Source organism: Marinomonas sp. MED121, from assembly GCF_000153025.1.
GTDB lineage: Bacteria > Pseudomonadota > Gammaproteobacteria > Pseudomonadales > Marinomonadaceae > Marinomonas.
This window is the reverse complement of sequence record NZ_CH672430.1, coordinates 449,670-557,607: the sequence shown is the minus strand read 5'-3', so window position 1 is coordinate 557,607 and position 107,938 is coordinate 449,670. Positions and strand designations below refer to the sequence as shown.

The window sequence follows — 107,938 nt, the reverse complement described above, 5'->3', positions numbered from 1 at the left end:
GAGATCATACAGGAAGCCATGGCAAAAAAGTGGTGAAGGCCGCTGACCGCAAGCCGATGGCCAAACAGGCTGTGGTGACTTATCACCTCAGTATTGCATCTGCCTGTCGGACGTTTAAGATCAGCGAGACCTGCTACCGTTATCAGCCTAAACTTAATGATGAGAATCAGTTGATTGTTGAGCAATTAATCGGGCTGACTCAAAATCAGCGTAACTGGGGCTTTGGGCTATGTTTTCTCTACTTCAGAAATGTCTGTGGTTATCCATGGAACCATAAGCGTGTTTACCGTATTTATCGTGAGCTACAGCTCAACATGCGCATCAAACCTCATAAACGCTTAGTCCGTGAAAAGCCTGAACCCTTAGCGGTGCCAGAACAAATCAATGAATGTTGGTCAATGGATTTTATGCATGATCAACTCTCAGATGGTCGACGTTGCCGTTTGTTTAACGTGATTGATGACTTTAATCGAGAAGGGTTAACTATTGATGCGGACCTATCCTTACCAGCAGAACGTGTTATACGCGCACTCAATCAGATTATTGAGTGGCGAGGTAAACCTAAAGCGATACGGTGTGATAATGGCCCTGAGTATATCAGTGAGAAGCTGGCAAGTTGGGCACAAGAAAACAGCATTGAGCTCAGTTTTATCCAACCTGGCAAACCACAGCAAAACGCTTATATAGAGCGATTTAACCGTACAGTGAGATATGATTGGCTGAGTCATTACTTGTACGAAGATATTAAAGCGCTTCAAGATAAAGCAACGCACTGGTTATGGACTTACAATAACGAGCGACCTAACATGGGCATTGGTGGCATTACACCGATACAAAAAAGGCGTTTAACGCAAACTTTAAAGTCTACACCTGAACTCCATTAAAAATGGGGGGATTACCCTTACTCTTTTAATTATCTGAACAACCAATTGGTGCTTGAAGTAGTGCCGCTTTGCTCACACTGATAACCGTGTAGTTGGTTGATTTGAGCCTGATACTCAGGGTTTGAAAGCGTTGCGATAAAGGCTTGAATATCCTCATCTTGCTCTGCCTCTAATGGGTAAGCCCATAAGTAATACTCTTCAATGATAGGGGTAAAAGCCAATCCAAAGCGTTTAGCGGCCGCTTCTACACCAAAGCCCACATCAGCCATACCAGAGGCAATATAAGCGGCGACTGCACTATGAGTCAGCTCTTGGTTTTCGATACCAGGAATATCTTTTGGTGAAATATTCTCGTTATGTAGTAGTTGCTCAAAAAGCTCTCTTGTTCCTGAACCTTGTTGGCGATTTATAAAGCGATAACCCCCTTGTTTCAGATCTTGAATGCTTTTAAATGAAGGGCTGCTAACTTGGCTTTCATCTTTATTTCTATCTTCTTTGTTACCTTTTTCTTTATACATGAGCCCCTGCTGGCGACGAATAAAGCGAATAATGCCAAAGTGTTTAGGGTCGAGTAATTCTTGATAACGGCGCTTTTGTACATCGACTTCTAGACCAATAGGCTGGTGAAAGCCCGCTATTCTGCAACGCCCTTCATTGAGAGCAATCAAAGCATGATGCGGTGCGTGGTAATGAATTTCTACCTGATAATCTCTTACATATTGGGTCATCAGGGCAACCGCATAACCATGGCTAGCATAAATACGTACCACAGGGGCATGGTTAGAAAGCAGACTTTGTAGCTCGACGTTGAGTTCGGTCGCAAAACTTTCCATTTCTGGGTGGAGTCTGGCGTCAATGCGTTGATTACTCCATAAAAGCTTTTGCCCTAACTGAGTTAATTGTGCACCTCGGCCTTTTTCTTTCACCACCAATGCTTTTCCAAAAAAAGCTTCACTCTTCTCTAATATGTTCCAAGCATGGCGATAGGAGAGGTCACAATCCTTTGCTGCAGCGGTTAATTTTCCTTGTTTATTAATCTGATAGAGCAAGGGAAGTAGGCTTTCATGTAGGCGTTCGCCAGCATCATTTTCGAAATCCCAACGGGGTATAATATTAATATGCATAAAAAATCATATTTGGTTGTTCACTTATGGGTGTTAAAGTGAGTTTATGTGAATATTTAGCCTATATTTAATGCTATATATGCATAAAAGTACATATCTTCATTTTGATCGGGCAGAACAAAATGAGATAAAACATCATAAGAATAATGATAAAAATCACTTTATAGTCGTTTACTGATGCCAGTCGGACTATTAACTAAATTCAGGTTCGCTTTTGTGGGCCTGACTAGCTTGATAGAAGGTAAGTCAGTAACCGCTAGTTTAGTTAAGGCAGGCATATGACAGACGCTAACACGCAAGGCGCTGGGCAAGCAGCTCAGGCTTCAAATGGGCAAGGATTAGCGAACCAAGCAGAAATTGAATCTGTAGTAGGTCGCATACTCGTTGAACTCAAAGACATCCCCGGTCCTCTTTTACCTATATTGCACGAAGTGCAGCATCAATTAGGCTATGTGCCTGATAGTTCGTTGCCAATCATAGGTAAAGCATTAAATATCTCTCGTGCAGAAGTGCATGGTGTGGTGACCTTCTATCATCATTTTAGTAGCAAGCCTCGTGGTCGTCATATTATCGAAGTATGCCGCGCAGAATCTTGCCAATCTATGGGCGGACGTGACCTTGAAGCTCACGCTAAATCAGCCCTAGGTCTTGATTGGTATCAAACCACCATGGATAAAGAAATTACCCTAGAGCCTGTTTTTTGCCTAGGTAATTGTGCCTGTTCACCGGCGATTCGTGTGGGTGATGAAGTGTACGGTCGTATGGATGCAGAGCAATTTGATGAAATTGTTGATGAGCTTCGCACTGTACCATTGGCGTTTAGCGCGAACCCAGCGGAGGTAAAATAATATGACAACTATTGTGAAAGTTTTTATCCCCCGTGATTCTGCTGCCCTGTCTGTTGGTGCAGAACGTGTTAGTAAAAAATTAACCCAGCTAGCAGCCGAGCAAGATACGGTTGTTGATTTGGTACGTAATGGTTCCCGTGGCCTTTTTTGGTTAGAGCCAATGGTCGAAGTAGACACCCCAGAAGGGCGTGTTGCTTATGGCCCTGTTGCACCTAAAGATTTGCCTAGCCTGATCGAAGCGGGTCTTTTGAATAATGCCTCACCAAGCGATCGCCAAGCGCATCCTTTGTACTTGGGGTTAACAGAAGAAATTGAATATCTAAAAAAACAGCAACGCCTGACCTTTGCCCGTGCCGGCATTATCGACCCTGTAAGCCTGACTGACTATAAGAGTACTCATGGTTATGACGGTTTAGTGCGTGCGTTAGATATGAGCTCGCAAGCCCTAGTCGACGAAGTAAAAGACTCAGGCCTTCGTGGCCGTGGTGGAGCGGCTTTCCCAACAGGGATTAAATGGCAAACCGTATTAAATACACCAGCAGCACAGAAATACATTATTTGTAATGCAGACGAAGGTGACTCAGGTACCTTTGCTGACCGTTTGCAAATGGAAGCTGACCCTTTTGCCTTAATCGAAGGCATGACAATCGCAGGTCTTGCGGTTGAAGCGACTCAAGGTTACATCTACCTACGTGAAGAATACCCTCACGCAAAAGATATTTTGAACGAAGCCATTCAAGTGGCAGAGCAAAATGGCTACCTTGGCGAAAACATCCTCGACAGTGGTAAAACCTTCCACCTAGAAGTGCGCATTGGTGCCAAAGCTTATATCTGCGGTGAAGAAACTGCCTTGATGGAAAGCTTAGAAGGTAAGCGCGGCATGGTTCGACCTAAACCGCCACTGCCAGCAATTGAAGGTTTGTTTGGCCAGCCTACCGTTGTAAACAACGTTTTATCTTTATCGACCATTGCCATTATTTTGGCTAAAGGCGGTAAGTTCTACCAAGAGTTTGGAATGGGGCGCTCTCGTGGCACCATGCCTTTCCAGCTAGCGGGTAACCTGAAATACCCAGGGCTTGTTGAGACGGCTTTTGGTATCACAATGAAAGAACTTTTATTTGATTTTGGTGGGGGTACTCGTTCTGGCAGACCTATGCGCTCTGTTCAGTCTGGTGGTCCATTAGGAGCTTATCTGCCTGAATCTCAATGGCATCTAGAAATGGATTATGAAGCTTTATCTGCCGAAGGTGCTGTATTAGGTCACGGTGGTTTAGTGGCCTTTGATGACACAGTCGACATGCTAGAACAAGCTCGTTTCTCTCTGGAATTCTGTGTTGAAGAATCATGTGGTAAGTGTACGCCTTGTCGTATTGGTTCGACCCGTGGAGTCGAAGTAATCGACCGTATTCGTGCTGATGAAAACCGAGATGACAACTTAGAGCTGTTAGAAGACTTATGCGACACCATGGTGTCTGGCTCTTTATGTGCCATGGGCGGTATGACGCCTTTCCCTGTACAAAGTGCGCTTGAGCATTTTGGCGAAGACTTCCAAAAACCATCAAACAATCAAGAGGCAGGCCAATAATATGTTACATTTTTTTGATCCAAGAACTGACCTTGATAGCGAGATTGATTATGGTACGCCGCCGGCGACCTTCGATCCAACGCCAGACGCTGAACTTATCAGCTTGAGCATTGATGGTAATGAAGTGCGTGTACCTGAAGGTACCTCTGTTATGCATGCTGCCGCTATGGCAGGTATTAATATTCCTAAGCTTTGTGCGACCGATTCCTTAGAAGCCTTTGGTTCTTGTCGTATTTGTTTGGTACAAATTGAAGGTCGTCGTGGCTTTCCTGCTTCATGTACCACACCAGCAGAAGCTGGCATGGAAGTTAAAACACAAAACGATAAAATCGGTAAATTACGCCGCAATGTGATGGAGCTTTATATCTCTGATCACCCATTGGATTGTTTGACCTGTCCTGCTAATGGCGACTGTGAACTACAAGATATGGCAGGTGCAGTTGGCCTACGTAATGTTCGTTACACAGGACAAAGTGCGATTCCAAGCCATACTCACTTAGATGAGAAGAAAGATACGTCTAACCCTTATTTCACCTTCGATGCGAGCAAATGTATTGTTTGTAATCGCTGTGTGCGTGCCTGTGAAGAAACGCAAGGCACATTTGCCTTAACCATTTCTTCTCGTGGTTTTGAATCGAAAGTATCTCCAGGGCAAGACGATGCCTTTATGGATTCTGACTGTGTTTCTTGTGGTGCCTGTGTGCAAGCCTGCCCAACAGCAACCTTGATGGAAACCTCGATTATCGATAAAGGACAGCCTGAGCATTCTGTTATTACTACCTGTGCTTATTGTGGTGTAGGTTGTGCCTTTAAGGCTGACATGAAGGGTGATGAAGTCATTCGTATGACACCTTGGAAAGGCGGTAAAGCCAACCGTGGTCACTCTTGCGTGAAAGGTCGATTTGCCTTTGGTTATGCCACTCACCAAGACAGAATTACCTCACCTATGGTACGTGATTCGATTGATCAGCCATGGCGTAAAGTGTCTTTTGAAGAGGCGTTTGATTTTGCTGCGACTCGTATTAAAGGTATTCAAGAGAAGTACGGCCGCAACTCAGTAGGGGGTATTACCTCATCTCGTTGTACCAATGAAGAAACCTATCTGGTTCAAAAACTGGTTCGAGCTGCCTTTGGTAACAACAATGTGGATACCTGTGCCCGTGTTTGCCATTCACCAACCGGCTTTGGCTTGAAAACCACCCTTGGTGAATCGGCAGGTACACAAACATTTGATTCGGTTGAAAAAACTGATGTCATCATGGTTATTGGTGCTAACCCAACCGATGCTCACCCAGTTTTCGGTTCGCGTATGAAAAAACGTATCCGTGAAGGGGCGAAGCTGATTGTGGTTGATCCACGTAGCATTGACTTGGTAAATGGCCCTCATGTGAATGCGGATTACCATTTGCAGCTAATGCCGGGTACAAACGTGGCATTTGTGAATGCTATGGCTCACGTTATCGTTAACGAAGGGTTAGAAGCCGCTGACTTTATTGCAGAACGTTGTGAAACAGAAGCTTTCCATGAGTGGAAAAACTTCATCGCAGATGAGCGTCACTCACCTGAAAACACAGAACAATTTACCGGTATTCCAGCGGCCTATATTCGCGGAGCAGCACGTCTTTATGCTACCGGCGGCAATGGCTCTATCTACTACGGTCTAGGTGTGACCGAGCATAGCCAAGGCTCATCTACCGTAATGGGGATTGCTAACCTTGCCATGCTAACAGGTAACGTTGGCCGTGATGGTGTGGGTGTTAACCCGCTACGTGGTCAGAACAACGTACAGGGTTCGTGCGACATGGGATCCTTCCCGCATGAGCTACCTGGCTATCGTCATATTTCTGGACAAGCGGTACGTGATCTTTTCGAGGATGCTTGGAAAGTGAAACTGGATCCAGAGCCGGGTTACCGTATCACCAACATGTTAGATGCCGCAGTAGAAGGCAGCTATAAAGGTTTGTATGTTCAGGGTGAGGATATTGCGCAATCTGATCCAAACACAAAACACGTAGAAGCCGCTTTACGTAATATGGAATGTTTGATTGTTCAGGATATCTTCTTGAACGAGACCGCTAAGTTTGCTCATGTCTTCTTGCCGGGTACAAGTTTCCTTGAGAAGAATGGCACTTTCACCAATGCTGAGCGTCGTATTTCGCCAGTACGTAAAGTGATGCCACCTATGCCGGGTCTTGAAGATTGGCAAGTCACCTTGGGCCTTTCTAAAGCTTTAGGTTATGAAATGCATTATGAGCATCCTTCTGAAATTATGGCGGAAATTGCAGCACTGACACCGACTTTCTCTAACGTGACTTATGAGCGTTTGGACGAAGAAGGTTCGCTACAATGGCCATGTAATGATGAGACACCAGATGGTACGCCTATCATGCACGTGGATGGTTTTGTTCGCGGTAAAGGTTTCTTTGCATTGACTGAATATGTGCCAACAGAAGAGAAGGTGACACGTCGCTTCCCGCTCTTGTTGACCACAGGTCGTATCTTGTCTCAATACAATGTAGGGGCGCAGACTCGTCGTACCGAGAACTCATCTTGGCATGGTGAAGATACCTTAGAAATCCATCCTCAGGATGCAGAAGACAGAGGTATTAACACGGGCGATTTAGTCTCTCTTGCCAGTCGTGCCGGTGATACTCATCTAAGAGCACTTGTCTCTGATCGTATGCAGCCAGGTGTGGTATATACCACTTTCCACCACCCAGAAACGGGTGCGAACGTGATAACCACAGATAACTCGGATTGGGCGACTAACTGTCCTGAGTACAAGGTAACCGCAGTACAAGTGGATAAATTGATTAGTGAGACTGCTAGCTCAGAATGGCAAAACCAATTTGCTGAGTTTACTGAGCAGCAAATCGCCTTTATTGATAAATAAGTTTAGGTGACATGTGATGAAGGGCTTATGTCTTAAGAGTTATGTCTTAAGGGCTTACACCTTTGGGACTTACACCTTTAAGTGAAGTCCTTCATACTTCTCACTTATTCACTAGAAAAGAGGCGAACCCGTTTTGCAAGCAAATCAGTCCGGCAATTTATCAGAGCAGCTAGCTGTACAAGCGACTCATGAAGAAAGTGTGATAGTGCGTAACCCAGAGGGTGAACTCGCACAAAGTGATTGGATTGCCGAAGAAGTGGCGGTGGCATTGGTGTATAACGGCATTAGCCATGCGGTGATGATGCTAACACCTCAGGATCTAGCTGACTTTGCAATGGGTTTTAGCTTGACCGAAGGCATTCTGACGTCAACAAAACAGTTGCGTAGTCTAGAGCTGGTGGAATCTGAGTTAGGCATTGAAGTGCGTATGGAGATAGCGACCGAGGCTTTTGTAAATCTAAAACAAAGGCGCAGGCAGCTAAGTGGTCGTACCGGTTGCGGTATCTGTGGGTTAGAGTCATTAACCTCAGTGCAGCCTGATGTTGCCATACGAGATGCGCACCCTATGCTAAGTTATCAGCTAATTGAAAAAGCGGCGGCTAAGTTAAAAGGGTCGCAGCAGATTCAATCCCAATGTGGTGCTGTACATGCTGCAGCCTTATTTGATGACAATGCTGAGCTGGTTTCTATTCGAGAAGATGTGGGAAGGCACAATGCCCTTGATAAGTTGTTAGGTGCGATTGCTCGAAATAAGCAAGAGGATAAATTGGCTGGTTTTGTGTTGGTATCAAGTCGAGCCAGCTTTGAAATGGTTTCTAAGGCCGCTAAATGTGGTATTCACACCTTGGTGGCCGTCTCTGCGCCAACCAAGATGGCCATTACTTTAGCGAAACAAGCCAATATGAATTTGATTGGTTTTGTGAGACCCCAAAGACAAGTCGTATATGTGCAAGCGGTTGATGCCTAAGGCGTGACCATGAAACAGAGGATTTAACATGAGTGAAAATGAATTAAGCCATCTAATTAAAATGGCGAACCAAATTGCCTCAAACATAGGTATAGGTTCAACCGAAGAAGATTGTGTGAAAAAGGTAGTTACCCATATCACCGCATTTTGGGCTTTACCTATGCGCCAAAAAATCTGCGCTAATATGGAAGAGTTTGCAGAAGACTTAAACCCGATTGCCACGAAAGCCTTGCTTGAAATTCAGACTAATTTAAAAGCGGCTTGATTATTCATCAGACGTTTATGGTGACGCATTTATTGGTAGAAATATTCAAAAAGTAGATAAAGTTGAGTATAAAAAAAGCAGAGCTCTTAATGGCTCTGCTTTTTTATAGAAGGTTGCTCGCTTAGGTTAGTAATAATCAGCTTGATGCATGTGATTATCTGCAGAAAGGTTTGCTGATTTAAGTGCCTGTTCGACTGAAATTGTGCCATTTAGTGCGCCTGAAACCATTTGTCCTGTTATTGCGCCAATATCTTGGAATTCAGGAATGGCAGCAAATTGAACGCCAATATAGGGTGATGGTTTTAACGTGCTATCAGCAGGGTTTGCTGAATTAATCGCTTCGAGTTCGTCTTGGGCAAAAGAAGCCACTGCTAAAAAGTCAGGGTTATTGTAGGTGCTGAATCGAGTGCCTGTTGGCACTGCCGCCCAACCTTTTGTCTCACCTATTAGCTTTATATATTCTTTCGATGTGGCCCAACGTATAAAAGTTTGAGCGGCTTTTGCGTTTTGTGTTTCTGTCGGTATTGCAAGAGACCATGCCCAGAGCCAATTTGCTCCTTTTTCGGTTACTTGCATTGGAGACTGAGCAAAGCCTACTTTATCAAATACTTTGCTTTTTTTGGGATCTGTTACGAAAGAGGCTGCAATGGTTGCGTCTACTAATATGCCGCATTTACCTTGGCTGAAGAGGGATAAGTTTTCATTAAAGCTATTATTGCTTGCATTCGGTGGGCCATATTTTCTTAATAATTCCACATAAAAATTAACGGCATTATTCCACTCTGTTGTTTCAAGTTGTGGTTTCCAGTTTTCATCAAACCATCGTGCTCCAAAAGAGTTAGCCATGGTTGATACGAATGCCATGTTATCTCCCCAACCCGCTTTACCTCTTAAGCACATGCCATAAACACCTGCTTCTGGGTCATGAAGAGCTGCTGCAACATCACGTATATGTTCCCAAGTGTCTCGGTCATTAATTGTTACACCCGCTGCATCTATGAGGTCTTTACGGTAAATAACCATGGAGCTTTCACCGTAAAAAGGGGCTGCAAAGAGGGTATTATTATACGAAAGGCCTTCCCTAATAGAGGGGATAATATCTTCTAAATCATAATCTCCACTGGTATCAATTGGTTGTATCCACTTTTTCTCTCCCCAAATGGGAGCTTCGTACATGCCGATTGTGATGACGTCATAAAAGCCATGCTTATCCGTAACGTCTAAAGTAATGTGCTCACGTAATTTGCTTTCTTCAACGGTAATCCATTTTACTTTTATATCTGGGTGTGCTTTTTCGAATATGGGAGTGAGCTCTTGCATCGTCATCATATGGCTATTATTGACAGTCGCAATTGTTATTTTAGTCTGAGCGTAAGCGAGTGACGTTGATGTCATGACTATCAAAGCGATCATGTAAGAAAGATAGTTATTAATTAAATCTTTCATTATTCAACTCCCCAATTAAAGCCGTTGCTTTAATTGTATTATTCATTATTAATGGATACCGACTGATTAAAATTAACTATAGGAAAGGAAAGGAGAAACGGTGAGCTAAAGAAGAAGGTTTTACGTCTTATTTTGTAAGGCTGTTTTTTTGCTCGATAATGATTAACATGTCTGTAAATCATTAAATGGACTTTAATATGAGTGTGATATCTAAACGACAAAAAGCTAAACCCCTTAATCTCAAACATGCCTTGTCAAAAACCAAGCATCTTGATAATCGAACACCCACAAATTCTGATCATAATGATGAAAGTAGTGCCTATGGTTTCTTGTCTGATTTTGGTAATGGCGGCATGTATGTCGCTAATTATACTGGGTTCAGTGAGTGGGAGAGGCACTCTCATGGGGATGAAATGGTGCAAGTTATCGAAGGTGAAACGAGCTTGGTTCTGCTGATTGATAACGAAGAAGTCCCTAATAAAATAAAGGCCGGTGAGTTACTTATCGTGCCGCATGGTGTATGGCATAGGTTTGAGTCTCCAAAAGGAGTGAAAGTACTAACCATAACCCCTCAGCCAACGGATCATCAGATTGAAAGACCATCAGATTGAAAGACCAATAGATTAAGTTCGCTAGATTGAAAGACCAATAGATTAAGTTCGCTAGATTGAAAGACCAATAGATTAAGTTCGCTCTTATTAACTTTTAAGCAAGTTTGAATAAACGCTTTCTATGTTGGGCTAATTGATAGTTTTTTAGCAAATACTGATACGCATCTGTTAGCTTTGCCCGATTTGATTGACTCAGCAAGCCTTTGTTTTAATACTCTGTTTATCATGCTTAATATAAAGATAATAAGGGAGTGGGTTAAATGTATTTAGGTTTAGATCTTGGGACATCTGGGTTAAAGGGAGTGGTGATAAATCAAGCGGGCGAGCTTATTGCAATAAGTTCTAAAAGCCTTGAAGTTAGCTCTCCTAAACCGCTTTGGTCTGAGCAAGATCCGCTATCTTGGTGGCAGGCTGTAAAAGAGGTTGTCGCCAGTTTACACTTGATTCTAGATACTCAAGGCGAGGATTTTAGTCAGCTAAAAGGCATAGGCTTATCTGGGCAAATGCATGGTGCGACTTTTTTAGATAAAGAAGGCGAAGTACTAAGACCTTGTATTCTCTGGAATGACGGTCGTAGTCAGCAAGCGTGCCAAGACTTAATAAGCTTGTGCCCTAATCTATTAAACTTGAGTGGTAACTTGGCCATGTCAGGTTTTACATCTCCCAAAGCTTTATGGTTAAAGCGACATGAGCCAGCACTTTTCGCTAAGGTGCAATATGTCTTACTGCCTAAGGATTATTTGTCTTATCGTTTAACTGGCAAACTTGCCACTGATTGCTCGGATGCAGCAGGTACCCTTTGGCTAAACCCTGCCACTCGCCAATGGGATACCTCTCTTTTAGCCGCTACAGATTTTACCCTTGAGAATATGCCTAAGGTGCATGAAGCTTGTGATGTGATTGGGTGTTTGTCGGATGATGTGGCTGCCTTATTGTCCTTGCCACAAGTGCCTGTGGTGGCTGGTGCTGGCGATAACGCCGCGGGCGCTGTGGGAATGGGAATAGTAAATGCAGGCCAAGGTTTAATCTCTTTAGGGACTTCTGGGGTATATTTTTGTGTGAGTGATCAACACAGGGCTAACCCTGAAAAAACAGTACACGCTTTTTGTCATGCTCTGCCTAATCGTTGGCATCAAATGGGGGTGACATTAAGTGCGGCAAATTCCTTATCTTGGGTCGCTAAGCTAGCCAATAAACCTGTAGCAGACTTATTAGCTACACTAGAGCGTTTTATTGAACAGCGTGGTCATTTGCGGACTAAACTTGTTTTCCTACCTTATTTAAATGGAGAGCGTACACCCCATAATAACCCTTTAATGACGGGACAATTTATTGGATTGGTTAATGATACCTCTATTGAAGAAATGACTTTGGCCGTGTTAGAAGGGGTTGCCTTTTCCCTATTGGATTGCCAAGAAGCGTTAGCTTATGAGGAGGGATTAAAGCAGGAGTTATCTTTAATTGGTGGTGGTGCTCGCTCTCCTCTTTGGCGTCAAATTTTATCGAATGTATTAAATCAAAAACTGGTTTATCGAGATGGAGGGGAAGTGGCGCCTGGGTTAGGGGCGGCTCGACTGGCTATGATTGGTGTGAGGCATGAAGAAGCGCTTTATGATGTGTTAGATAATAAAGCACCGAATCAAGTCTTAGAGAGCTTGATAGCAGAGATTTGCGTCATGCCAGAGGTATTAGACGAACACCAACCTCAAGTTGAATTAGCGGGTTACTATCTGAAAAAGCATGAAGTTTATAGCCAGCTTGCTAAGGCGAGCTTGGTATTTAATCAAAGTTTATCTGAGTTTGATTGGGCTTAATTGGGCTTAATATAAGCCAAGAGATTCATTTAGTGGCACTTAGCGCTTTTAGTCTTAAGGGTTTTATCCTAGGGCTTCAAGTCTAGAGCGCCCCTAATAAGGCATTGCTTCATCATGATTATTGCTTTGGGTACGAAAGTCTCTTGGTGTCACGCCTTTTAGTTCATGAAATCGACGGTTAAAGTTAGCCACACTGTTAAAGCCGACTAAGAAGCAGATATTGGTAATTTGCTGGTCAGTATCGCTTAATAAGCTACAAGCTCGGCTAATACGCACCCGATTAACAAACTCGATAAAGCGGTTGCCTGTGGCCTTTTTAAAGAAGCGAGAAAAGTGGCTATCAGACATGCCAATGAGATTCGCTGCATCTGACAGGCAGATATCTTGATTATAATTTTGTGAGACATAATCAACCACAGTATTAATTTTACGTTGCAGTGTTTCGTTAGACTTGAGATCTATCTGAACTGTCGAAAGCAGGCGGTAATCATGAGTGTTTGCGAGTTTGCTTAACAAGGGCAGGGCATTAATGAGGCGCTGTAAGCCATGGCTATCACGTACCTTTTGAAAAGCTTCGGTAAGGTAATCAGGGTCTAAGTTTAAAAACTCAATGCCAGATTTTGCTCTGGCTAGCATAGGTAAAATTCCAGCCAGTTCAGGAATCACTTTTAAACCGTCTGAGAAAGATTCATGGTCAAATCGAATCACCATATCTCGAATCTCAACAGGCTCTTGGCCAATTTGGCAAACCCAGTTATGGGGGAGTCTTGGGCCAGTTAAGATAAGCTGACCCGGGGTGTATGCGCCTATGTAATCACCAATAAATACTTTGCCAGTGGTCGAGACGATAAAGTGCAGTTCGTAATCATCATGGGCGTGCCAACGAATCAAATCGCTAGGAAAACCATGTTCAAGGTAACGTATGGTTTCAACATGCTCTTCAATTAACTCTAACTCGGGTGTATTACGGTTTTTCATAGACATCATACTTTCCTATTAGGCCTGTATTCTAAATAGCAGTTCACGGCCTAACTTTTTGGTTGTCGCTATTTTATTGCCTATATTAACTCATCACATTGCCACCATCGACATTATAAGTCTGAGCGGTAATGTATTTGGCTCCATCAGAAGCCAAAAATAGGGCTAAAGAGGCAACTTCAGCAGGCTCACCCATATAGCCAAGTGGAACCGCTTTACCAACGGCAATTTTCTTCTCTCCTGGTAGGAGATTTTCATGCTTGGCAAATAGACTATCCACATGTTGCCACATGGGCGTATCTATCACACCGGGTGAGATGGCGTTAACATTTATTTTGTATTGGGCTAACCCAAGTGCGGCTGATTGGGTGTAGCTGATAACGGCGGCTTTCGTTGCACAATAATGGGAAACCAGGGCTTCACCACGACGACCTGCTTGGGATGCCATATTGATAATGCGTCCTTCTATACCCATATCAACCATCTTTTGAGCGACTTTTTGCATGGTAAAAAAGAAGGCTTTGACATTGATATTAAAAAGATGATCGAAGCTCGCTTCATCAGACTCAAGTACCGGGGCTAAATCAAATACGGCGGCATTATTGACCAGAATATCCAGTCGATCGAATTGCTCAACAGTGCTCTGAATTAAATTTTCTACCCCTTGGTTATCGCAAATATCACAACCAATATAAAGGGCGCTGTTTGGGTAATCTGCTAATAATCCTGTTAAGGCAACTGGTGTATCTTTTGCGTAGTCAGTGAGCACCACTTTGGCCCCATTAGCAAGATAAGATTGTGCAATGGCCAGCCCTATGCCGCCAGCAGAACCTGTAATCAAAGCCACTTTGTTGGATAAGTTTTGATTATCTAATGTCATGTTATTTCCTTGAATGTAGGACCCGTTTTAAGCTGAGAAGCGCAATTGGATATTTTCAATGCTGGTGGTCAAACGATGCACAAAATCCGGATATACTTGAGGTAGTTCTTGCCAGAGATAAGAGTCAGTGGCAAAAGCATGAATACCCGGTTTATCATTGGTAAAAGCCGTCAGCTTTGCCATATTCGGTTCGTGATAGTTAACTTGTAATTTGCCTTGATTCGCTTGATGGATAAAGACAAACCAGCTGGCAATGGCGTCGATTGTTTTATTGGGAATGCCACCTAGTTGATAGATACCTGCAAGAGTGGGATACACAAAAATCGGAAACTTAGCGTAACCATCGGTACAAATACGTTCTATCGTATCGCCGATATTTGCATTACTAAAGCGCATGGTAATGATGTTGGCATATGAAGAAAGGTCAACAACGGATTGTCCAATCGCTGGGATCGCATCCTGCTTGATAAAATCAGTAAAATAGCGCTGTAACTCGACATCTATCATGGCTTGATCAAAGTAATCTATGCCTTTAAGTGCTGCTTGGTAGGCAACACAGGTATGTCCTGCATTTAAAATGCGGATTTTCGCCTCTTCAAACGGTGTGACATCATCAACCATTTGGACATCAACTGTGTCTAAAGGCGGTCTTTCACCGGCAAAATCATCTTCAATTACCCATTGAATGAAGTCTTCCGCCATGACTGTCATATTATCTTTTATATCAAAACGAGACAGCACATCGTCTTGATGTTCCGCGCTAGGTTTTGGTGTAATTCTATCTACCATAGATGAAGGGAAAGAGCAGTTTTCAAGTACCCAAGCATGCAGTACGTCGTCTTGTTTTGCTTTTAAAAATTGCAACAGACCTGTTTTTAAAAGTTTACCGTTATGGCGTAAATTGTCACAGCAAAGTAGCGTGATTTTACTGTTTGATGTTTCGCTACGCTTCTTTAAACCTGCATATAAGAAGGCATAAAGGGTATTTCGTCCCGATGCTATATCTGCCTTAATCAGAGGGTGGTCCAACATAAGCGCATGGTTTTCATCCAGATAATACCCCCCTTCAGTGACCGTGGTAGTGATCAATTGAATTTGTTCATCTGCCATCAAGTGATCAACGGTACTTGGCTCTTTGGCGCCATCAACTAATTGGGTAATCGCACGAATATGCTCATAAATTGCCCGGCCTTTTGGGGTCATTGTTTTAAGAATATATTCCCCACTTTGATCGATTAGCTGAGTAAAAGCTTGGCTATCTTGTGGGCGAATGTTTACGCCGATTAAGCCCCAGTGTTTACCTGCTGGTTGAGCCAGTAATCGATCAAAGTAAACCGCTTGATGGGCACGATGAAAGGCACCAACTCCCAGGTGCATTACACCTGGAGAGATAGTTTCTTTCTCATAATCCTGCACCGCGAGCTCGGCTATCTCTCGCTTAGGAATGAGGAAATTAGTCATTGGTTGCATCCTCAGCTAGCTTGGAGATAACACGATCACTGTCATTAAATAGAATGACCTCATCAAGGTCTATTTTGATTTGTACCAATTGACCGTCTTGGATGTTACTGCGAGCAGGTGCTTTGACTATGATGGTTTGTTGGTTATCTAGCTGAATATGGGTATAAGCTTCAGAGCCTAGGTGTTCGACAAGCTCAATTTTGCCACTAAAATCACCGCCTTCTTCCACCAAATGCATATGTTCAGGACGAATACCTAGCTTGACAGAGCTGGGCACTGGACCATTGATACGGTTATTTGGGAAATTGATATGTCCCACACCAATATCTAGAGATAACTGAGAATCTTGGCGAGTAATATCAAATACCTCAAGCAGATTCATTTTTGGTGTGCCGATAAATTCAGCAACAAAACGGCTATTAGGCTGGCGATAAAGCTCGAGTGGTGTGCCTACTTGCTCAATTTGACCCGCATTTAGAATGACGACTCTGTCGGCTAAGGTCATGGCTTCAACCTGATCATGGGTTACATAAATCATGGTGGTGCCAAGTTTTTTATGAAGACGTGCTAGCTCTAAACGCATTTGTACCCTAAGGGCTGCATCTAGGTTTGAAAGAGGCTCATCAAACAAGAAAACCTTAGGTTGGCGCACAATAGCGCGGCCGATTGCGACCCTTTGACGTTGGCCACCAGAAAGCTCTTTAGGTTTGCGATCCAGTAATGGGTCAAGCTGCAAAGAGGCTGACACACTGCGTACTTTTTCGGCAATTTCACTGTCTGGTACTTTCGCAAGACGCAGAGCGAAAGAAAGGTTATCTGCCACTGTCATATGTGGGTAAAGCGCATAAGATTGAAACACCATTGCCAAGTCACGTTTTGACGAGGCAAGTTCAGTAATGTCTCTATTGTCTAGATTAATACTGCCTTCGGAACTGGATTCTAAGCCCGCTATGGTTCTTAGTAAGGTTGATTTACCACAGCCTGATGGGCCAACGAAAACAACAAACTCGCCTTCAGTAATCGAAAGGTTAATACCTCGTAATGCATGGTAGCTGTCGTAGTGTTTTTGCAATTCTGTAATGGTTAAGTAGCTCATGATATCTGTTCCTAAAAATTATTTTACAGCGCCGAATGTAAGGCCTTGTACAAGTTGTTTTTGGCAGAACCAACCGAATATAACGATCGGAGCGCAGGCTAAAGTAGAAGCGGCCGATAATTTGGCCCAGAACAAGCCTTCGGGGCTTGAATAAGAGGCAATCATGGCGGTAAGAGGGGCGGCTTCTGAGGCGGTTAAATTAAGAGACCAAAAGGCTTCGTTCCAACATAAGATGATGGATAAAAGGGCTGTTGATGAAATGCCGCCAATGGATAGTGGTAACACGACTTTGACTATTTCATCCCATGGATTGGCACCATCCATTCGAGCGGCTTCTAATATCTCTTTTGGAAGATCTTTAAAGTAAGAGAAAAGCATCCAAATGATGATAGGCAGGTTCATCAAGGTGAAGATAATGACCAAGCCTGTGCGTGAATCTAATAAACCATAATCACGGCTTAAGATATAAATTGGCACCAATACACCCACGGCTGGCAGCATCTTGGTGGAGAGCATCCATAGCAAGATATCTTTGGTCTTTTTAGTCGGGTTAAATGCCATCGCATAAGCGGCAGGCACACCAATAACTAAGGCAATGAAGGTTGAGCCAAAGGAGGTGATAATCGAGTTAAAGGCGTGCTTTAAATAATCACTGCGTTCTTGCACTATGCCAAAGTTTTCAAGGGTTGGCTCAAAAAATAAGGATGGAGGCACTGATATCGCCTGGAGTTCCGTTTTGAAGGAGGTGATAAACATCCAAAAAATCGGAAAAAATAGCAAAAGAGCAATGAACCAAGCAAATGCGCCTGTGATAAAGGTTTTGAATTTACGTTGTTGATTAAGAGTCATCATAATTACCTCACACCGTTAAGTTTTTGCCAACGGCACGAATTAAGAAAAAGGCAACAATATTGGCTAGAATCACCGCGAATAAACCACCTGCAGAAGCAACACCAACGTCATATTGAAGTAGGGCTTGGTTATAAATCAGGTAAGCAAGGTTAGTACTGTCATAACCTGGACCACCCCCTGTCGATACGAAAATCTCAGCAAAGACAGCAAGTAGGAAAATAGTTTCTATCATGACGACCACTGCAATAGGACGTGATAAGTGTGGGATTGTTAGGTAACGAAAAATGTGCCAGCCCGTGGCGCCATCCATTTGTGCCGCCTCTTTTTGCTCTGTATCTTGCGATTGGAGTGCGGTCACAAAGACTAAAATAGCAAAGGGAAGCCATTGCCAGCTCACCATGATAATGACTGACATTAACGGGAAGTCAGATAACCAATCTATGGGCTCTAAACCGAGGGATTGGGATATCCAGGCAAACACACCGTAAACCGGGTTCATCATCATGTTTTTCCAAATCAATGCGTTAACAGTTGGCATAATGAAAAAAGGTGAAATCAGCAAGACACGAACAATGCCTTGTCCAAAAAAAGGCTTATCGATTAATGCTGACAGGGCGACCCCAAGAACAACCGTTATGATAAGGACCGATATTAAGAGAATTAAGGTGTTGAGAACCGCTGGCATAAAGCCTGGGTCAGTGATGAAAAATTCAAAGTTCATCCAACCAACAAAATTATTTTGACCTGGATAGAGCAGGTTAAAACGAATTGTTGAAAAATAGATGGTCATTGATAAAGGCACTATCATCCAAATCAAGAGTAGGATGACTGAGGGGGCCATTAATAAGCGAGTAATTGTACGCTTCATGGAGTTGTGTCTCTTATTATAGGATTGAAAGTCTTACTGGAACGGAAAGGCTTAAAACACATTAGGTTAAAACTAAAAAGGCAGAGGCTTAATGGCCTCTGCCTTTATTTTGGCTAGTAGTAACCCGCTTGACGCATTTGACGATTAGCAGATGAGTTAGCTGATTTCAGTGCTTTGTCTACTGACATACTGCCAGCAAGTGCGCCTGATACCATTTGACCTGTGGTAGTACCAATTGCTTGGAACTCAGGAATGGCAGCAAATTGAACACCGACATAAGGTGAAGGTTTTAATGTGCTATCAGCTGGGTTTGCAGAATTAATCGCTTTTAATTCTGCTTCAGCAAATACCGCCGCTTTTAAGAATTTAGGGTTTTCATAGGTGCTGGTACGTGTGCCTGTTGGTACAGAAGCCCAGCCATTGGTTTGACCAACAAGTTGAATGTACTCTTTTGAAGTCGCCCAACGAATGAAGGTTTGTGCCGCATCAGCATTTTTTGTACCTGCTGGAATTGCAAGTGACCATGCCCATAACCAGTTAGCGCCTTTTTCAGTCGCCTTGATTGGAGATTGTGCAAAGCCAACCTGATCGGCAACCGTACTTTGTTTAGGATCAGTAACAAAAGAAGCTGCGATAGTTGCGTCTATCCACATGCCGCATTTGCCTTGGTTGAATAGGGCTAGGTTTTCATTGAAGCTATTACTGCTGGCACCTGGTGGGCCATATTTGGTCAGTAGGTCAACATAGAAGTTAACGGCACTTTTCCATTCCGCAGTTTCTAATTGAGGCTTCCAATCTTCATCAAACCAACGGGCACCAAAAGAGTTTGCCATGGTAGATAGGAAGGCCATGTTATCGCCCCAGCCAGCCTTACCACGTAAGCACATGCCATAAACCCCTTCGCTTGGATTATGAACCGCCGCTGCCACATCACGGATGTGCTCCCAGCTATCACGGTCATTAATTTCCATGCCAGCCGCTTTTACGAGGTCTTTACGGTACATGACCATAGAGCTTTCACCGTAGAAAGGCGCAGCATACAAGGTGTTGTTATAAGAAAGGCCGCCACGAATAGAAGGAATAATATCTTCAACGTCATAGTTACCACTAGTGTCGATAGGCTCTAACCAGTTTCTTTCGCCCCAGATAGGCGCTTCGTACATACCGATAGTCATAACATCATAAAGGCCGCTTTTGTTAGCGATATCTTGAGTCACGTTTTGACGCAATACACCTTCTTCCAGAGTAACCCATTTCACTTTGATATCAGGGTGAGCTTGTTCAAAAATTGGAGTGAGTTTTTGCATTTCAATCATATGGCCATTGTTAACGGTAGCCACTGTGATTTCTGTTTGAGCATATAGATTTGCTGTGCTCATTGCAGCAGCAAGAGTGATGGCGCAGGTGATCGAATTTTTAGCTAGGGTATTCATAGGTTGTTCCCCGGTTGGAGTATCTTGTTTTTATAGTCTTACCTAGTCTTGGTGCTTAATACCAAGTGCCGTTAACTATAGATGAGCGAAAATTGACTCTCTAATACATAAATACTCAATATAGATACTTTTTTGCTTTAGTTTTAGATTTTGAGCAATAAATTGATCATAATCGTATTACTTAATGGCCTCTTAACTATAGTATCCCGTTGTTTTGTATAAGTTTTATCAGTTACCTATCAAAATATTAGTACATTTATTGATCTATACTAATTTTACAAAAAACTGTTTTTATTGACGTATTTAAGGCAAATTTTGCAAGGTTGTTCAATTTTACAGGGGGAAAGCTGGTTTTTATAAAGGTTAAAGTTGGGTTTTATTAAGGCTGTATAAGGCGGTTTTTCCTTCCCAAGGTTGGGTGTTAGGGTTACCATTCTTGATAAATTTTGCTTATCAAATTTTCTTAAAATACTCACAATTCATATCAGATTAAGGCGGTCCTCATGGCTGGTGGTTTAATGGAGCAAGCGTTTGTTTTCTTAGGTGCAGCAGTGGTCACTGTGCCTATTGCAAAGCGCTTAGGTTTAGGCTCTGTGTTAGGTTATTTGATTGCTGGCGCTATTATTGGGCCTTATGTTTTAGGGATAGTGGCAGATGATGTGAATGATGTGATGCATTTTGCTGAGTTCGGTGTCGTCATGATGCTCTTTTTGGTCGGACTTGAGTTGCAGCCATCGGTTTTATGGAAATTGCGAGTGCCAATCGTAGGGTTAGGCGGTGCACAAGTCTTGTTGAGTACGGGTTTAATGGCGCTCGTGGCCATGGCATTTGGTTTGCCTTGGCAAACGGCGCTTGTTGTTGGCATGATACTGTCATTATCGTCCACTGCTATCGTATTACAGCTATTAAATGAAAATGGTTTAATGAAGTCTCAACTTGGCCAATCTTCGTTTGCAGTGCTTCTCTTTCAAGATATTGCCGTGATTCCTATGTTGGCCTTTATGCCATTGTTAGCGCTAACAAGCCCAAGTGTGGTTGATGAGGCGAATCAGTTAAGTGGTTGGCAGCATGCTGCTCAGCTATTTGCTGTGATTGGGGCCATTATTCTGGCAGGTAAATATCTATTAAGACCTTTGTTTCGCATTATTGCTGAAACCAAGATGCGTGAAATTTTCACCGCAACCGCTTTGTTCTTAGTAATAGGCATTGCTTTATTAATGAATGCTATCGGTGTATCAGCTGCTCTTGGTACCTTTATCGCTGGTGTGGTATTAGCGGATAGTGAATATCGTCATGAGCTTGAAGCTGAAATCGCGCCTTTTAAAGGCTTGCTATTAGGGCTTTTCTTTATCTCGGTTGGTGCTAGCATTAATTTCTCTATTTTGATGGCTGAGCCACTTCAAATAGGCGCGCTAGTCGTGCTACTTATGTTGTGTAAAATGCTGGTGCTCTTTTGTCTGTCTCGGGTATTTAACATTAAAGGTGGTAATGGATGGTACTTTACCTTTGCCTTATCTCAAGCGGGTGAATTTTGCTTTGTTCTTTTCTCTTTTGCAGATCAGCATCATATTTTAGGCAGTGACATCATAGATCCTTTAGTGGTTGTCGTCGCATTGTCTATGGCTGCCACGCCTATTTTAATGATATTGCACGATAAGGTGATCGAGCCTTTCTTTGTGAGAAAAGGCTGTAAACAACAAGAAGCCGATGACATTGATGATGGCGATACGCCAGTTATTCTAGCTGGTATGGGGCGTTTTGGTCAGATAGTTGCGCGTCTTTTAACAATGAAAGGTTATCAGGTGACGGTCTTAGAGCACGATGCTGGTCAAATTGAATTGCTAAGATCATTCGGCACTAAGGTTTTTTATGGGGATGCTTCTCGTGGTGACCTTCTTCACTCGGCAGGTGCTGAACAGGCGAAGTTACTTGTAGTGGCGGTAGATGAGCATGAGAAAGCCATGGAAATAGTGACTCACGCAAGAAAGCATTATCCGCATTTAAAAATTCTAGTTAGAGCAATCGGACGTTTGGAAGTGCATGATCTTAAAGTGGCTGGAGCTGATGCGATTGTTCGTGAAACCTTCCATTCAGCATTAAACTTAGGCGAGCAAGCATTGGAATCCTTAGGGCATTCGTCGCAAGAAGCGCAAAATGCCGCGATGCTATTTAAGCAGCATGATGAGCATAATGTGATGGCAATGGGCAGCTTCCATGAGGATGAAAAGAAATACCGTTCTCAAGCACAGGAAAACTACGATGCTTTGGCTGCTGTGTTACAGGCTGATGTGAATGATGAAGAGTCAGAGCAAACAAGTATAAATACTGTAAAATCTGTCACTGACTAATACCATCCCTGTTATAGGGCCTTAATCTGAATGTCAGCTTAAGGCCCTTGCTATAAAAGCGTTTATAAATGACTGTTTTCATAGCTTGTTTTCATAACTTGTTTTCATAGATAGTTTTAAAAGATAGAAAGACCCCTTATGTCCTTTTTACCCTTGGTTTATCACTCTCATTACTCAATTCCTTTTCCTGCTGGGCATAGATTCCCCATGCAAAAGTTTGCCCTGTTAGAAGAGGAGTTAAGACGGGCTGGGGTATTAACTGATAATAATTTGTTTAGTCCATCTCCCATGTCACTTACCACATTAATGCGGGCTCATGATCCTGAATATGTACAGAATTTTGTCCGAGGAAGAATGTCAGACAAAGCCATGAGAGAAATAGGCTTGCCTTGGTCTGATTGGCTAGTAGAGCGAACCTTAAGAGCTGTGTCTGGTACCTTACTTACTGCCGATCTCGCCCTAGAATATGGCATTGCAGTACATCTAGCAGGTGGTACCCATCATGCTCACAAGGACTATGGCACAGGTTTTTGTATTTTTAATGATCAAGCTGTTGCTGCCATTCACTTGATTGAGTCAGGTAAAGCTAAAAAAGTATTAGTGTTAGATTGTGATGTTCACCAAGGTGATGGCACGGCTGCCATGTGTGCCTCATATGATGTCATTGAAACTGTCTCTTGGCACTGTGAAGAAAACTACCCTGCTGTAAAACAAGCAGCAGGGATTAATATTCAAATACCTAAAGGTGCTGGTAATGCGGAGTATCTGGCTATTTTAAAAGCCGACATTCCTAGATTATTAGATAAAATCAACCCTGATTTTATTTTTTATGATGCGGGTGTTGATGTCCATAAAGATGATAGGTTAGGTTTTTTAAATTTAACAGATGAGGGGATTTGCCAAAGAGATCAATATGTTATTAATGAGTGTCGAAAAAGAAATCTGCCATTAGCCTGTGTGATTGGTGGTGGCTACGATAAGGATCAAGCTAAAGTGGCTTGGCGTCACAGCATTTTACATAAAGCGGCTTTTTCATATTTAACGCTTAAAAGTTAAATTAACGGCTATTTTATTATTTTTAAATGGGCTTAGGGGTTCTAGGTTAAAATCACTTCATTCGAGTCCTCGTTCTCATTAAGCATATCCTCTTTTGCTTGGTGTAAATAATCTTCTAGTTCATTCACGTCAAACCGCCTGCATTGTGCTAAACCAAATGAAAAATCTACGTCATATTTAAGTTCAAGAGAAGTGACTACTTTTTCAAGATTAGTTGATAGGTGGGCTATTAAGCCTTGGGCATTTTCTATGTCTGAGTTAAAGAGTAAGGCGACAAATTCATCATTTTCAATCCGCGCTAATAAATCAAAAGGCCTAAAACTAGCACGCATGACACTTGCAAATAGCTGTAGTGTATTTTCTCCTTCACTGCGGCCATGTTTGCTATTGATTTGCTTAAAGTGCTTTAAGTTAAAATAGACCAAGCTAGAGTGCTCTTGCTGCTTTAAATTGAAGTCGAGATAATGTTTTGCCATCAGTTTAAAGCCTTGATAATTGGAAAGGTTAGTCAATTCGTCCAGAGTGGAATATTCCAGCGCACATAGTTCTTGCTCAACCGTATTAGCTAGTTCAGCTAAGCAATTTAATTCTTCTTCATTGAGTTCTTTAGGCTCGGAATCAATGATACAAAGTGTACCTATCTTTTCTCCATTTGCTGCTTTTAGGGGGTGACCTGCATAAAATCTAATATTAGGGTCGCCTGTAACTAAAGGATTATAAAAAAAGCGCTGATCTTCTAAGGCATTTGGAATATAGAAAGTGTTATCACCAAGAATTGCATGACCACAAAATGAAATGTCTCGACCTGTTTCTGTCACGGGTAGACCATCGCAGGACTTAAACCATTGACGATCTTTATCAATCAGACTAACTAAGGCGATAGGGACATGGAATAGGTTTTTGGCCATACGGGTTACTCTATCAAAGCGCTCTTCTGGAAGGGTATCTAACACATTCATCTCTTCTAATGTTTTTAAACGGGCTTCTTCAGTTTCGGGTAGATCGGGCTTTTTCATAAATCATTCCCTTGAGACATTTAACATTATTCATTAGTTGGCTAATATTAAAGTGTAGTTGTTTATTTAGTGCTAGCTAATATTGGTTGGAAAAAAGCTATATTTATGTGGAACTTGCTAGGATATAGACTATGTGTTCAACTGGAAGTTGATTTGAGCTCAATTTAAGGAGGGCCTATGCAAATTGATAGAAATATAAGTGCGTATCAAACAAGTTTAGCAGGTATCCAAAAAGCTGAGCAGCAAATGTCTAATGCGGCGAGGGATGTAGCGGCTTCTAGCGCAACGAGTCCTGATACTGAACGACCCGTACAAGCTTCGCAAGACATGAACCAATCTTTGATCAAGCAACAAGAAGCCAAGCTACAATTTGAGGCTTCAGCTAAAGCACTTGAAGCCAGTGATGAAACCTTAGGTAGTTTGATCGATATCCGTGTCTAAACCTTGATTTAACTAAGTTCAAACACACATTTTCTTTTCCGCTTTCCCCCTTGTTCTTATCCTTACTTAATTAAATTCTTTATAGCAATCATGTTGGCATTAAGACCGGATGGCTAATAAGGTACCAAAGCAAATAAGCCCTGCACCGCACACTTGATTAAGTGGTTTTTTGATACGGGTTAATACTGCTTCTAATTGATTTGATGTAAAGAGCAGTGCCACCAAACTAAACCAAATAGCATGGAGCGCAATCATATAAAGACCATAAATAAGCGCTAAAGTTTGCTCCGTTTGGTTAGGTGAAATCACTTGGCTAAAAATGCTTAAAAAGAACAGCATGGTTTTTGGGTTTAGCAGATTACATAAAAAGCCCTGGGCAAAATAGCGACTGGCTTGGATCTTATCTTGATTGGCTTTAAGAGTGTTGGTTTGTGTATTGATACTTAATAATCCTTTGAAACCCAAATAAATTAAATAAGCTGATCCTGCATACTGTATCGCCTGGTGTAACCATTGATGCTGTGAAATTAAGTAACTTATTCCTAACAGGGAATAGGCAATGTGAATGCAAATTGCCATGCTAATACCAAGGGCGGTATAGATACCCGCTTTACGACCTTGATTCAGGCTATTTTTCAGTACTAAAACAAAGTCTGCCCCAGGACTAATAACAATTAAAATGCCTAGTAACGCTAAGCCAAAAACTTCCATAACCACCTACTCATTGTTGCAAAAAGAATTATTAAAGGGCTATTGTAGGCTTTAAACTGGCTATCTATAATCGATTTAAATTCCTCTTAATTGTGAGAAAAATTCACATATGCGTCATCTTAAATCTTTTTATGTATTTCATACTGCAGCCTCGAGTAAAAGTTATAGTGAAGCGGCTGAACGATTGAGTATTACCCATGGTGCTGTGAGTAAGCAGGTCAAACAGCTGGAAGGTTTTTTAGGACAATCTCTATTCTACAAAGAGGGTCGACATGTCTTTTTAACCCTAGAAGGTGAGCTGCTAAAGCAGTATACCCACAAGGCGTTTTCTGCGTTATCTGACGGTGTGCAGGCGTTATCTCAACTCGAAAAAACGCATTTAGATGTGAGCTGCGAACCGAGCTTAACCATGCGTTGGTTAATGCCAAGGTTAGCTGAGTTTAATGCGGAGAATGAGGCTGATATTCGCTTATCAACGGCTGGTGGGCCGGTGAACTTAGGGTTAAATGGCTTATCAATGGCTATTAGACGAGATGATTTTGAGATACCCCATCACTATCAAGTGACTCCTTTAGTCAAGGAATGGGTCGGTCCTGTATGTTCTAAAACCTATTGGGATTCAATTCACAATGACTTAAGTAAAGCCTGCTTATTACATTCAAATACTCGTACCCAGGCTTGGTCTGATTGGCTAGAGATGGGCATTAGTCAAGATTCAATCCCTGATGATAGCTTGGCTACTTTGCATCTTGCCTTAAAAAATAATAGCCATAATTACGCTCATTTTTATTTTGTGCTGCAAGCTGCTCAGGATGATTTAGGTTTTGCTATAGGTTCTTATCCTGTGGTGCAAGATGACCTTAAAAAAGGTCGATTAATTGCCCCTTTTGGATTTATTGAATCTGGCCATCAGTATGTGCTACTTAATCGATCTGATGAAAAGAAACCATTAGCTTATGTGTTTCAAACATGGCTTTTAGCTCAAATGAAAACAGCACGGCCTTATGATAGTTTGGCAATTTAAAGCTTACTAATTCGGGTTAGCCTTTTTGTGACTAAGTGTTGAAAAGGGGGGAGTCGATTTCCGATTTTTATTCCGAGCTTCCTGATCACTTTTGCCATGGGCGTTTTATTTGTATAAAGGGCAACAATTGCATTTGTTGCATCATATAGGGGTTTGCTTAATAGCTTATGCCTTGCTTCATATTCAAGTAACAGACGTTGTGACGCAATACTCTTGTTCGCTGAATCCGCTTTAATAATCAAGTTGGCCAAGGTGCTCACTGAACTTAGTCCTAAATTGAAACCATGGGCGGTAACTGGGTGCATACCAACGGCAGCATCACCAATAAGGGCAAAGCGTTCTGCTATAAAGCGGTTCGACATGACACCAATTAATGGGTAGGCGTTACGTTCACCCAGTAATGACATCTTACCTAAACGAGAATCCAGCATCGTTTCGACCTCTTCACTAAAGCTTTCATTTGTTAAATTTAATAAGCGATCTGCTTCGCTGGCATTAAGCGTTAGGACAATAGAAGAATAGCCTTCACCTAGGGGCAAGATTGCGCAAGTTCGCTCATATTGAAAGCATTCTTGGGCTGTGTTCATGTGACTTAATGTATGCTGCATATTGCAGACTATCATGAGTTTGCCAAAATCTTTCATCTTGGCGCTTAAGCCCATCATACGACGAGTGGCTGAAAAGCGACTATCGGATGCGACAATTAGCTTGGCTTCTAACGTTTGGCTCTTAGTTTCTATCAAACTTGAATACAGACTTGTTTTAATCGTTTGCACTTCTTGTTCGCATAAGAGCTGGATGTGGCTGTGTTGCTTTATTTGTTTGAATAAGGCTTTTCTTATTTGGTGATTGGCAACGAGAAAACCTAAAGGCGTATCAAGGTTATCAGCGCCTTCGAACTTAAGGCTGTCGCTGTGCTTTTGGTCTCTAGAGAAAAGCTGGCCATCTATCACCTGAGCTTTTTTTAAAGGATGAATTTGCTCAGCTGGGAGATGCTGCCAGACTCCCCATTCTTTAAGCTGCGATTTTGAAAAATGTGTCAGTGCGATATCGCGTCCATCAAAATTGGGATTTCTAATGTTTTCATAGGCTTGTTTTTCCAAAATAGCCACACTGAGACCCGAGTTAGCCAGACTCAGCGCAAAACTTAAACCGACTGGGCCTGCACCGACTATGGCAATATCTAGTTTTTTAATTTTCATTATTTAAACCTAATGACGCGAAAATAAAATACACCTAAAACTGAATAGGGCAGGCTATCATCTTGTTAAAATATACGGCTGATATAGGTCATAGCAGAGTTTAAATCAGGCTTAAGAGAGGAATGTTTTTCAAATTTCAACTTCCAGTAGCCTATGTTAGACTCACTGCGCAAAGTGGCTATCTAAGGGTGTTTATGGATTTAATGCTGTTAGTATTTTTTATAATGGCTTTTCTAGCCGCGACCTTATCTGCTATAGCAGGTTTTGGTTCAGCGTTAATTTTAATCAGCGCGTCTTCTTTAATATTTGATATTAAATGGAGTATCGCGATTACCACTTTCTTTTATTTTTATAATACCTCCCTCAAAACCTATTACTTTCGAACACACATTTGTTGGCCTTTGGTTTTTAAGCTTAGTTTACTCGCTATTCCTGGTGTTTTTATTGGCGCCTATACTTTGTTATCGATTAACTCTGCTTGGCTTAGTTATGGTTTAGCTTTTATGTCACTTCTCTATCTGTGCCTTGATGTTTTTAAGTTAATCCCCCGTTATAAGGTTCATGATGGGGTTCTTGTTCTAACCGGATTGGTATATGGGTTTATATCAGGTGTGTTTGGATCAGGTAGTATCATTAAGGCCTTGGTGTTTAAGCAGCTTAATCTGCCAAAAGAAGCCTTTGTTGCTTCTATGGCAGCCAGTGCTCTACCTCTTAACCTAATTAAACTTGCTGTCTTTATGAGTGCATCAATTTTAGCCCCTGATGATGCATTACACCTTATTACCTTATTGCTTGCAGGCTACCTTGGAACCCGACTTGGCCGAATTTTTTTGTTAAGATTAAATCAAGAAAGGTTTGATTTAATCGTTAGGTTAACTCTCTTTATCTTATCTGCTAGCCTTATTTTTAAAACTTTATCATGATGATTAAAAGGAATGATTATGACGCTCTCTCAATGGATTATTCGTTTAAATGCTGTGTTTTTTGTGCTCTACGGATTAGCTTTTATGTTTGTCCCTGAAGCTACTTTATATTGGGTTACAGGTTCTGTTATGAATACAGCCTCAGCCATTATTGATACTAGGGCCACCTATGGCGGGATGAGCCTTGCTATTGGTTTATTGCTCTTTTACTTCTCAATCAAGCCTGTTTACGAAAAACTGGGGTTAATTTTCGTGATGCTAATTATGGGGAACATGGCTTTAGGGCGAAGTCTAGGCATCTTATTGGAGGGTGAACCTAATCCGATTATGTGGCTGTTTTTAATTGGCGAGGTAATAACGCTGTTAATTAGTGCTTGGCTTTTAAGAAGGCCAGAACCAAAAACTCAATTAGGTTAATGAATCTAAGTAATTGAATTATAAAGAATGTCACCTTGGTGTCATGTTTGTGTCCTTCTTCATGATTAGGTCTCTTGTTACTATTTTTTCTTATTATTTTAAGGGATAGCTATGGGTGTTAAGCAGTTAAGGTTAGAAAAAGGGTGGTCACAAGAAGAGCTATCACACTTGTCTGGGTTAAGCGTACGAACGATTCAACGTATTGAACGGGGCAACAAAGCTGGCTTAGAAAGTTTAAAATCCCTTGCAGCAGTATTTGAATTACGCGTTTCTGATCTTCAAAGCATGGACCCCAATTTAATGGCTAACTCAAAATCAGAGTCACAGGAGACGGTCGATATGAATGAGCAAACTAACAGTGACAGAAAGACTGATCTGTCTGAGTCGGCAGAAAAAAAAGCAGTGATAGCCCAGGTAAAACGTATCAAAGCGTTTAATAAAAATCTGATCAGTTATGCTGGTGTTATCTTGCTTTTATTAGTCATTAACCTGCTAACAAACCCAGGTTATTTTTGGGTTGTTTGGCCCGCTTTAGGTTGGGGGATTGCGCTTTTAATTCAGGGGCTTTCGGCCCATGAGGTTATCAATATATTTGGCTCTGATTGGGAAAAGAGGCAAATTGAAAAGCGTTTAGAGAAAAACCAAGATAGATCTTAATTTTTGAGTAAGTGAGTGATGCAACAACATCCTTGTGTTTCCTTTTTATTTATTCGTGATGATAGCGTTTTGCTTGAACGGCGTTCTTTATTAAAAGAGTCTGACCCTGGTCTGATTGCTATACCTGGTGGACATATGGAAGGCTCTGAAACCCAAGAGCAGACTTTAACGCGAGAAGTTGAAGAAGAATTAGGGGTAAGGGCCTTAGTTCATTACTACCTTTGTTCTTTATATCATGAGGCGAGTAGTGAGCTGCAGTTAATTCACTATTATGTGGTTCCAAACTGGCAAGGTGATATAGCGGCTTATGAAGCGGATGAAGTGTTTTGGTGTGAAATCGCTTCAGCTCAAATTGGAATAGCAGCGGATCGTATTGCGTTAAATGAGTATGTGCGTTTGCATTCTATATTAGGTTGATTAACCTGTATTCGTCTTGCTAACTGCTTTAGTTTGATGACAATAACGCATTAAAAAAGGGCCTTCATTGAAGGCCCTTTTTTTGTTAAGTCAGTTTATGAGTCATCAAAAATTAATGGCTCAAGAAAACAAACTTAAGGATGAATAGCACTGTTAATGCCCATACACCTGCAGAGACTTCGTTTGCTTTACCGCCGCCCACTTTTAGGACAGTGTAAGTTAGGAAGCCAAGTGCAATACCATTTGCAATAGAGAAGGTGAATGCCATCATGACCGTTGTGACAACCGCAGGCGCATATTCTGTTAGGTCGTTCCAGTCGATTTTCTTCAATGAGCTCATCATCAACATAGCAACATAGATCAAAGCACCATCAACAGCAAAGCCTGGTAGCATTTGCGCAAGTGGTAAGAAGAAAACACCAAGAGCAAATAATACACCGATAGTTACCGCAGTAAGACCTGTGCGACCACCTGCTGAGACACCCGCAGCAGACTCAACATAAGAGGTTACTGGTGGGCAACCAAATGCAGTACCTATTACAGAAGAAATAGAGTCAGCTTTAAGAGACTTGCTTAGGCCTTCAATTTTACCATTTTCGTCTTGTAGGTTAGCGCGTTCCGCCACCCCCATAAGGGTACCTGCAGTATCAAAAATGTTTACGAACAAGAACGTAACGATAACAGGGATCATAGCAACTTCGAGTGCACCCATGATATCTGCTTCCCAGAAAATAGGAGAGATAGCATTAAAGTCAGGAACTGCTAGGAGTCCACCATCAGGGAAGGAAACAAAGCCTGTTGCAGGCGCCCAAGCTTTAGCTTCTTCAGCGACGACAAAGAAGTCAGTAGGAAGGATCCAAGTCATTAGGAAAGCAACAAAGGTAGTCAGACCGATACCGATAATTACCGAACCGAATACATTACGGTAGCTAAGAACAGCAATTAGGAAAAAGCTTAATAGACCAAGCGCAGGCGCTTCAGGACCAAATTTACCAAAACCAAAGTGGGTAAGGTCTGCTAGGGCTAGGGCGTTGTCAGGGTTAGGAACAACAATACCTGTGAAACGCAAGCCAATGAAACCTAGGAATAAACCAACACCTGCTGTCATCGCAAGGCGTAAGCTCATCGGAATACTATCTAGCATCCATTCGCGTAATCGGGTCACACTCATAAGAACAAAGAGTACGCCGGATAAGAAGACAGCACCTAAAGCAATTTGCCAGCTGTAGCCCATAGAGCCGACAACCGAGAAGGTGAAAAATGCATTTAGACCCATACCCGGAGCAAGACCAACAGGCCAGTTTGCGTATAAACCCATTAAAATGGTTGCAATCGCAGCACCGATACAAGTCGCTAGAAATAAGCCGTCGAATGGCATGCCTGTTTTAGACATGATAATTGGATTAAGAAACATGATGTATGACATGGTCACAAAAGTGGTCAAGCCTGCCATCAATTCGGTTTTAGGAGTGGTCTTGTGAGCAGTAAGTTTAAACAGACGCTCTAGAAAGCCGCCTTTACTGCCCTGTTTATTATCATAAGCTTGGTTAACCTGATTCATAACTACAGTACTCTAATTATTTTAATCGTTTATGCCGTTTCTTTTTATTATAACGGCGCGATTGTTAAGTGATTTTTAGAAAAAAGCCTCTTAACTGATTCGAGAAAAGAAAGCTGTGTTGGACCTTTCTTTCTCAATACTTGAACGATTGTACAGGTTTTGAACTTGGAAGAAAGGTTTGTAATTTCACATAATGGTAAGTTTTACTAAAAACTTGCATTATTTTTTCTTGGTTAAAATTGCTTTTTGCTTTGGCCGCGGGGATTGTACAAAAAATGCTTTATGAAAGAATCATTTATCTTAAGCCTGTGAAATTCAAGTTGAAATTAGAAAGAGGAAATTGAAATACTATTTTTCATATTATGAGAGCTTATTGTTATGTGAAATATTATAGGGTCTTTTTGTTTATATTATAAACATTTGTTTGATCTGTATTAATTTGGAAAATAGTTTAAATAAATCAAAGGTATATAAGGTGTTTTAGATGTATAAGGTGTAGAAGCGAGTGAGGCTGTTAATAAGCGCGCTTATTCTCTTCAAATTGAGAATAATTGCCTGATAATTGAACCTGAGTTGTAGGGGATAACAAAGCATAAACAAAAGGGTTAAATGACCTAAGCCTTGTATCGCACCTTTAATTTTAGGGGAAATAGCCAACAAAGCTTTTACTCTTTTGATTTGTTAGTATGCGCTTTCTAAAAGAAGGGTTGGTCCATATGTTTATTGTTTCTCTGCACTATAAAGTTGACTTGGTTGAGGTTGAGCGGCTCATGCCAGCACATCTTGTTTTTCTCGAAGCGTGTTATGCAAATGGTGTTTTTATTGCATCGGGACGCAAGGAACCGAGAACGGGGGGGATTATCTTAGCAAAAGCACTGAATTTAGAGGTGTTAAATAAAGTATTAGCGAAAGACCCCTTTCAAATAGCAGGCATTGCAGACTATGAAATCACAGAGTTCATCCCAACTATGGTCGCAGAGGGGTTCGAATCATTAAAAGAGTCGTAAAGTCCCTAGATATCAGCAATAAGTGACACACTCCGACTAAGACAGTTTTTAATTTAGCCTTTACTCGTTATCAAAATGCCTGTTTCGCTTATGTACTTAAAATAACTTAAAAAATTTCGCAGCTAGGTGCTTTTTGATCTATTTTTGAACTAGTTATCCATTAATTTTCATCGTTTTAAGTGATAATAAGGGCGATTTGTATTTGTGATTTAAGTATCAGCTGCTGTATGAAATTCAACTTTTTAACCTATCAAATTCATTTCATTGATAACTCATCTATAGCTTTTTACTGATAAGTTATAAGCTTTTATTTAATCCTTTAAAAATATTTAATTAAGTATTTGTTTGCTAGGTTTTGATTCATTTTTATGTTTAATTTGAGCCTAATTGAATGATGATTTAAAAATAAAACATGAGCGTTAACTTAATTGCTAAAAGCTTATATAAAGTTAATGTTAGTAGGGGGATGAGTGAAATTAAGTAAAGCTGCGGGTACTTTTGATTACCCAATACGAGTAGCAGGTTGCTTGCTTGTTATGATGAACGTGTATATCGCTCGTGTGCCCGAGCTGGACTCTACCCATCTTTTAATTTGGATCATTTTACTGCTTTTTATTATTTACCCTCACATAGCCTTCGCTAAATTCGTGCTTAACCCTACCGAGAAAACTGAGGCAAATAGCCTTCTAGTAGATATGTTTGCAATTGGTTTGATGGCAAATCTTGTTTACTTTAACCCTGTGATATTTTTACCTTATTACATTGCTAATTCAGCCGCCATTTATGCCATGAAAGGGATTTCACTCGTCTTTAAAGGGCTGTTGGCTGCCATCATTGGGGCGCTCATCTCCATTCCCATTTTTGGGTTTGAGTATCGAATGGACATGAATCTTTACGCGTTAATTCCTTCGTTTTTATACCTTTTTCTTGCCACACATTATGTCAGTTATCTCTCTCATCTAAGGGGGGTTATTTTAAACAAGGCTAAGGCGAAAGCCGAAGTGCAAGCAAATAGTGACTCTATTACTAAAATTGCTAATAGGCGATATTTTGACCGTAAACTAGAAGAGCAGTGGTGGCGAAGTTATCAAAGTCAACAAGCTTTATCCATGCTAGCAATTGATATCGACTTCTTTAAAAATTATAACGACTTTTACGGCCATCCATTAGGCGATGATTGCCTTAATTTAGTGGCTCAGACTATCGCTGGGAGTGTCACACGGTCCAGTGATCTAGTGGCGAGAACCGGTGGTGAAGAATTTAATATTATTTTACCTAATACTAATCTCGATGGTGCCTATATGGTGGCTAAAAAAGTATTAGCCGCTATTGAAGCGTTGCAAATTGAGCATAGGGGGTCCGATGTATCAAATGTGGTGACAGTTTCAATTGGCGTGTCATCTATTATTCCCGTCGCCAGCTTCAGCTCTCGTGGACTTATGTTAGCGGCTGACCAAGCCCTTTACCAAGCTAAGAGGGAAGGGCGTAATCGTATTTCAGTAAAACCCCTGTTTAAAGTAGATTCTAGCAAGGCTGAAATATGAATAAGCTAGAAAACCTTGCTCCAGAACAAGCGGCATGGATAAGAATGTGCGCATATCGTTGTGCGTATCTTGTTTGGCCTTTGTTTGCCTGTATTGCTGCTTTAAATGCGTTTAATAAAGATCCTCTTATCGAATATTTTTATTGGGTTCCTGTCAGTTTTGTCTTTGCTAAGTTCATCCATTTTTTTAGTAAACATAGTACCAGGCCGAATTTCTTTATACAGTATGAGCTACTTCTTTCTGCTTTAATTCAAGGTGGCGTGATTGCAAGCGTTGATTTACAGCTGATTCCAAGTTTAGCGATTTTGACGCCGATTATTTCTTTTGCCTTTCTTGGCGGAGGTTTGTTTTTATTAATTAGTTTGGTCTTTTGTTTTTTAGGTTTTGCCATTTACTTCTTCAGTATTGGGATAAGCTTATTCTTAGTATCAGACTTTGATCTTAATTTACTTTCTATCATTACAATTATTATATTCCAGATAGTGTTTACCCTAGTTGCCTTGATGAATTACAGCTCATTTGAAGTGGAGCAAGAGGAGCAAGAAAGTCAGAGTTTTATTGATAAAACAACCGGACTTAAAACAGAGCAATATTTTGACTCTTTATTGGAAACAAATAATTTTGAATTCTTGTCAAAAGATGATGAAAGTCAACAACTTGAACAAACAGTATTGGTTAGCCTTTTCCTTATTCGTATTGATAACCTTGCTAAAGTGACTCAATCCCATTCGCAAGATTATATGAATAAGCAGGTCGCTGAGTTTTCATATGATTTATTTTATTTGATTAATAGTCGTGATTTATTAATTCGTTGGCATGAAGATCAGTTGTTACTGATTTCTGAAGAGCATCAGAATATGTCGACAGAGCAGGTCGCACAATCTTTAGTGTCAAGCATGCATTCTCACCCTATTAAAGGGGCTGAATTGACACCTTCTATCTTCTGCACGAATTTGCATTACACCCCATCAAAAACGGATAAGGCAGAATGGCGATCAAAAATTCAAGCCTGTCAGCAGGCAATGGAAAATGAGGATAGGCCAAGCAGTTGGCATTTTGTAAAAAGCTAGGGCAAAAAAAAGCGAACTCAAGAGAGTTCGCTAAAAATTTGCAGGTCAGTGCAAATGAAAAATGGTTAGACGATCATCACAGTAAAAATAGCCATAAAACGCGTTAGCTTGTTCCTCTAATAAAGCCTGATACCTGTACAAAACGCATCTCTTCAAACCGCTTCTTAAATGACTTTCTGTTCTGTTTACTCAACACTTATCCCATTGGTTCGATTTTAACTAAGGTATAAAACAAGCTTGATATTGGGTTTTTATTAAATGATCGTTTAATAAAAATAATAATCAGCTGCAATCTCCCTCCTGTCAAAAGAAACTTTATTTATTTGAGGTTATTTGTCGCTTTTGTTTTGATTTTGTCGTTTTTAGATTGTTTCTTGGTGCTCTTTGATTTTTTGTTGACCACTACACATATACCTTTAAAGAGCAGACGGGGAAGAGGCGGCTTAATCTCAATCTCCCTAGATACACTCTTTTATGGAAAATGGTGTACATGAAGTTTATAGGCTCCAAGTCTCTTCCTTGGACGGCTTGCTTTTAAAAAAACACTCTTATATTCGTTTATATGAATCTAGTGTGTTATTTAGCCAAAAATAGGTTGATTTAGTTTCATATTTTTCTTGTTAGAAAAATTAGTTTCTTATCTGGGAAAAACGCCTCTTAAAATTACATTATTCTGTTAGAAAACTTTCAAATAGTCGAAAAAACTGATTTTTACCATTAACAAAGTGAATTTCTAGTGATATCTTGCGCCCCGTAAAAATTAATCGAAATTGTTACAAATATAAAAATAGAATCTAAATTAATTTAGGAGATAGGGTTTGCAATCAGTTTTAGACTTTTTGAACGGTATTATTTGGAGTCCAGCTCTAATATACCTTTGTCTTGCAGCGGGTCTGTTTTATTCAATCATCACACGTTTCGTACAAGTGAGAATGATTAAAGAAATGTGGCACCTCTTGATGAGCAATAAGGGCTCTAAAGAAGGGATTTCTTCTTTCCAGGCGTTAGCTGTTTCATTATCTGGCCGTGTTGGTACAGGTAATATTGCAGGTGTCGCTGCGGCGATCGGTTTTGGTGGTCCAGGTGCTGTATTCTGGATGTGGGTCGTTGCTTTCTTGGGTGCAGCAACCGCTTATACAGAATCGACACTGGCACAAATCTATAAAGAGAGTGATGAAGGCCAATACCGTGGTGGACCGGCTTATTATTTAGAAAAAGTAACTGGCCAGAAATGGTATGCAGTGCTTTTTGCAATTGCAACCATTGTTGCTTGTGGCGTTATGCTGCCCGGTGTTCAATCCAACAGTATTGGTAATGCCGTAGAATTAGCCTTTGGTGCGGGCACCATGGTTGATACTGGTATTGGTGTGATTAGCTCAACGAAAATTATGACAGCAATTGCGGTTGTTGCCGTGCTAGGTTTCATCATCTTTGGCGGTGTTAAGCGTATTGCACGTTTCACAGAAGTGATTGTGCCTTTCATGGCGTTTGCTTACATCGTGATTGCGTGTGTCATCATAGTGCTTAATTTCGATCAAGTACCTGGTGTCATTGGTATGATCCTTGGGGATGCGTTTACCCCTATGGCAGGTATTGGTGCCGCAATTGGTTGGGGTGTAAAACGTGGTGTTTACTCTAACGAAGCTGGCCAAGGTACTGGCCCTCATGCTGCAGCGGCTGCAGAAGTCGATCACCCTGCACAGCAAGGTCTAGTTCAAGCTTTCTCGGTTTATATCGATACCTTGTTTGTCTGTTCAGCAACGGCTTTCATGATTCTGATCACAGGTGCTTATAACGTACATGGTGTTGGCGATATCATGTTGGTTCAAAACATTGCAGCAGATATTGCCGCTAATAGCCCTGCTTATACTCAGATGGCGGTTGAAAGCGTATTACCAGGTGTGGGTAAGCCTTTCATTGCATTAGCTTTGTTCTTCTTCTCTTTCACTACTATTTTAGCTTACTACTATATTGCTGAAACGAACGTTGCTTACATTCACCGTACCATTAAAGTACCTGGCCTGACTTTCCTACTAAAAATAGCGCTTATGGTTGCGACTTTCTACGGTACGCTTAAAGCCGCTAACTTAGCTTGGGCTATGGGCGATGTGGGTGTTGGTTTAATGGCTTGGTTGAATATTGTTGGTATTCTTGCCATCTTCTTCATGGGTCGCCCAGCGATTAAAGCGCTGAAAGACTATGAAGCTCAGCGCAAAGCGAAAGTCGGTAAATATACTTTCGATCCTAAAAAGTTAGGCATCAAAAATGCTGATTTCTGGGAAGAGAAAAACAAGTAAGTGTGAGTGTTTTAAAACGGGTTCACTCAATCCGTTTTACTAACCAATAAAAAGCCTTGTGGTGATGCCACAAGGCTTTTTTGTTTTGACGCCATTGCAATTTTTTAGCTCGCTTTTGACAGGTTAGATACTCATCACTTTATTGCGACCTGATTGCTTAGCCTGCAGAAGGGCATGTTCTGCCCGTTTAAGGATGTAGTTTTTGGTATCATTTTCGAGGTATGCAGATGCCCCTAAGGAGACGGTAATGTTTTTGGCTAATTGACCTGTTTGCTTATTGGTGAGAATCAAATCACCAATATTGACACGAATGGCGTCGGCTAAGGTTGATGCATTCTCTAGACTGATATTCGGTAAGATTAATGCGAACTTACCGCCACTGTATCTAAATATTTGACCAATACTCGAACATTCATGGTTTACCTTTTGGGCAACCAGCTGCAGAACCTTATCACCTGTTTTTGTGCCATAGGTTTGATTGAAGGCTTTAAAATGGTCTATGTCTATCAAGATAAGTGAAAAGCTATCTTGGCGTTTGATAAGTGCATCGATAATAAGGTCAAAGCCTTTTCGATTTGTTATGCCTGTTAACCCATCAATACTGTGTTCATCTTCAAATTCGCTGAGCACCTTTTTTAAGCTTTGAATTTCTTTATTTTGAAGCTCGAGCTTTTCGTGAAGCTGATGTGAGATTTGTTTTATTTGAGTGCAGTAGTTAACTAAATCTCGGATGGTATTGACGATATAACTTAGGTCCTGTTTCTGACCTTGGTCATCTTGGTAGAAGTGATCAAAATTGATTTGATTATGGCTGATTTGATCATCAAGTTGATTCGCTTGGCTTAAAATATCATTATCAAACGAGTCATCGATTTCCTCTCCTCGGCTCGACTTACTGATGTTACCCAGCTGATGTTGTAGCTTATCCAATTTGTTCTCAGCAGAATGATTACAAAAGGTGTGAACAAGTGCATCACAGTCTTCAAGAGAGAGTGCAGACTTACGTAATAAAATAGCATCGATCTGTTCATTCAAAAGCAAATTGCTTTGCTTCATGTAGGTGTACCAGAGGTTGTAGTATTGAGGCGTTAGAGGAATACCCTGTTGCTGCATGATGGGGATGGTGAGTTTAAAAATTCTTTCCGAGCTTTCTAAATTATCTTGAAACATGGGTCTATACCACTGTTCAGTGCTAAGAATCTAGATAACTTGCCTGTTAAAGATTATTTAGTCATAGAGTGTCTAATCAACGTACTATTGATTTCTGCAAAGTCCTTATTATCAAGTTTTCCCAGTAAATTATAAGACAAATTTATCTATTTTTCGTTCAATTTTAAATTCACCATATAGATCAATAAGTAAGCTTAATGCCCTTAATTTGCATTTGTTCTATAATGCGCGGCAAATCAATTTTGGAGCCATTATGTCTGCGTTAACTCCCTATCACTCATTATTAAGTGCCCTTGAGCAAGTTGACTTGGTGCCCAATGAGCTTGCCCGTATTTTTCATGGAAGAGGGCACTGTTATCAAGGGTTAGAGCATATTAACTTAGATTTTTATCCGCCTTTTTTGTTTTTGGTTTCTTACCAAGCTATCGATGAAGTTGAGCTTGCAGCCTTAGTTGATGCTATTTGGCTAAAAGTGCCAGAAATAGATGGTGAGGTGGAAGGGTTAGTCTTTCAGCAAAGGGCGGGACGAGATACCAAAAGCCAAGTGTTTTATGGAGAGCTTCCACAACCTCATATCATTAAAGAGCAAGGGGTTCAGTATCTGGTCGATTTGTTAACGCATCAAAATACGGGAATTTTCCCCGATATGTATAACGGCCGTGCCTTTGTGATGAAAAATGCAAAGGATAAGAAGGTGCTTAACCTCTTCTCCTATACCTGTGGTTTTTCCTTGGCAGCAATGCAAGGTGGTGCGGCTTCGGTTGTGAATATGGATATGAACAATGGTGTACTAAAACAAGGCAAAATTAATCACAAGTTAAATGGCTTTATGAAAGCCGTGAGCTTTTACCCCCATGATATTTTAAAGTCTTTTGGTAAGTTGAAAAAAACAGGGCCATTTGATTTGGTGGTGATTGATCCACCTAGCTTTCAAAAAGGCAGTTTTGAGCTAACCAAAGATTATCAAAAAATTCTAAGGCGTTTACCTGAGATAGTGAATCACGATGCTCAGCTGTTGTTATGTGCCAATAGCCCAGATTTATCTGAACAGGCGTTTATTGCATTGATTGCTGAACACGCAGGAGATGATTTTATTTTCGATCGCAGGTTGGAAAACAGCCAAGGCTTTCCTGAAAAGGACAATGATAGAAACCTAAAAGCCTTGGTTTACCGCTATAAAGAAGGACAAAACGCTTAAAGGCAAAGTGCTAAGGATAAGGTACAAGTTGCTTAATAAAGTTCATGGCAGCTATCTTATCTTTGGTGCGATCCGGATAGATAAGATAATAGGCTTTTTTGAGAGGTAGTGTAATAGGGTTTAACTTGATCAGTTGGCCTGATTTCACCTCATTTTGTATCAATAAACCCTGTCCTAATAAGAGGCCTTTACCTTGTATCGCAGCCTCTATTGCCATGCCTGATAAGTTAAATTGCGGGCCTTTGTTAGGCTCTTTATCTTGAAAACCGGCTGCACTCATCCATTCCTTCCAACCGGGTAAAAATTGATTATCATCGCCCCAATCAATATAGATCATAGGGAGCATAAGTAAGGTGTTTAAATCCTTTGCTAGCGTCTCATCAACAAGTGTAGGGCTAGCAACGAGACTGACATTATCCTGAAAAATGAGTTGATGGTTCAATGATTTGTCTTGCTCTCAAAAGCTAATGCAAGCATCACAATTGCTTAAGTTAAAATCAATCTGTGAGTGGCTGGCTTCCACCCGTATTTCTAACTCAGGGTTCGCCTGCATGGCATCTAATACCTTGGGCATTAACCATTTAGTCGCCACCGATGGAAAGGTATGAAGCGTAAAGATATCTTGCTGCTTTAATTGCCTAAGACTTGCTTGGCCTTGCTTTAATTTCTCAACAGCTTGCTTGGCAAAATATAAATACTGCTGACCTGCTTGTGTTAACTCAACACCCTGTTTAGAGCGCTGAAATAACTGACAACCTAACTGCTCTTCAAGCTGCTTTATCTGCTGACTCACCGCTGCAGGTGTCAAGCATAATGCTTTAGCTGTTTTGGCAAAGCTGGCTGTTTCTGCTGCATTTAAAAATGTCAGTAAGCTGTTTGTACTGGGAAGTTTTAACATCAATACTCTTAGTTTTAATGATTATATAACGGCTACTTTTCCTTTATTAAAGGGTAAAAAATGCCTTATGTTAAGCCTTAATTGTTAAATGGGGTGTTAAGAAAAATTTAACGATAACTAAAAAAAAGATTGATTTTCATACAACTGAAATGATCTTAACCTGTTTGTATAAACTTAAGATGATTTGTTCACCGAGTGTCAGAAAATAGCCATAAGGAAGTTCACAATGCCGCTATCGGATTATATCAATCAAGCTCAATATCCAATTGAAAACAGAAGCTTTCGACAAGCTTGTAAGCAATCTTTACAGCAAGAAGGCGCGTTAGTGTTGCCTAACTTTCTTCAAGAAAATGTGATTCAAGCCATCGTCGATGAGGGCAATTTCAAAAAAGAGTCAGCTTATTATACTCAATCAAGTCACAATGTTTATTTGAATGAAATAGATCCAAGCTTCCCTCTAGAGCATCCCAGAAACCAACAAGTAAACTCTTCAAAAGGTTGTATTACCGATGACCAAATCGATAAGGACTCAGTATTAAGACGCCTTTATGACTCAAGCCTTTTTAAAGCGTTTTTAGCGAGTGTATTAGAAGAAGAAGGGCTTTATGAATATGGCGATAACCTGTCTTCAATTAACTTGCATTATGCCAGTGAAGGGCAAGAGCTAGGTTGGCATTTTGATAACTCCTCTTTTGCGATTACCTTGTTGATCCAAAAGTCAGAAGCGGGTGGTGTATTTGAATACATAGAAAATATGCGAGATGCCGATGCGGGAGAAATGAATTATGAAGGTGTTAGTGATGTGCTGGCAGGCAAAGCACAAATCAAACAACTCGCCATAGATCCAGGTGCACTTGTGTTATTCCGTGGCCGCAACGCCATACACAGAGTCACACCAACCCAAGGCAATACAACACGCATGCTGGTGGTATTCGCCTATAACTCAAAACCTGATATCGCCCTTTCAGAAGCAGCCCGCATGACGTTTTATGGTAGGTTAGAATGAGTGAAAGATTCTTATGATACGTTTTTTGATTTAAATAATAAGTAGGAGGAATCTGTCGATTGGCCTACAAACTTATTGATACGATTAAATAGCTTTCCTAATTTTTAATTTAATCAGTTTGTTTGTGGTTAATTAGTTTCTGTTTTCTTATTAATTAAAGCTTACTCCTTGAATGAAAAATAATGCAGTTGGTGGTTTGAAGTGTAACGAACCAAAACCTATTTTATTTGGCTTTCGGCTTTCGGCTTTCGGCTTTCGGCTTTCGGCTTTTGGCTTAGTTTCATTTTTTATTTTTCATTTTGGCAAATAGTTTCTTATGCCATAAATACGATATATCACTTCTCCCTTCACTGTAATTTAATATATTCCCGAATGAGTGTTTTAAATAAAATAAGTTTTCATCTATATGATTGGTAACAAATGTCAAGATGCTGTAGAAAAAAATAATTGATTAACTCATTGATGTATTTTAGAAAAATATTGAATTAATTTTCACTTTTAGGTATTTTCACCGAGGTGGTAAATAATTGCCATTCTTTTCATTGTTATTACATATGTGGTTGGATTCTAGGGATAGGGCTTTATGTTACGTCAATTATATCTTTCTTTTGTCATAATCTTCTCTGTAGCATTTTCATCTTTTGCTACAGCAGCTTGGACGCAGGGTGATTATGTTTTATATGAGGGCGATTATAATGGCGATGGTCGGCAGGACCTCATTCTCTACCCACATAAATTTATTTTAATTTCAGGTGACGTTAATGTGCCCTTTTTTATTGATTCGGGAGCACAGGCCATTGTTTTGCAAAAAAATGCAAATGGCAGTTATACATATATTTCACCGGCAAATATGACCACCCTTAAATCACTATGGCAATCTTCTAATCTCACTATAAGTTCTTATAATTTACTATATGGTGATTTAGATGGAGACTCTATAGCTGATATTGTTTTACAACCAGCAAGTGATCTGGCTAGTTTACATGTTATTAAATCGTCTGATACGAGTGTTGCAAGCTTTTATATCTCTGATTTAGATTACAATTTCATTGGTAGTAATACTGTCAGCATGAGTATTTCTGGTGGGCAGCTTGTTACTAACTCTACCTTGTATGGAAAGGCCTATATTAAGCTCGACTTTGCTAATAATGCTAGCTCATCATCAAATCAACAAACAGGCAATATATTAGGGTTACTCGGATCGAGTGCTTGGATCGATACCTCAGGGGCAGCGCGATATGAAATTCCATTAAGTTTGCCCTCTGGTATTAATGGTCTACAGCCTTCATTAGCATTAAGTTATAACAGTTACGGTGGCAATGGCTCTCTTGGTATGGGGTGGGGGCTATCAGGGCATCCTGCAATACAAAGGTGTAATGCGAATATAGCTGAAGATGGGAAGATCCAAGGTGTTGATTTTAGTAATGATTTGTTTTGTCTTAATGGACAGAAATTAATTTCTATTTCAGGAAGTTACGGTGGTAATGGCACCCAATATAAAACAGATATAGATGAATTTGAGAAAGTTTTCTCACATGGTGGTACAACGAATAACCCTGATTATTGGCAAGTGATCACTAAATCTGGTGAGCATTACTTTTATGGACAAACGTCGGATAGTAAATTAGTAGCTAATACCCAAAGTAAAACCTTGATTTGGTCAGTCAGTAGTCGTCAAGATGTGGCTGAGAATGTTATTGCTTATACCTATACCACAACGGCATCTAAAGGCATTCAACGGCCAAAAACCATTACCTATGGTGGAACTAAGGCTTCTCCAGCAACCACAATTACTTTCACTTACCGCGGAAGGTCTGATTCATCCGTTCAATACTTTGCTGGGCAACCTCTAACAGAAGATCAGCGTTTAATTAGTGTGAATATCGCTAATACGGCAGCCTCTAAGTTGAGTTATAGCTATCAGCTAAGTTATGAAGAAAGCCAAGGTACGGCCAAGTCATTATTATCTGATGTGAAGTTGTGTGGCAATAATGACTGTGTCTATCCGTTAAGTTTTACTTATCAGGATGAAACTTTAAGCAAGTTATCTACATTGAATAATGTGAGCTCAGCGAGCTTATCAATAGGTAAGTTCAAAGGCGTCAAGGGGAGCGAGTATTCTGATGCCAACTTCCTTAGTATTGATGCGAATGCTGATGGTTATTCAGATATTATTAGAGTGGCTGATGCTGCTCCAACAGGTCTTAGTAAGCCAGGTAGAACGGTAAGTGTATACATAAACCAAAAAGATGGATCTTATAAGGCAAAGTCGGATTTCAATGTTACTGTTGAAAACCATAATTTTTATACATTCGATGTGAATGGTGATGGTTTAGAGGATTTTGTTGATATTGAGCAAAAAAATAGCTCAACTAGCGATGTTTTTTCTGCTTGGTTAAGTAAAGGTGATAGCACTTTTACAAAGCAAGCGAGTGTTGCTTTTGGTAATACTAGTAATGGTGAAGAAAACGGTAAACGTTACCAAATCATGGACATGAATGGTGATACCTTACCGGATCTAGTTAAAATATATAAATCTGGATCAACTGCCTATGCTCAAACCTGTATAAATGATGGCGATGGTAGTATTGGTAGCTGTTCTACTACAAATTTAGGAAGTTGGAGTCAAATTGGTGCGGCTTTGACATCTAAAATTCTACCTATGGATACCAATGGAGATAACCAGCAAGATCTGGTTGCCATTTATCGTTCTGGTAATAACGCCTATGCTAATATTTGGTCAAATAATGGCAGCTTAGGTTTTACAAAAGTGTTAAGTGCCAAGTCAATCGGCTCTTGGAGTAGCGCGCTTTCTAATACGCCTACTTTTTTAACTTTAGACGTGAATGCTGATGGCCTTTCAGATATCGTTAAAATTAAAAATAGCAGTAATAAAACTTACAGTGAATCTTGGTTAAATACTGACTTAAATAATTTTGTGTCAGGTGCGACAACGCAAATTAGCTCAGCCTGGTTCTCACCTGCCTCTACTACACCGAGTAACTTTAGTGTCCTTGATGTCAACTTTGACGGTTCAAAAGACTTGGTTCATATCTATAAGTCGGGGACTTACTCATACTCTGTGAGTTTGATCAATAATGATAAAGGCGGTTTTTATGAAGCTAACCGTAAACAATTAAGTCAAAATTACAGCAGTGACAGTCAGGGGCGAAATTACCTGACAATGGATGTTAATGCGGATGGTACAGCTGATTTGGTAGAAGTTTATCAAGCGTCTACCTCAAATACAGCTAACGCCAATATCGCTAACTGGGTCGTTTCAGGAAGTCCTTTCCAAGATAAGTTAGTTCAAGTCGATAACCTCTACGGCACCGCTAATAAATTCAACTATGGCTTGAGCTCAGATAGAAGCCTTTATCGTTTTGATGATTCAAATTGGCCAACAAATCAAACAGATAAGATCAATATTTCATTTGCAAGTTATCCATTAGCATCATCAATTGAACTAGATAATGGTCAAGGGGGCTTTGATACTCTTGCTTATCGCTATTACGATCAGAAAAATCACACCCAAGGTTTAGGTGGCTTAGGGTATGCTAAGGTACAAGAATTCGATTTAAGCAATGAAACTGCTGAAGTCATGCATTACTCTCAGGCTTGGAAAGGTCGCTTAAATGGTACACTTGAAAAGTTAGAAACCTGTAGTCTAGCCCCAGACTTTAGCTTAGCAAGTTATTCGGGTAATGATTATTGCGCTGATAATACCAGTGGTTTGTTAGAGCGTGAAACCTATGCTTGGCAGTCACATCATATAAGTGGCGAAGCGAGCAAACAATCAAGTTGTACCGCGGGTAATTGTAACGAGGCAACACCAGGTTCAGTAAGTTATTCGGTAGTTAAAACCAAGAGTCTGTTCGAAAGCTATGGCACAAATCAGGAGCTTATCAAAGCGAAAAGCCTTGATTATACCTATGATGATTATGCCAATATCACCCAACTGGTGACACGTTCGGGTACCAGTGTGTCAGGGATGAGTGTTAGCAATGTCGATGTCACAGAAACCAATACTTATGACTATGATGGCGGCTTGTCAGGTGACGGGATTTGGTTAACTAGTCGAAATGTCAGTCAAATAACCGGCCCAGCCATCCAGTCTGTTTCTAATATCACTGAATACAATTACACCGCAGAAGGTTTATTGTCTAAGCAAACAGCTGAACCCGGTACTGACCTTGAAATCATTACCAGCTATCTAGACTTTGACAGAGGACTTCCTCGCTCTATTATCACAAATTGGAAGTCCAATCAGCTCAACGCTAGTTTGGCGAAAACACAATCCATTGTGACTTATGAATATGATGCTAATGGTGCAGTGAGCTCAAGCTGGAACGCGCTTGATCACGGTGAAAGCTTTCAAGAGCACCCCGTTTATTCGGTGCTTGAATCCTATACCGATGCGAATGGGCAAACGACTACTATTGAGGTTGATATACTCGGAAGACAACTCAGCATTAATGCGCCTCAGTCTAGCTCAAGCTTTACCTATGCAAAATGTAGTAATGATTGTGCAACGAATGAAGTCAGTTATGTATTAAAAACCACCACTGAGAATCCTTCAGAACGCTCCTACTTTGATTCTTTAGGTCGTACCTTAAGAAGTGGTGTGCAAGTCATGGGGGGCGCTTGGTCTCAAACCTTAGCCAGTTATAATGCTAAAGGACAGCTGGCGTCGGTTTCGGAGCCTTATTTTAATGAACCTAGTCATTATACGACCTACCTTTATGATGCCAGAGGCCGCTCTACTCAAGTGAATAAACCGGGTGGTCGATACTCGAGCTTTACTTACTCAGGGCTTGAGCAGGAAAAAATAGAGCATTTTGATGGTAAATCTCAGAAAACAACTACTAAATCCAATGCGTTTGGCTTGATTGAATACGGCATTGATAATCTTGGTAGTCGGATAGACTATCAATATAACGGCCATGGTCAGCTAGTCAAAACGATCGATACCACTACAGATATGGGCACTAATGAAATCACCATCAGTTACGATGCTTATGGTGCTCGTACACAATTAGTGGACCCTGATAAAGGTACTTGGAATTATACTAACAATGTGTATGGTCAAGTCACCCAAGAGGTGAATGCCAATGGTGAAATAACCACCTTTAACTATGACCTTTTAGGGCGTTTGTTAAGCCGTACCAACAGTGAAGGTACAAGTAACTGGCAATATGATGTGGGTACCATGGCTAAGGGCCAGTTAAATAAGGCCACCCAAGGCGGTTATGCAGAAGAATACAGCTACGATGGTTTTGGTAATCTTGCTAAGAAGTCCGTTGACTTTGGTGATGGTAATACAGCGGATGTTAGCTGGCACTATATTAAGGGCAAGCTGAATACCCAAACCTACCCAGGGGGGTATACGGTCAAGCAAACCTATGATTCAACGGGTTATTTAAAAACCGTACACCGTGAAGATAATGCCAATGATATTCACTGGGAAGCGGTGCAAATGGATGCCCGTGGTAATTTGACCGCCTATGAGCTAGATGGTGGTTTAAAAACTTACCGTGAATATGATGCGGCCACGGGATTTGTTAAATCTATCGATAGTCTTTGGGGGGATATCGCCTATGCCCAACAATCCAGTTATGCCTTTGATAGCCTAGGTAATCTTACATCTCGTAATGATCAGCTGTACATGAGTTCGACAGAGACAGTGGCGAATCAAGATCAAGGACAAACCTTTGAATATGATGCGCTAAATCGTTTGAAGAAGTGGACTACACGAAGTTTTGATGGTGTGGGCACTGCTGGCCAAACTAAAGTAATGGAGTACTTTAATAACGGTAATATTAAATCTAAAGCAGATGTAGGTGATTATGTTTACCAACAGCAAGGTAGTTGTGCCTTACCGTCAGGTCCCCATGCTGTGTCATATATTCAAGGTAAGGGGCAGTTCTGTTATGACGCCAGTGGTAATATGCTTACGGGCGATGGTAAGGCATTTACCTATACTTCCTTTGATAAGCCAAAAACCATCGTAAAAGACGCTGCAAAAACCGAGTTTTTGTATGGTCCTAGTTTAGGGCGTTACAAGCGTACCGATACCGTCACAGGCGAAACGGGTTCTGGTACGCAAAATACCTGGTATCTTGATGGTATTTACGAAAAAGTCGAAGATAAAAATGGCAAAATCATTGAGCGCTTTTTCCTGGGTGACTTTGGCATAATAGAGCGTACCGAAAGTGCGGTTGCAGGGCTTTATTTAGAGCAGACCCGTTATTTCTTGAAAGATCATATTGGCTCGGTATTAGCCATAGTTGAAGGCGGTAGTATGCGTCTTCTACAACAGTTCCATTATGATGTGTGGGGTAAGCGTGAATACGTGAAAACGGGCCTTGGCGTGAATCCTTGGGATAGCTTTGGTCTTTCTGGGCGTTTAGGCTTCACTGGTCATGAGATGCTGGATACGGTAGGTTTGATTCATATGAATGGCCGCGTGTATGACCCTGCGCTTGCGCGATTTGTGAGTGCAGATCCTTTTATTCCCGACCCATATAATACCCAAGCCTTTAACCGTTATGCGTATGTGTATAATAATCCGCTGAGTTTTACTGATCCAGATGGGTTCGAGCCAAGAGGCACTGGTACTGATGGGCATGGTGAGCACCCAGATCATAGAGATAAGCGAGAAAAAAGAGAGAAAAAAGAGAGAGAGCGTAAAGAGTTTAACGATAGACTGACAAAGGCTTATAAACAGAAAGCAGATGCTGAAAAAGAAGCGGCAAGACAGGCAAAAGAGAAAAAAGATAAAGAAAAACGGACAAGTCGTTTTTTAAACTTTATTCAAGGAGCTTTATCTGTTGTTGGGATGATTCCTGCTATTGGTAATGTTGCTGATGTTGTTAATGCTGGAATTTCAGTTGCTAGAGGGCAGCCTAAAGCTGCATTATCTCATATGGCGGCAGCTGTTCCTGGGGCTGGGTTAGCTGTTGGTGCAGGCAGAGCGGCAAATGCTGCTTCAAAAGGGTTGAGTTCGCTGGGGAGGCCAGGGAAAAGTCCGAAACGAACATTAAATAGAGATGGTGGTGTTATACATGTTACAAAAGACGGCGTTGCTATTCCCTCTGGGTCAAAGCATAAAATACCAGATAATTATGTCCAAAATCCACACCGATCAGGTAATTACGGTGAGATTGTGAACGGCAAATATAAAGAGCGTTTAAGGATTGATCCTGCTACACCGCCAGGGCAGAAAGGGCCTAATTATTCTCATTATCATAAAAATAGTAAAGGGAAGCATTATAGCCCAAAAGATGGTGACTCAGATCCAGGATTTTAATTATGAATTATATTAAAAAGTTCAATAGCTTAATGTGGCATGATGCTAAATTATTAAATATAGAAATTGATAGAAGTAATCCTGGCGAATTAGATATTATCAGAGCCCATATAAAGTGGCCTAATGATGTAGAGGAATATTTAGTTTTTAGAGATTGTTATTTTGCTGATTTTAAAATGAATTTTGGTGTGATTTCTGAGGAAACTATTTTTGATGCAATTTGTAGCGATAATGATCCTCAAATTTTAGCTGTTCAAGAAAAGTGGGCTCCCTTAGGTGTAGAGTTGAATAAATTATTGAGTTATAAAATAAATACAAACTCTACAAATAGCATCTTAAAAATTTATGCTCTTTTATTTGAAGTCGAATAATTTAAATGAGACACTCATAGTTATTCATAGACACCCACCTTTAATTTGACCAACTTCTCTTCGTGATCTAGTTTTAATTTAGATTACTTTTTGGAGTTGGTTTAATTGTTAATAGACACCCATCTTTAATTTGACCAACTTCTTTTCGTGATCTAATTTTAATTTAGATTACTTTTTGGAGTTGGTTGATATGCCTAGAGCAAGAAAAACCCTCATCAGTCTCGAAACTCTTTTCTAGTTAATTCCTTATTACCATTGTATTTCCCGTTGCGTGAGGAAGGCTTACTTATGTGAAAGCAATAAATCCACGGGTCAAAGTTATACTCATATAGATACCCATCTTTAATTTGTTAACACGCTATATTAATTCGTCAAAAATCCAATAAAACACTGGTTAATACTTCTTGCTTGGCATTAATGTTATCTTTTTCTCTTCTATGTTCGAATTTTATTTTCATTTATAAATGAAGTGAACTGTGATTAGGTTGTGTGATAGTATTTTTATAATGCTTGTCTAATTAATATATTATTTTACGAATGTTATATTTTTCTTGAGTTTTAATTGTTATTAAATGAGGTTGTATGAAATTAATTTTGGTTTTTCTATCTTTTTTTGTTCCATTTACTGCGTTTGCTGCTAAGGATGTCGCAATTAGTAAGGTTGAGTTTGTTTATCAGCTTGATAGTGATTCTACTGTTTTTGAGTTTAAGTCTAATGTTACTCATAGTTGTGGTGGTTCTGTCTATAAAGTAAAAAGTCCAAATGACGGGGTTGCAAATCGTAAATTTACTATGGTGCTAACAGCCTTTGTTGCTAATAAAAATTTAGCTTTTCATGATACTGGCGTGTGTGATGGCAGTCGTTCTATTGCCGCTTGGGTAAGGATAACGCACTAAAAATCTATCAAGCAGATTTGCCACTTATAAAATGATTTATTAAGTTTTTTAGTTGTTTTTCAAGATTTATTAACTGATTTGTTACTTATGAAGGCGTTTAATTAGCGCTTTTTTATAATGTATAGTAAGAATATTGTCTAGGGTTTTGGTTAAGCACGATTGTTAAATTGAGAACTATAAAATTACCAAGGAGGGTATAAAAATGAAAAAAACTATTCTAATGATTCTTTCAATGGCTCTATTTTCATCTTTCATATTAGCTAAAGATTTAGTTGAAGCTGAAAGCACAAAGATTATTAAATTATCCGCTTATTCTGATATAGGAAATGGGGATATCTTAATAACTGTAAATAATCCTCCAATTGGATGTGAAAGAGGCTTTTGGGTAAATGGAAATGCAGCAGGTGCTCAGCATACTCTTTCCTTACTCTTAGCTGCAAAAGCAATGAATGCGCAAGTATCTATTAATGGTGATAAGGATAATATTTGGAGTCATACCAGTGCTGGCGGCGTGTGTCACTTGTTTAATATAGATATTCTTTAAGTCTAATTTTTTAACTAAGTGTTAGTTTTTTAGCATTATTTAACCTAGAGTATGCTGGTTCTATTTTATAAATGACGACTAAAATTAATTATTTTCGTAGCTACACTAACTCTGATTATGCAAAATTGATATACAGGTTTATTTAGACACTAATTTTATTATACTGTTAATTGAAAAGGACCTAAGAAAAGGTGTTTTATTCATTTTTGAATATTTTTAATATAAGTTTTCCTGGTGAGTATAAGTGTTATAGGTTTTATAGATGTGAAAGGAGAGTATTAAATGATTTGGTGTCTTATGATAATTTAAAATAACCAACTTTCTAAAATAAAGTCGAAGTTGTTTGTTGAAAAGTGTATTTTTAGGTGTTGTTTTCGCATTTTGGCTTTTAAAGTTAGTGGTGTTTAAGGGACTTATAATAATTTAGGTCTAAATTTATTCAAGGAGTTTAAGTTATGGAGACTGGTTTTTATCAGTGGTGGTTATCTGGATTTAACAAAATATGTTTTTTTACTCTATTTTTTTCATCTTTGTTTTTTTCGTCTCAAAGTCTCGCTTGGACTGGTACTGGCGAAATAACTGAAGTTTATTCTCATGATGGACTTCATATTATCAATACGACTATTAATGGTACTCCATGTTCTCGACAATTTTATTGGCCTACATCTGATCCAGATGCCAAAGATATGTTTACATTAGCATTAGCTGCTTTTATGGGGGGTAAAACAATAAGTGTTCATTACTCAAGTTTGAGCTGTAATGCAGGTATAGGCAATGCTGTATTGATTACGCATTTAAAAATCATTAAATAATACTTAAAGAAAGGTCTGTGTTGTTTTAATAGGGTCACTTTAAACGACCCTATTGTAAATAATGTTAAGGTACTCATCTTCAAAATCAATCTCAAAAAAACCAGTTATTATTAAAAAATAACCCTTATTTTTATGACATAGCTTTATTGCGCTGCTGCTTAACTATCATTTAAATTTTAAAAAAACTGAATGTTAAGTGCTTTGTTAGATAAAAAACTATAATCACTTAAATTTTTTTGATGTTACTCGAACTCCCTTTGTAGTTTGAGATAGTATTATTCAAGAAAGTAACTCTATTAGAACTTTGAGATGGTATAAATACATCTCTTCCTCATAACGTGACAATATCTATTGTTTAAACTTACCTTGACCATTTTTCACTGATTATTTAACAAAATAATTTCCTGCTTACAGTGTTTGATTGTAACCATTAATGTCTAATTTACAGTGTAAAGTCAATTAAACCATTGATGTGTAGTCAAATGTATTGAATTAATTTTCGAATTTGGTTATTTTCACAAGGATGGTGTTTAATTGCCATTCTTTTCATTGTTATTACATATGTAATTGGATTCTAGGGATAGAGCTTTATGTTACGTCAATTATATCTTTCTTTTGTCATGATTTTCTTTGTCGCATTTTCATCTTTTGCTACAGCGGCTTGGGCGCAGGGTGATTATGTTTTGTATGAGGGAGATTATAATGGCGATGGTCGGCAAGATCTCATTCTCTACCCACATAAATTTATTTTAATTTCAGGTGACGTTAATGTGCCCTTTTTTATTGACTCGGGCGCGCAGGCCATTGTTTTGCAAAAAAATGCAAATGGCAGTTATACATATATTTCACCGGCAAATATGACCACCCTTAAATCACTATGGAAATCTTCTAATCTCACTATAAGTTCTTATAATTTGCTATATGGTGATTTAGATGGAGACTCTATAGCTGATATTGTTTTACAACCAGCAAGTGATTTGGCTAGTTTACATGTTATTAAATCGTCTGATGCGAGTGTTGCAAGCTTTTATATCTCTGATTTAGATTACAATTTCATTGGTAGTAATAGTGTCAGTATGAGTATTTCTGGTGGGCAACTTGTTACTAACTCTACCTTGTATGGTACAGCATATATTAAGCTCGACTTTGCTAATAATAGTAGTTCATCTTCAAATGATCAGACTGGATCAGTAATTGGTTTAATTGGATCTGCTGCGGGTATTGATTATTCAGGGGCTGTTCGATATGAAATTCCATTGCGATTACCTTCAGGCATCAATGGTCTGCAGCCAAATTTATCACTTAGTTATAACAGTTATAGTGATAATGGGTTGTTAGGAATAGGCTGGGAAATAAGTGGTCAGCCTGTAATTCGTCGATGTCGTTCAAATAAAGCAGAAGATAATGTTGTTAAAGGTATTTCCTTTGCAAGCTCCGATAAGTTTTGCCTAAATGGAAATAAGTTACTTGCTGTGACAGGAGCTTATGGTGCAAATGGCACTCAATATAAAACTAATATAGACAACTTTGAAAGAATTTATTCTAAGGGAGGTGATATTGGGAACCCTGATTATTGGGAAGTAATTACTAAATCTGGTGAGCGTTACTTTTATGGCCAAACCTCAGACAGTAAGTTAGTTGCTAATGCCCAAAATAAAACCCTGATTTGGTCTATTAGTAGTCGTCAAGATGCGGCTGATAATATGATTAATTATACCTATACCACTATTGCGTCAAAGGGTATTCAACGACCTAAAAGTATTAGTTATGCAGGTACAGTAATTGATTTTAATTTTAGAGGCCGATCTGACTCTACTTCTCAATATTTAGCCGGACAGTTGATTTCTCGTGATCAGCGCTTAACTAGTTTGAATATAACTAATTCAGCGGCTTCTAAAATCAGTTATAGCTATCAGCTAAGTTATGAAGAAAGCCAAGGCACAGAAAGGTCTTTATTATCTGATGTGAAGTTGTGTGGCAATAATGACTGTGTCTATCCGTTAAGCTTTACCTATCAGGATGAATCTTTAGCCAGTCTCACCAGTTTAAATAAATCGGTGATGTCAACTCTAGGTCAGTACAATGGTTTAACATCGAGTGATAAACCTGAGTTCTTATCTTTGGATGCAAATGCTGATGGCTATAGCGATATTATTAAAATACGTAAAACAGGAACAACACGATCAGCTTCCTTATATTTAAATAATAAATCGGGAGGGTATAGCCATAAACAAGACTTCCAACCGAATAATACTGACTCATCTTATTATGTATTTGATGTAAACGGTGATGGTCTTGAAGACTTTGCTGAAATTAAAAAGAGTACGGGTGATAGTAGTAGCACTTTCGTTGCTTGGTTCAGTGATGGACAAGGTACGTTAACAAAGCAAACGAGCGCCGCTTTTGGTAATAGTGGTACCGGTGAGGAAAACGGAAAACGTTACCAAGTCATGGACATGAATGGTGATACCTTACCTGATCTTGTTAAAATATATCAATCAAGCTCAACAGCTTACGCACAAGCCTGTACAAATGCTGGTAACGGTAGCATCGGGAGTTGCTCCACATCAAATTTGGGAAGTTGGAGTCAAATTGGTGAGGCTCTCACTTCTAACATCCTTCCTATGGATACCAATGGAGATGGGCAGCAAGATCTGGTTGCCATTTATCGTTCTGGTGATAACGCCTATGCCAATATTTGGTCAAATAATGGCAGCTTAGGCTTTACAAAAGTATTAAGTGCCAAGTCAATCGGCTCTTGGAGTAGCACGCTTTCTAATACGCCTACTTTTTTAACTTTAGACGTGAATGCTGATGGCCTTTCAGATATCGTTAAAATTAAAAATAGCAGTAATCAAACTTACAGTGAATCTTGGTTAAATACTGACTTAAATGATTTTGTGTCAGGTGCGACAACAAAAATTAGCTCAGCCTGGTTCTCACCTGCCTCTACTACACCGAGTAACTTTAGTGTCCTTGATGTCAACTTTGATGGTTCACAAGATCTAGTACATATTTATAAATCGGGTAATTACTCATATTCTGTCAGTTTAATCAATAACGATAAAGGCGGTTTTTATGAAGCTAACCGTAAGCAGTTAAGTCAAAATTACAGCAGCAACAGTCAGGAACAAAATTACCTGACAATGGACGTTAATCAGGGACGAAATTACCTGACAATGGATGTTAATGCTGATGGCACAGCTGACTTGGTAGAAATTTATCAAGCATCGACCTCAAGTACAGCTAACGCCAATATCGCTAATTGGGTCGTCTCAGGTAGCCCTTATCAAGATAAATTAATACAAGTTAATAATGTTTATGGAACGGTTAATAAATTTAATTATGGTTTGAGCTCAGATAGATCAATTTATAGTCTGGATACAAGTAGTTGGCCAACGGGTGATGTTAGAAGTGTATTTAACAGCTATCCTGTTGCTTATTCTATTGATTCAAATAATGGTTCAGGTGGCTTTAGCTCTTTAGTTTACCGCTTTTATGATCAAAAAGTTCATATTCAGGGGTTAGGTAATCAAGGTTTCGCTAGAGTGCAAACGTTTGATTTAGCTAATGATACAGCTGTTGTAAGCCATTATTCACAAGATTCCTCAGGCAGGTTAAATGCGTCTTTAGAAAAGAAAGAAACTTGTACAATTCCAAGTGGTTTTAAAATTGATGATTATTCTGGCTTGGATTATTGCGCTGACTTTTCTGAAGGGCTTTTAGAGCGTGAAAGGCATGAGTGGCAATCTAATTATATTTCAGCTGAAGATTTAGTAATTAATACATGTACTTCAGGAAGCTGTAGTGATGTAACGCCAGGTTCGGTAAGTTACTCAATAACAAAGTCTAAGAGCTTATTTGAAAGTTTTGACCTTAATCAAGCGCTAATTAGTGCTACAAGTATTGATTATTCCTATGATAATCATGCAAACCCAGTTGGTATTGTAACTCAATATGGAACCTCTGTTTCAGCATCAGATTTAAGCTTAACTAATGTCGATGTAATTGAAAATAATAGTATTGAATATAATTCTACATTGTCTCTTCAAGGTATTTGGTTAAAGAGTAAAGCGACAACAAGTATTTCTGGTCCTTCGATCCAAACGAGTACGAGTGGGTCTGAGTATGAATATTCAGCAAATGGATTACTTACAAAAACAATAAGTAGACCAGGTAGTCAACAAGAGGTTGTAACCACTTATAGTGAATTTGATCGAGGGTTGCCACGGTCTGTTATTGCCAGCTGGAAAGATAATGATGCGAATGCAAGTCTCTCAAGCTCCCAAGCGATTACGAATTATGAGTATGATGTAAATGGAGCAGTGAGTGATAGCTGGAATGCGCTGGGTCATCATGAAAGCTTCCAAGAGCATCCTGTTTACTCAGTGATTGAGTCTCATACTAACGCTAATGGGCAAACAACAACGACAAGTTTTGATATTTTAGGTCGAAAAATAAGTGTTGAGAGCCCGCAATCAAGTAAGACATTTAAATATGGAAAATGCTCTGGTGAATGTTCAACTAATGAAGTTAGCTATGTATTAACACAAACATCTGAAGCACCATCTGAACGATCATATTTTGACTCATTAGGACGTACCTTAAGAACTGGTAAGCAAATAATGGGGGGGAATTATTCATATATTGCTTCGATTTTTGATTCGAAAGGGCAGCTTTCCTCTGTTTCTGAACCCTATTTGAGTTCTCCAACTCATTTTACTCAATACACTTATGATGCTAGAGGGCGAAATACTAGAATAGATTTGCCTGCTGAGGGGCGTTATACCGAGCTTAACTTTTCGGGACTAAAGCAAACTAATATTGACTATTTTGATGGCAGCTCTCAGAGTGCAACGACTGAACAAAATGCTTTTGGAATGACGATATATAGCATTGATAATTTAGGCAATAGAATAGATTATCAATATAACGGTCGTGGGCAATTGGTCAAATCTATTGATATGGATGCTAATCAAATTCTAATTCAATATGATGATAATGGTGCTCGAACTCAATTAGTTGACCCTGATAAAGGTACTTGGACATTTATTAATAATGCATTGGGCCAAGTTACTAAAGAAATTAATGCAAATGGCCAAGTGACTAGCTTCAATTACGACCTTTTAGGGCGAATGTTATCTCGAGTAAATGAAGAAGGGTCAAGTTATTGGGAATTTGATCAAGCAACAAATGGTGTCGGGCAGATAAGCAAGGTAACACAAGGAAGTTATATAGAAAGCTTAAGCTATGATGGTTTTGGAAATCTTGCTAATAAAAATGTTGAATTTGGTGATGGTAATAGTGCTGAGCTAAGTTGGCATTATATAAAAGGAAAGCTCGATACATTGACTTACCCTGGTGGTTATAAAGTTAAGCAAACTTATGACTCAACAGGTTATTTAAACAGTATTCATAGAGATGATGATGTTAATGATATTCATTGGCAAGCAACGAGTATGGATGCAAGAGGAAAACTAACAGCCTTTGAACTAGATGGTGGATTAAAAACATATCGTGAATACGATGCAGCAACAGGTTTTGCAACATCAATTGAAAGTGCTTGGGGTGGTATTGCCACGGCTCAAAAGTCTAGTTATAAATTCGATGGTCTTGGGAATCTGACATATCGAGATGATCAGATTTTTATGGATTCTAGTACAAGTGAGGCTAATCAAGATCAAGGGCAATCATTTACTTATGATTCTTTAAATCGTCTTAGTACTTGGACAAGTCGTAGTTTTGATGGTATTGGCACCGGTGGCGATATTAAATCAATGTCTTATATGAATAATGGTAACATTCTTTCTAAGGCAGGTATTGGTAGTTATCAATATCAACAACAAGGCAGTTGTGAGTTTGTATCAGGTCCTCATGCAGTTTCATATATAGAGGGCAAAGGTCAATATTGTTACGACATTAGTGGCAACCTTTTAAATGGTGACGGCAGAAGCTTTACTTACACATCTTTTGGTAAGCCAAAGACTATTACTCAATCGGGTACTCAGGTTGAATTATTATATGGTCCAAATTTTAAGCGTTATAAACGTATTGATACGACGACCGAAGGGGAAGAAACGACATGGTATTTAGACGGTCTTTACGAAAAAGTCGAAGGTAATGATGGCGCGTTAATTGAACGTTTTTACCTAGGTAGTTTTGGATTTATTGAAAGAAGTGAAAGTGCTGTTGCAGGGTTATTTTTAGAGCAGACACGTTACTTCTTAAAAGATCACCTAGGCTCAGTTTTAGCAATTGCTGAGGGTGGTAGTATGCGCCTTTTGAAGCAATTTCATTATGATGCCTGGGGTAAACGTGAGTATGTTAAGGTGGCAGGAGATCAAAATGCTTGGGATGCATTTGGTTTATCGGGTCGTTTAGGCTATACCGGCCATGAGATGTTGGATTCGGTTGGCCTTATACACATGAATGGACGTGTTTATGACCCCGAAATAGGCCGCTTTATCAGTGCAGATCCATTTATTCAAGACCCAAATAATAGTCAGTCATATAACCGCTATACCTATGTATATAATAACCCTTTGGCTTTTACTGACCCTAATGGTTACTTTTCTTTTAGTAAAACTTGGAAGAAAATCAAAAAAGCAGTTAAAACGGGAGTAAATAGTATTGTTGAAAGTACGGAAAGTGTTCTTTCAAAAGCCTATACAGAAATTAAAAACTTTGGGACAAAAGAGAATCTCTTGGCAATTGGAGCCATTTATCTAGATAGCATAGGTTGTGCTGGTTATTGTTCTGCCGCTTTATCTGCTCAAACAACGTATAAAAATGGAGGTAATTGGGAGTCTGTAGTCAGGGCCGGTGTGTTTAGCTATGTTACATATCAAATGAATACTGGTTTTAGCCAAGAAAGAATTTCCTATACAAATATTGCGCCTCGTGCCGCGGCACGAGGGAGCATGAATGGAGCTTATGCCACACTTCAAGGGGGGGACTTTAGCGATGGTTTTGAAGCTGGTTTTAAAGCTCAATTCTCAAGTGATGCTATTACTTATTACATACAAGCTCTGAATGATCTAGATGGGTCTGAACCCACGATGCTTCCTGGAACTAAAGGTAGAGACGCAGGGAAAATTAGCTCACCATATCATATTAGAGATACAGGATATAACAATATAGGTATTGGATGGGGGGCTGGTGATCCATTGGGCATTTGGGAAGGTTGGACAAAAGAAGGCAGTACCTTAATGAAGGGACTAAACCTAGTTCCTGGTATGAATTATATGTCGGCTTTTCATGATACTTGGGCTGGTAGCTGGAATATGGGGTCGTGGGGGAGCTCAATTCATTCAAGTATTGGTACAGGTTTTGTAGCTGGGAGTATTATTCCTGCTATGGGGGTCAACTACACCGTTTTTCGTAAGCAAAGAGAAAGTACGGATTATTTAAATTCTTTGTAACTAGTTTATGTTTAAAGCGAGAAAAGGTTAACTTTTCTCGCTTTTTATGAAAAAGAAAATTTTAATAGTAAAAGTTCTCTTAGACATATATGGACGCACCCGTGCCGTCAAGGCCATAGTTATCCAAACCACTTTTAAACATTGCTTTTAAGTGGTTTTGTCTTCTTTCTTATTAACCGTTTTTGATCTTTACCAATCTCGCAAACTTGATGAAGGGTCGAACTAGACATTTTTTCTTAAGGTAAGCCGGCCTGTTATTAGTTCTTATAGACACCCAGCTTTAATTTGCTGGATATCTCATATTAAGCTGAAATTATATTGTTAAGAGTGGATATTATTTTTAATAATGGCTGTCTTATATTAGGGCATAGCGGTAAAGTATGTAGGGTAAATGATTTAGGTTTATAAAAATAAAAAAAATCTTAAATATTTCTTTCTTTGGTATAGTATACGATTTTTTTAAAATTATGTTGATTCCATTCTTGAAATATAAATATATTATATAGGTTTATCTCATGAAAAAAGTTTTTATTATTATTTTGAGTTCTATTGTATCATTAAATTTACATGCAACAACTAATGCTTCTCCAGGGCAGAAATGGTATGGACCCTATACTATTACTAAAGTTGCAAGATACTGGGATGGTGGCGGTCGAGCCACTGTGCATTTTGCTGAAACGCCTACGGACATACCATGTGATATAAACATAAATCAGAAAAAAGCAACTTATTGGGGAGACCCAAATGCTCATGCTTTTGCTGATAGTATGTTCTCTGTTGCAGCGACTGCTAACGCTCAAAATAAGAAGGTATATTTTTTACTAGATAAGTCATGCCATCCGCTATATGGCATGAATCTTCATGGCATAGAAATGGTTTCTAATTAAAACTTTAAAGAGAAAGTTCTCTTAGACACCCAACTTTAATTTGCTGGATATCTCATATTAAGCTGAAATAAATTGTTAAGAGTGGATATTATTTTTAATTTTTTTATAATGGCTGTCTTATATTAGTTTTCACTCCCATCAATGTATTGAATAAGATCGGCATGGAGGTACCCATAATTAAGTGTGGTTCTATGTATTTATGAAACTAAAGGAAATTAAAAGATGAAAAAATCAAATAGAATCAAAGTGTCACTTTTTACTTTTATGTCTGTGTTTTCAACGAGTTCATTTGCAGGATTTTATCAAGGGCCAATTTTATCGATAGGGACAGGTAGTCATTATGATGCGTTATGTGCTTTTGAATCTTGTGCTGTGATTATGGTTGATGAAGTGTATTATCAAGGCCCTAATTGTAGGGCTGAAGACTCTTGGGCCTTTGTAGTTAGAACAGATACTAATTCAGGGAAATCGACTTACTCTCAATTACTTACCGCGTATTCTTCTGGTAAAGAGGTTGTGATAAAGGGTACAGATAGTTGTAGTGGCATTGATTCAATAGAAACCTTGTTATATGCCTATTTTAAATTCAAATAATTTTTTCTTTTTAAAAGAATGCCTGTCTTGTTAAGTATTTTTATGAGTTAGATCTACCATGGGTTAGGCTTGATAGTTATTTAAATAATATCATTTTAATTTTTAACCAGGTTTAAGGGGTGATAGATGAAAAAAATATTTTCTTTTTTATTATTAACAATATCTTTTGAGGTCTTTTCAAGTAGCATTGATGACGCCATTGTTAATGTTGTTCATATTAAACAGTCAAATGGGTATGCTTTGATTAAAACAGATAAAACGCCTGAGAATCAGATATCGTGTGCTGTTAATACCTCTTGGGACTATAGTCTTCCTCTTACTAATGAAATCCAAAAAATGCAGCTTTCAGCTTTATTAACAGCTTACGCATCTAAAGCAAAAGTTAAACTAAGTGGCCTTTCTGCCTGTAATGAGCATAGTGATGTTGAATCACTTGACATGGTAAGACTCCAATAAAAAATTTCACATTTAGTTTAATGCTAAGATTACTTATTATTTTTATCCGATAAAATGATAACGGCGCAATCTTTAATAAAAGTGAGTTTCCTGATTTTTTAAATGGACCTAATCCAAAGTATCATCATGTTAGAGAAGGTATTGTAGGCGTAACAGAAAACGCTATTAAGGCAATGTTATCTGTTGCACTATCTATTTCTATGCTAATAAGAAATAATGTGTTTACTTTGATAAGGGTTCTAATGCTTGTGCTATTAAAGAGTTAGCAATCATTTATTAATAACTTATTTGAACGAAAAAGGATTTTGGTGGGTGTATGAAGAAAATATTTGTTATGTTGTTCTGTTTGTGTAGCTTTTCTGTTTATGCGGGAAATGCTTGGTATTTTGGAAAAGTAACCAAAATATACACACTGGGTTCTGATGGAAGCTTTCAAATTTCTGTTAATAATTCTAGTTTATTATCTAACTGTCTTTATGAGCGCGTTAATTTTAGTGTCACTAATATGGGAGCTGAACGAACCAAAGCTGCTCTATCAATGGCTATGACTGCTTTTGCTTCAGGTAAAGAATGGGGTGTTGTGGTTGATATTGCTAACTCGGGAGAAATTTGTGAGGCTTCCTCTACTGCTAGTCAAGGTGCAGGGGTTCGATAGTTTTTGAATTATAACGATTTCAAATGACAGAAAAAGGCTGTTGTGGCACCAGCTTAAAGTGTTTTTAGCTTTTGGTTAACCAGTGGTTTGAATATGAATACTTCTTTAATTCATTGCAGCATTAGTTCAACATGGCTTTTCATAGATTAAATTCAATAAGAAGTCATGTTGTAAACTTATTTTTCTTGGCTTTAGCCACATCCTATAGCCATCTTCTCCATATATAGTGCTAAAGCCTGATCATCTAATCTTGGTGATTCAGAGAGCGCTTTGTAAACCCCTTCTTGGTCGGCTTTAGGTCGATGTTGTCCCAGTTTTAATTTGCCTTCGAGTTTTGTTATTTCGATTTTAAAGCCGACGATGGCACTAAGTAGTTTGTGTTTGAATTCGTCAGTGACGGGCTCTTTTATCCCTTCTTCATTCGTTTTAAGTAATGAAGGCTTGTAAGTTTTTAATTTATCGTCGATAACACTTAGGGTGTCATCATCATTTAATAAACTTACTTTGCCATAGGCATGGACAGCTGCGTAATTCCAAGTGGGAACGGCAGGGCTGTGGGCGTACCAGGTGGGAGAGATATAAGCATGAGGGCCTGAAAAAATGATCAGAACTTCTGTGCCCTCTAAGCTTTTCCAATGGGGATTAGCTCTGGCCATATGGCTATAAAGAAGGTTTTGCTTTTCATCAAGAAGGAAAGGAAGGTGGGTTCCATTTAAGTTTGTTTCATGTGCTTTTTCATTGTTTTTTGCTGCGGTATCAAAAATTAAAACACCGAAACTGTGGGCTTTAATAAAGGCGTGAATCTGTGCGGTGTCTTCCATGGCGAGGTTTTTCGGGGTGTACATAAAAGTCCTTTTCTTTATGTGTCTAGTTTAAAACTAGGTTTAGTTGAGGGCTTAGTCGTTTAATTTAAGCTGAAAAAAGAGGTTTGCCGGTACGTCACTTTCACTTTGCTTAAAGCCTAATTTTTTGAGTAGGGCAATGGAGGCGAGATTGCTTTCATTAACACCTGCGATGAGAGTGTCTGCAAGGTCTCTTGTTTGAATATGCGCAATTAAATGGCTGACGAGTTCGCTTGCAAAGCCTTTTCCCCAAGACGCCTGTGCAAGTAGATAACCTAGGTGTGCATTCTTCTGTCCTTCATCTGTCTGCTCAAGGTAGATAAAACTAAATCCGATAAGGTGTTGTAATTCAGTTTGATAAACTAAAAATAACAGACTTTCATCTAGCATGCGCTCGAACCAAGTTTGGGCACTTTCTCGTGAATCTATGCCTGAAAAATATGGCGGTAATTGAGACACAACCTCTGGGGTGAGGATCTTGATAATACTGCTATAGATTGCGCCTAAATCTAATATTTCTAACTTAGAATTGGCTTCTAGAACAGTCAGTCTGGGAGTGTTGAGTTTGTGTGGCATAGGTCGCCTTTAGATTAAATACGGGTTATGGAGCAAGATGCATAATGAGTATATATCTTTTGAAGACAATCCTCTTTATCATCTGTGTCGTTTAAAATTATCGGATATAGTCTCCATGCTGGAAATGCTAGCCAACTTTTTGAAGTTTCTAAATTGAAGAATTAGAAGAGCAAGAAGGGTTACACAATGCTTTTGGGCGAACCTTGTATATCGATATTATTATGCAAGCACCTAAGCGTTTTCCTGATGCGGTAAAGCAGGCTATCTTGGCTAATCTAGCGACCTTGCCTAATTGGCGTATTCATCCAAGGTTTCATTTGTTTGAGTCTATTTCTCTGCCTGAGTTAAATAAATGTCTGCTAGGGTGTGAGGCAAGTGGATCAAATGGCGTTCTTTTAAAAGCACCAGATGAAAGCCTTATCAAACAAGGTGTTGATCACTTATTCGAGATGAATATCCCTGTGGTGACCTTGGTAACAGACCTGCCTTATAGCAAACGACTTGCCTATATCGGGATAGATAATCGTGCTGCAGGTCGTACGGCGGCTTATATGTTAAATCGGCTATTGAACAGCAACAAGCGAGCGTGGCAGTGGTATTGAGTCGTCAGGAATTTCGAGGGGAAGAAGAGCGAGAAATAGGTTTTCGAAGTTTGATTCGAGAGTCTTTTTCTTGGATTAATATTGTCGAGATCCGGGGCGGGCAAGGTTTATATCAAGCTGATATCTCAGCTTGAGCAAGATAGCGACATAAATTGTGTTTACAGTGTGGGTGGTGGTAACCAAGCTATTTTAGATGCGTTTGGTGCCTTATCTCGCCCAATTGATGTTTTTATTGGCCACGACCTTGACCAAGAAAATAGGGCTCTACTGATGTCTCATAAATTGGATTTGATCATAGATCATGATTTAGAAGAGGATGTGAGACGGGCTTTTAGCCACATACTCATGTTTCAAAAAGTGATCCCTAAAGCCAGTTTACCCGAGAGTAAAATCAATATAGTGACACCTTATAATTTGTAGACATCAATGATTTGCTTACATTTTTATGTATTTCAATGAAGGGCATTAGAAATGTATTGTAGTTACTTGATATTACCCTTAGTAATCGTCATGCTTTGATTTTAATAAAAAAGTGGATTGTTATGTTGGTTGAAAAAATTGCAACACGTTTCTCTGATACGGATGGTCTAGGGCATATTAATAACACCATGCTCCCTATTTGGTTTGAGGGGGCAAGAAACCCTATTTTTCAAATATTTACACCGGATTTATCACTTAAAAAATGGCATTTAATTTTGGCGAAATTTGATGTTGAATTCCATGGTGAGCTTTTTTATGGACAAGAGATTGAGCTTAGAACAGGTGTGTCTCGTATCGGTTCTAGTTCCTTTGATGTGTATCAAGAAGCTTGGCAGGGCGGGCGAAAATGTGCGTCAGGTACCGCTGTCCATGTTCATTTTGATCATGAAAATAAATCTTCTTTAGCTTTAACGGATGAGCTTAAAGACCGACTGTTGAGCCACCCTTTTAATAAGGCTCAATTTAATAAAGCACAGTTTAATAAGACACAATAGCGCGACTAAATAATCTTATCTGGTGCTACCAACAAAGGGTTATGTACAAAGAGCTTCTGTGCTCTGGTTTTCTAGAGTCTGTGCTTCTGGGCTCTACGCTTCTAGACATTGTGCTTCTAAAAAGTACGGCTAAGATGGTAAACCGTTTCAATGGGTTTAGTGTTTTCTATGAAGCAAAAAAAAGCCCCGCAGTAAGTACTGCAGGGCTAAAAACTAGAGAGTAACGCAATCTAAGGTAAGTATTACGCTAGATTACTTTACTGGGCCGCGATTAAACGGCTTTCTGACTTAGTGAGGTGCTTTCAATTACCTCATTAAGATGCAGCCAAGTTTCGACAACGGTATCTGGGTTCAAGGACACACTTTCTATGCCTTGCGCCACTAACCAGTCAGCGAAATCCGGGTGATCTGATGGTCCTTGACCACAGATACCCACGTATTTTCCTTTCTCACGACATGCTTTGATTGCCATTTTAAGCAAGATCTTCACAGCCTCATTTCTTTCGTCGAACTTATCAGCAATCAGACCTGAATCACGGTCTAGACCAAGTGTTAGCTGAGTTAAATCGTTCGAACCAATTGAGAAGCCATCGAAGTATTCTAGGAACTGATCTGCTAACAGTGCATTTGAAGGCAGTTCACACATCATAATAAGTTTCAGGCCATTCTCACCACGTACGAGACCTTGCTCAGCCAGTAGTTCGGTGACTAGGCGTGCTTCGTCTAGGTTACGAACAAATGGAATCATCAGCTGTACATTAGTGAAGCCCATTTCGTTACGTACGCGTTTCATCGCTTCACACTCAAGTGCAAAACAGTCACGGAAAGAGTCATCTATGTAGCGTGCTGCGCCACGAAAGCCCAGCATTGGGTTTTCTTCATCTGGTTCGAACAAAGGACCACCAACAAGGTTGTGGTACTCATTTGATTTAAAGTCAGATAAACGGACAATGACTGGTTTGTTCGCAAAAGAGCAAGCAAGTGTGGCAACACCTTCTACTAATTTGTCGATGTAGAAATCAACTGGTGATGCGTAGCCTGCAATGCGTTCTGAAATTTCTTCTTTCAAGCTAGCGTCTAGGCTATCAAAGTTAAGCAGTGCTTTCGGGTGAATACCAATCATGCGGTTGATGATGAATTCTAGGCGGGCTAAGCCGATACCTTCGTTTGGCAGCATGGCAAAGTCGAATGCACGGTTAGGGTTACCTACGTTCATCATGACTTTCACTGGAATGTCGGGCATTTCGCCAACTTCAGAGGTGATGACATCAAAGTCGATGAGACCTTCGTAAACCATACCTAAATCACCTTGTGCACAAGAAACGGTCACTTCTTGACCATCTTTGAGAACGCTGGTGGCATCATTACACCCAACGACCGCAGGAATACCAAGCTCGCGGGCAATGATTGCCGCGTGACAAGTACGGCCACCACGGTTTGTGACAATCGCAGAAGCGCGTTTCATGATAGGTTCCCAATCTGGATCTGTGATGTCAGTTACCAGCACATCGCCGTCTTGAATACGATCCATCTCAGTGATAGATGAAAGCACTTTAACTGTACCAGAGCCTATCTTGTGACCGATAGCGCGGCCATCAGTGATGATCTCGCCTTCATGTTTAAGACGGAATCTTTCCATGCTTTGCGTATTTTCTTGGCTACGTACTGTTTCAGGGCGGGCTTGTACGATATAAAGTTTGCCGTCGATACCATCTTTAGCCCACTCAATGTCCATTGGACGCTGGTAGTGCTCTTCAATGATGCAAGCTTGACGAGCAAGATCTTCAACTTCCTGGTCGCTTAGGGAGAATTCTTTTTGTTTATCTAATGCAACAGGGACGATTTTAACAAACTCGTCAGCGCTGTCGGCATCAGCATATTCCATTTTTTGTGCTTTGCTGCCCAGTGCCTTACGGACAACACTTGGGCGGTTAGCCGCCAATGTTTGCTTGTGCACGAAGAACTCATCAGGGTTAACGGTACCTTGTACAACCATTTCACCTAAGCCGTAAGCTGAGGTGATGAAAACAACGTCATCAAAGCCAGATTCAGTATCCAGGGTGAAAAGAACCCCAGAAGCGCCTATGTCACTGCGTACCATTTTTTGGATGCCCGCAGAGATAGCCACACCTTTGTGTTCAAAGCCTTGGTGAACACGGTATGAGATAGCACGGTCATTGTATAAAGAGGCAAAAACACGCTTGATAGAAAGCTTGATGTCTTCAAGGCCAATAACATTAAGGTAGGTCTCTTGTTGGCCAGCAAAAGAGGCATCAGGTAAATCTTCTGCGGTCGCTGATGAGCGTACAGCGAAAGAGGCTTCAGCATTGTTTTGAGCAAGTACAGCGTAGGCGTCTTCAATTTCTTTGTTGAACTCGTCAGAAAACTCTTCTGTTTCTACCCATTCACGAATCAGTTTGCCTGCTTCTGCTAAGGCATGGACATCATCAACATCTAGGGTGTCTAATAAATCATGAATGCGTTTGTTAAGGCCACTTTGCTCTAGGAAAGTTTGATAAGCATAGGAAGTGGTTGCGAAGCCGTTTGGAACTTGAATGCCAAGTTCAGTTAGATTGGAAATCATTTCGCCTAGAGAGGCGTTTTTGCCACCCACAGTACCGACATCGTCAATACCTAAATCTTTAAACCACTTAATGAAATTGCTCACCTGTATCACTCCTAAGTGCGATTTTTATTCGTTATTTTTTTGTCTGTTCTTACGAACAGTTTTTCTCGTGCTTGCGTCTTGAGCTTTGATTTTCAAAGTGTGATTACATGCTTATCTGTATTCTCGTGCGCCATTTGCTGATTTGCATTTGGGCTTGCCACCTTTACTCATTGAGCTCATTGTATGTAGCGAATGGGTAATCGACAAAATTGAATATTCGATGTGGTTTTATTTCAAACGGAAAAAACTATGTCGTTACATAACAACATAATTGCCAGTTTGGCCCATTAAAATGTGACAATTTAACAACGACTTGGAGAAAAAAATGAAGGTGTATTTTGTATCTGATGGGACAGCAATTACTGCAGAAGTGTTCGGCTCTGCCATGCTGTCTTTTTTTGATGTGAAGATAGATACCAAGAGTGTGCCATTTCTAACCACAGTGGATAAGGCGCTGGGTTTTTGTCAGCAGCTTGAAGAGGATGCTAAATCAGGGGATGTTCCCTTAGTGTTTTACACTATTTCTGATCATATTATTCGGGACAAAATTCAATCGTCATGTGGTCATTGTTATAATCTTTTTGGTGACTTACTTTCACCTATCGAAAAAGCCCTAGGAGTACCTGCAAGGCCGACGGCTCAAAAGGCTCATGGTATTAAAGAAGGGGTCTACGATGGCCGTATAGATGCAATTAACTATGCTTTGGCTAACGACGATGGCTGTTCTGTGAAAAATTTAGAAGAGGCGCATATCATACTTTTGGGGGTCTCTCGTTCCGGTAAAACACCTACCAGTTTATATCTTGCCATGCAGTATGGTATTAAAGCGGCTAACTATCCTTTGAATGAAGATGATTTTGAAGCAAATGGTTTGCCTAAAGTGTTGAAACCGCACAAAAAACGTCTCTATGGTTTAACGATAGATGCGAATCGATTGCATGAAATTCGAACAGGTCGAATGGCGCAAAGTAAATATGCTTCGTTAAAACAATGCCGTTATGAGGTGGCTGAAGTTGAGGCAGTTTATCGTCAAGAACGGATTCAGTATGTCGATTCAACCCATTTATCTGTGGAAGAAATTTCCACCAAAGTGATGCAGGATATGGAATTAGAGCGTCACAGGGCTTAAAAAATCAACGTCAACCTATCTAAAAAATCGATAGGTTGACGTTTTTAGTGATATTTTTATTAAATTTAATTGGAATAATGGGTTTTATCGGTCGCTTTTTCCGTTTTCTATTTCATATTTCGAAGAGAATTTCGTATTTGAGTCCTGTTTTGTTGTGGAATTACCATTCAAACGAATAAATCGATCGATTAAAAAAGCAACTTTTTTTAACTTCCGACCTAAAAATTGTCATCTTGGGTATCTAGTATTTTGTTACTTCATTTAAGAAGCGCTGGAATAAAGTAAGACTCGGCAAAAACTTCTATCTGTGCTTGTCTCACTGCTCTATAATAAGCGGGCGTTCGAATTAGCTCATTTATAGCTAACAATATGATAACGCTTAACATCGGGTTGTTTGACAATGTGATGTGCAAGGCTCACCTAACTCTGTGCCATCAAATTGATCAACTCAAGGAATATCAACGTTGACTAAAAAAACCAACAAAGAACAAAATACTATCGATCCTTTTAAAGCGCGTGAAGCGTCCAAATATGAAAACCCCGTCCCCAGCCGAGAATATATTCTTGAATTTCTTGCCTCACAAGATAACGCGTTTTCCCATCCTGCTTTATGTGAACAATTTAATTTAACTGGGGAAGATGAAATAGAAGCATTACGTCGCCGCTTAATTGCCATGGCGCGTGATCATCAAGCAAGCTGCATTAATAACGAATATGCCCCCCTTGCCCAAGACGATTTTTATGAAGGCTATATACAAGGCAATAAAGAAGGTCATGGCTTTCTATTGCGTGAGGATGCAGATGACGTTTTCATTTCTGCTCGTCAAATGCAGCTGGTTATGGATGGAGATAAAGCCCGTGTTCGTTTATCTGGTCGTACTGTGCGAGGACGACTTGACGGTGTGATCGTCGAAGTACTTGAACATAAGCATGCTCGTTTAGTAGGTCGCTATTACAAAGAAAGCCAAGCTGAATTTGTGACACCAGAAAACCCACGTCTTGCTCAGGATATTCTGCTCGCAAAAGATACAGGTTTACACCCTGAACATGGGCAGTATGTGGTCATTGAAATGACGGAGTATGCTGATAAACGTAATGCTGCAAAAGGTGTAATCACTCAAATTTTGGGTGACTTTATGGCTCCTGGGCTTGAAATTGATGTGGCCTTGCATAGATACGAGGTCCCCCATGAATGGCCCGATGCGGTTATCAAGCAAGTTAAGAAAATCGGCGTAGAAGTCGCAGAAGAAGACAAAATTAATCGTGTTGATTTAAGAGATCGACCTTTCGTCACTATTGATGGTGAAGATGCTCGTGATTTTGATGATGCGGTAATGTGTGAGAAAACACCGGGTGGATGGAAGCTTTATGTGGCCATTGCCGATGTCTCTCACTATGTTAAAAAAGGCAGTGCATTGGATGCCGAAGCGATCGTTAGGGGGAACTCGGTTTACTTCCCTGGTCGTGTGATTCCTATGTTGCCAGAAGCCTTATCAAATGGGCTTTGCTCTTTAAACCCTGATGTTGACCGTTTAGCCATGGTGGCTGAAATCTCGTTAACGTCACGCGGTAAAATGCGCAGTTATAAGTTTTACGAAGGCCTGATCCGTTCTCATGCCCGTTTGACCTATACCAAGGTTGCGCAAATGATCGCTGAACCAGTCGACGGTGAGCGTGAACCTCAGGCCCAAGCATTAAGAGAAAGGTATGCCGGTATTATTTCTCATATTGATGACCTTGCTGGGCTTTATCAGGTTTTGCGCCAAGCACGTGATGAACGAGGTGCGCTTGAGTTTGATACGGTTGAAACCCGTATGGTGTTTGATCAGTTTTCTAAAATTGATCAAATCGTGCCAGTTGAAAGAAACGATGCTCATAAGCTTATAGAAGAGTGCATGCTGTGTGCTAACGTTGCGACGGCAGAATTCTTGTTAAAATCTGGCTTACCTGCCTTATTCCGTATTCATGAAGGGCCAAAAGAAGAAAAGCTGATTGCCTTGCGTGATTATCTGTCTGTTTTAGGTTTGTCTATTGGTGGTGGTTTAAAACCGACTCCCGATGATTATGCTGCCTTATCAGCTGATGTACAGGGTCGCTCGGATGCGAGAAGTATTCAGACTATGATTCTTCGTTCCATGAGCCAAGCCGTTTATTCGCCAGATAATTTAGGTCACTTTGGCTTAAATTATGACGCTTATACTCACTTTACTTCGCCGATTCGCCGTTATCCAGATTTATTGGTCCACAGAGCCATTCGTTATTTAATCCGAGGTGAGGGGCGTCCTAAGTTACGCCAAGCGGTTCGTGTTGCTGGCAGTGAAGAGTTAAAAGCGAAAAAAATCTATGGTTATGATGAAGCGGATATGGATGGCTTTGGTGAGTCTTGTTCTATATCAGAACGTCGCGCCGATGAGGCAACCCGTGATGTTGAAGCTTGGTTAAAATGTCAGTATGTAGAGCAACATCTAGGTGAAGAATTTGACGGTGTCATTACTGCCGTTACACCTTTTGGTATTTTTGTTGAATTACAAAACCTGTTTGTTGATGGTCTAGTGCATATTTCTGCTTTAGGTAATGACTATTTCCATCATGATCCTGAAATGCAGGTTATTGTGGGTGAACGTACTGCCAAAGTGTTCCGTCTTGGGGATAAACTCAAGGTTAGCGTGGCCCAAGTTAATCTTGAGCAGCGTAAAATTGACCTTGCCATTTTGAGTGAGAAGAAAGCACCTAGAGCCCCTAAGGCTAAAAAGTCTGAATTAACCGAACTTGAAATGCAGCTGGCACAATTACCGCCGATGGAGCTTGGTGCCCCGAGTCGCCCTAAAGCGAAAGAAAAGCTAGAGCAAGAAATAAAGGCTGATGATGCAAACGCTGATAAATCGGGTCACGAGACGAAGAAAAAACGTGCTCGCAAAAAGCCTGTTTCTAAGGGAAAGCGAATTCGTCAGAAAAAAACAGATTCGGCTAACAAACCCGCTAAGCCTGCTAAAAAGCCTAAAAGTGCTGCCGCTAAGAAAATAAGCGCGATTAAAAAAGCCAAGAAAAAAGGAAAAAAGAGCAATGCTAAAGCACGTGCTCAAGATTAAGGTGAGTCGCTAACCTTTACTTGATATCTACTGGCTAATCAAATGTCAGTAGATTTTCTAACTATTACCTTTGAGTTGAAAAAGATCACTATGTCAGATTTAGAATGGGTATACGGTATTCATGCCGTTGAAAACTTATTATTACAACAGCCTGAAAGAATTAAAGAGATTCGATTCCAAGAAGGTCGAGATGATAAAAAGATTAAACGTCTTTTAAACTTGTGTCGTGAAAATGGCATAAAAGCCAATGTGGTAGCTAGGCGTGAAATTGATCAGCTTTTTAAAGCTAGCCAAGAACGTGTTGTGCACCAAGGTGTGGCCGCATTTGCCAAGATGACACGTTCTCAAGATGAAGCTGATTTGTATAAATTGGTTGAAAACCTAGATGAACCACCTCTGATTATTATCCTAGACGGCATTACTGATCCCCATAACTTAGGGGCTTGTCTGCGAAGTGCCGATGCGGCGGGCGCTCACGCCTTGGTTATGCCAAAAGATAAATCAGCACCGTTAAATGCGACCGTGAGCAAGGTTGCATGTGGGGCAGCAGAAAGTATGCCTGTTTATGCTGTGACTAATCTTGCTCGAACAATGAAGAAGTTACAGGATAAAGGGGTATGGATTTTCGGCACTGCAGGTGAAGCAAGCCAAACTATCTATGAGCAAGACCTAACTATTCCTTCTGCCATTGTTATGGGCGCTGAGGGGGATGGCATGCGTAGGCTGACCCGTGAACAATGTGATTATCTGGTGAAATTACCTATGGCTGGGGTGGTCTCTAGTCTAAATGTCTCAGTGGCAACCGGTATTTGTTTATATGAAGCAGTACGTCAGCGTATCGTTAAAAAAGCCTAATTGTTAGGAAAATAAAATGGCTAATACTCGTTTTAAAATTGCGCCTATCAGTACAGAGATGGACGCCGCGCTACAAGAAAAGATAGACAGTAAAACTAAGCCTTTAGGTGCGCTTGGACAACTTGAAACACTGGCCAAACAATTGGGTCGAATTCAACAAAGTCTTGAACCTGAAATTCAAAAGCCTCATATGATTGTTTTTGCCGCAGACCATGGTGTGGTCGCACAAAATGTGAGCCCTTTTCCACAAGAAGTGACCTACCAAATGGTGCTTAACTTCTTATCGGGCGGGGCGGCCGTTAATGTCTTTTGTCAGCAGCATAAGGTGCCGTTACGTATTGTGGATGTGGGGGTGAAATCTGTATTTGATGATCATCTTCTTCTCTCTAAACGAAAAGTTGCCAATGGCAGTAAAGACTTTACCTTAAAAGCGGCCATGACAGAGTATGAGTTTAAAGCCGCTTTGCAAGTTGGACTGGATGAAGTTGATAGAGCTAAAACGGCAGGCTCTAACTTGCTAATGTTTGGTGAGATGGGAATCGGGAATACTACGACGGCATCTTGTTTAATGTCTTGTCTTACCGACCTTTCGGCAGAGAGCTGTGTTGGACCCGGTACGGGAGCAAGTGAAGAGGGCATTGCACGAAAAGCTAAAGTTATCGAGCAAACGAAGAAACGTTTGAAAGAAGACTACCCAAGAGAGCTTTATCGTAAAACCGTCGCTGAATTAGAGCCTCAATTGATCGCGCAAGAATGTGGTGGATTAGAAATCGTTGCAATGACAGGCGCTATGCTTAGGGCGGCTGAACGTAAGGTTGCTTTTGTGGTTGATGGCTTTATCTGTACTGTGGCCTATTTGCTAGCGCAAAAACTTGATGAGAATGTAAAGGGGTTTGCTATTTTTGCCCATGAGTCTCAAGAAACCGCCCATGCAGCATTGTTAAACTACCTTGATGTAACGCCTTTACTGTCTATGTCATTACGACTTGGTGAAGGCAGTGGCGCCATACTATCCTTACCCTTAATTGAAAGTGCAGCATTATTCTTAAAAAACATGGCCAGCTTTGAAAGCGCAGCAGTAAGCCAAGAAAAAGCTTAAAGAGAGATTAAGGCGGTAACAAGATGAAAGCATGGTTACTTGGTTTAGTAGAGCAGCCTTGGCCGACAAAAGCCATGTTAATCGAAGGCTTTAAGCGTTCCGTTACCACCTATAGCCGCTTGCCACTCAAACATGAGTGGCAAGCGGCTGCTCCCCATGTCCAAGCGGTTACCTTTTTACCGCTAGTCGGCGCCATTATTGCTTTAATCAGCACTTGGCCTTTGTTGTTTGACTTCACAGACTCTCTTTCTGCTTTGCTCATCATAATATCCAGTGTGGCTCTGACGGGGGCGTTTCATGAAGATGGCCTTATGGACAGTCTTGATGGTTTGATTGGTGGTTGGACACAAGAGCAAAGATTAGAAATCATGAAAGACTCAAGACTTGGCAGTTACGCAGCCATTGGTATTTGGTGTGTGTTAACTCTCAAGTGGTTATTACTGACTCAAATTCTAGCTTTGACACAAAGTGCTTTGATGGGCGTACTTCTTTGGTTGTTTGTTCATGCTTTAGCTAGGGTAACCCCTATCCTCATCATGCATAAATTACCTTATGTCTCATTAGGCAAGTCTAAGGCCATATCTATGATTGGTAAGTTAACGCCCCACGAATGGGTTTATGTTGGTGCGCCAATCGCATTACTTTCAAGCTTTATGTTTGCTTGGCACATAGGGACTTTTTTATGTGTATTAATGGGGGTCATTGCCACTCTATTTGGTCGTTATTTAAAGCATAAAATTTCTGGTTTTAATGGGGATACATTGGGGGCCTCTGAACAAATATCTGAATTAGCGCTATTATTCTCGATTCTTATCTATTTTAGCTAATAATGTTAAGCCATTCTTTTTATGCTCCAGCTTGATTACTGTGAGGCTATAGTGAAACTCTTTTTAATACGACACCCTCAACCTGAAATTGAAAAAGGCCTCTGCTATGGCGCCTTAGATTTAGATTTAGCACCTGCTTGGGAAGAGGATGCCACACAATTATCAAACTGGCTTTTTTCTCGAATAAAAGGCCGTTGTGAAAGTTTTCATAGCCCTTTGCAAAGGGCTTCAAAACTGGCTTATTTTTTAAACCCTGAATCTGTGCAGGCCTCTGCATTAAGAGAGCTTGATTTTGGTTTATGGGAAGGGCGTTTGTGGTCAGAAATAGAAAGACAAGAAATTGATGAATGGTCTGAGGATATTGTTCATAGTGCACCCTATCAAGGTGAATCATTATATCAAGTAAAGCACAGAGTCATGGAATGGTGGCAAGCGTTATTAAGTCAGTATCAGGACAATCAAAACCAACCAGATAATCTTATTTTAGTTGCTCATTCCGGTGTGATTAAGGTCTTGGTGAGCCAGTTGTGTGGTTGGCCTTTAGCGCAAAGCCATTTAATTAACCCGGGTATGATGAGTGTGACAGAGCTTTATCTTCATGGTGATTTTGTCCAACTCAACCGTTTAGGTGCAGGGGATTGGCTTTAGGCCTACCTTCGTTTGTTAAGTCGTTAGGACGTTTTTATGTTGTATTATTTGGGCATGTTTGGCATTGCCGCTTTTGCGATTACTGGGGTTATTTCCTCCGGTAAGCGGGACATGGACTTATTTAGCATTATCTTATTGGGCATGGTGGCGTCCTTAGGAGGTGGCACCATTCGTGATGTTATTTTATCCATGGAAACGGTTTATTGGGTAAAAGATACGTCTTACCTTTGGGTTGCGGTGGGGTCATCATGTTTTGCTTTCTTCAGTATTCGTTATATTGCTAATCGCGAAACCCTTTTTAATTATGCGGATGCTTTTGGGTTAGCGCTTTTTACTGTAGTGGCAACCGAGCGTGTGCTTCTTTATCAATTCCCCGATACGATAGCCATTGTAATGGGCGTGATTACAGGGGTTGCAGGTGGCATCATACGAGATGTGATATCCCACAGACCGCCTTTGGTGTTAGGGCGGGAGTTTTATGCCACACCTGCATTTTTAGGAGCGGCTATGGTGGTTGCACTGTCAAAAATTGCACCTGGACATGAATTTAATGCGATTTACAGCGCCGCCTTTATTTTTATACTTAGAATCTTAGCGATTCATAAGGGACTTTATTACCCCAAATGGCTGCTGTATAAAAAAACGATCGATTAGGAAACTAAGATGGCAATTAAGCAAGAAGATGCTGATAAAAGAGAAGCGCGTTTATTAAAGAAAAAAGCGGTGGTTGATGGCCGTATTGCGGCCGCCACAGAAGTGCGTGGCGTGACCATTCTTTTAACGGGTAATGGCAAAGGTAAAAGTTCCAGTGCTTTTGGCACCATGGCAAGGGCGTTAGGGCATGGACAAAGTGCGGCTGTGATTCAATTTATCAAAGGTCGTCTTGAAACCGGTGAACAAATTTTCTTCTCCGGTCATCCACAAGTTTCTTTTAGTGTGATGGGCCATGGCTTTACGTGGGAAACCCGTGATCCAGAATTGGAGCAAAAGGCGGCTGAGCAAGCATGGGCCTTGGCAAAAGAAAAGTTAGCTGATCCTGCTGTCGATTTTGTCTTATTAGATGAAATTACTTATATGTACAAATATGGCTATCTTGAAGTGGAAGACTTGATTGTCGCTTTAGCTAATCGCCCACGTCATCAAAATGTGATGATGACAGGGCGTACTGCGCCAAGAGCTTTATTGGACAGTGTGGATACCCATAGTAAAATAGCCGATGAAAAACATGCCTTTAAAGCGGGTGTGAAGGCTCAAATAGGCATTGAGTGGTAGTTCGAGTCGCCACATACAATACGGCGTTAAATCGTCCCTTTGCAGGGGCGTTAGCGCAAGCTCTAACGCAAGATAAAGAAAACTCAGATTTTCTAGATTCACAAGCTGTTGCTGTCGCTTTAGTCATTCGTTTTAATCGACCTGATATTTTGTTGTTAAATGAGTTTGACTATGATGTCGATAATATTGGGCTTGCTGCGTTTTGTGAAAATTATCTTGAGAACCCCTCTTTACCAGGCTCAGCACTCGCCCCGCCTATTTCTTATGCCTATCGATTTTCAGCACCAGTGAATACTGGATTAGCCTCTGGCCGTGATTTTGATAAAGATGGTATCGCGTCTGATCAAGGTGCAGATGCATTAGGTTTTGGCGACTTTCCTGGTCAATACGGTATGGCTGTCTTATCTCAGCATCCCATTTTGATTGAAAAATTCAGAAGTTTTCAGCATTTTTTATGGTCTAGAATGCCTAGTGCCAAACTGCCTCAACGAAGCTCTGAGCAAGGAGGAGGGTGGTTTGATGAGGCGGATTTAGCTGTTTTGCCTTTATCTTCTAAATCCCATTGGGACCTGCCTATTCAGCTAGAGGATTTAGAATTACATCTTTTATGTTCTCATCCCACGCCTCCTGTGTTTGATGGTGAAGAGCGACGTAATGCTTGTCGTAATCATGATGAGATTCGCTTCTGGCATGACTATATTCAAGGTGAAGATTATATGGAAGACGATGCCGGTTTAGTGGGAGGGCTAGCGAAAAATGCTGAATTTGTTGTCTTAGGGGATTTAAATGCCAGCCTAAAAGAAGGGGATGCTTTTTCTCAAAGCCTTAGGCATTTAATGCAAGGTCTTAATATTAAACATCAGGATCTGCCGACTAGTCTTGGTGGATTCGCCCATTCACCTAAAAAGCCTTGGGCTAAGTGGCATACCGCTAGTTGGCGTTTATGTGCTGATTATGTGCTTTACCCTAATTGGCCTCATTCTCGGTTTAGTATCCATAATCAAGCGGTTTTTTGGCCTAAGAAATCTCACCCAATGAGTGCTTCTGTGCTTCATGCTTCAGATCATAGAATGATTTATCTTGATTTGAAGAAGAAATAATTTTTTTACTTTCCTTTGTACTAATGGTAAAAAGTTCCTGCTTTTAGGTTTAGGGATAACCTCTTTATGTCAGATTCTATTCAAGATAATCAACTTCGACAGCTATTATCTAATCAAATCAATGAAGCTATTTTGATTGTTAAAGCAGATGATGCCCAGTGTTTATATGCATCGCCATTGGCGAGTGAATATTTGCAATTAGCTGATTTGTCTTTAGAAAGTAAAAGTCTATTTGAGATCGATGCCGAGCTAAAGGACTTTGCTCAATGGCAAAGTTATACCAATCACTTAAGGTCAGACACCCAGCATACTCGTCAATCGAGATACTTTAGAAAAGATGGCTCTGAGCTATCGGTAGAAGTGCGAGTTGGTTGGATCACCTATCAAGATACAGACTCTTTATTGTTAACTGTGCGGGATATTTCTGCACGAAAAGACTATGAGCAACGGGTTGTTAACGACGAAATTTTGCGTACCTTTTGCTTGCATGAAGCCCAAGATGGTTACTGGGATTGGAATCTTGTCGAAAACTCTCTTTACTTAAGCCCGCACTGTTATCGTTTAATGGGTATTGAACCCTCTGAGGTCAGTGGCTCTATATTGGATCAATGGTTAGATGTTATTCATCCAAATGATAAAAAAGCCGCATTTGAAACCATAGATAATCATGTCAAAGGCAAAACGGAACGTTTTAAAATTAAGTATCGCCTAAGACAAAAAGAGGGGGGCTATATTTGGGTTCAAGGGCGAGGCGCAACGGTCGCAAGAGATGAAATGGGTTTTCCTACTCGTATTTTAGGGTCGGTTATTGATATTACTGAGTCAGAATCGACCACTCAAACCCTTCTCTGGCATTCACAATATGATGCTTTAACTAAGGTTTACAATCGCAAAAAAGGCTATGAATTTTTCCACGACTACTTACAGTTAGCGCAACAGGCATTTGCTGAAAACAAACCGGGTAACTTTCAGGTAGCCGTGTTAGATATTGATGATTTTAAGCAGGTGAATGATCAGTATGGACACCTTATCGGTGATGCTTTATTGCAACACTTTAGTGAGTTTGTTCAGGGGTATCTTGAGGACAATATGATTCTAGCCCGTTGGGGGGGAGAAGAGTTTGTACTTCTAAGTTATGGCCATAAGGATGATGACTTTATTCTTCGTATAGATCAATTAATCAGAAATTACGCCATTACCAGCTTTAAGCCAGATACTAACAAACCGATTCATACCTCAGTCAGTGTTGGCGTCTGCTGTTTCAAAGATGGCGCAGATACTATTTCATCTTTGTTTAGGGCGGCTGATGCGGCTATGTATAAAGCAAAAGGACAGGGTAAAAATACCCTTTGTATTGCTTAATGTCTTTTGGGTTAAAGGCTTTTGTTGGCAATAAGGTCGAGCTCTTTTTTCTTTGAAAACTGTCTACTATTTTAGACACTTGTTTATTTTTAGATAAAAACAGCGAGCCGTGAAAGATTGTGTAATAACCTCAATTCACTAAAATTCACTGGCCTGAACAAGTTTAGGTTTTCAGTAAGCAGGAGACGTGAAATGACCACAATGACAACAACCCCTTTTAAACATACAACCCTTGAAGATGTGCAAGCTATCTTAATTGGTACCATACTCGCGGCATTAGGTGTAAACCTTTATACCTCGGCAAGTTTGTTGTCAGGTGGCACCGCAGGCTTAGCCTTTCTTGCACAATATGCTTTTCCTTTTAGTTTTGGTGAAGTCTTTTTTGTCATCAATTTGCCTTTTTATTATTTGGCAATTAGACAGATAGGTTGGGAATTCACCCTGAAGACATTTGCTAGCGTATTTCTAGTGTCTTTTTTCGCTGATATTACCCCTAAGTTCATCTCGTTTGATGGGTTGAACCCTATTTACGCGAGTTTGGTGGGTGGCTTTTTGATGGGGGCTGGCTTCTTAATGTTGTTTCGCCATAATGCGAGTCTGGGTGGACTAAATATTCTTGCACGCTATTTGGCTCAAACACGCGGTTACTCTATTGGTAAGTTTCAGATGGTAGTCGATTGCATCATCGTATTTATGGCTGTTTTCGTCGTCGATATTGAAGCCATTTTATTGTCAGTATTAGGTGCAGTGGCATTAAACCTGATTCTTGCAGTAAACCATAAACCGGGGCGATATAGCGGCTTTTAAGCGCTGATTATCTCAATATTCGCTTTCCTAGAATATTCAAATTGCCCATCAGCTGTCATGATGGGCACTTGCCAAACAAATCATTCTTTCTATTTCTTTCTTCATCCTTTCGATAATACCGAGTTAGCGTTTTCTTAGGTATTTATCGTCTTGTCTCTTTGATAAAATAACCTTATTACAAATCTAATTAATTACTAAAGCTGCTTTCTATCAGCTAAGAGTGAACAGGTGTGCCGCATTAGAGAATGACTTTCTTGTTGTGTACATATGCTGTTCTTCATAAGGTTTGGTCTTAGGGCCAAGTCATTAAACGATTTATTTAAGAGTAACTAACTTGCGTTTAGATTATTACTTGGCCCATGCTGCCAACCTGTCTCGAAAAGAAGCCAAAATAGCCATAGCAAAAGGGCGTGTTCTGGTTAATGGAGAGAGCAAACTAAAAGCCAATAGTCCTGTCACTGATTTGTGTGACGTGATATTGGATAAGTCCCCCTTATCATTTCAACAAAATCGTTATTATATGATGTACAAGCCAGCTGGTGTGGTGTGTGCATTACAAGATGATGAGCATGATGTGGTTTTAGATTTACTTCCCCATGAAATTCAAAAAGAGCTTAAAATTGTAGGTCGTCTTGATAAGGACACAACTGGCTTACTTTTATTGACAACAGATGGCCAATGGTTGCATAAAATCACATCGCCTAAGCATGATTGCCCTAAAACCTATTTAGTGGATTTAGCAGATGAGATTACAAAAGACGCAATCGAAGCCTTAGAAAAAGGAGTGTTGTTAAAGGGCGAAATTGATTTAACTAAGCCTGCTAAGGTGGTCTCTCACACTGAAAAGCAAATAAGTTTGACCATCAGTGAAGGCAAATATCATCAAGTAAAGCGTATGTTAGCCGCAGTTGGTAACAAGGTTGAGGCGCTACACAGAACTCAAATAGGGGAAGTGTGTTTAAGCCAAGACATGGCGTTAGGTGAATTTACAGAATTAAGCCCTGAGCAGGTTGCACTGCTAGCTTAATCCTTTTTAGATAGAATTAACGATGAGAGTAGAAGTATGTCTGAAGAATTAAGTGTTGATCAAAGAGTACATTTATTGGCGTCATCTGATGATGAGCGTATGGCTTTTTTTGTTAAGCAAGTGACTCAATCTGAGCAAGTTTGGAGCTTAAGTAACGAAGAAGGCTTTGTGATGGTAGAAACCGATGAAGGTGACTGTGTCATGGTTTGGCCTGATGCTGAGTTTGCAGCACAATGGGCGGTTGATGATTGGGATGATTGCGACCCTGTGTGTGTGCCATTAGCCGAATTTAAGTCAAACTGGTTACCGAGTTTGCAAGCCGATAATATTGATGTGGCGGTTTTCCCTAATATTGAAGATGAGGGTAAGCTAATTAAAGCGGACGCCCTAAGCGAAGCGTTAGCGGGTTAATGATTAAAAGCGCTGCCGCACTGGGCTTTTAATCCTAGTAATTTCTTTCCTTGTTTTATGGCTATTATTATTCTTTATTAAAACAGTGAGTTAAAAAAATTAAATTTTTTTAACTCACGTTGGAACCAAGTTGAATTAGCTCTGTCTATCTTTACTAGATACGTATCAATTGCTGACAATAAACTTACATAAAGAGATAGCCATTATGAAAAACACGTTAAATAAAGCCCTTCTTGCCGGTGCGGCACTTGCTGTAATGACGAGCGCTGTTGAAGCTAAGCCAAATGATCAATTGAAAATTTCACCTGATGCATCCACTAGTGTAAAGCAGAAGTTTGACTCTTGGGTGGCTGGTGATCGTCTTAAAGGTCGTAAGGATCGTTGTTACGGTATTGCCCTTGCAGGCGAAAATGATTGTAAAGCGGGCGCAGGTACTAGTTGTGCAGGTACATCGACCACTGACTTCCAAGGTAATGCATGGACTTATGCGCCTAAAGGTAGCTGTGAATTCATTATGACACCTAACGGTCAAGCATCTAAAAGTGAAATTAAAGCGTAATTAGGATTGCACTTATCTTATGCAAGACTCTCATCTTTTGAGTAAAAAGATGGACTTCTCTGGTGCTGGGATTAATTTAAAACCCCAGCACTATGATGAGGCCATTCAATTATCAGACCTAGAAAATAAGGATGAATCTGTTTGGTTTGAGGTTCATACGGAAAACTATTTTGTAAAAGGTGGCCCAAGGCTTTCTTATTTACAAAAAATCAGAGAAAGATTTCCACTAAGCTTTCATGGCGTGGGTGCTTCTTTAGGTAATCCTTCATTATTAACCCTCCCTCATTTAAAACAAGTTGCTCAGTTAGTTAAACAGTTTGACCCTTTTCTAGTGTCTGAACACGCAACTTGGTCTAGCAGTCAGAGTACTTACTTTGCTGACTTACTGCCTTTACCCAGAACTCAAACCGCTTTAGCGTCTTTGTGCCAAGGGATAGAGCAATATCAAGAGGCGATTGGCAGACCTATCTTAATTGAAAACCCAACCAATTATTTAGACTTTGTTGCTGATATGGATGAAGCTGACTTTCTGATGGAAGCCTTAAAGCGAACGGGGTCAGGCCTATTATTAGATGTGAACAACCTCTATCTCAGCAGTAAAAATACAGGCATGAATCTAGATGCCTATCTGGATGCTCTAGAGGGTGAACGTATTGGAGAAATACATATCGCTGGCTTTGCGATAGATGAAAACTTTCCTGAGCGCTTGCTGATAGATAGTCATGGTTCGCCCGTTGCCGAAGATGTTTGGCAATTATTAGAGCAGGTACTTGCACGTTTTGGTCCTAAGCCAGTACTGCTAGAACGAGATGATAACATTCCTTCATTTGCAGACTTGATGTTTGAGAGAAATAAAGCGCAATCTTATCTTGAGCGAATCCCCTCTAAAAACAACCAAGTTCAGTTAAAGCATCATGAGGTAATCCTTGATTAATCACCAAGATTATATTCAAGCTTTTAGTCACTTTTTACAAAGTGGTGATGATTCAAAATTGAGTCAATTTTTAGCATCTGATGAGAGCACTTCTTTTTTAAAAATCTATCGTAATGGTTTTTATAAAGCCTGTTTAAGTGCTTTGCAAGCAAACTTTGCAAGCTTAACTCTGCTTTTAGGTGAGCAAAAATTTGATCAAATTGCGACTCAATATATTCGCCAGTTTCCACCACGACAATCCACTTTAGTTGCCTATGGTATGGTTGAGAATGCACAGGCAAAGAGTGAAAAGGTAGGCGGCATAGAGGCAGACAAGCTTAATCAAACGGTTGGTTTTACTGAGTTTTTTCAGCAGGCTATGGTGCATTTCGAGTTAGAATCTCTGGATAAAACGATTAACCAGACTTCACTTTTAGATATCGCTCTACTGGATCAAGCTTGGATCAGTACCCTTAATCAGAAGAATGATAACCTCGTGAGTCTTGAGCAAGTGCAAGACTTTCTTGCTAAAGGAGAAGACCTTACTCAATTACCTTTCAAGCTGGCCGATTCTGTTTCTTTTGTTTGTCTTGAGTACGATATTTTTCTTTATTGGCAAAATCTAAAGTTTAATGGGCAAAAGGGAGAAGCGAATTTTTCTGAAAAACAGGAGGTTATTTTATTTTGGCAATATGAAGACTCAGTACAGGCAAAATCCTTATCATCAACAGAGTGGCATTTTTATCGCACATTTTTTGAATCAGGTTCCATGGAGGATGCTTTAAATGCCGCCTCTCAATGGGATGAAAGCTTTGATATATCTGCTTTGTTTGCAGATTTATTAAATGCATCCCTATTAAAATTAGAGGCACAGACATGATAGAAAAACTCAAAGCATTGTATATCTCGTTATTTAGCTTTGTTGAAACCTGGTTAAAAGATATTGTTTTATTCGGGCTGCGTTTTCAGCTTGCCAATGTGTTTTTCTCTTCTGGTTTAGCCAAATGGAATGGTTTTTTTGTGCCGAACCCAGATAATTATGATTTATTTTTGTATGAATTCTTTTGCCCAGACCCCGTAAGGCCAGGTGCTTTATTACTGTGTGACCCCGATACTTTGGAATACCAGGAGGGGTCTTTGATGGTAAGCATGATTGAAAATGCCGCGCTTTTGGCTGGTGTAATGGAAATCCTTTTGCCTCTCCTTTTATTTGTTGGTTTATTTTCTCGCTTTGCAGCTCTTGGCCTAATGGGAATGGTGGCGTTTATTCAGCTTGCAGTCTTCCCTGAATGGGGGCATTGGGTCAATCCTGCTTCTTGGTGGTTTGCTCTAGGTGCCGCTTTGTTAGTGATAGGCCCTGGCCGTCTTTCTATTGATAAGCTCATTGGTTTAGAAAAAAATAAATAGCCCTTTTCTCTAATAGATAAATACCTTATGAGCCTAATCATTCTTGATTGGGCTTTTTTGTTTTAAAGACATAATTTTCTAATTAGAAACAAAAAAACGGCTTAGAACTGTGTTAGCATCGAAGTGAAAGGGGTTAAACATGTCTTATCGGACAGCTTTAAAATAATAGGGAACTGATGCCGAAATGAAAAATAAAAGACTTGAAAATCAACTTAATGACGAGATAAATGCATTTCTCGCTCAGCAACAAAGTTTGATGTTATCCACCATTAATAATGAAGGTTTCCCCCACGCGTCCTATGCGCCTTTTGTGAATCATAATAATGAACTGCTTATCTTTATTAGTCAGTTAGCAGCCCATACTCAGCATTTATTAACCTCAGGTAAAGCGGGCGTACTTATGATTGAGGATGAAGGACAAAGTGAGGATGTGTTTGCAAGAACACGATTAAGCTATCAAATGGAAGTGGAAGCTATTGCAAGAGATGATGCTTTTTGGCCAGAAGGTATTCGACTTTTACGTGACAGGTTAGGGGATAGGATTGATCTTTTAAGCCAGCTAGGGGATTTTGTTTTATTCCGCTTAACCCCAGTGGCTGGGCGCTTTGTCAAAGGTTTTGGTAAAGCCTATGAAATAAGTCCAGGCTCCCTCGTGGCAGAGCTCACTCATATTACTAAGTGATGATAAAAATAAAAAATCTTTAACCAAGTTGATATCGCGCTTGAGTATAAAGTACAGGAGAACAGGATTTAATGAGTAAACGTAAAATCAATCGAGAAGAAGTGAGTTCACGTATCCTACAAGCGGCTGAATATGAATTTGGCTTGTATGGCTATAAAGGTGCTAGCTTACAAAATATTGCTAAGCGAGCAGGCTTACCTAAAGCAAATATTGTTTATTACTTTGTTTCTAAAGAAAATCTTTATAAAGTTGTCCTTAATGAAATCGCCAGTAGCTGGAATGACGTCTTTGATAAAGCGACCATTGAAGATGATCCTGCTGTTGTTCTAGATAACTTTATTCGCACTAAATTAGCTCAGAGTATTGCTAAGCCTCGAAGCTCACGGATATTTGCGATGGAAGTGATTCAAGGGGCCGCGCATATTAGTGAATACCTAAGAGAAGAGCTACGTCCTTGGTTGCAAGATAGGATCAACCTCATTGAGTCTTGGATTGCAAAAGGAAAAATGAAATCGGTTGATCCGACCAGCCTTATTTTTATGATATGGGCGACAACCCAGCACTATGCTGACTTTGAGTCTCAAGTGTTGACCTTACTTGATCAAGAAGAATATGCTGAAAGTGATATGAAACGAATTGGTGATACCATCAGTAAAACCATTTTAGGTGGCTGCGGACTTAGCATGCCATCAACTTAATCGTATTTTTTAATCAATATTCCACTAAAGGCCGATAATGTATTTATTGGCCTTTTTATTACCAAAAATTAATGTGCCTAATTTTATACTTCTAGATAAGATAAAGGCCTATTATTTCGAATGAGTGAGAATATGAGATTCATTGTTATTGTTTTTGCCGGTTTTTTCTCTATCGCTGCACAGGCAAATTTAAAGCTGGAGTGGTTAGCGCCAGAGCTTGAGAATCAAGACGTTAAGCAGCTACTTGAATCATCGAAAGTATTACAAACCAGTGTCGAACTGATTAATGATAACTGGCAATTGGAAGATGATATTTTATTGCGTTTAGGTGGGGAAGAAGATCCTTATTATGATCCTGAAACCAGTACGATTTATTTTTCATATTACTTTGCGGATGAAATTGCACAAAGATTTATTGCCGCTAACCCTAATGCAGACCTAGCGGCTCAAAATAGCTTTGTTATCTCGGGTGTTGTGCATACCTTGTTTCACGAGTATGCCCATGTTTTGGTGGATTATTTAAACCTGCCTGTACTGGGTCGTGAAGAGGATGCTGCAGACTCTTTCGCCTCTTATGTTTTGTTAACCATGATGCAAGATGGCCCTCAACTATTAAAAGATGGGGCCGACTTATTTTATCTTGAAAGTTTAGATCCAGAACCTTTTGCCTCTGTCATGCTATCTGACTCCCATAGCTTGCCAATACAAAGATTTTATATGAGCCTTTGTCATTTATTTGCCAGTGATGAGCAGGCTTACCAATATCTTATTACTGAACATGATTTTGATGAAGAGTGGGTAAATACCTGCTTCATGGACTATGACATTATCATCTCTTCTTGGCAGGCCTTATTGTTTGAAGAGGGGGCTGAAAGCTAGTGAACCTGCTTGTTGTAATTGCTTTGCTTGGTGGCGTATTTCGTCACTGGCAAGGTCTAAAGCAAGCATGTTGGTATGCATTTGTCCGTATTGATGCACGATTTTATGAGGCCAAGGGGCGCTTGCTGCGAGTACGAATTGGCTATCTGTGATAGCTGTCACTTTTAACTCTTGGGTATTTTCTTCTAATAATCCTAAATGTTCGGTGTTTAATTGAATTCCACCTATGTTAAGCGAGCCTGTTCTAGGGTAGATAAAACCACGGCTTTGAGTTTTATGTTGAAAGTACCAAGATTCACCAGCCTTTAGGTTGATGTCTAAATAACTGATGTCTTGGTTAATTTTGTGACAGGCTTGTTTTCCTTGAAAAGCACCCAGCAAGATACGTGTGTTACCTGTTTGAATAATGTCACTATTTTTAAGATTAAAGTAACGGCTAGAGGCAACCTCTTCGTCTGGTGGTAAGAGTACCCAAAGCTGCATGATGCCAATATCTTGCTGCTCATGACTCGCTTCATAGATCTCTTTATGCCAGATGCCTTTTCCTGATGCCATCCATTGCAAACCTTGGTCCTCTATTGTGCCTTTGTGCCCCATTGAATCTTGATGGATAAGCTTAGCATCATAGGGCATGGTGACAGTGGCAACACCAGAATGAGGGTGCCAGTCTATCATTAACCTTTTTTTACCCGTCACTTTCCCTGCATCAAAGAGTACAAAGGGTGCCAGTAAATGCCTTATTTTGTGATTGATGTAAGCCGCATGATTGGCCTTACGTTCGATGATTTGAGTTATTTCGCGCATATCAGGCTCCTTGCCTTGTCTGTTTGATAAGTGCAAATGCAAAAGCGCAGGTGATTAAGCCTGATGCCGCCATGGTAAAAGCCATTGGCAAACTATTAACACTATTGCTTAAGCTGATAATGGCACTGGTGAGTGCGCCTAAACCAAATTGCATCACGCCATTAAGGCCTGAGGCGAGACCGGCATATTGGCCTGAATTTGAAAGGACACCTGTCATCGCATTGGCGGAAGTAAAGCCTAGCATGGCCATATAAAGAACGACGCCTAGGGCAATATAAGGCAAAGGTAGAGCTAAACTTGCTGTGATAAATAAGTAGAGGCCGATAATGCCTAATCCAATCCCTGCCCAAATTAACTTAATGGTTGGATCGATATGGCCAAGACGTCTCGCATTGAGCAAATTAGTACTTATCATTGCGATCGCGTTAAGGGCGATTAACACGCTGTAGTCTTGTGGGCTGATCTGATACAGGCTCATATACACAAATGGAGAGCCTGAGATGAAAGCAAATAACCCAGCGAATGAAGCGGCACCAGCAAACATATAACTTAAGGTTAGTGGGTTGGTTAAAACGAATCTATAACCTTTCATTATTTGAGAAAGCTGCACCTTATCATCAGGACTTGGGTGCGATGTAACACTGTTTTTCTCGTCTTTGTTTGAACTCACTTGGCTATTGATAAAGAGTTGCGTGAAGAAGGTGATAAAGGCAAAAAAGCCTAAGCAAATGAATATCCACTGCCAGCCAAGATGAAGAAGGATTTGGCTCCCTATCATAGGGGCAACCATGGGTGCGACAACAACGACGGCCATAATATAAGAGATGATTTGGCTGCTTTTTTGTTTGCCATTTTTCTCTTTACTATAGTTTTGTTGAATCAGTGAAAACACTACGATGGAAGTGCCTCCTAAGAAACCTTGTGCGGCGCGACCAAGAAAAAGCCAAGTTAGGTTATCACTCAATGCCACAATAAAGCTGGCGACAGCAAATCCTATGATCCCCCAACTGAGTAAACGGTTTTTATTTAGCTTGTCTGCCAAGGTACCAAAAACAAGCTGGCCAAGGGCAAAACTCAGTAGATAAATAGCAACACTGGCTTCCATGGCATCAATGCGTGTCTCAAAGAACTCCGCCATTTGGGGTAATGCGGGTAGGTACATATCGATTGCAAGAGGAGAGAGTGAGAAGATCATTGCCATGGCGCAGACGAACCCCCAAAAAGGCATGCTTTGCGCGTTTGTGTGTGTTTGAGAGCTTGGGTAAGACATGCTGTATTCCTATTGATTAGCTGTCTTAGTAGTTTAATTAAGCTTTATTCATGAATAAATCGGGTTGATGGAAATGAATTGTTTCCATCTGAGTTGATATTCTAAGTGATAGGGAAATATTAAAGAGGAAAGGCCACCTAAGTTTTAGGTGGCCGAAATGGGCGAGTTAGACCTGCTGTTTGCTTTGGTTCAAAGTAAAGCGGCGCTTACCAGAAATAAAAACAGTTAAGAAAATGACTAAGCCTGCAAATTGTAGCCCTATGTGTAAGTTTGGCCATAACATAGCAATGGCTGCAATTAGCAATAGACTTCTACTGACTAGGTTTAGTTTGTCTTCAAGATAGCCTTCCATCACAGCAACAAACGCATATAAGCCAAAAATACCAAATACAGTCAGGCGTATCAGGGTCTCTGCATCACCGCCGATTAATGGGGTGTAAGCCATTAATAACGGAATGATATAAAGGCCTTTGGCTAGCTTCCATGCAGTGACACCAGTACGCATAGGGGGTGTTTTAGCAATGGCTGCAGCGGCAAATGCGGTTAAGCATACTGGCGGTGTGACGTTACTATCTTGTGATAACCAAAAGATAATCATATGAGCTGTGACTAGGAACATAGCGATCGCTTCTGCACCCAGTGCTTGCTCGTATAACATGCCTTTAAAGTCACTTGGTACTTGGCTAAGGAGCTGAGTGGCTTGCTCGATTGGCATGCTTTGGCCTAATTGGCTGATAACGCTTGGATCAACCAGCATAAAGATAGCATGTGCGGCTTCAGGCAACTGACCTGATGCCAGCATATCCAGCATTTGGCTTTCGGCTATGAGGTTATAAAGTGCAGGGGCTGATAAGGTACCAAGAACGATATAAGAGGCTGTCACTGGTAGGCCCATACCTAAAATTAAAGAAGCCAGCGCCACCAAAATGATAGTGAAGAATAAACTACCGCCGGCCCAACTTGTGATCATCAAAGAGAAGGTATTACCAACGCCTGTGGTGCTGATGACATTGACCACAAGCCCGATGCCGACAAGAAGTACCGCCGTGGTAGACATGTTCCTTGCGCCTTGTACCATGGCATCCAATATCTCCATCACACCCATGCGATGAGTCTTAGATAACCAAGAGGAAGCGATGACTATTAAGATGGCAAAACCTGCGGCATAGGTGGGTGTAAAGCCTTGAATTAACATGGTGACTAGACCACCCAATGGCAGAATATGGTGCCAGCCTTGCTTTAGGACTGACATGGCTGATACGCCATCTTCCATTGTTTGTACCACATTGCTGCGTTTTGCTTCCACTCGAACAAAAAAGGCAACGGATAAAAAGTAAAGTAGAGCAGGGATCGCCGCCACACTGATGATGGTGACATAGGAAACTTGTGTATAAGAGGCCATGATGAAAGCCCCTGCGCCCATTACCGGTGGCATTAACTGTCCGCCTGTTGATGCTGCCGCTTCAATACCTGCTGCAAAACGTGCTGGAAAGCCTGCTTTTTGCATCAATGGAATCGTAATGACCCCAGTAGACACAGTATTTGCTACTGATGAGCCAGATACCGATCCCATTAAACCAGAGCCTAAAACCGCAACAAAACCTGGCCCACCGACCATTTTACTCGCTGCTGCTCGGGATAACTCGATGATGAAATCACCTGCACCCGACTTCACTAGGAAGGCGCCAAACAAGATAAACATGAAGACAAAGCTCCATGAAATTCGAGAAATAGAACCAAACATGCCGTCAGTACTAAAGAAGCTTCTGTACAAGAGGGTTTCTAAGCTTAATCCTGGGAAGGAAAAAGGCCCTGAAATTAGGCTTCCCCAGAGAACGACATAGGATAGCGCAACAAAAATTAAAGCAGGGATAAACCAACCTGCCGTTCTACGAATAAGCTCTAGCGCTAAAAGCACAGCGACCGCTGATGCTATCCAATCACCTATGACAAAGGTTACACCCCTATCATAGAGAGCATCTTCAAAGAGCATTATGTAGATAGGTAAGCAGATAAGAGCCGCCACCAAAACCAGATCCACGCCCAAGGCAAGTTTAGATTTTGTTAACTTTGAGCTTGCAGGAGTCAGTAGGGTACACATGATACCAAAGCCAGCAAAATGGAATGCAGATACCCAGAGTTCAGGGAAGGTGCCTAAGGTATTAATGTAGATATGGGAGAAGGCCATAAGAATACCAATAAGGTAAATTGCCCTATTGATGCCAGTACCACTTCTGTGGGTACTTTCAAATTCTTTTAGTTTAGCTTGGGTCTCTTCATCCATGTGGGGTTGGGTTGAGCTCATAACAACTTACCTTATGGTGCGACTGTTTAATCAGGTACGGAACAGCGCTTAATACTTGTTTTGACGAATAAACTCTAGGGGCTACTTCTAGCCCCTAGAGAGAAAGAGATATCCATCCAGATTTCTCAGATATTGCTGTACGTGTTTTCGCTTTTGACTAGTTTGCTACTAGGTGAGCAGGAATGCTGATACCTTGTTCACGGTAATAACGAGCAGCACCTGGGTGAAGTGGTACAGGAAGACCTGCAATTGCTTTTTCAATCGACATAACCGCCGTCGCTTTATGGATCGCGCTTAGGTAAGTGAGGTTTTCGTACAAACTTTTAGTTAATAGGTACACATCTTCTTCTGGTAAATCAGAACGAGATGCTAGGAAGTTTGGCTGTGCAATTGTATTGATGGCTTTTGTTTGGCCTGGGTAGGTGTTTGCAGGAATCACATAACGAGTCCAAAGCGTGTAATTACCATTGGCTTCTTTCATTTGCTCATCGGTAAAATCAAGTACTTGTACTTTATCACCCATGGCAGCATAAGCACGTGTAATTGCGCTAACGGGAACACCTGCTGGAATATTCATACCGTCGATTGTGCCGTTTTGTAACGCATCAGCACTACCGCCGTAACCCATGTGAGCTAGGCTAAATTTATCCGCATCAATGCCTAAACCAGATAGCAATTGGCGACCAGAGCCCTCAGTACCTGAGTTTTTCTTACCAATTGAGAATTTGTTATTCCCTTTTTCCAATTGGGTTAAGTCGGCAACAGTACCGCTTTTTACCAAATCAGATTTTAGGACAAAATGCTCAACGTTCTGCCAAAGCATAGAGATAGAGCGTAGGCCTTCTTGTTTGCCTGAATTTGCTACTCGACCTTCACCGTTCCAAGCCCAAGCACCATATAGGCCTTGTAGGATGGCAAATTGTGCCTGATTTTCACGTAATAATTTAACGTTTTCGCCTGATCCTGCTGAACTGATTGCAGATAATGAAATGCCATGCTTAGGCTCTAATTTAATTTTACTTAATGTCGCAATCGCAACACCAACAGGATAATAAGTACCGCCAGTGGATGCTGTAGCAAGGATGTAATTGCTTTCTGATGCGAAAGCGTGGTTTGCTGAAAGGGTAAGTGCTGTAGCACTTGCTAAACCTAGAAGGCTTTTGCTGATTTTTTTAAGGCCCAGTTTCATTTTATTTTTCTCCTAATTGGGGGGTCTGAGTAAACACTCGTAAAAACTTATATCAATATTTGTGCCAAAATTCTAATTTATTGATTTGTAAGACTTAATTTATTTTATAATATTTTAAGTTGCTAAAAGTGAAGAAAGTGAGCAAAAAATGGCTGATGATCGAATTTCTTCTCTAAGCAAAAAATAGCCTATTACTGTATCGCTTGTTATTGCTGGCTCTTGCCCGCTTATGAGTGAACTTATTTAAGTCGACACAAGAAGCATAGGCAAAAAATGGCTCATAGGATAAATTGATTTGTTAAGCGGTATCAATTAGATCCGGTTAATCGATGATGGCAAAGCTTTGATCAAGGATTCTTCTGATAAAAACAGTTTTTTATAATGCGGTTGTAATATTTTTGTTAGAGTAACTCTAATAAAGTGAAACAGGTGTTAGTCTAGTCAGGGTTTATAAACATACGTTAGATCTGTTTCTATCTAATTGACATAAATAGAAAAGGGGTAGACAAACCAGATGATTCAGGTGGTACTTTTTGATCTTGGTAATGTATTAGTCGATTTAGGTGAAACTAAGCACCTTAATCAAATGCTAATGAGTCATGATACTGAAAAGGAAGCTTGGTTAAAGTGGTTAGCATCACCCAGTGTTAAAGCATTTGATACAGGAAAAATTACATTAGTTGAGTTTGCTGCACATTTATTGGAAGAGTTCTCTGGAGAGGTGCCTAGTAATAAAGAGGTTGAAGAGTTTTGCCACTCTTTCAAATATTGGCCTAAAGGCTTGTTTGAAGGTGCACTTGAGCTGGTGGATTCGGTAAAGCCACATATACACAGAGGGATTTTATCGAATACAAATGCGGCGCATTGGCCTAGGTTAATGCAAGAAATGGGATTGGCAGGACATTTTGATAGTTATTTTGCTTCTCATCATTTAGGTGCGGTGAAGCCTGATTTAAATATCTATCAAAAAGTACTATCAAAGCTTGATACACCGCCAGAGCAGGCGTTGTTTATCGATGATAATCAGATAAATATTGATACAGCATTAAGTTTGGGGATGCAGGCTCATCGTGTTAAGGGTGTGTTAGAGGCTAAATTGGTACTAAAGGACTATAATTTACTTAACTAGACTTATGATTATTGTCCTTAAAGAATCATTGAAGAATAGAATAAAAAACTCTTCAAGCTAATTGTTTGTAAACTAAAGAATTTATTAAGGGAATGAGTTAATGCAATCTTATTTTGACTTTCCGTCAGATGTCTATTCAAAAGGGCGACCGACTTATCCGCCGGAACTCTATCTATGGCTATCCAACCAAGTCAAAAACCAACAATGTGTTTGGGATTGCGCCTGTGGAACTGGCCAGGTATCGATTGATTTAGCGGCCTATTTTGAGCAAGTAGAAGCGACTGATATAAGTGAAGCTCAGATTGCGGAGGCCACCCCTCATCGTAAAGTAAATTATAAAGTCTCTCCTTCAGAGATATGTGAATATCCAGATCAACATTTTGATGCTATTTGTGTGGGACAAGCATTACATTGGTTTGATCTTGATAAATTTTGGCCAGAAGTTAAAAGAACCCTCAAGCCAGGTGGCGTGTTTGCCTGTTGGGGTTATAGTTGGCTGAGTGTGTGTCCTGAAATCGATGACATCATTAGCACTAAAATTATGAATACCCTTAAACCACATTGGCCTGATCAAAATCAAATCCTATGGAATCAATATGACGATGTGTCATTTCCATTGGAAATGTTAGATGTGCCTGAATTTGAACTCTCTTTTAAATGGAATGCTTATCGTTTATTTGATTATATGCGTACTTGGTCAGCAATTAGAGCCTTAGGCGAAGAGGATGCACAGCAGGTATTGGCGGATGCTTGGGATGCCATTATTCAGATTTGGCAAGAGCCACTTGAAAAACGCGATGTGACGATTCCATTTTTTGTAAAAGCGGGACGGGTTTTGTAGATCACTAATCTGTGTTAAAAAAGAGGCCAAGTGCCTCTTTTTTTGTTTTTTTATCAGGTGCTTATAAACAAGAGAGGCCAGTAATAGCGTTAATGCTTAGTTCTAGCTTGCTCGAAAATCTAATTTGCCATTAGTCTTTAGCAAGAGATAGTGATGATAGCCTCCTTGATGTCGAATATGAGGAACAGGCAAGATTGAATAAGATTTTTGGCCTAAGTATCGGTTAAATATAAAAATAATAATTAAGACTAAAGTGTAATGATTGTTAGTCTTTAGCAAGAGATAGTGATGATAGCCTCCTTGATAGAAACTAAGAGGAACAGGCAAGATTGAATAAGATTTTTGGCCTAAGTATCGGTTAAATATAAAAATAATAATTAAGACTAACGTGTAATGGTTCTTAGTCTTTAGCAAGAGATAGTGATGATAGTCTCCTTGATGTCGAATATGAGGAACAGGCAAGATTGAATAAGATTTTTGGCCTAAGTATCGGTTAAATATAAAAATAATAATTAAGACTAAAGTGTAATGGTTCTTAGTCTTTAGCAAGAGATAGTGATGATAGCCTCCTTGATGTCGAATATGAGGAACAGGCAAGATTGAATAAAATTTTTGGCCTAAGTATCGGTTAAATATAAAAGTAATAATTAAGACTAACGTGTAATGGTTCTTAGTCTTTAGCAAGAGATAGTGATGATAGCCTCCTTGATGTCGAATATGAGGAACAGGCAAGATTGAATAAGATTTTTAGCCTAAGTATCGGTTAAATATAAAAATAATAATTAAGACTAAAGTGTAATGGTTCTTAGTCTTTAGCAAGAGATAGTGATGATAGCCTCCTTGATGTCGAATATGAGGAACAGGCAAGATTGAATAAGATTTTTGGCCTAAGTATCGGTTAAATATAAAAGTAATAATTAAGACTAACGTGTAATGGTTCTTAGTCTTTAGCAAGAGATAGTGATGATAGCCTCCTTGATAGAAACTAAGAGGAACAGGCAAGATTGAATAAATTTTTGGCCTAAGTATCGGTTAAATATAAAAATAATAATTAAGACTAAAGTGTAATGGTTCTTAGTCTTTAGCAATATATAGTGATGACAGCATCCTTGATAACAAATTTAAGAACAGGAGCAAAATCAATGGAACCTTTGACAGTTGCCGTACCCAGTGCCAGCAAAAAAAATGTCGGCATAGATCAAAAAACATTTGAGAGTATGTATCAAGAATCAATTACCAACCCAGATGCCTTCTGGGGTGAGCAAGGTAAACGTATTGATTGGATACAAGATTATACCAAGGTTAAAAATACCAGCTTTGAACGGAATAATGTGGATATCCGTTGGTACGAAGATGGTGTGTTAAATGCGAGTTATAACTGCATCGATCGACATCTTGCTGATAAAGCAAGTAAAGTCGCCTATTTCTGGGAAGGCGATTCTGAAGGTAAGCAAGAAGAAATCACTTACCAGCAGCTACATGATGAGGTTGCCTCCTTGTCTAATGGCTTGAAAAAACTTGGTGTCACAAAAGGCGATCGTGTCGCTATATATATGCCAATGATTCCAGAAGCGGTTTATGCCATGCTAGCCTGTGCTCGTATTGGCGCAATTCATACGGTTATTTTTGGCGGGTTTTCTGCTCATGCGATCGCAGACCGTCTTAATGACTGTGAGGTCAAGTTGGTGTTGACCGCCGATGAAGGTTTACGTGCGGGCAACAAGGTACCTCTAAAGCATAATGTTGACCTTGCTGTCGCAGATAATGCTTGTCCGAGTGTTGAGCATGTGGTTGTTTTTCCTCACACCCAAAGAGACGTTGACTGGAACGATCAACTAGATGTTGATTGGAAAGCGCTGGTTGAAAGTTGTGAACCTCATTGTCCGGTTGAGCCTATGCAGGCAGAAGACCCTCTCTTTATTCTTTATACATCCGGCTCAACAGGTAAACCTAAAGGCGTGGTTCATACGACCGGCGGTTACATGGTTTATGCCGGCTTATCCCATGAAGTTGTCTTTGATTTACAGCCTGATGATGTCTATTGGTGTGCCGCTGATGTCGGCTGGATCACAGGTCACAGCTATATTGTCTATGGCCCGCTTGCTAATGGCACCACTAGCGTCATGTTTGAAGGTGTGCCGACATATCCTGATTGTGGCCGTGTTGGTCGTATTGTCGATAAATATAATGTCAATATTCTTTATACTGCGCCAACCGCTATCCGCGCTTTAATGTCTAAAGGTGATGAGCCTATCCAAACAAGTCATAGGGACTCATTACGTGTCTTAGGTAGTGTGGGTGAGCCGATAAACCCTGAAGCCTGGTGGTGGTATTACACCAAGGTGGGTAAAGAGAATTGCGCCGTAGTAGATACTTGGTGGCAAACGGAAACGGGCGGCATCATGATGACCCCTAGAGTGGGCGGTAAAGACATGAAGCCAGGTTCTTGTGTCGGGCCCTTATTTGGCGTGCAGCCTGCTTTAGTCGATGGCGAAGGTCACTTTGTTGAGGCTCAAGGCGAAGATGTGGAAGGTGGTTTAGTCTTGTTAGATTCTTGGCCATCACAAGCACGCACGGTTTATGGTGATCACGAACGCTTTATGCAAACTTATTTCAGCACTTATGATGGTATGTATTTCACCGGTGATGGTGCTCGCCGTGATAAGGATGACTATTTTTGGATTACGGGGCGTGTAGACGATGTGCTGAATGTTTCAGGTCACCGTCTGGGTACCGCAGAAATCGAGAGCGCTCTGGTTGCTCACCCTGCTGTGGCTGAGGCCGCCGTTGTTGGCTATCCTCATGACATTAAAGGTCAGGGCCTTTATGTTTATTTAAGTCAGGTCGACGGTGTTGAAATTACGGAAGCGCTGACGAAAGACATTCGTCAATTTGTGCGTGATGAGATTGGCCCAATCGCGACGCCTGATTTGATGCAGTGGGCAGGGCAAGGTTTGCCAAAAACCCGTTCTGGTAAAATTATGCGTCGAATTTTGCGTAAGATAGCGGCTAATGAGCATGACTCACTCGGCGATACCAGCACACTGGCTGATCCAAGTGTTGTCGATGACCTTATTGAGAACCGATTAAATAAATAATCTGACTAAGTGTTAAATTGACCGCTCTATTCTTACTCTCTTTAGTGTTACACTTTTGAGTAAGCGTAGCGCGGTTTTTACGCTTATTTTGTCTTTAAAAACAATAAAAAGAAGGTGAAGGGAATTATGTATTCACTGTTAATTGCTGATGATCATCCTTTATTTCGTGGTGCCTTAAAAGGGGCTCTGCAAGGCTTGTTTGACAATATAGAGATACATGAAACACAAGACCTAGACACTACCCTTTCTTTTTTAGCCCAAGCCCCAGACCTTGATTTACTCTTGTTAGACTTAAATATGCCGGGAAGTGGTGACCTGTATGGTCTCATTCGTATTCGTTCTGATTTTGTCGATTTGCCGGTAGCGGTTATCTCTGGGGAAGAAGATACCAGTGTGATGGCAAAAGTATTAGAGGCGGGCGCCCTAGGGTTTATCCCAAAAACCAGTCAACCAAGTGATATTGCACAGGCGATAAATGCAATTCTAGAAGGAGAAATTTGGTTACCTGAGCACTTAAAAGACGCTGTTTTAAATCAGCCTAAGCCGGATTTGGATATGGTAAAGCGAGTGTCCGAGTTAACACCATCCCAATACAAGGTGTTGTGCTATCTGCATGAAGGTTTGTTAAATAAACAAATTGCTTATGAATTGAATATTTCTGAAGCCACAGTTAAAGCCCATATTACCGCTATATTTAAAAAGTTAAGTATAAATAACCGAACCCAAGCTGTATTAATTGCCAGTGAGCTCAAGTTGCAAGTGACACCCCAAAACTAATGTTTGTGTTTACATGGCTTTTTTTCAGGTACAGGGTCCATTCCGCCTTCATGTAGTGGATGACACTTTCCTAGACGCTTAATGCCTAAATATAGGCCCTTAAAAAAACCAAAGCGTTCCATTGCCTCTATCATATAAGCTGAGCAACTAGGATAGAAACGGCAATTACTTCCTATCAATGGACTAATTATAATTTGATAAACACGGATTAGTTTAATGGCTACCCATTTAATCATCTTTTAATAACCCTTTATCAATGCACCTAAAAGCAGCCAGTTTTTCCTTCATTTTGAATCTAAATGAGCTGTGCTTATCTTGCTTTAGTTTGAGTGTTTGTTACTGTAGAGGATTATCCCACACTTAGTAATAAAAATTCAGTAGAAGACGTTTAACCTATGCCAGATTCTTTAATTGCCCTTGATGCTAGCCATGTAGTTGCTTATCAAGGGGAACCCGGTGCCTACTCTCATCTAGCCTGTAAGCATACCTTTCCTGATTCGAAAATGATCAACTGTGCGACTTTTGCACAAGCAATGCAAATGGTTGAGCAAGGAGAGGCCTTGTACGCCATGATCCCAGTAGAGAACTCGACGGCGGGACGGGTTGAAGAAATTTATCGGGAGTTACGTAAAACTGAGCTCTATGTTGTGAAAGAACACTTTGAGCCAGTGAACCATTGTTTGATGGCAAAAGCAGGGACTCGCCTTGAAGATATTAAACAAATCGGTAGTCACCCTCAGGCTTTAGCCCAGTGTGATGACGGTATTAAGGCGTTAGGTGCAACCAACCTTGCTATGTACGATACCGCAGGTGCAGCTAAGCATTTAGCTGAAACCGGCGAAGATGGACTCGGTGTCATTTCGTCAGAATTGGCGGCTGAGTTATATGGGCTCGAAATTTTAAAGTCTCACTTTAATGATAGGGAAGGGAACACCACGCGCTTCTTGGTATTTGCAAAACAGCATAAATTACCGCCTTTAAATTCTGAGCAGATTTATATCACCTCATTCATGTTTCGTGTGCGCAACATACCTGCCGCCCTTTATAAAGCGATGGGGGGATTTGCGACTCATGGTATCAATATGCTTAAACTAGAAAGCTATATGGTCAATGGCGCGTTTACCGCGACTCAATTTTACGTGGATGTTGAGAGTCACTTTCAAGCCCCTGAAATGCAGTCAGCGTTGGAAGAGCTACGCTTTTTCTCCGAAGAGATTCGTATGCTAGGTACTTATTACGCTGATGAATATCGTTTCGCTAAAAAGCCTTCTTAAAGGCTTGTGTGAACACTAAAAAGGGACGCAATAGCGCCCTTTTTAGTATGGTTTTTTTCAGCTTTTTAGGCTTGATAAAGCTCCAAAGGTAAGCCATCAGGATCTTGAAAAAAGGTAAAAGCCTTACCTGTATATTCATCGATGCGAATCTCTTCGACCTTAACCCCTTGCGTTATTAAATAGTCTTTATATGCAGCGACTGAGTCTACTACAAAGGCTAAATGTCTCAGGCCTTGCGCTTCAGGGAGACTAGGTCTTGCTGGCGCACCTTCAAAGGAGAATAGCTCAATCTGCCCACCTTCAGGTAAGGCTAAATCGAGCTTGTAAGAACGTCGTGCTTCGCGATAATTTTCAGCGATGACTTGAAGCCCTAGTATCTCACAGTAAAAATGCTTCGACTTGGCATAATTTGAGCAAATAATCGCAGCATGATGAATCGCTTTAAGCATGGTTTGCCGAGCCTTCCTCTTCTTGTTTTGTTTCATTGGTTTTCTTCTCGGCATAGTACAAGAGAGCCAACGCCAATGAGCAAAGTAGAATATAAGCCAGAGTCATAGGTATCAGGGTATTGTTATACATTTGTCCTATGCTGGTTCCGACAATATTGGACATGATAGATGAAATAGCACCAATGACAGCGGCGGCAATACCGGCAACATGGCCCATAGGTTCCATTGCCATGGCATTGATATTGCCAAACAATAAACCGAAGCAGAAGAATAGTATCCCTGCAAAAATAACAAACATCCAAAGTTGTACTTCAACCAGCGACTGAACAATTAAAAAGATAATTGAGTTAAGTATGATGACACTAAAAGCACGCTTACTGATCAGGTGCATGCCAAGGCGACCCACTATTTTAGAATTGACCAATGACGACACACCGACGAGCAGTGCAAGCCCACCAAAATAGACGCTAAAGAGTTTTCCTGTCTCAAATTGCACCTGGAAAATTTGTTGAGCAGAGCTAATGTAGCCAATCAGGCAGCCAAACATCAAGCCTGCACAGAAGGTTAAACTTATGGTGCTTTTATTCGAAATAACCTCTTTAAAACCTGCAAAAAAACCCGCTCTGCTGAAAGGAATTCGCTGTTCTGGTTTGAGCGTTTCTTCCAAGCGAAAGCTAATCCATGTCAGAATGATGAGCGCATAAAGGCCATACATCACAAAAATGCCATGCCAGTTAGTAAAGAGCAAAATCATCTCACCTAAACTTGGCGCAAGGGCTGGCACCAGAATGAAAATCATCATGACTAAAGACATGACTTTTGCCATTTCTCGGCCTTTGTATTGATCTCTCACTAGCGATACAGCAGAAATATAAGGCCCAGCTGCGCCTAATCCTTGAATGATTCTCCCTGCAAGTAAGACTTCAAAACTGGGGGCAAAAAAGCAAGTTAGCGTACCGATTGAATAGATGAAAAGCCCGGCATATAAAACCGGTTTACGTCCTAACGCATCAGATAATGGACCTGCAATTAGCTGACCTGTGGCCATGCCTAAAAACAAAGCACCAATCAATAACTGTGCTTGGTTAGGGTTTTGAATCTGTAAGTCTTGGGTGATGATGCCAAGTGCAGGCAGTAATGCATCAATTGAAATCGCAACAATTGACATAAGAGTTGCGGTCAATGCGGTAAATTCTTTTGCCGACATTTTAGGTTTTTGCAACGACTCTGCTGCGAGATGATCCATGTCACTCTCCTTGTAAGTAATTGAGGCAAGAGTATATAGAAATTCACTTTTTTAAGTGACTGCTTTTTTTACTCAATTATGCAATTAGCAAGGAAACCGCCTGCTGCTTGGGGCTTATTTTCTATTTTTAATACAAAGTATTAGTAGCAAACAAGCACTGAGATTTAGCGCAAAATAGTCAGCTTAATTTCGAGTAGGCGGTGAGGGCAGTTCATCCTCTGTGAGGCTGCCACTATGATCAAGATCAAAGCGATCAAAGGCTCTAGGGAAACTGCGATTAAATCACCTCTTCTCAGTCTTTAAGAAAAACTGTCAAACAAGGCGACACTTTGACGTGATGTAGGCACCTTTCGAGAAGGGACAACGTAGAGTGACATTTTTTATTAAAGACCCACAGGGCGTGGTCTAAAAGCCCTATCTTTACGTTAAGGGTCTTATCAATAGAATAACTATTAAGTTTCGCCCCTCGCCATAAATCTAGCGGCTTTTATCCACACGCTGAGGCGGGAGGACTTATTCGCAGCTTCCCTAGCTAAAGGACCTTTAAGTTCATCGAGTGTGAGTTTGCCATCAGCATTTAAGTCTAACTCAGTGAAGGATGGCTTTTTACTCGGATGCATACCTTGTCCTTTTTGCATCCCTTGTCCTCTCCCTTTATGATGCTTTGGAGGATATTCATCTGGCGTTAAAGTGCCGCTAACATTCTGATCTAGCTGAAAAAAGGAATCTAGTAGTTTCTCGTTGCTCACTTCATCTCTTGAGATTTCACCGTCATGATTAAGGTCTAATTCGGCAAAAGAGGGCGGTGAGCCTGTTGGTGTTTGGGCAGCACTGATGCTGGTGTGAGATAAGCCAAATATCAGGCCAGTCATTAAAAAGTAGACTTTCATTGTATGTCCTTGATGAAGAATTACATCAAAGTCTATCAAAGGTATTTGGATATAAAAGTAGGTAACTTACTGCTTTTCTTAGTAAATACACTCTTTACTGAATCATTAGATAGCAGACTCTATGCCTGCTATCTGTTAGTTTATGTCAATTCTTTTGGCAAAAACGTTTCACGAGACTGGTAAAAGGCAAGGGCTTTTCAGCATGTAACCAGTGTCCTGTACCTGGAATCATTTTTACTTGCGCTTTGGGGAACCAAGCTAAAATAGCATCCTTATGTTGGGCTTGAATATAATCCGAATTCTCCCCCTTTATAAATAAGGTGTCACCTTGGTAGGCCTTGGCAAAAGGAGGTGTGGCACGAATTTGTGCATAGTTGTTAAAAAGATTATCAATGTTTACTTGCCACTCAAACCCCGTATTTGTCTTGATCAGGCTTTTTAATAAGAACTGTCTGACACCTAGGGTAGTTACGTACTCAGCTAAAATCGTGTCCGCTTCTTTGCGATTTTTAATATGCTCAAGATCGATCGCTTTAAGGCCGTCAAAAATAGTATGGTGACTAGATTCATAATCTACTGGCGCGATATCTGCTACGATCAGACGCTTCACCTTTTCAGGGAATTGGGAGGCAAATTGCATTGCAACTTTCCCACCCATTGAGTGTCCTAACAAGAAGCAGCTTTCAATCTGTTCTGTTTGCATCCACTGATGAATCGCATTTGCCATGATATCGTAGGCTGCATTTTCTAAGTCATCAGATTTACCGTGATTGGGTAAATCGAGGCAATAAACCGTGAAATGTTCGCTCAATGATTGAGCAATAGAGTGCCAATTATCACTATTGCCAAATAGTCCGTGTATCACGACTAAAGGTTCGTTATCTTGGCCATACTTCTTAAAATGTATCATGGGGTTGTTATGCTCGTTCTGGGCGCTTGAGAGTGGGTTTGTGTATTATGCTCAATCTGCAATGAGTAACGCATAAAATTATGTAATCATACCTTCAATTAAGCAGGATACAATCTGTGTCTGCTTGATGAAATAAATTGATGGGCATTTCTTAGGTAGCAGTCATACTCGATCAAAATAAATGGGAAACTATGTTAGATAGACATTTTATCAAGTTGCTTAAATGGCCGCTTGATACCACAGCCAACTACCTTGTAACAAAACAAATTAGCGCCAATAAAGTGACTGTATTTGGCTTTTTATTGGGTATCATGGTGATTCCAAGTTTGGCTTTTCAGGCTTATGGACTCGCCCTTTTCTTGATTATTATTAATCGCCTTTGTGATGGCCTTGATGGTGCTATTGCTCGTCAAACTCAACCAACAGATCTTGGGGGATACCTAGATATTACCCTAGATTTTATTTTTTATTCGGCCGTGATTTTCGGTTTTGCCCTAGCAAGTCCTGACACAAATGCTTTGCCTGCTGCCTTTTTGATCTTTAGCTTTATGGGGACTGGCAGTAGTTTTCTAGCGTTTGCCATCATGGCTGAAAAGCGTCAGATTAAGCAGCTAGATTATGGTAAAAAGTCTCTGTTTTACCTAGGTGGGTTGACGGAAGGGGCAGAAACTATCGGTCTCTTTATTTTCATTTGTTTAATGCCTGCTTACTTTGTCTATGCTGCGTGGATATTTGCTAGCCTTTGTTGGCTTACCACAGGCACTCGTATTTATGCCTCTTATTTGGCCTTAAAAACAGATACCAAACCTTCACATTAATTTAGCAATCACTTTTACGAAAAGATTAGGATAAACATGGGCATTTTAACTGACATTTGTATGATACTGGCATTAATCGCAAGCTTCCAACAGGGGCGTTACGCCAATCAAATACCGGACTTTTTAACTAAATTTCTCCCTTTTTGTTATCGTTTAATTGCCTTTGTTGCACTTTGGAATGTGCTTTGGTTTGCTGCGCGTAATATTGATTATTTCTGGGGGCAAATGTCGCTTGTGGCAGGCATTAGTACCTTGCTTATCTTAATGCCTTTACTTGACCTAGAGAAATTTCCTAAATTTTTACAGGGCTCGTTTTTAACACTCATCATAGAGCGCCTTGCTAGCCAGATGACGGGGTGGAACTATGTCATTGTCAGAATTTTCTTAGCTGCATGTATTGTGCAATACAGCACGACTTTAATTAAGTTGAATCTGTCTTAATTGTCAGATTCAACTTAAGCTCGTTGAGCGTTCTACTCTTTAGATTGTTTAGTGAATACACATTTATATTCACTAAACAGACGACAGTTATACTAAAGGCAGGTGGCCTGTTTTTACTAGAATGACGGTTTCTTCTAATACATAGGGGTTATGTTCACTCATATGAGGGCTGCGTAACCAGGTGTGTTTTGGGTACACGCCATGTTCATCACGAAACTCCCCTTCGAGTACCAAAATTTCTTCACCGCCAAAGTGCCTATGGGGTTGAAAATGTTCACCCGCTGGCCATTTTACTAGGGCGGTATGCTCACCTTCAAACTCATGCAATGGCATGACTTGCAGTCCACCAATGCCTAAAAGCCAATCCCGTGTTTGAGTATTGATATTGACAGCTTGCTGATCCCCTTGTTGAAACTGATTAAGTTTCACAAATAAAGTACAGCCCGTAACACTATGGGGTGAGTGTTGTGTGTTCGCTGGATTGCGTAAATAGGAGCCTGCTGGATAATCTCCGTGTTCATCACTAAAGGTACCTTCTAAGACAAAAATCTCTTCTCCTTTAGGGTGAGGGTGTGAAGCAAAATGAGCATTAGCTTCATATTTCACAATACTGGTGGTATGACCGGACTCTTTGGCTTCTCTTTCTAAAGGTTTACGATAAACCAAAGGGCTAGGACTTGTTTGCCACTTTTGCGCTTGGCTCTCAATAACTAGGCGTTGCTGAAATTGCATATTAAGCATGAGGAAACTTCCTATAAATGACTGATGCTCTTATTGTAACTTCAAATAATAGGGAAAAAGCAGTAGGCACAAATAGGTGACTTAAGTACTTTTTGGTCTAGTTTATTGAAATATAAGGATTAATTATTTTTATAGAGAAGAGAGAGAAGGTAGGTGATACACAGCTGGTATCACCTTTAGATAAATTTAGCTTTCTCGATACAAACCATAGATAGCATGATCTAAAATACGATCGCTCACTTTTTCTGCATGGGTAATTGTACCTTCTAAGGTCATATTGAGGCGTTCACACACACCACGACTAGCCAGATTCTCTTTGGCGGCACTGATTTGTATTTTTTGCATATCAAGCTCATTAAAGGCGTATTGAATAAGGTGCTGACAGGCTCGAGTGATAATGCCTTTACCCTGATAATCAGCGCTTAACCAATAACCCATAGTGACTTTTTTAAGCTTATGGTCAATATCATTAAAGCTAATATTACCCACTAAATTTTCTTGATAAAAAATGCCGCAGGTTAGGCTCTTACCATCGGCATAATCATGTAATGACCTTTTAGCAAACTGCCTGAAATCGTCTGCGGATTGACAAAAATCCGGCCAAGCAAGCCATTGTTTTAAATAGTCATAATTTGCTTTAGCAAGTTCGGCATAGGCTTTTGAAAAGCCGGTATCAACTAGGCCTAGTTTAATATCTTGATCTACTTCCATGGCAAACATAAGTACTCCTTTTTTCTATCATATATGTTTGGATTAGGGAACCTACGAATAAGTCCTCCCGCCTCAGCGTGTGGATAAAAACCACTAGATTTATGGCGAGGAGCGCAACTTAATAGTTATTCTATTGATAAGCTCCTCAACCTAAAGATAGGGTTTTTAGACCACGCCCTTTGGGTCTTTGAAGAATACCTAAACGGCATTTCAGAGAAAGTAACACCCTGTGTTGTCACTTCTCGAAAGGTACCTACATTACGTCAAAGTAACGCCTTGCGTGATACTTTTTCTGATAAGACTGAAAAGAGGTGACTTAATCGTAGGTTCCCTAGCTATTAGAGCATGTTTTTTGACAAACTGCGTTAAGTGGAATTTGAGTTTGTGGATAATTAGGGCTATTACGCGTAAAAACTTTAAACTATACTGTATATATATACAGTTTTTTTGGAGTTGATATGCGAGTCTCTTATTTGGGTACATCAGAATCCCGTGCTTTTATTGATGCGAATAGCGTCCAAATTCCCTTTTATGTGGAGCCTGTTTCAGCGGGCTTTCCATCACCTGCTGACGACTTTATTGAGCGCAAGCTAGATTTAAATGCACTTTGTATTAAGCATCCAGAGGCCACTTTTTTTGTACGAGTACAAGGAGAGTCCATGTCTGAGGCGGGGATTTATAATCATGATGTCTTGATTGTTGATCGTTCTTTGACTGCTCGTCATGGGGATTTTGTGATTGCCTGTATTCATGGGGAAATGACAGTAAAAGAGCTTGTGCTTAAACCCAATGTTGCCTTGAGGCCTAAGAACAAGGCGTATGCGGCGATCGCTATTACAGAAGAGTCTGAATTAGACGTCTTTGGTGTGGTGATTAGTGTGGTGCGTAATATTCAGAGGCCACAGTGAGTGCGATATTTGCCTTGGTTGATTGCAATAATTTCTATGCGAGCTGCGAAAAGCTGTTTCGACCGGATTTAAAGCATAAACCTGTTGTGGTGTTATCCAATAATGATGGTTGTGTGGTTGCTCGTTCCCAAGAGGTAAAAGCCTTGGGGATTAAAATGGGTGGGCCTGTGTTTCAGTTAGCGGATGATATTAAGCGCCATGACATTAAGTGTTTTTCATCTAATTATGCCTTGTATGCTGATATGTCGAACCGGGTGATACGCATGTTGGAGGCCGCGGCACCTAAAGTGGAAATTTACTCTATTGATGAGGCGTTTCTAGACCTGACTGGTGTAGATACATGTACGGACTTACTTGTATTTGCAAAAGACCTTAAACACAAGGTGGATAAGGGTACTGGTATTGCCGTGTGTATTGGTATTGCGCCCACCAAGACGCTTGCTAAATTAGCCAATCATGGGGCGAAAAAATATAAAGCCACAGGCGGTGTGGTGAATTTAATGGACCCAGCAAGGCAACAAAGGTTATTAGCCCTGGTGGATGTGGCTGATGTTTGGGGTGTTGGGCGACGTTTATCTAAAAAGCTGCATGCCTTAGGAATAAAGACAGCGCTTGAATTAGCTCAGGCGGATATCACCATGATACGCGAACAGTTTTCTGTGGTACTGGAGCGTACTGTGTGCGAATTGAGGGGGATTTCTTGCCTTGAAATAGAGTCGGTAACACCTGTTAAGCAGCAAATTATTTGTAGTCGTTCTTTTGCTTCGCGTATTAATGAGAAGGAGAAACTAAGAGAGGCATTATCTAAATATGTCACTCGGGCAGCGGAAAAACTCAGAATGCAAAAAAGCCAAGCCAAGCTGGTAAGTATCTTTATTCGAACCAGTGCGTTTAGCCCTAATGAGAAGCAATATTCAGGCTCTACCATGATATCTTTAGCCTGTCCTAGTGATGACACTAGGGTGTTGATTAAGGCGGTTGAAAAAGGCTTAGATAAGCTTTGGAAGGCGGGTTTTCAATATGCGAAAGCTGGGGTGATTTTGTTAGATTTATATGATTTAGCACAAGAGCAGGGTGAATTGTTTTGCTCTGTTGAGTCATCACCTAGGTCAGAAAAATTAATGCAAGTGCTGGATAAGATTAATCAAGGAGTCGGTCATGTCTACTTTGCGTCACAGGGAACTGGTCCTGTTTGGTTAATGAAGCGTGAGCACCTCTCGCCAGCTTACACCACAAGCTGGCAAGACTTACCGAAAGTGCGTTAGCGGATTAAATGTATTTGAGGGTGTCGTTAGCCCATAAGCTGGCTTCACCATAAGCACGGCTAAGTGAAAGTCTTTCGGCGGATGGCAGTTGTGAGATATAAGACCACTTTTGCTCTTCTAGGGCACACGCTTTATATAGACGTTCGCCAATTGGCCCTTGGAAATGTTTAATCGCCTCGACGAGGTGATCGTCTATGTTTATTTGTTCAAATACTATGTCTTTTTCAATCTGTAAAATCAGGTCTATGCCTGACATATCGACCTCCCCTTGAAGTACATTATATAGCTGAAGAATGTTTAAAAAAGTGAGAGCGATTAAGCTAGTAACTCTAATATTTCACGGAAAAAGTATGCGATAAATATTTAACACCTAAGAGCTGAATATAATAAAGAGTCTATAAAATGTAAAATTAGGTGCTTTTTACTTTTTGCAAATCACTTGTGGTGAATATTTTATTATAAATCAATGTGGTCAATTAGTGCTTTGAGAAGGGGTGATAAAATCATTAATCCTATTCAATCAAAATAAATG

94 protein-coding genes and 1 pseudogene are annotated in these 107,938 nt (G+C 40.3%); 64 read left to right on the top strand and 31 right to left on the bottom strand.

What is annotated here, in order from left to right; genetic code table 11:
• Positions 1-884: pseudogene (locus MED121_RS10420) on the top strand (IS3 family transposase); the annotation flags it as partial.
• Between the two features lie 29 nt (positions 885-913).
• Here MED121_RS10420 and MED121_RS10415 read toward each other — a convergent pair.
• Complete coding sequence (locus tag MED121_RS10415) at positions 914-2,008, bottom strand: substrate-binding domain-containing protein (protein ID WP_009833651.1); 1,095 nt, start codon at positions 2,006-2,008, stop codon at positions 914-916.
• Between the two features lie 278 nt (positions 2,009-2,286).
• Between MED121_RS10415 and MED121_RS10410 the strand changes: the two genes are divergently transcribed.
• From MED121_RS10410 to MED121_RS10390, 5 genes are all read left to right on the top strand, one after another.
• Positions 2,287-2,856, top strand: coding sequence for a formate dehydrogenase subunit gamma (locus MED121_RS10410; protein ID WP_009833650.1), 570 nt, complete (start codon positions 2,287-2,289; stop codon positions 2,854-2,856).
• A gap of 1 nt (position 2,857) precedes the next feature.
• The gene (locus MED121_RS10405; RefSeq protein ID WP_009833649.1) at positions 2,858-4,441 is read left to right on the top strand and encodes a formate dehydrogenase beta subunit; all 1,584 of its coding nucleotides are present in this window, start codon (positions 2,858-2,860) and stop codon (positions 4,439-4,441) included.
• 1 nt (position 4,442) lies between these two features.
• Positions 4,443-7,334: a formate dehydrogenase subunit alpha gene (gene fdhF, locus MED121_RS10400; RefSeq protein WP_009833648.1), complete on the top strand. Its 2,892-nt coding sequence runs from the start codon at positions 4,443-4,445 to the stop codon at positions 7,332-7,334.
• A 133-nt stretch (positions 7,335-7,467) separates the two neighbouring features.
• Positions 7,468-8,301 carry a formate dehydrogenase accessory sulfurtransferase FdhD gene (gene fdhD / locus MED121_RS10395; protein WP_009833647.1) on the top strand — a complete coding sequence of 278 codons (834 nt, stop codon included), beginning with the start codon at positions 7,468-7,470 and terminating at the stop codon, positions 8,299-8,301.
• Between the two features lie 28 nt (positions 8,302-8,329).
• Positions 8,330-8,566 carry a formate dehydrogenase subunit delta gene (locus MED121_RS10390; RefSeq protein WP_009833646.1) on the top strand — a complete coding sequence of 79 codons (237 nt, stop codon included), beginning with the start codon at positions 8,330-8,332 and terminating at the stop codon, positions 8,564-8,566.
• Between the two features lie 126 nt (positions 8,567-8,692).
• On the opposite strand, the gene MED121_RS10385 is transcribed toward MED121_RS10390, so the two are convergent.
• Complete coding sequence (locus MED121_RS10385) at positions 8,693-10,012, bottom strand: sugar ABC transporter substrate-binding protein (protein ID WP_009833645.1); 1,320 nt, start codon at positions 10,010-10,012, stop codon at positions 8,693-8,695.
• 197 nt (positions 10,013-10,209) lie between these two features.
• Here MED121_RS10385 and MED121_RS10380 point away from each other — a divergent pair, with 197 nt between their 5' ends.
• Positions 10,210-10,623 (top strand): cupin domain-containing protein, encoded by a 414-nt coding sequence (locus tag MED121_RS10380; RefSeq protein ID WP_036179939.1) that lies wholly within the window; start codon positions 10,210-10,212, stop codon positions 10,621-10,623.
• Between the two features lie 260 nt (positions 10,624-10,883).
• Positions 10,884-12,437: a xylulokinase gene (gene xylB / locus MED121_RS10375; RefSeq protein WP_009833643.1), complete on the top strand. Its 1,554-nt coding sequence runs from the start codon at positions 10,884-10,886 to the stop codon at positions 12,435-12,437.
• Positions 12,438-12,530: 93 nt separating this feature from the next.
• Here xylB and MED121_RS10370 read toward each other — a convergent pair whose 3' ends face one another.
• From MED121_RS10370 to MED121_RS10340, 7 genes are all read right to left on the bottom strand, one after another.
• A complete protein-coding gene (locus MED121_RS10370) occupies positions 12,531-13,421 on the bottom strand; it encodes an AraC family transcriptional regulator (RefSeq protein ID WP_116371605.1) in 891 nt (296 codons plus the stop codon).
• 79 nt (positions 13,422-13,500) lie between these two features.
• Positions 13,501-14,295, bottom strand: coding sequence for an L-iditol 2-dehydrogenase (locus MED121_RS10365; RefSeq protein ID WP_009833641.1), 795 nt, complete (start codon positions 14,293-14,295; stop codon positions 13,501-13,503).
• 27 nt (positions 14,296-14,322) lie between these two features.
• Positions 14,323-15,756: a mannitol dehydrogenase family protein gene (locus tag MED121_RS10360; RefSeq protein ID WP_036179937.1), complete on the bottom strand. Its 1,434-nt coding sequence runs from the start codon at positions 15,754-15,756 to the stop codon at positions 14,323-14,325.
• Complete coding sequence (ugpC, locus tag MED121_RS10355) at positions 15,749-16,852, bottom strand: sn-glycerol-3-phosphate ABC transporter ATP-binding protein UgpC (RefSeq protein WP_009833639.1); 1,104 nt, start codon at positions 16,850-16,852, stop codon at positions 15,749-15,751. Before ugpC ends, MED121_RS10360 begins: the two co-directional genes overlap by 8 nt.
• Positions 16,853-16,870: 18 nt before the next feature.
• Complete coding sequence (locus MED121_RS10350; RefSeq protein WP_036179934.1) at positions 16,871-17,701, bottom strand: carbohydrate ABC transporter permease; 831 nt, start codon at positions 17,699-17,701, stop codon at positions 16,871-16,873.
• 10 nt (positions 17,702-17,711) lie between these two features.
• Positions 17,712-18,572 (bottom strand): sugar ABC transporter permease, encoded by an 861-nt coding sequence (locus tag MED121_RS10345; protein WP_009833637.1) that lies wholly within the window; start codon positions 18,570-18,572, stop codon positions 17,712-17,714.
• 113 nt (positions 18,573-18,685) lie between these two features.
• On the bottom strand, positions 18,686-20,005 hold the full coding sequence (locus MED121_RS10340) for a sugar ABC transporter substrate-binding protein (RefSeq protein ID WP_009833636.1): 1,320 nt from the start codon (positions 20,003-20,005) through the stop codon (positions 18,686-18,688).
• A gap of 503 nt (positions 20,006-20,508) precedes the next feature.
• On the opposite strand from MED121_RS10340, the gene MED121_RS10335 reads away from it, so the two are divergent.
• Together MED121_RS10335 and MED121_RS10330 are read left to right on the top strand one after the other, a co-directional pair.
• Positions 20,509-22,353 (top strand): monovalent cation:proton antiporter-2 (CPA2) family protein, encoded by a 1,845-nt coding sequence (locus MED121_RS10335; RefSeq protein ID WP_009833635.1) that lies wholly within the window; start codon positions 20,509-20,511, stop codon positions 22,351-22,353.
• Positions 22,354-22,491: 138 nt separating this feature from the next.
• Positions 22,492-23,409, top strand: coding sequence for a histone deacetylase (locus tag MED121_RS10330; protein ID WP_036179931.1), 918 nt, complete (start codon positions 22,492-22,494; stop codon positions 23,407-23,409).
• Between the two features lie 41 nt (positions 23,410-23,450).
• Here the strand turns inward: MED121_RS10330 and MED121_RS10325 are convergent, their stop codons facing one another.
• Positions 23,451-24,425, bottom strand: coding sequence for a sensor domain-containing diguanylate cyclase (locus tag MED121_RS10325; protein ID WP_009833633.1), 975 nt, complete (start codon positions 24,423-24,425; stop codon positions 23,451-23,453).
• Positions 24,426-24,602: 177 nt separating this feature from the next.
• Here MED121_RS10325 and MED121_RS10320 point away from each other — a divergent pair, with 177 nt between their 5' ends.
• Positions 24,603-24,866, top strand: a complete 264-nt coding sequence (locus MED121_RS10320) for a hypothetical protein (RefSeq protein WP_009833632.1) — start codon at positions 24,603-24,605, stop codon at positions 24,864-24,866.
• Between the two features lie 99 nt (positions 24,867-24,965).
• Here MED121_RS10320 and MED121_RS10315 read toward each other — a convergent pair whose 3' ends face one another.
• Entirely contained in the window at positions 24,966-25,577 is a 612-nt protein-coding gene (locus MED121_RS10315; RefSeq protein WP_009833631.1) for a LysE family translocator, read from the bottom strand.
• Positions 25,578-25,686: 109 nt separating this feature from the next.
• Between MED121_RS10315 and MED121_RS10310 the strand changes: the two genes are divergently transcribed.
• Positions 25,687-26,601, top strand: coding sequence for a LysR family transcriptional regulator (locus MED121_RS10310; RefSeq protein ID WP_009833630.1), 915 nt, complete (start codon positions 25,687-25,689; stop codon positions 26,599-26,601).
• Here MED121_RS10310 and ubiM read toward each other — a convergent pair.
• A complete protein-coding gene (gene ubiM, locus MED121_RS10305; RefSeq protein ID WP_009833629.1) occupies positions 26,598-27,803 on the bottom strand; it encodes a 5-demethoxyubiquinol-8 5-hydroxylase UbiM in 1,206 nt (401 codons plus the stop codon). The two genes, MED121_RS10310 and ubiM, sit on opposite strands and share 4 nt — an antisense overlap.
• 122 nt (positions 27,804-27,925) lie before the next feature.
• Between ubiM and MED121_RS10300 the strand changes: the two genes are divergently transcribed.
• The 4 genes from MED121_RS10300 (at position 27,926) to MED121_RS10285 (ending at position 30,217) form a co-directional block, all read left to right on the top strand.
• The gene (locus MED121_RS10300) at positions 27,926-28,726 is read left to right on the top strand and encodes a sulfite exporter TauE/SafE family protein (protein WP_009833628.1); all 801 of its coding nucleotides are present in this window, start codon (positions 27,926-27,928) and stop codon (positions 28,724-28,726) included.
• Positions 28,727-28,744: 18 nt separating this feature from the next.
• The gene (locus MED121_RS10295; protein WP_036179926.1) at positions 28,745-29,143 is read left to right on the top strand and encodes a DUF4345 domain-containing protein; all 399 of its coding nucleotides are present in this window, start codon (positions 28,745-28,747) and stop codon (positions 29,141-29,143) included.
• Between the two features lie 111 nt (positions 29,144-29,254).
• Entirely contained in the window at positions 29,255-29,800 is a 546-nt protein-coding gene (locus MED121_RS10290) for a 2TM domain-containing protein (protein ID WP_009833626.1), read from the top strand.
• Between the two features lie 18 nt (positions 29,801-29,818).
• The gene (locus MED121_RS10285) at positions 29,819-30,217 is read left to right on the top strand and encodes an NUDIX domain-containing protein (RefSeq protein ID WP_009833625.1); all 399 of its coding nucleotides are present in this window, start codon (positions 29,819-29,821) and stop codon (positions 30,215-30,217) included.
• Positions 30,218-30,329: 112 nt separating this feature from the next.
• Here the strand turns inward: MED121_RS10285 and MED121_RS10280 are convergent, their stop codons facing one another.
• A complete protein-coding gene (locus MED121_RS10280; RefSeq protein ID WP_009833624.1) occupies positions 30,330-31,778 on the bottom strand; it encodes an NCS2 family permease in 1,449 nt (482 codons plus the stop codon).
• Positions 31,779-32,494: 716 nt separating this feature from the next.
• Between MED121_RS10280 and MED121_RS10275 the strand changes: the two genes are divergently transcribed.
• The 4 genes from MED121_RS10275 to MED121_RS10260 all read left to right on the top strand — a co-directional run bounded on the left by MED121_RS10275 (position 32,495) and on the right by MED121_RS10260 (position 37,696).
• The gene (locus MED121_RS10275; RefSeq protein ID WP_036179923.1) at positions 32,495-32,785 is read left to right on the top strand and encodes a YciI family protein; all 291 of its coding nucleotides are present in this window, start codon (positions 32,495-32,497) and stop codon (positions 32,783-32,785) included.
• A 470-nt stretch (positions 32,786-33,255) separates the two neighbouring features.
• Positions 33,256-34,329: a diguanylate cyclase gene (locus MED121_RS23695; RefSeq protein WP_009833622.1), complete on the top strand. Its 1,074-nt coding sequence runs from the start codon at positions 33,256-33,258 to the stop codon at positions 34,327-34,329.
• Positions 34,326-35,399 (top strand): diguanylate cyclase, encoded by a 1,074-nt coding sequence (locus tag MED121_RS10265; protein WP_009833621.1) that lies wholly within the window; start codon positions 34,326-34,328, stop codon positions 35,397-35,399. Before MED121_RS23695 ends, MED121_RS10265 begins: the two co-directional genes overlap by 4 nt.
• Before the next feature lie 818 nt (positions 35,400-36,217).
• Entirely contained in the window at positions 36,218-37,696 is a 1,479-nt protein-coding gene (locus MED121_RS10260; RefSeq protein WP_050764563.1) for an alanine/glycine:cation symporter family protein, read from the top strand.
• Positions 37,697-37,819: 123 nt separating this feature from the next.
• On the opposite strand, the gene MED121_RS10255 is transcribed toward MED121_RS10260, so the two are convergent.
• A complete protein-coding gene (locus MED121_RS10255) occupies positions 37,820-38,866 on the bottom strand; it encodes a GGDEF domain-containing protein (RefSeq protein ID WP_009833617.1) in 1,047 nt (348 codons plus the stop codon).
• A 253-nt stretch (positions 38,867-39,119) separates the two neighbouring features.
• Here MED121_RS10255 and MED121_RS10250 point away from each other — a divergent pair, with 253 nt between their 5' ends.
• Positions 39,120-40,064 carry a class I SAM-dependent methyltransferase gene (locus MED121_RS10250; protein ID WP_009833616.1) on the top strand — a complete coding sequence of 315 codons (945 nt, stop codon included), beginning with the start codon at positions 39,120-39,122 and terminating at the stop codon, positions 40,062-40,064.
• A 10-nt stretch (positions 40,065-40,074) separates the two neighbouring features.
• Here the strand turns inward: MED121_RS10250 and MED121_RS24530 are convergent, their stop codons facing one another.
• Positions 40,075-40,506 carry a LysR substrate-binding domain-containing protein gene (locus MED121_RS24530; protein WP_009833615.1) on the bottom strand — a complete coding sequence of 144 codons (432 nt, stop codon included), beginning with the start codon at positions 40,504-40,506 and terminating at the stop codon, positions 40,075-40,077.
• Positions 40,507-40,521: 15 nt separating this feature from the next.
• Positions 40,522-40,962 (bottom strand): LysR family transcriptional regulator, encoded by a 441-nt coding sequence (locus MED121_RS24525; protein WP_009833614.1) that lies wholly within the window; start codon positions 40,960-40,962, stop codon positions 40,522-40,524.
• A gap of 226 nt (positions 40,963-41,188) precedes the next feature.
• On the opposite strand from MED121_RS24525, the gene MED121_RS10240 reads away from it, so the two are divergent.
• The 11 genes from MED121_RS10240 to MED121_RS10190 all read left to right on the top strand — a co-directional run bounded on the left by MED121_RS10240 (position 41,189) and on the right by MED121_RS10190 (position 61,914).
• Positions 41,189-41,968, top strand: coding sequence for a hypothetical protein (locus tag MED121_RS10240; RefSeq protein ID WP_009833613.1), 780 nt, complete (start codon positions 41,189-41,191; stop codon positions 41,966-41,968).
• A gap of 583 nt (positions 41,969-42,551) precedes the next feature.
• Positions 42,552-49,277 (top strand): RHS repeat-associated core domain-containing protein, encoded by a 6,726-nt coding sequence (locus tag MED121_RS10235; RefSeq protein WP_009833611.1) that lies wholly within the window; start codon positions 42,552-42,554, stop codon positions 49,275-49,277.
• Positions 49,278-49,279: 2 nt separating this feature from the next.
• Positions 49,280-49,648, top strand: coding sequence for a hypothetical protein (locus MED121_RS10230; protein ID WP_009833610.1), 369 nt, complete (start codon positions 49,280-49,282; stop codon positions 49,646-49,648).
• Between the two features lie 582 nt (positions 49,649-50,230).
• Complete coding sequence (locus MED121_RS10225) at positions 50,231-50,545, top strand: hypothetical protein (protein ID WP_009833609.1); 315 nt, start codon at positions 50,231-50,233, stop codon at positions 50,543-50,545.
• 202 nt (positions 50,546-50,747) lie between these two features.
• Positions 50,748-51,089, top strand: coding sequence for a hypothetical protein (locus tag MED121_RS10220; RefSeq protein WP_009833608.1), 342 nt, complete (start codon positions 50,748-50,750; stop codon positions 51,087-51,089).
• A 455-nt stretch (positions 51,090-51,544) separates the two neighbouring features.
• Entirely contained in the window at positions 51,545-51,901 is a 357-nt protein-coding gene (locus tag MED121_RS10215) for a hypothetical protein (protein ID WP_009833607.1), read from the top strand.
• A 590-nt stretch (positions 51,902-52,491) separates the two neighbouring features.
• Positions 52,492-59,322 (top strand): RHS repeat-associated core domain-containing protein, encoded by a 6,831-nt coding sequence (locus MED121_RS10210; RefSeq protein WP_009833606.1) that lies wholly within the window; start codon positions 52,492-52,494, stop codon positions 59,320-59,322.
• Between the two features lie 515 nt (positions 59,323-59,837).
• Positions 59,838-60,209, top strand: coding sequence for a hypothetical protein (locus tag MED121_RS10205; RefSeq protein ID WP_009833605.1), 372 nt, complete (start codon positions 59,838-59,840; stop codon positions 60,207-60,209).
• A gap of 222 nt (positions 60,210-60,431) precedes the next feature.
• Positions 60,432-60,803, top strand: a complete 372-nt coding sequence (locus MED121_RS10200; RefSeq protein ID WP_009833604.1) for a hypothetical protein — start codon at positions 60,432-60,434, stop codon at positions 60,801-60,803.
• Positions 60,804-60,929: 126 nt separating this feature from the next.
• Positions 60,930-61,259: a hypothetical protein gene (locus MED121_RS10195; RefSeq protein WP_009833603.1), complete on the top strand. Its 330-nt coding sequence runs from the start codon at positions 60,930-60,932 to the stop codon at positions 61,257-61,259.
• 316 nt (positions 61,260-61,575) lie between these two features.
• A complete protein-coding gene (locus MED121_RS10190; RefSeq protein ID WP_036179919.1) occupies positions 61,576-61,914 on the top strand; it encodes a hypothetical protein in 339 nt (112 codons plus the stop codon).
• A gap of 191 nt (positions 61,915-62,105) precedes the next feature.
• On the opposite strand, the gene MED121_RS10185 is transcribed toward MED121_RS10190, so the two are convergent.
• Together MED121_RS10185 and MED121_RS10180 are read right to left on the bottom strand one after the other, a co-directional pair.
• Positions 62,106-62,759 (bottom strand): FMN-binding negative transcriptional regulator, encoded by a 654-nt coding sequence (locus tag MED121_RS10185; RefSeq protein ID WP_009833601.1) that lies wholly within the window; start codon positions 62,757-62,759, stop codon positions 62,106-62,108.
• Positions 62,760-62,810: 51 nt separating this feature from the next.
• Complete coding sequence (locus MED121_RS10180) at positions 62,811-63,332, bottom strand: GNAT family N-acetyltransferase (protein WP_009833600.1); 522 nt, start codon at positions 63,330-63,332, stop codon at positions 62,811-62,813.
• A 203-nt stretch (positions 63,333-63,535) separates the two neighbouring features.
• On the opposite strand from MED121_RS10180, the gene MED121_RS24055 reads away from it, so the two are divergent.
• The 3 genes from MED121_RS24055 (at position 63,536) to MED121_RS10170 (ending at position 64,908) form a co-directional block, all read left to right on the top strand.
• Complete coding sequence (locus tag MED121_RS24055; protein WP_083789385.1) at positions 63,536-63,934, top strand: substrate-binding domain-containing protein; 399 nt, start codon at positions 63,536-63,538, stop codon at positions 63,932-63,934.
• A gap of 81 nt (positions 63,935-64,015) precedes the next feature.
• Complete coding sequence (locus tag MED121_RS24050) at positions 64,016-64,354, top strand: putative DNA-binding protein (RefSeq protein WP_009833597.1); 339 nt, start codon at positions 64,016-64,018, stop codon at positions 64,352-64,354.
• Between the two features lie 122 nt (positions 64,355-64,476).
• Complete coding sequence (locus tag MED121_RS10170; RefSeq protein WP_009833596.1) at positions 64,477-64,908, top strand: thioesterase family protein; 432 nt, start codon at positions 64,477-64,479, stop codon at positions 64,906-64,908.
• Between the two features lie 271 nt (positions 64,909-65,179).
• Here MED121_RS10170 and ppsA read toward each other — a convergent pair whose 3' ends face one another.
• Complete coding sequence (gene ppsA, locus MED121_RS10160; protein ID WP_009833594.1) at positions 65,180-67,576, bottom strand: phosphoenolpyruvate synthase; 2,397 nt, start codon at positions 67,574-67,576, stop codon at positions 65,180-65,182.
• A gap of 325 nt (positions 67,577-67,901) precedes the next feature.
• Between ppsA and MED121_RS10155 the strand changes: the two genes are divergently transcribed.
• The 20 genes from MED121_RS10155 to MED121_RS10060 all read left to right on the top strand — a co-directional run bounded on the left by MED121_RS10155 (position 67,902) and on the right by MED121_RS10060 (position 86,340).
• Positions 67,902-68,705 (top strand): pyruvate, water dikinase regulatory protein, encoded by an 804-nt coding sequence (locus MED121_RS10155; RefSeq protein ID WP_009833593.1) that lies wholly within the window; start codon positions 67,902-67,904, stop codon positions 68,703-68,705.
• Positions 68,706-69,169: 464 nt separating this feature from the next.
• Entirely contained in the window at positions 69,170-71,794 is a 2,625-nt protein-coding gene (gene rnr, locus MED121_RS10150; protein ID WP_009833592.1) for a ribonuclease R, read from the top strand.
• Positions 71,795-71,884: 90 nt separating this feature from the next.
• Positions 71,885-72,649, top strand: a complete 765-nt coding sequence (gene rlmB, locus MED121_RS10145) for a 23S rRNA (guanosine(2251)-2'-O)-methyltransferase RlmB (RefSeq protein ID WP_036180179.1) — start codon at positions 71,885-71,887, stop codon at positions 72,647-72,649.
• A 16-nt stretch (positions 72,650-72,665) separates the two neighbouring features.
• Positions 72,666-73,748, top strand: a complete 1,083-nt coding sequence (gene cobT / locus MED121_RS10140; RefSeq protein WP_009833590.1) for a nicotinate-nucleotide--dimethylbenzimidazole phosphoribosyltransferase — start codon at positions 72,666-72,668, stop codon at positions 73,746-73,748.
• A gap of 23 nt (positions 73,749-73,771) precedes the next feature.
• Positions 73,772-74,575 carry an adenosylcobinamide-GDP ribazoletransferase gene (locus tag MED121_RS10135; RefSeq protein WP_009833589.1) on the top strand — a complete coding sequence of 268 codons (804 nt, stop codon included), beginning with the start codon at positions 73,772-73,774 and terminating at the stop codon, positions 74,573-74,575.
• Between the two features lie 51 nt (positions 74,576-74,626).
• On the top strand, positions 74,627-75,223 hold the full coding sequence (locus tag MED121_RS10130) for a histidine phosphatase family protein (protein ID WP_116371614.1): 597 nt from the start codon (positions 74,627-74,629) through the stop codon (positions 75,221-75,223).
• Between the two features lie 36 nt (positions 75,224-75,259).
• Complete coding sequence (locus MED121_RS10125) at positions 75,260-75,877, top strand: trimeric intracellular cation channel family protein (protein ID WP_036179914.1); 618 nt, start codon at positions 75,260-75,262, stop codon at positions 75,875-75,877.
• A gap of 9 nt (positions 75,878-75,886) precedes the next feature.
• Positions 75,887-76,495 carry a cob(I)yrinic acid a,c-diamide adenosyltransferase gene (gene cobO / locus MED121_RS10120; RefSeq protein WP_009833586.1) on the top strand — a complete coding sequence of 203 codons (609 nt, stop codon included), beginning with the start codon at positions 75,887-75,889 and terminating at the stop codon, positions 76,493-76,495.
• On the top strand, positions 76,489-77,595 hold the full coding sequence (locus tag MED121_RS10115; protein ID WP_009833585.1) for an endonuclease/exonuclease/phosphatase family protein: 1,107 nt from the start codon (positions 76,489-76,491) through the stop codon (positions 77,593-77,595). The genes cobO and MED121_RS10115 overlap by 7 nt, the downstream gene beginning before the upstream one ends.
• Before the next feature lie 66 nt (positions 77,596-77,661).
• On the top strand, positions 77,662-78,957 hold the full coding sequence (locus MED121_RS10110; RefSeq protein ID WP_009833584.1) for a diguanylate cyclase: 1,296 nt from the start codon (positions 77,662-77,664) through the stop codon (positions 78,955-78,957).
• Between the two features lie 192 nt (positions 78,958-79,149).
• Positions 79,150-79,764, top strand: a complete 615-nt coding sequence (locus MED121_RS10105) for a YitT family protein (protein ID WP_009833583.1) — start codon at positions 79,150-79,152, stop codon at positions 79,762-79,764.
• Between the two features lie 334 nt (positions 79,765-80,098).
• Complete coding sequence (locus tag MED121_RS10100; protein WP_009833582.1) at positions 80,099-80,791, top strand: pseudouridine synthase; 693 nt, start codon at positions 80,099-80,101, stop codon at positions 80,789-80,791.
• A gap of 36 nt (positions 80,792-80,827) precedes the next feature.
• Entirely contained in the window at positions 80,828-81,202 is a 375-nt protein-coding gene (locus tag MED121_RS10095) for a DUF2750 domain-containing protein (RefSeq protein ID WP_009833581.1), read from the top strand.
• 205 nt (positions 81,203-81,407) lie between these two features.
• A complete protein-coding gene (locus MED121_RS10090) occupies positions 81,408-81,761 on the top strand; it encodes a DUF2282 domain-containing protein (RefSeq protein ID WP_009833580.1) in 354 nt (117 codons plus the stop codon).
• 19 nt (positions 81,762-81,780) lie between these two features.
• On the top strand, positions 81,781-82,695 hold the full coding sequence (locus tag MED121_RS10085; protein ID WP_009833579.1) for a DUF692 domain-containing protein: 915 nt from the start codon (positions 81,781-81,783) through the stop codon (positions 82,693-82,695).
• Positions 82,688-83,554, top strand: a complete 867-nt coding sequence (locus tag MED121_RS10080) for a DNA-binding domain-containing protein (RefSeq protein ID WP_009833578.1) — start codon at positions 82,688-82,690, stop codon at positions 83,552-83,554. Before MED121_RS10085 ends, MED121_RS10080 begins: the two co-directional genes overlap by 8 nt.
• Positions 83,551-84,081 (top strand): DoxX family protein, encoded by a 531-nt coding sequence (locus MED121_RS10075; protein ID WP_009833577.1) that lies wholly within the window; start codon positions 83,551-83,553, stop codon positions 84,079-84,081. Before MED121_RS10080 ends, MED121_RS10075 begins: the two co-directional genes overlap by 4 nt.
• Before the next feature lie 184 nt (positions 84,082-84,265).
• Complete coding sequence (locus MED121_RS10070; RefSeq protein WP_009833576.1) at positions 84,266-84,763, top strand: pyridoxamine 5'-phosphate oxidase family protein; 498 nt, start codon at positions 84,266-84,268, stop codon at positions 84,761-84,763.
• A 71-nt stretch (positions 84,764-84,834) separates the two neighbouring features.
• Positions 84,835-85,461 (top strand): TetR/AcrR family transcriptional regulator, encoded by a 627-nt coding sequence (locus MED121_RS10065; RefSeq protein WP_009833575.1) that lies wholly within the window; start codon positions 84,835-84,837, stop codon positions 85,459-85,461.
• Between the two features lie 132 nt (positions 85,462-85,593).
• The gene (locus tag MED121_RS10060) at positions 85,594-86,340 is read left to right on the top strand and encodes a DUF4344 domain-containing metallopeptidase (RefSeq protein WP_036179910.1); all 747 of its coding nucleotides are present in this window, start codon (positions 85,594-85,596) and stop codon (positions 86,338-86,340) included.
• On the opposite strand, the gene MED121_RS10055 is transcribed toward MED121_RS10060, so the two are convergent.
• The 4 genes from MED121_RS10055 to MED121_RS10040 all read right to left on the bottom strand — a co-directional run bounded on the left by MED121_RS10055 (position 86,311) and on the right by MED121_RS10040 (position 91,908).
• The gene (locus MED121_RS10055; RefSeq protein ID WP_009833573.1) at positions 86,311-87,144 is read right to left on the bottom strand and encodes a pirin family protein; all 834 of its coding nucleotides are present in this window, start codon (positions 87,142-87,144) and stop codon (positions 86,311-86,313) included. The genes MED121_RS10060 and MED121_RS10055 overlap by 30 nt on opposite strands.
• 1 nt (position 87,145) lies before the next feature.
• Positions 87,146-88,414, bottom strand: a complete 1,269-nt coding sequence (locus MED121_RS10050; RefSeq protein WP_009833572.1) for a multidrug effflux MFS transporter — start codon at positions 88,412-88,414, stop codon at positions 87,146-87,148.
• A 166-nt stretch (positions 88,415-88,580) separates the two neighbouring features.
• Positions 88,581-90,719: a TRAP transporter permease gene (locus MED121_RS10045; RefSeq protein ID WP_050764562.1), complete on the bottom strand. Its 2,139-nt coding sequence runs from the start codon at positions 90,717-90,719 to the stop codon at positions 88,581-88,583.
• A 157-nt stretch (positions 90,720-90,876) separates the two neighbouring features.
• On the bottom strand, positions 90,877-91,908 hold the full coding sequence (locus MED121_RS10040; RefSeq protein WP_009833570.1) for a TAXI family TRAP transporter solute-binding subunit: 1,032 nt from the start codon (positions 91,906-91,908) through the stop codon (positions 90,877-90,879).
• Positions 91,909-92,422: 514 nt separating this feature from the next.
• On the opposite strand from MED121_RS10040, the gene MED121_RS10035 reads away from it, so the two are divergent.
• From MED121_RS10035 to MED121_RS10020, 4 genes are all read left to right on the top strand, one after another.
• The gene (locus MED121_RS10035; protein WP_009833569.1) at positions 92,423-93,037 is read left to right on the top strand and encodes an HAD family phosphatase; all 615 of its coding nucleotides are present in this window, start codon (positions 92,423-92,425) and stop codon (positions 93,035-93,037) included.
• A gap of 100 nt (positions 93,038-93,137) precedes the next feature.
• Positions 93,138-93,878: a class I SAM-dependent methyltransferase gene (locus MED121_RS10030; RefSeq protein ID WP_009833568.1), complete on the top strand. Its 741-nt coding sequence runs from the start codon at positions 93,138-93,140 to the stop codon at positions 93,876-93,878.
• 1,142 nt (positions 93,879-95,020) lie between these two features.
• A complete protein-coding gene (acs, locus tag MED121_RS10025; RefSeq protein ID WP_009833567.1) occupies positions 95,021-96,976 on the top strand; it encodes an acetate--CoA ligase in 1,956 nt (651 codons plus the stop codon).
• Positions 96,977-97,102: 126 nt separating this feature from the next.
• On the top strand, positions 97,103-97,753 hold the full coding sequence (locus tag MED121_RS10020; RefSeq protein WP_009833566.1) for a response regulator transcription factor: 651 nt from the start codon (positions 97,103-97,105) through the stop codon (positions 97,751-97,753).
• Here the strand turns inward: MED121_RS10020 and yidD are convergent.
• The gene (gene yidD / locus MED121_RS10015) at positions 97,750-97,989 is read right to left on the bottom strand and encodes a membrane protein insertion efficiency factor YidD (RefSeq protein ID WP_009833565.1); all 240 of its coding nucleotides are present in this window, start codon (positions 97,987-97,989) and stop codon (positions 97,750-97,752) included. The genes MED121_RS10020 and yidD overlap by 4 nt on opposite strands.
• 159 nt (positions 97,990-98,148) lie before the next feature.
• On the opposite strand from yidD, the gene MED121_RS10010 reads away from it, so the two are divergent.
• A complete protein-coding gene (locus MED121_RS10010) occupies positions 98,149-99,027 on the top strand; it encodes a prephenate dehydratase (protein ID WP_009833564.1) in 879 nt (292 codons plus the stop codon).
• A 65-nt stretch (positions 99,028-99,092) separates the two neighbouring features.
• Here the strand turns inward: MED121_RS10010 and MED121_RS10005 are convergent, their stop codons facing one another.
• From MED121_RS10005 to MED121_RS09990, 4 genes are all read right to left on the bottom strand, one after another.
• A complete protein-coding gene (locus MED121_RS10005; protein ID WP_009833563.1) occupies positions 99,093-99,476 on the bottom strand; it encodes a VOC family protein in 384 nt (127 codons plus the stop codon).
• The gene (locus MED121_RS10000; protein WP_009833562.1) at positions 99,469-100,722 is read right to left on the bottom strand and encodes a multidrug effflux MFS transporter; all 1,254 of its coding nucleotides are present in this window, start codon (positions 100,720-100,722) and stop codon (positions 99,469-99,471) included. Before MED121_RS10000 ends, MED121_RS10005 begins: the two co-directional genes overlap by 8 nt.
• 452 nt (positions 100,723-101,174) lie before the next feature.
• Positions 101,175-101,612, bottom strand: coding sequence for an EF-hand domain-containing protein (locus MED121_RS09995; RefSeq protein WP_009833561.1), 438 nt, complete (start codon positions 101,610-101,612; stop codon positions 101,175-101,177).
• A 145-nt stretch (positions 101,613-101,757) separates the two neighbouring features.
• Positions 101,758-102,522 (bottom strand): alpha/beta fold hydrolase, encoded by a 765-nt coding sequence (locus MED121_RS09990; RefSeq protein ID WP_009833560.1) that lies wholly within the window; start codon positions 102,520-102,522, stop codon positions 101,758-101,760.
• A gap of 191 nt (positions 102,523-102,713) precedes the next feature.
• Between MED121_RS09990 and MED121_RS09985 the strand changes: the two genes are divergently transcribed.
• Together MED121_RS09985 and MED121_RS09980 are read left to right on the top strand one after the other, a co-directional pair.
• A complete protein-coding gene (locus MED121_RS09985; RefSeq protein ID WP_009833559.1) occupies positions 102,714-103,340 on the top strand; it encodes a CDP-alcohol phosphatidyltransferase family protein in 627 nt (208 codons plus the stop codon).
• A 36-nt stretch (positions 103,341-103,376) separates the two neighbouring features.
• The gene (locus MED121_RS09980) at positions 103,377-103,781 is read left to right on the top strand and encodes a hypothetical protein (protein ID WP_009833558.1); all 405 of its coding nucleotides are present in this window, start codon (positions 103,377-103,379) and stop codon (positions 103,779-103,781) included.
• Between the two features lie 87 nt (positions 103,782-103,868).
• Here the strand turns inward: MED121_RS09980 and MED121_RS09975 are convergent, their stop codons facing one another.
• Both MED121_RS09975 and MED121_RS09970 read right to left on the bottom strand, forming a co-directional pair.
• A complete protein-coding gene (locus tag MED121_RS09975) occupies positions 103,869-104,522 on the bottom strand; it encodes a cupin domain-containing protein (protein WP_009833557.1) in 654 nt (217 codons plus the stop codon).
• 186 nt (positions 104,523-104,708) lie between these two features.
• Positions 104,709-105,242 (bottom strand): GNAT family protein, encoded by a 534-nt coding sequence (locus tag MED121_RS09970; protein ID WP_009833556.1) that lies wholly within the window; start codon positions 105,240-105,242, stop codon positions 104,709-104,711.
• A 449-nt stretch (positions 105,243-105,691) separates the two neighbouring features.
• On the opposite strand from MED121_RS09970, the gene umuD reads away from it, so the two are divergent.
• Both umuD and umuC read left to right on the top strand, forming a co-directional pair.
• The gene (gene umuD / locus MED121_RS09965) at positions 105,692-106,141 is read left to right on the top strand and encodes a translesion error-prone DNA polymerase V autoproteolytic subunit (RefSeq protein ID WP_009833555.1); all 450 of its coding nucleotides are present in this window, start codon (positions 105,692-105,694) and stop codon (positions 106,139-106,141) included.
• Between the two features lie 5 nt (positions 106,142-106,146).
• Positions 106,147-107,406 carry a translesion error-prone DNA polymerase V subunit UmuC gene (umuC, locus tag MED121_RS09960; protein ID WP_165474620.1) on the top strand — a complete coding sequence of 420 codons (1,260 nt, stop codon included), beginning with the start codon at positions 106,147-106,149 and terminating at the stop codon, positions 107,404-107,406.
• Positions 107,407-107,410: 4 nt separating this feature from the next.
• On the opposite strand, the gene MED121_RS09955 is transcribed toward umuC, so the two are convergent.
• Positions 107,411-107,662: a hypothetical protein gene (locus MED121_RS09955; protein WP_009833553.1), complete on the bottom strand. Its 252-nt coding sequence runs from the start codon at positions 107,660-107,662 to the stop codon at positions 107,411-107,413.
• Positions 107,663-107,938: the final 276 nt, after the last annotated feature.

Excerpts from the sequence above, each read along its gene's own strand:
- MED121_RS10415 (WP_009833651.1), bottom strand. The coding sequence starts at position 2,008 with ATGCATATTAATATTATACCCCGTTGGGATTTCGAAAATGATGCTGGC.
- MED121_RS10410 (WP_009833650.1), top strand. The coding sequence starts at position 2,287 with ATGACAGACGCTAACACGCAAGGCGCTGGGCAAGCAGCTCAGGCTTCA.
- MED121_RS10405 (WP_009833649.1), top strand. The coding sequence starts at position 2,858 with ATGACAACTATTGTGAAAGTTTTTATCCCCCGTGATTCTGCTGCCCTG.
- fdhF (WP_009833648.1), top strand. The coding sequence starts at position 4,443 with ATGTTACATTTTTTTGATCCAAGAACTGACCTTGATAGCGAGATTGAT.
- MED121_RS10390 (WP_009833646.1), top strand. The coding sequence starts at position 8,330 with ATGAGTGAAAATGAATTAAGCCATCTAATTAAAATGGCGAACCAAATT.
- MED121_RS10385 (WP_009833645.1), bottom strand. The coding sequence starts at position 10,012 with ATGAAAGATTTAATTAATAACTATCTTTCTTACATGATCGCTTTGATA.
- MED121_RS10380 (WP_036179939.1), top strand. The coding sequence starts at position 10,210 with ATGAGTGTGATATCTAAACGACAAAAAGCTAAACCCCTTAATCTCAAA.
- xylB (WP_009833643.1), top strand. The coding sequence starts at position 10,884 with ATGTATTTAGGTTTAGATCTTGGGACATCTGGGTTAAAGGGAGTGGTG.
- MED121_RS10370 (WP_116371605.1), bottom strand. The coding sequence starts at position 13,421 with ATGTCTATGAAAAACCGTAATACACCCGAGTTAGAGTTAATTGAAGAG.
- MED121_RS10365 (WP_009833641.1), bottom strand. The coding sequence starts at position 14,295 with ATGACATTAGATAATCAAAACTTATCCAACAAAGTGGCTTTGATTACA.
- MED121_RS10360 (WP_036179937.1), bottom strand. The coding sequence starts at position 15,756 with ATGACTAATTTCCTCATTCCTAAGCGAGAGATAGCCGAGCTCGCGGTG.
- ugpC (WP_009833639.1), bottom strand. The coding sequence starts at position 16,852 with ATGAGCTACTTAACCATTACAGAATTGCAAAAACACTACGACAGCTAC.
- MED121_RS10350 (WP_036179934.1), bottom strand. The coding sequence starts at position 17,701 with ATGACTCTTAATCAACAACGTAAATTCAAAACCTTTATCACAGGCGCA.
- MED121_RS10345 (WP_009833637.1), bottom strand. The coding sequence starts at position 18,572 with ATGAAGCGTACAATTACTCGCTTATTAATGGCCCCCTCAGTCATCCTA.
- MED121_RS10340 (WP_009833636.1), bottom strand. The coding sequence starts at position 20,005 with ATGAATACCCTAGCTAAAAATTCGATCACCTGCGCCATCACTCTTGCT.
- MED121_RS10335 (WP_009833635.1), top strand. The coding sequence starts at position 20,509 with ATGGCTGGTGGTTTAATGGAGCAAGCGTTTGTTTTCTTAGGTGCAGCA.
- MED121_RS10330 (WP_036179931.1), top strand. The coding sequence starts at position 22,492 with ATGTCCTTTTTACCCTTGGTTTATCACTCTCATTACTCAATTCCTTTT.
- MED121_RS10325 (WP_009833633.1), bottom strand. The coding sequence starts at position 24,425 with ATGAAAAAGCCCGATCTACCCGAAACTGAAGAAGCCCGTTTAAAAACA.
- MED121_RS10320 (WP_009833632.1), top strand. The coding sequence starts at position 24,603 with ATGCAAATTGATAGAAATATAAGTGCGTATCAAACAAGTTTAGCAGGT.
- MED121_RS10315 (WP_009833631.1), bottom strand. The coding sequence starts at position 25,577 with ATGGAAGTTTTTGGCTTAGCGTTACTAGGCATTTTAATTGTTATTAGT.
- MED121_RS10310 (WP_009833630.1), top strand. The coding sequence starts at position 25,687 with ATGCGTCATCTTAAATCTTTTTATGTATTTCATACTGCAGCCTCGAGT.
- ubiM (WP_009833629.1), bottom strand. The coding sequence starts at position 27,803 with ATGAAAATTAAAAAACTAGATATTGCCATAGTCGGTGCAGGCCCAGTC.
- MED121_RS10300 (WP_009833628.1), top strand. The coding sequence starts at position 27,926 with ATGTTTTTCAAATTTCAACTTCCAGTAGCCTATGTTAGACTCACTGCG.
- MED121_RS10295 (WP_036179926.1), top strand. The coding sequence starts at position 28,745 with ATGACGCTCTCTCAATGGATTATTCGTTTAAATGCTGTGTTTTTTGTG.
- MED121_RS10290 (WP_009833626.1), top strand. The coding sequence starts at position 29,255 with ATGGGTGTTAAGCAGTTAAGGTTAGAAAAAGGGTGGTCACAAGAAGAG.
- MED121_RS10285 (WP_009833625.1), top strand. The coding sequence starts at position 29,819 with ATGCAACAACATCCTTGTGTTTCCTTTTTATTTATTCGTGATGATAGC.
- MED121_RS10280 (WP_009833624.1), bottom strand. The coding sequence starts at position 31,778 with ATGAATCAGGTTAACCAAGCTTATGATAATAAACAGGGCAGTAAAGGC.
- MED121_RS10275 (WP_036179923.1), top strand. The coding sequence starts at position 32,495 with ATGTTTATTGTTTCTCTGCACTATAAAGTTGACTTGGTTGAGGTTGAG.
- MED121_RS10265 (WP_009833621.1), top strand. The coding sequence starts at position 34,326 with ATGAATAAGCTAGAAAACCTTGCTCCAGAACAAGCGGCATGGATAAGA.
- MED121_RS10255 (WP_009833617.1), bottom strand. The coding sequence starts at position 38,866 with ATGTTTCAAGATAATTTAGAAAGCTCGGAAAGAATTTTTAAACTCACC.
- MED121_RS10250 (WP_009833616.1), top strand. The coding sequence starts at position 39,120 with ATGTCTGCGTTAACTCCCTATCACTCATTATTAAGTGCCCTTGAGCAA.
- MED121_RS24525 (WP_009833614.1), bottom strand. The coding sequence starts at position 40,962 with ATGTTAAAACTTCCCAGTACAAACAGCTTACTGACATTTTTAAATGCA.
- MED121_RS10240 (WP_009833613.1), top strand. The coding sequence starts at position 41,189 with ATGCCGCTATCGGATTATATCAATCAAGCTCAATATCCAATTGAAAAC.
- MED121_RS10235 (WP_009833611.1), top strand. The coding sequence starts at position 42,552 with ATGTTACGTCAATTATATCTTTCTTTTGTCATAATCTTCTCTGTAGCA.
- MED121_RS10230 (WP_009833610.1), top strand. The coding sequence starts at position 49,280 with ATGAATTATATTAAAAAGTTCAATAGCTTAATGTGGCATGATGCTAAA.
- MED121_RS10225 (WP_009833609.1), top strand. The coding sequence starts at position 50,231 with ATGAAATTAATTTTGGTTTTTCTATCTTTTTTTGTTCCATTTACTGCG.
- MED121_RS10220 (WP_009833608.1), top strand. The coding sequence starts at position 50,748 with ATGAAAAAAACTATTCTAATGATTCTTTCAATGGCTCTATTTTCATCT.
- MED121_RS10215 (WP_009833607.1), top strand. The coding sequence starts at position 51,545 with ATGGAGACTGGTTTTTATCAGTGGTGGTTATCTGGATTTAACAAAATA.
- MED121_RS10210 (WP_009833606.1), top strand. The coding sequence starts at position 52,492 with ATGTTACGTCAATTATATCTTTCTTTTGTCATGATTTTCTTTGTCGCA.
- MED121_RS10205 (WP_009833605.1), top strand. The coding sequence starts at position 59,838 with ATGAAAAAAGTTTTTATTATTATTTTGAGTTCTATTGTATCATTAAAT.
- MED121_RS10200 (WP_009833604.1), top strand. The coding sequence starts at position 60,432 with ATGAAAAAATCAAATAGAATCAAAGTGTCACTTTTTACTTTTATGTCT.
- MED121_RS10195 (WP_009833603.1), top strand. The coding sequence starts at position 60,930 with ATGAAAAAAATATTTTCTTTTTTATTATTAACAATATCTTTTGAGGTC.
- MED121_RS10190 (WP_036179919.1), top strand. The coding sequence starts at position 61,576 with ATGAAGAAAATATTTGTTATGTTGTTCTGTTTGTGTAGCTTTTCTGTT.
- MED121_RS10185 (WP_009833601.1), bottom strand. The coding sequence starts at position 62,759 with ATGTACACCCCGAAAAACCTCGCCATGGAAGACACCGCACAGATTCAC.
- MED121_RS10180 (WP_009833600.1), bottom strand. The coding sequence starts at position 63,332 with ATGCCACACAAACTCAACACTCCCAGACTGACTGTTCTAGAAGCCAAT.
- MED121_RS10170 (WP_009833596.1), top strand. The coding sequence starts at position 64,477 with ATGTTGGTTGAAAAAATTGCAACACGTTTCTCTGATACGGATGGTCTA.
- MED121_RS10155 (WP_009833593.1), top strand. The coding sequence starts at position 67,902 with ATGAAGGTGTATTTTGTATCTGATGGGACAGCAATTACTGCAGAAGTG.
- rlmB (WP_036180179.1), top strand. The coding sequence starts at position 71,885 with ATGTCAGATTTAGAATGGGTATACGGTATTCATGCCGTTGAAAACTTA.
- cobT (WP_009833590.1), top strand. The coding sequence starts at position 72,666 with ATGGCTAATACTCGTTTTAAAATTGCGCCTATCAGTACAGAGATGGAC.
- MED121_RS10135 (WP_009833589.1), top strand. The coding sequence starts at position 73,772 with ATGAAAGCATGGTTACTTGGTTTAGTAGAGCAGCCTTGGCCGACAAAA.
- MED121_RS10125 (WP_036179914.1), top strand. The coding sequence starts at position 75,260 with ATGTTGTATTATTTGGGCATGTTTGGCATTGCCGCTTTTGCGATTACT.
- cobO (WP_009833586.1), top strand. The coding sequence starts at position 75,887 with ATGGCAATTAAGCAAGAAGATGCTGATAAAAGAGAAGCGCGTTTATTA.
- MED121_RS10110 (WP_009833584.1), top strand. The coding sequence starts at position 77,662 with ATGTCAGATTCTATTCAAGATAATCAACTTCGACAGCTATTATCTAAT.
- MED121_RS10105 (WP_009833583.1), top strand. The coding sequence starts at position 79,150 with ATGACCACAATGACAACAACCCCTTTTAAACATACAACCCTTGAAGAT.
- MED121_RS10095 (WP_009833581.1), top strand. The coding sequence starts at position 80,828 with ATGTCTGAAGAATTAAGTGTTGATCAAAGAGTACATTTATTGGCGTCA.
- MED121_RS10090 (WP_009833580.1), top strand. The coding sequence starts at position 81,408 with ATGAAAAACACGTTAAATAAAGCCCTTCTTGCCGGTGCGGCACTTGCT.
- MED121_RS10085 (WP_009833579.1), top strand. The coding sequence starts at position 81,781 with ATGCAAGACTCTCATCTTTTGAGTAAAAAGATGGACTTCTCTGGTGCT.
- MED121_RS10075 (WP_009833577.1), top strand. The coding sequence starts at position 83,551 with ATGATAGAAAAACTCAAAGCATTGTATATCTCGTTATTTAGCTTTGTT.
- MED121_RS10070 (WP_009833576.1), top strand. The coding sequence starts at position 84,266 with ATGAAAAATAAAAGACTTGAAAATCAACTTAATGACGAGATAAATGCA.
- MED121_RS10065 (WP_009833575.1), top strand. The coding sequence starts at position 84,835 with ATGAGTAAACGTAAAATCAATCGAGAAGAAGTGAGTTCACGTATCCTA.
- MED121_RS10060 (WP_036179910.1), top strand. The coding sequence starts at position 85,594 with ATGAGATTCATTGTTATTGTTTTTGCCGGTTTTTTCTCTATCGCTGCA.
- MED121_RS10055 (WP_009833573.1), bottom strand. The coding sequence starts at position 87,144 with ATGCGCGAAATAACTCAAATCATCGAACGTAAGGCCAATCATGCGGCT.
- MED121_RS10050 (WP_009833572.1), bottom strand. The coding sequence starts at position 88,414 with ATGTCTTACCCAAGCTCTCAAACACACACAAACGCGCAAAGCATGCCT.
- MED121_RS10045 (WP_050764562.1), bottom strand. The coding sequence starts at position 90,719 with ATGAGCTCAACCCAACCCCACATGGATGAAGAGACCCAAGCTAAACTA.
- MED121_RS10040 (WP_009833570.1), bottom strand. The coding sequence starts at position 91,908 with ATGAAACTGGGCCTTAAAAAAATCAGCAAAAGCCTTCTAGGTTTAGCA.
- MED121_RS10035 (WP_009833569.1), top strand. The coding sequence starts at position 92,423 with ATGATTCAGGTGGTACTTTTTGATCTTGGTAATGTATTAGTCGATTTA.
- MED121_RS10030 (WP_009833568.1), top strand. The coding sequence starts at position 93,138 with ATGCAATCTTATTTTGACTTTCCGTCAGATGTCTATTCAAAAGGGCGA.
- acs (WP_009833567.1), top strand. The coding sequence starts at position 95,021 with ATGGAACCTTTGACAGTTGCCGTACCCAGTGCCAGCAAAAAAAATGTC.
- MED121_RS10020 (WP_009833566.1), top strand. The coding sequence starts at position 97,103 with ATGTATTCACTGTTAATTGCTGATGATCATCCTTTATTTCGTGGTGCC.
- yidD (WP_009833565.1), bottom strand. The coding sequence starts at position 97,989 with ATGATTAAATGGGTAGCCATTAAACTAATCCGTGTTTATCAAATTATA.
- MED121_RS10010 (WP_009833564.1), top strand. The coding sequence starts at position 98,149 with ATGCCAGATTCTTTAATTGCCCTTGATGCTAGCCATGTAGTTGCTTAT.
- MED121_RS10005 (WP_009833563.1), bottom strand. The coding sequence starts at position 99,476 with ATGCTTAAAGCGATTCATCATGCTGCGATTATTTGCTCAAATTATGCC.
- MED121_RS10000 (WP_009833562.1), bottom strand. The coding sequence starts at position 100,722 with ATGGATCATCTCGCAGCAGAGTCGTTGCAAAAACCTAAAATGTCGGCA.
- MED121_RS09995 (WP_009833561.1), bottom strand. The coding sequence starts at position 101,612 with ATGAAAGTCTACTTTTTAATGACTGGCCTGATATTTGGCTTATCTCAC.
- MED121_RS09990 (WP_009833560.1), bottom strand. The coding sequence starts at position 102,522 with ATGATACATTTTAAGAAGTATGGCCAAGATAACGAACCTTTAGTCGTG.
- MED121_RS09985 (WP_009833559.1), top strand. The coding sequence starts at position 102,714 with ATGTTAGATAGACATTTTATCAAGTTGCTTAAATGGCCGCTTGATACC.
- MED121_RS09980 (WP_009833558.1), top strand. The coding sequence starts at position 103,377 with ATGGGCATTTTAACTGACATTTGTATGATACTGGCATTAATCGCAAGC.
- MED121_RS09975 (WP_009833557.1), bottom strand. The coding sequence starts at position 104,522 with ATGCTTAATATGCAATTTCAGCAACGCCTAGTTATTGAGAGCCAAGCG.
- MED121_RS09970 (WP_009833556.1), bottom strand. The coding sequence starts at position 105,242 with ATGTTTGCCATGGAAGTAGATCAAGATATTAAACTAGGCCTAGTTGAT.
- umuD (WP_009833555.1), top strand. The coding sequence starts at position 105,692 with ATGCGAGTCTCTTATTTGGGTACATCAGAATCCCGTGCTTTTATTGAT.
- MED121_RS09955 (WP_009833553.1), bottom strand. The coding sequence starts at position 107,662 with ATGTCAGGCATAGACCTGATTTTACAGATTGAAAAAGACATAGTATTT.